Below are 113,312 nucleotides of genomic sequence, written 5' to 3' on the forward strand. Positions count from 1 at the left end.
TGTCCGACACGGCCGAACATCATGCACCACAACCGATCACAGTCCATCGCTACCCACCGACAACCAGTCAAAACGACGTGAGACACGGTCTTAGGTGCACTAGTCGCTGAAACTGCTGATCACAGCCTCGAGATGTCGAATCATCGACCGTCCAAAATACATTTCACGACGCTCGGGGACCTTCCGATACCCGAACCTGCACATTTCTGGTGACGCCGTCACCAGACCTTCGACCAAAGCCGAAATCATCACCACCCCCCACGCAAAGGTGCTGAGGATCTCCCCCGTCAGCGTCGCAGCGTCCGAAGTTCCGGCTCGGAGCAGGGATGCAAGAGCATGGGACAGCTCGGCCCGACGCAGAGTTTGAGATACCGGCGGAGCAACGGCCACATGCGCAGACCGCTCCGTGGCTCACCTCGACTACCGACACTCAGCCGATCGGAAGCGAGCGCATCGAGCACCGCTTCTGCTGCGAGTTCACGCTGGGTTGCTTCATTGATAGATGCGCATATCTGAGTACGCACATGGTGAATCTGCGGCGCATCGCACTGGCGGCGGTCGTCTACGGCCCGCTGCGAGCAGCCGATTCAGGTAGGTCGACAGAACGCGCACTTAGAATCAGAGCAGATCTTCAGCCTCAGCCCGTGCATGGTCGGCATCTCGATGGCTGCCCGAACAACCCAAAGGTCGAAGGTGAGCGGCGAATCGAACACACCGATACCTGAGTTCGACCCCCTCGCGCCCGGCGCTCCGCACGAGGCGACATACCCGGTGTCCGTCGGTGCGCACGCAGTGGGCAAGTCACAACGCTGATATCTCCAGCAGCTCAGGACAGGCCGATTCCGGGACGGAAGGCGGGCCGCACCTGGTTCCTCACCACGAGCGACATCGCCGCAGCTATAGAAGCGACCAGCCCCCCAGCCACCACTACGGCCGTTCCCGCAATCCCGCCACAGTCAGCAGAGCAACTCCGCCGCACAGCAACTCGCCGCACCCGTCGCCGCCCAATCCCCCAACAGAACGGGCGATGAGCAACTACCCCATCACCACCGATAGTCTCCCCCTGCGCCGTCGTTGCCTCACCCAACTCGATCGACCCGAAGAGTCCGCTGGGCTCCGGCGCGTTGAACCGGGTGACTCCACCGGCGACGCACGCGGCCGTGCTGATGTGACCAATCTGGACGGCGTGAACCGTTGGGCGCGGCACAACATTCGGACCACCGCACCGTTCCGTCAGCAGGTACGCCAGCGAGTAGAACCATTCATCGGCGCGTACGCCATCACACTCACCCAGTGGAAGCAGCTGGCAAATGACCGGTCGGGCCGGCTCACCGATCCGGACTCGCACATTCACTTGACCACGCCACTAGCGCAAGAGGCGCATGTGCGCTTCAATCGATGTCGGGAGAATCAGCAGACGTCACGACAGAGGTGACTCCATGCTGTTCCATACCCGCATCCCGGTAGCTGGAGACTTCCCAGCATCCGCCTCGACCGTTCCACCACAAGTCGCGTGCACGCTCCGCCCTTTTCCCGCGGCCCAGGCCTCTCACCAGCAGCTCCCACAGGCGGCCTGACATGGATGAGAACAATGGTCACTCGCGGGAATGGACCGACGAGGAACTCGCGTACATCAACGAGGTCCACCAACGGCTTTCCGGTCCCCTCTCCGAGCGTCAACTCGCCGTGCTGCGCCGATGGTGGCAAGGCGGCTACGCCACAGACCACACCGACGAGCCAGAAACCTAGATTCCGGCGACCGAGCGACAACCCCACCGCACTTGCCCCTGACTCCATACACGAAGACGACGGGGGCGCACCTGGGCGCCGTCCTCGGCGAGCATGCATCCGGGTGCACCCCCGCGCCACAATCATTGTTCACCTCACCGAATCAACCCTGGCCCTCACCCCGCCGCAGCGTGATACATCTCCCGATGCTCCGCCCACGGACGCGCCCGCTCCTCCGGACTCATCGCCAACAACGCCCGCAACTTCCCCCACGCCACCTCATCAACCGGGGTATACACCTGCATCCACGCATTCGGCACCGACGGCAACGACATACTCGTCAAAAACATCTCCAACTCCCCCACCGCCAAATTCCGCACCGCCTTCGTCCGACTCACCGGCACCGCCACATCATTCAACGCCCACAACGACGCGAAACTCTCACTCTCCCCACACAACTCCGCAATGAACTCCTCCCACCCCGGATCACCAAGATTCTTCGCATACGCCCCACGCAAATACCCCACCATCCGCCGCAAATCATCCCAATTATGCCGATACGCGTTACAGCACTCCGGAGTCAAAAACACCCGACGCGCCACATTCCGCTCCCCCGCCAGAAACCCCGGGCACAACGCCTCATACGAAGAGTTGTGCGCCAACACGTCATACCTCGCACTCAACACCACACCCGGCAACGGCTCCAAATGATCCAAAATCACCTGCAACTCCTCCGGCAACGCCGACCCCGAATCCACCGAAGGCACCGTCGGCACATCCGCCAACCGATACAAATGCGCCTTCTCCGCCGCATCCAACGACAACGTCCGCGCCACCGAATTCAGAACCTGCACACTAACGTTGATTTCGCGACCTTGTTCAAGCCAAGTGTACCAAGTTATTCCAATTCCGGATAATTGGGCGACTTCTTCGCGGCGCAATCCGGGAGTTCGCCGACGTGTTCCTGTCGGAATCCCAACGTCCTCTGGCGAGATACGTGCTCGCCGGGATTTGAGAAAGGCACCCAATTCCGCGCGTCGGGCCTTCCGCACTGCCCGGACGTCGACTACATCGGTCATCCCCTGATCCTTCCGCACCATGCCACAGGTATCCAGTTATTGTCAGTACTAGTTTCGGCCGCCACCGGCCAACGGCCGCCAGACCCGGTGTCGGCATAGGTGAGGACTCTCCTGAGACCGAGCAGGCCTAGCGGCTTTGCCTCGGTCACGTTCACTAACTGGATCGATACGTGGCCCGGTCGGTGCGGCGAGGGTCGCCGCACCGGGAGCCTGAGTGGGAATCCACGACCGCGTCACGAGACAAGTGGCTCGATCTCGATAGTGTCCACGCCAGCGCCCACACCGAACCCGCGTCGTTTTCCCGCGGCGGACAGAATCGTCACCCGCACCAGCGACCGGATGATGTCGCGCTTCGCTTCCAACGGGGTCAGCTCCGGATCGCGCCACTTCGCCCGCGCATCCGGGCCTGCCGCGGCAGCGACGTGCGGCATGGGCAGAGCCGCTTGGGCTCTCCGCTCCGCCGCCTCGATCAGCGGCGCCTTCCTCGCTTTATAGACAGCGATTTCCGCTGGCGACAGGTCCGCGTCAATAGCATCGTTCAACCACTTCTCATACGAGACACGCAGTTCACGTGCCTCCGCCAACGCAGCCACCGCGTCCTCGTCCGTGCGAGCCAGAGCACCGAGCAGTGCGGGATCCTCCAGCCGCCGCAGGACCACCTCTTCGACCAGAGCATCGACCAACTTCGCCTTGCGGCCAACGCAGCTGTTCTTCTTGCACACGTAGTAGCGAGTCTCCGGACCCCACTTGCGCCGCGACACAACCGGCCCATCGCACTTCCAACACCGCAAAAGCCCCGACAGCAACCACTTCGGCGCACTCCCGTTAGAAGTCCCCCGGCGAGGATCATTGAGGATCATCTTCAATCGCTCATGCTCCTCGACCGAGATCAGGCCTTCCCAAGCAGCCTTGATCGTCAAGCGCTCGCCGTTCTCATCGACATGAACGCGCAGCCCTGCCGCCGCTTCGCTCAACAGCACGCGCTTGACCATGTTGCTATCCCATTGCGTTCGCCACGTTTTCGGGCACGGGCACGATCGCCTATCGACCTTCCGCACCACCCGACGGCCGTCCTTCACCGAGCACCGGTTGCACGGGAAAGACTTGTCATGGCTCGGAACCGGCACGCCCTCCCTCGTCAGCCAACGTCCGATCTGGTACGTCGGCTCCATGTCCAGCGCACGCCGGACCATCTCACGAAAGACCGGACCGTTCTGAGGACACGGCACCCGTCGCACCGCACGGCCTCGTTGATAGACGATCTGAAAGCCGAACGCCTCCGGGCCATGCGGCTTACCCTCAGCGAAATTCTGCGCCAGAGCCCGCATCGAGTCCAACCGGTTTCGTTCCGGCGCGTGCTCGTCCTCGACCGCGTCCTGAGCGACCCGCTTGCGATCGTCGGGATCGTTCATGTCATAGAGCACGCCGCCGTAGTACCAGTACACCCTGAACTCCGCACACAACTCACGCAGCTCGGCCATGTCGCCGACCTTCCGGTTGGCCCGCGACGAGGACCAGTTGACCAACACACCCCCAGGCACCTCACCCCGCTTCACCCGGCCAGCTATCGCCGCCAACTCCTGACGCAGCACCTCACGACCCGGACGATCCTTACGCGCATGACGCGTCGCCCCCACCGCACCCTCATCAATCACCTTGCACACCGACCACCCGAACTGGGCACACTCCCCCCGCCCCCACGCGATCTGCTCCTTCGGGGAACGCTCGTTCTTATGCTTCCCCACCTTCGACACACGGGCCTGGATGACGGCCGCCAAACCAGGGAAATCCTTCGGACTCAGAGGCATAACCCCAGGCTAAGCAATAGATACCCCTAACTGCACTGCACGCACGTGTACCAAGTGATTCCGATTCCGGCCAGTTGCGCGACCTCTTCCCGGCGCAGGCCCGGGGTGCGTCTGCGTGGGCCCGGCGGTAGTCCCACGTCTTGGGGCGCGATCCGGGCGCGCCGGGACTTGAGGAAGGCTCCCAGCTCGGCGCGCCGGGCTTTGCGGACCGCCTGAACATCGACGACATCGGTCATCCTGAGATCCTCCCGTACCGTGCCAGAGGTATCCAGGTGCTGCTGATACCGGTTTCCGGGGGAGTCGCGTGGTGATGTTGGGTTCGGTCTCGCTGGGTACGCCAGTGGAGTGTTGCGGCGGAGTGAGCTGCTCGAAGGTGTCACGGCGTTCCTGGCTACCGCGGTGGCGGGGTTGCTTCTGGTCGTGCCGCTCAGCTTCGGTCGCACCTGCCATTGCACGCCCTATCAGGTCAACCGGCTGGTGCTCAGCGTGCCGCGCGAGGCGGCGATCGGTGTGCTGGTCGCGGCGGTCACCGCGGTGGTCGCGGTCAGCCTCGCGCGGGCGCGCACCGCGTGGTGGATCGCGCTCACGGCGACCTTGGTGCTGTTGGTCACGCACACCGTCGAAGCGAACAGCGCCTCCCCCGACATCCTCACGACTACCGCTTACCTCGATGCGATCGGCAGCGGGATCCTGTTCGGCGCGACGGGCGTGGCCGTACTCGGCCGCCGCGGACCGGGAACGGGGTTCGTGCTGGGTGGTGTCGGGGGTTTCGTGGTCATCACGCTCTCGCAGGCGTCGGGACTGCTCGGCAACCCGCATCGGGCGACGTCCGAACCGCACGTGTGGTCGGTGTTCGGATCGCCGCCCCTGTGGTTGCTCGCCGCGGTGGCCGTACTGATCCTGGCCTGCCAGGTGCTCACCCGGCAGCGCTTCACCCCGGAGCCGATCTATCCGGAGTTGCCGCTGAGCCCCGTCATCGCCGCGATCGTGCTCGTGATGACCGAGTTGGCCGTCGCGGAGTGGCGCTTCCGCCACGGCGACGGCAGCGTCGAACTCGTCGTGACGGCGCTGTGCACCCTGCTGGCCACGACCGCCGCCGCATGGCTGCTCCCACGCCGGGACGGGATCATGATCTATCTGGCGGTCGGGCTCAGCGCCACCGGCAGCGCGGTGGGCAGCGGACCACGACCCGCGTGGAGTGTGCCCCTGCTGCTGGGGTTGATCCTGTTGGGCTACCTCGGCGGAAATCGGCTGTCTGATCCGCTGATCGGCGCCGGGTTGCTCACCGCCGTGGCGCTGTTCGCGGCCCTGGTTCCGCCCGGTGGGGTGCGCAATCTCGGCACTGCCGCCCTCGCCGTGGTAGCGGGTTACTGCGCGTCCTACATCCAGCCCAGAACGGCGGGCAGCATTCTGGCCATCGCCATCCTGTGGCGGCCCTCGACCGTGGCACCGATTCGGACCGAATCGTTCGACTGGACGATGGTCTCACCGCATCGGCTCCCCGACTGGGGTCCGGTCACGGTCCTCTCGGGTTCGGGATGGGCGGCGTTCGCCATCGTGGCCGGCTGCGGTATCGGGATGGTGCTGCGCGCCCTGCCGAAGAGCAGTGCACCCGCGCCGCGCCGCGCACCGGCACCGATGGCGGCGATACGGGAAGTGATCGCCCGCGCGTCGGCGACTCGACACGAGCACATGGAGCCGAGCTAGGCGCTTCGCGCGGTGCCGGGCCCTATGCCGTCCGAACCGCCGAAGCGCCACGGTGCGGCACCGCTCTGCCGAGCGGCATCTGCGGAACCGGAGGCGCGGGCGGGGCGAATCGCAGGATCTCGGGGAAACCTTGGAATCCACCGGGAATGGGGACCTCCACCGGGACATCGGGGCCGCTGCAGAGTACGGGCTGCGCCGTCGCGGGTGCGGCAGCGAAGACCGCGGCGACGGCCACAGCGCCCGACGCCACAGCCGGCCAGGATTTATGCCACGAGCGTCGGTCCGGTCGAATTACGGTCTCGAACGACATGAGCCGGTCCTCCCGATCTGTGTCGCCCGGCCCGGTACGACCCATCAGGCGTCACCGAGCCTCGAATTGATCGAAACACCACGGTGCTTACGGTCCACTGGATCCGAGCCTCATGCTTCCGCATTCCATCGAAGAGCCCGCGCGGGACACACGAAAGCTGTATTACGAAAACATAACCACGGGTCGGCGCGCAGGAGCGGCCGACGTCACCGGCCGCTCCGCGCCTACCGTCAGGCCTTGACCTGCGCCGACGAGCGCGCCGGATTGGCCTGGCCTGCCGCCTTCGGGTCGCGTTCATCCTGCTTCGCGCGTACCCCCGCCTCCACCCGGTCGCCGAGATGCTTGTCGACGTTGCGCCAGTACTGGAATGCCCGCTCCAGCACCGGCGCGGAGACGCCGTTCAGCAGGTGTCGCACGATGTTGTCCACCAGCCGCTGGCGCGCCGCATCGTCGAGCACGTCACGGACCATGGTTCCCGCTTGCCCCCAATCGTCGTCGTCCCGGTGCAGCGTGTAGGCCGAGCGCACCAACTCGCCGTCGGTGTGCCAGGTCGCGGGCGGACCCGCGGCGGCGGGATCGGCATGCGGGCCGCCCTTCGAGTTCGGCACGTAGACCGGGTCACCCGGGTTGTGGTGACGCAGCGCGCCGTCCTTGCTGTAGGACCGGACAGTCGTGGCATGCGGCGTATTGACCGGTACTTCTTTGTAGTTCGCGCCGATCCGGTAGCGGTGCGCGTCGGGATAGGAGAACCAGCGCGCCATCAGCATCTTGTCCGGGCTGGGACCGGTACCCGGCACCGAATTGCTCGGTTCGAAAGCCGCCTGTTCGATCTCGGTGTGGTAGTCCGCCGGATTGCGGTCGAGAGTCATCGTGCCGACGTCGATCAGCGGGTAGTCGCCGTGCGGCCACACCTTGGTGAGGTCGAAGGGGTTGAACCGGTAGTTCTTCGCCTCGTCGAACGGCATGATCTGCATCTTCAACGTCCAGCTGGGGAAATTTCCTCCTTCGATGGACTCCCACAGATCACGGGTGTGATAGTCGGTGTCCATGGCCGCCATCTGATCGCCTTCGTCCTGGGTGAAGAACTCGATGCCTTGATCGGTCTTGAAGTGGTACTTGACCCAGAACCGTTCCCCGGAGGCATTCACCCACATATAGGTGTGGCTGGAGTAGCCGTTCATGTGCCGCCACGTGCGTGGGATGCCGCGATCACCCATCAGCCAGGTCACCTGGTGCGCGGATTCGGGAGACAACGTCCAGAAATCCCATTGCATGTCGTGGTCGCGCAGATTGTTGTCGGCGCGGCGCTTCTGGGAGCGGATGAAGTCCTGGAATTTCATCGGGTCGCGAACGAAGAAGATCGGTGTGTTGTTGGCGACCATGTCGAAGTTGCCCTGCTCGGTATAGAACTTCAGCGCGAACCCGCGCGGGTCCCGCCAGGTGTCCGGGCTGCCGCGCTCGCCCGCGACCGTGGAGAAGCGGGCCAGCATCTCCGTCTTCTTCCCCGGTTGGAACACGTCGGCCATGGTGTAGGCGCTCACGTCGTGGGTGACCTCGAAGACACCGAACGCACCGCCGCCCTTCGCGTGCGGCTGGCGCTCGGGCACCCGTTCCCGGTTGAACGCCGCCATCTTCTCGATCAGGTACCAATCCTGGAGCAGGATCGGCCCGTCCGGTCCGACGGTCAGCGAATGCTCGTCGCTGGGAACGGGTATCCCGGCATCATCGGTGGTGTAGTTCGGAACGGACATCTCTCTCCTCTCCTCCGAGCCGCGGGCGAAAGCCGGCGACGACACCGTCGGGACGAGCAGCGACTGCGAGTGTCGCGCGGGGAGTCCCCACGCTCGACGACCGGCTCCTGCCGCACGTCGGCGGGACGACAATTGCCGCTCGGCAACCGAGCCGGCCTGCTTGCACAGGACGCGATCCGGCGAACCGAATGTCGACGCCCATCCGTCGGCCTTGTCGATCGGCTTCCCCGAGGTCCACTGCTCAAACTGCTGCGGCGGGAACGACGCAACCAGGTCGACGACTACATCCAGCGGAACACCGGTGCGCCGACGACCTGGAAGCCGTTCGTTGGTACGCCGCCGGAGGGGAGGCTGGGCTGCGTCGGCTGTCGCATGCCGAACTCCGTCCGACGCCGCATTCTTTCGATGGGAAACGAAATGAAGTTCGCGCTCTGCGGGGTGCTGATCGTCTGCGCGTTGGTCGTCTCCGCCGCCGCGGCGGTGTGCATCGTCACCGAAGCGCGGGCGCACGCGCCGCGTGGCGCGACTGGGGGTTCCTCGCCGACCTACAGCGGCTGGGAGTGCGGACCGCGGGCGAGGGCGAGGGCGCGGCGCTGCTCGAGGTGGGGTATGCGGTGTGCCGGGAGCTGGCGGCCGGAACGTCCGAGGCCGACATCGTGGTGCAGGTGAGCGCGCACCAAATGGTGGACGAAGCCGCGGCCGTGGTGGTGGCCGCCGAGCGGAATCTCTGCTGAGCCGCCACGGCGGGCGGGCGGCGCGACTGACGTCCGCGGAGGTCATCGGCGCGAAACGGCGTGCGATGCGGGCTGACCGGAAATCCGGCCCGCGTTGGGTAGATTCCCCCGCGATGTCCAGAATCCCTGCCACATCCGGTGCTGGCGACACGACCGATGCCGCGGTTCCCGCCTCGATGGTCGGGCGCCGGTATCGCAGCAGCGATCACTACGTGGTCGAGCGCGAGAAGATCCGGGAGTACGCCCGTGCGGTCCGTAACCGCCATCCGGCGCACCGGCTGGAGGACGCCGCGGCCGAACTCGGCTACGGCAGCCTGCTCGCTCCCCCGACCTTCGGCGCGGTGCCCGGGTACCTGGCCTACGCCGAGGTGTTCGACACGATCCTGCCCGGTTACGACCTGAGCCGGACCATCCAGACCGATCAGATGATCGAATTCCACCGACCGTTGCTGGCCGGCGACCGGATCGGCTTCGAGATGTGCCTCGACTCGTTCCGGCACGCGTTCGGCGGCGACCTCATCGGCTTGCGCCAGACCATCCTGGACCAGGACGATCGGCCCGTCCTCACGTCTCGGACCAGCCTGGTCGGGCGGGCCGACGAGGCCCTGCCGACGTGGTTCGACGCGGTCGTGATGCACGGCGCACGCCCGGACGAGCGCACGCCGCGCCGCGCCGCGCACCCGCGCTACGTCGGGGCCGGTGACGAAACCGCCCGCGAGATGCCGACCACACCGCCGTGCCCGGAGGCGCGGCGCCGGTTCGACACCGTTCGTCCCGGAGCAGAGCTTCCCCCGCATTCGCTCACGGTCAGCCTGGGCGATCTGGTGAACTACGCCGGAGTCGCGGGAGACCCGAATCCCATCCATTGGAGCCCCGAGGCGGCCACGCGGATGGGACTGGAGAACATCGTCGCGCAGGGCCTGTTCACCATCGGGCTGAGTGCGGACTTGCTCACCTCGTGGTCGGGCGACCCCACCGCTCTGCGCTCCTACAACGTGCGCCTGACCAACCCCGTCCACGTCGGCGCGACCGGCGGCCGGATCGAATTCTCCGGCCGGGTGAAACACCTGGACGAGGACACGCGCACCGCCACCGTCGCGATCATCGCCGAGCACGACGGACGCAGGATCTTCGGCCGCGCGACGGCCGAGGTCGCCCTCGCGTGAGCGCACGAGCGTTCGCGCCGCCGCAATCGGTGGGTTTGGTCCGGAACACCCGGGGCACGTTGGAGGCGGAGCGCGCGCCCGCCGGGACCGGCGGACGCGAACTCGGCACCCGATCGAGCGGGCAACCGGCCCGCTCGCACCCGAAAGGACCGGTATCTGTCGTGGTTGTGCTTCTTGCTGTGATCGGCTCGGCTTCCCTTGCCGTCATCGCGGTCCATGCCACGGTCGTCGCACGCAGCTTGGCGGAACTCCGCTCCCCGCGCCGCCCCGGCGTGCTCCGGGACGAGCGGGACGCCGCGGAGTTGACAGGCACAACGGTCTGATTCCCGCACCATCCCCGCGGTCCCTGCCTTCGCGCAGGTCGACGCCGCCATGTCTCGATCGGATGGAGAATCGGATACGATCTTGGCTGCCTCTCGGTCCAGCAAACGGCCGCTGAGACAGTCGGCGTGCGCTGGTGCCGCCCCATGGTGATCGGAGGCCGGGTTGTCGGTGTTCGCCGACGACGGCAATGGTGCTGTCATTCGTCCTGCCACAAGTAGACCCTCGACCGGTGGTGTTCGTGCGGCGTGACGGGACAGACGACGATCCCGAATTGATCGTGGGTGCGGAGTGGCCGTGGCAGCAGCCTTCGGTGCTCCTGATCGAAGACGATCCGGGAGACGCGCTGCTGGTGGAGGAATTGGTCGTCGACGGCGCGCCCGGTCTGCAACTGCACTGGGTCCGGTCGCTGGCCGAGGCCGCCGAGCATCTGGCCACCGCCGAACCCGACTGCGTACTGCTCGACCTGCATCTGCCCGACGCCCAAGGGCTCGAGGCGGTGGAACGCATCCGCAGGCACACCGAACAGGTCGCGATCGTGGTGATGACCGGGCTCGACCAGGAGCAGACCGGCTTGGCCGCGGTCGCGGCGGGAGCGCAGGACTACCTGGTCAAGGGCCGGGTCGAACCCGAGTTGTTCGGGCGCGCCGTGCGCTACGCGATTCAGCGCAAGCAAGCCGAGCGCACCAGCGCGGCCTTGCAGGCGATCAATATGCGCGCGCAGGAGAACGCCCGCCTGGAACGTGGTCTGTTGCCCACCCCGCTGCTGCGCGGAAAGCAGGTCGTCGACGTGGTGGCGCGCTACCGTCCCGGGCGGGCGCACGCGCTGCTCGGGGGCGATTTCTACGACGTGGTACAGGACGCGGACGGCACGGTGCACGCCGTCATCGGCGACGTGTCCGGGCACGGGCCCGACGAGGCCGCGACCGGCGTGGCGTTGCGCCTGGCCTGGCGCACGCTGGTCCTGAGCGGGGTGACCGGCGCACGGCAACTGCGGCTGCTCGAAGAAGTCCTGCTCGCCGAACGCACCGGCAAGCAGACCTTCGCGACGGTGACCAGTTTGGTGTTGCGTCCGAGCGAGCGCCGCGCACAGGTGTTGCGAGCCGGGCACCCGGGGATGCTGCTGCGATCGGCCGTCGGACTGGACTGGGTCGAGGTGCCCGGCGGTCCCGCCCTCGGCTTCCTGCCCGGTCGAGCCGAGTGGCCCGCCGAGGAGGTCGACCTACCGCTCGGCTCCGGGCTGATGGTGTTCACCGACGGCCTGTTCGAGGGACGAGTCGGGACGGATCAGGAACGGCTCGGGGAACAAGGGCTCGTGGAGGTCGCGCGCGCGGTGCGCGCCGCCGATCCGGACTGGTTCGTCGACGAACTGATCAGCCGCGTCGAGGCGCTGGCGGGGGAATCAGGTGGATTGGACGACGATGTCGCCATCCTGTATCTGGGATGGAACGACGACGGGCGAGGACAGGACCGGAACCGATGACGACGAAGACCGGGCGGCCGCCGGTGAGTGCGCGGCTGACCGCCCAGGCTTGGTTTCAGCTGGTGCTGGCCGCGATGGTGCTGGTGGTGATCATCGGCACCGTGGCGGGCGCGCAGGTGATCGCGCAGACCAACCGGGTGGCCGACCGGCTGCTGGACAAAACGCTGCCCGCGGCGACCGAGGCGTACCGGTTGCAGAGCGCCCTGGTGAACCAGGAGACCGGCCTGCGTGGCTACCGCATCACCGCAGATCGGCAGTTCCTGCAGCCCTACCAGGACGGCGCGCGGGACGAGGCGCAGTCGGTCGCCCGGCTGCGCGAGCTGCTGGCCGGCCGGCCGTCGCTGCTGGACGAGCTCGACGCCGTCGAGAATTCCGCGCAGCGGTGGCGCACCGAGTACGCCGAGCCGCTGGTAGCGGCAATGGCTTCCGGGGCGCCCCCCGATGCCGAGCCCATATCCCCCGCCCGCGGCAAACCCCTGTTCGACGAACTCCGCGCCCGCTTCGAGACCCAGAACGCCAGTCTCGCCGCGGCCATCGTGGACGACGAGGACGAACTCGCGCACACCCGCGCGGTTCGGGACGCGGTGCTGGCCGGGATGGTCATCGCGTTCCTGCTGACCGGCGTGCTGCTGACCGTGTTGATCCGGCGCATGATCGCCCGTCCCCTCGGCTACTTGACCGACGCGTCGCTGCGGGTCGCGAGCGGCGAGTTCGATCACCACATCGACGCGCACGGCCCGGCCGACCTGGCGACCGTCGCGAACGCGGTGGAGAGCATGCGCAGACGCATCGTCGCCGAGCTGGCTTCCTCGCGTGCCAAGGAAGCCGCTCTCGCCGCGCAGAAAACCGATCTCGACCTGCAGGCCGTGGAACTGCGCCGATCCAACGCGGAGCTCGAGCAGTTCGCCTACGTCGCCTCGCACGATCTGCAGGAGCCGTTGCGGAAGGTGGCGTCGTTCTGCCAGCTGCTGGAGAAACGCTACGGCGACAAACTCGACGAGCGCGGCAAGCAGTACATCGACTTCGCCGTAGACGGCGCCAAGCGGATGCAGGGGCTCATCAACGATCTGCTCACCTTCTCCCGAGTGGGCCGGATCACCGATCGCACCGAGCCCACCGGCCTCGGCCAATCCCTGGACAAGGCCCTGACCAACCTCTCCGCAGCGATCGACGACTCCACCACGCGCGTCCTGCGCCCGGATGAGTTGCCCGAGATCGTCGGCGATCCGACTCTGCTGACGATGTTGTGGCAGAACCTGATCGGTAATGCCATCAAGTTCCACGCACCCGACCGGGCACCGGAGATCGAGATCACCTGCGAACCGGCCGAGGAGGGCGATGGCTGGTTGCTGTCGGTCTCCGACAACGGCATCGGGATCGCACCCGAATTCGCCGAGAAGGTGTTCGTCATCTTCCAGCGGCTGCACAATCGTGAGGAGTACAGCGGAACCGGCATCGGGCTGGCCCTCTGCAAGAAAATCGTGGAGTATCACGGCGGCCGGATCTGGATCGACACCGATTACACCTCGGGCACCCGCTTCTGCTTCACCCTGCGAGCCGCCGGAGCCGACGGCACCGCCCACACCGCTGACATTCCCGTCCATGAAGGAGCCCCCGCATGACCACCCCCGGCAGGCCCATCGACATCCTGCTCGTGGAAGACGACCCCGGTGACGAGCTGATGACGCGAGAGGCATTCGAGGACAACAAGATCGGCAATACCCTGCACGTCGCCAGGGACGGCGAGGAGGCGCTCGAGTTCCTCTACCGCCAAGGCAGGCACCCGGACGCGCCCCGGCCGGACCTGATTCTGCTCGACCTCAATCTGCCCAAATACGACGGCAGGCAAGTGCTGGAGAAGATCAAAGCCGATCCCGACCTGGCGCACATCCCGGTGGTCGTGCTGACCACCTCCGCGGCCGAAGAGGACATCCTGCGCAGCTACCGCCTGCACGCCAACGCGTACGTCACCAAGCCGGTCGACCTCGACCAGTTCGTCGCCGCGATCAAGCAGATCGACGACTTCTTCGTCCAGGTCGTCCGGCTGCCGCGCCAGAGTCGGTGAGGCGTCTCCCGCGGCAGTGGCCTCGGGCACGTCGATCAACGAATGTCGCGGGAGGGCCGGGGCGGGTTCTCACGGACGGAGCCAGCCGACGAATGGGCGATGATCAACGGGGTATAGCCTCGGGGAGCACACGCGCGGCGAACACCGCAGCCGAGCCCGATGATGGTCCACACGCTCGGCGTGGCGCGGGTACAGCGCACCGATCCCCGACAGGGAGGTAACGAGGTGACGGCGCATCGACGCCCTTGGCACGGCACGACGACGGGAAGACCGCGCCACGACAGACGCACCCCGGTCCCGGCGGTTGGTGCGCGGTCGTGAGCGCGGGCGAGCGGGTCCCGCTACCCGACGCCATGACGCCGCTGGAGCTGGACTTCCCCGCAGAAGCGGTGCAACTGGCCACTGTTCGCCACACCCTGCAGGAATGGCTCGCCGAGCGCGGCATGGCGGCGGCCCCGGCCTATGACGTGCTGCTGGCCGTCGGTGAAGCGTGCACCAACGCCGTGGAGCACGGCCATCACGGCGACGGCGGCATGGTCCGCTTGCGCGCATCGATCGACGGCGACGAACTCCGGGTGACCATTTCCGACAGCGGTCGATGGAAACAACCGGATCCGCAGCCCGATGCCTTCCGCGGACGCGGCATGCCGCTGATCCGCGCGTTGATCCCAGAGGTCACGGTGACCACCGGCGATTCCGGCACGGTGGTCGATCTGCGCACACGCTTGTCGGGATAGTCACGGCGCCTGGTCGGCCGAGTTGTCCCGCGCATCCCGCAGGCGGACGTTGTCGGCCTGCAGGCGATCGTTGGCCGCGTACAGCCGGTCGTTGTCCGCGTGCAGGTCGGCATTGGCGTCCTCCAGGTCCAGAATGCGGCGGATGCCCGCCAGGTTCACGCCCGTGGCGACCAAGTCGGTGATCCGCCGCAGACGGGCCAGATCGTTACCGCTGTAGCGGCGGGTGCCGCCGTCACTACGCTCGGGAGTCAGCAACCCGTGACGCTCGTAGAGTCTGAGCGTCTGGACCCCGATGCCGGCCAGCCCGGCGGCGACCGAGATCCCGTACACCGCTTGACCGGGATCCGGCAGATGCCCCGAGTCGCCCCTCTCCTGCGTCATTCATCCTCACCTCGCGTTGCCCCACAGATTTCCTAGCTTAGCGCCTTGCACTCAACTTCTCTCGATGCTATAAAAAATCTATGCCAGACGACAGAGGTTATCTGGCCCCTACTACGGAGAATGGAGTGAGTTGGAGGTGGCGACCATGCTGATGCGCACCGATCCGTTTCGTGATCTGGACCGTTTGACGCAGCAGGTGTTCGGCACGAAGGCACATCCAGCGGTGATGCCGATGGATGCCTGGCGCGCGGGCGAGGAGTTCGTCGTCGAATTCGACCTGCCCGGTATCGACCCCGAATCCTTGGACCTGGACATCGAGCGCAACGTGGTGACGGTGCGCGCGCGTCGTCCGGAACTCGACTCGGGCCGCGAGATGATCGCCGCGGAACGCCCCCGCGGCGTGTTCAGCCGTCAGCTGTTCCTGGGCGAGAATCTGGACACCGACAGCATCCGCGCCGACTACACCGACGGCGTCCTCCGCCTGACGATTCCGGTGGCGGAGAAGGCCAAGCCGCGCAAGATCGAGATCGGCCGTGGCAACGGCCACAAGGCGATCGACGCCTGAGATCACCGCAGCGAACACGAAAGTCCCGGCCCAGCCGAAAGCGAGGTGATGTCGCAGTCAGTGACGGCGGACCGATCTACAACAAATGTCGTACCACCCCGTTGCGAGCGGGCCCGTATGCGCGGGCCCGCTCCCGGCCGGAACGCGAAAGGCGTTACCACCCAGCGGTATCCTTGCGGAGGAAACACCTGATGGAGAGCTCGCTCATGGCACGCACCGATCTGCGCGACCCGCTACCCGCACCGACCGACTCCGGAGCTGCGCCCGGAGCGACGGTTGTCTGGCCCGACCCCAGTCCATTGGACGCCTGGTGGCAGCGAATCATGCACACCGCCCCAGTGCGCCGCGACGCCGCCTGACCCGGACCGATCCTTCATGACAAGCCGGCCCCACCACCGTGCCGCGCCGGATCCCTGGCGCCGCGGCACGGTGGTCTGGTTCAACATCGAGAAGGGCTTCGGCTTTCTCCAGCCCGTGGACGATCCCACGCAGGTGTTCGTCGAGTACACCAGCATCGAGATGACCGGGTACAAATCCTTGTACGCGGGCCAGCCCGTCCTGTTCACGGCCACCATGCGCAAGCGCGGCCCCGAAGCCACGGCGGTGCGTCCACTTCGTCCCGACGCTCGCCCAGGGCCTCGGTGACCGGAGCCGGTCAGATGACCGTGCCGACGTCCTGCGCGACCAAGTTGTCCAAGGCTCGCTCGGCTACCGCGGCGATCGTCATCGACGGGTTGCAGGCCGCGGTGTTCCCGGGCATGAGCGCGCCGTCGAGCACGTACAGGCCCCGCTGACCGTGCACCCGGCCGTCCAGATCGCAGACGGCCCCCATGCTTGCACCGCCGAGCGGGTGCCAGGTCGACGGGAACAGGAGGTTGGTGTCGGTGAGAATGCTTGCCGGACCGGCGATCCGGTGTGCGGCGGGGCCGATGTGGTTGTCCTGGATGTAGCTGTCACCGTCCTGCGGCCACTGTAGAACGGCGTCGTCGCGGGCCGGGTCGTAGACGAAGTGGCCACGACCGCCGCTGACGCCGTAGCCGACCATCATGGTGCTGTTGGCGTCGGCGCCCATCGGCGGGATGGACGCCTGGATCACTGTGTGGGCAGTGTGCGGATCGTCCCAGTTCTTGCTTCCGTAGACGACCGGGCCGCCCTGCTCCGCACCGAAACTCGCCGCGGGATCGGTCCACAGATAGATGCGGTCGGCGTTGGTCCCCCAGCCCTGGCCGAGGCCATCCGGCATATCGGGGATGAGGCCCTTGGCCGAGGCGCGCACCAGCAGCCTGGTGGTGTTGAGACTTCCGGCCGACATCACCAGTGCGCCGGTGGTGATGATCTTGTTCTCCAGCACGGCGCCGCTGGTGTCCAAGCGCTCGACGTGGACGATCCACCGGCCGTCGGCGGCGCGCTCGACGTCGGTGACCTGGTGCAGCGGTTCGACCGTCACCAGACCGGTCGCCTCGGCCGCGGCGATATAGGTGACGTCGACCGAGTGCTTGCCGCCGTTGTTGACGCCCATGGCGCCGTCGCCGTTGGTGTAGGAGGGCTTCATCTCCCCCCGCAGTTCGGCCAGGGCGTAGTTCCAGTCGATGGGCATCGGGATCTTGGACAGCGGAAGTCCGGCGCGCCGCACGTGATCGGCGAAGACCCGCGAGGCGGCGTAGCTGGGACTGGCGATGAGCTCGTCCGGGGCCACGGCCAGGCCGAGCATGCGCGCGACCCTCGGGTAGTGCACGCGATCCATGGTCGCCCAGTCGAGAGCCTCGGGGAAGTGGGTGTCGAACACCGCTTGCGCCGGTTGCAAGGACATTCCCTGGTAGACAAGCGATCCACCGCCCACACCGGCCGCACACAGCGCGGTCATATTCTTCCCGGGCACGGCCTCCACCAAACCGGTGAACGGCTCGAAAAGCAATGGCTTACCGAACAGCACCGGGCTGGACTTGTACCAGAGCACCCGCTTGTCCAATGCCGAGGCGCGCGGGAAGGTCTCGGAATTCGGACCGGTCGGCCAGCGCAGCCCCCGTTCGAGCACCAGTACCCGAACGCCGGCTTCGGCCAGGCGCAGTGCGGTGACGCCACCGCCGAATCCCGATCCGATGACGACCGCTCGCTGCTCCTCGCGAGTGAGCGGAACGGTGTTCACCCGCATGGCAATCGGACTCGTGTTCGCGTAGCGCGCGGCGGCCAGCAGGCCACCCGCCGCGGCAGCCCCGGTCAACAGTGACCGGCGCGTAATTGCTGACATCACACACCCTCGAAGCTCAGGCGCGAGCCGGGAACTCGCGCGGCCTACCACGGCCGCTACGGGACAGTAATATGACCGGACATTCCTGTCCGGTAGTGTGCGAATCTGTAGTAGAGGTCACAATTCCGGGTAGGTGCGCGCATCCGGGCCGGCCGAGCCGAAGTCGCCGGAGGAACCGCCAGTGGAAGTACGGAATGCCCGGCGGGCGCATCACCGGCGGCAAAACGCCATGTTCATCGTCGGCGGTTCAACACCCATCCCGCCGAGAACGAGAGATTCCTGGGAGACCGTCCCACGGCCGCGTAGGCGCCACTCTTGCCCGCTGCGCTCGAATGGCGGGCCGCAAGATTCCCCGCTTGATCGGATTGCTGCGCGTTGCCGCTCGATCCCCCCGCCAAGGCGATGAAGGAGCGTTCGCGGCAGCGGATTCCGCGCGCTGCCGCTCCCCGGATATCGTGCAGGCGCCGCCCACAGAAAGGATGCCGCATGACCGCCTTCCCCGATTTCGACGCCCTGCGCGCCGCGGTAGGCACCGAACTCGGCCCGGGCGAGTGGCTCGAGATCGACCAGCGACGCATCGACCTGTTCGCCGAGGCGACCGGCGACCACCAGTGGATCCACGTCGACCCGGACTGCGCCGCGGACGGCCCGTACGGGGCCACCATCGCCCACGGGTTCCTCACCCTCGCGTTGCTCGCCCCGATCAGCCGGCAGTTGATGACAGTCGGGTCGGCCCGGATGGCGATCAACTACGGCCTGAACAAAGTGCGCTTCGTCAGTCCGGTGCGCGTCGGCAGCCGGGTGCGCGGCACCGTCACGCTCACCGCCGTCACCGACGTGCCCGGCGGCGTACAGGCCGAACGCACCGTGATCATCACCGCCGAGGGTGCGGACAAGCCGGCCTGCGTCGCCGAACACCTGGTCCGTTACCTGGAGTGATGGGCACACCGATTCGCAACACTCACACTTGCCGATCGGCGAGTTCACTCGGCTGAGCAGTAGCGGGGCGACGCTTCGGGCTATCCATGGTTCAGCGACCTGCGGCGCCTCGGCGTGTAGCGGCTCGCCGACGGCTGGCGCCGCCACCGGGTGTGGAGAAAAGCGCCAGCCCGCATGTCGGGGTTCCCCCCGGCCCGCGGAGCTGCTATACATTAGGGGAGGCTTACCTCGTTAGTCGAGGCTAACCTCAGCGGAAAGGTGATCCTGGCTGTGAGGCTTCATGTACGTCTGTATCTGTAACGCGGTGTCCGAAGGTGATGTGCACACCTGCGTTGCGGCGGGCGCCGACAGCATCCGCCAGGTGAAGAACGCCTGTGGTTGGAAACCCGGCTGCGGCAGTTGCACAACGCGATTGGCCGAGGTGATCGGCCGCGCCAGGGCGACGACCGGAGCGCAACCCACGGCCGCCTGAAGCGACACACCAGGCGGTCTCTGCCGCGCTGCGCACATTTTGTGCCACGATCGCTGCTATGGACGGCGACAAGGACATCGTGGCGTTGCTCAACGAGCAGCTGACGGCCGAACTCACGGCGATCAACCAGTACTTCCTGCACGCCAAGATGCAGGAGAACTGGGGTTTCACCAAGTTGGCGCGGCACACTCGGCACGAATCCATCGATGAGATGAAGCATGCCGAACTCCTCACCGACCGGATTCTGTTCCTCGAGGGGCTGCCCAACTATCAGAAGCTCAACCCGCTGCGCATCGGGCAGAGCGTGCCGGAGCAACTGCGGGCCGATCTGCAGATCGAGCTGGAAGCGGTGGAACGGCTCCGGCGGGGCATCGAGTTGATGCGTTCACGCGGGGACGTCACCTCCGCGCGCATCTTCGAGCACATCCTCGAAGACGAGGAACAGCACGTCGACTATCTGGAGACCGAACTCGATCTGGTGGAGAAGTTGGGCGAGCCGTTGTACCTCCAGCGCTTCACCGAAACTCCGGACGACTGACCCGGCTTTCCGCCGCGCCACGCCGGGACCGCTCGGCGACGCCCTCCGGCGCTCACCGCGCCGGAGCATATCGCCGGGTCGGTTACTTCCGATGCTCGGCGGGCATCGAACAGTCACCGATCCAGCCTGGCTCCACGAGTATCCGGAGATCAAGGGCATTCTCTGGTACACGCCGGACGAAGCCGGGTCGTGAGCGACCCTCTCGGTCAGCGGTCCGGCCAGACGTCCTTCAGTCGCCGCGCCGCCTCGGCGGCCTGCCGCACCCCGGCCGCGTGCGCGGGGGCCAGCGCGGCCGGGGCGAACACGTCGAGCCCGAACGCGGCGATGGCGTCGTCGTCGGGGACGATGGAGATCTCTGTGGCCGAACCCAACTCGCGATCACTGGGAACGCGCGGGAACATGTGCGCCAAGGGTTCGGCGATCACTACGACATCCGCGCCTGCGGCCAGATCGGCGTTGACCGGCGAGCGCAGCCCGCCGTCGACGTAGTGGCTCCCGTCGATCGGAATCGGCGGGAAGACGCCCGGCACCGCGGTGCTCGATGCCAGTGCCGCGGGCAACGACGCCGCGCCGTCCCTGGTCCACGCCCGCAGGTCACCGGTGGCGATGTCGATCGCGGTGACGACGAGGTCGCGCTCGGGCCACTGCGCCACACCGGCCAGCCCGCCGATGCGGGCGATGTGCTCGTCCGGATCCCCGACCCGGGCGGCCAGCGCCAGCGCACCCACCCGGCGACGCCCCTCGGCGGGATCCTGCCCAGGCGTGCGCAGCACGGCGAAGATCTCCCCCATCCGCGCGGGATCCGCGCGCACCGGCGCCGATGCCGACGGCGGCCGCAACAAACGCGCCGGATCACCACCGGCGGCCAGCACCGCGCCGACTACCGCCCCGGCGGAGGTCCCCACGAAGCGATCCGCCAGCGCCAAGTCCACACCGCCGTCCCGCAACCCGGTGGCCAATCCCGCCAACCACGCGATGCCGACCGGGCCGCCCCCGCCCAGCACGAGCGCGACCGAAAACTCATTGTGTGCCACCGCATCCGACATGCCGCAAGCCTATCCGCCCCGGCCGAGTCGGCCCGCCCCTCGCCATCCGACCACCTCAGCGGTGGTAGGTCTCCACCGAGGCATTGGTGACGACCCCGAGCAGACCGGGGCCCCAGTTCATGCATCCCGTCGTCGTGCGCTGACCGTTCGGCGTGAAGGGGTAACCGAGCTGGATATAGGTCCCGGCAGCGTATAGCGGAAACGGTCCTGAGCTGTAGATGCCGACGCATTCCACCCGGAGGACGTACTCGGTGACGTCGCCGCCGGGGCAGGTCGCCGAAGCGCTGAAGATTTCGCGCTCGATGACGCAATCCCGCGGTGCCGCTTGCACCGGGCCTGTCCCGGTGATCGCCACGCAGGCCAGTCCGGTGACAGCGCCCACGCCCAGCCGCGCGACGGTGGCAGCAGCCCTTCTCATGGAAGCTCCTTCTGATCAGCCCTCGACCCGTAGGTTGGTGATCGGCGGGACGCGATTTTCGTTATCGACGCCGGAGGAGTTACGCCCAGATACGCGACAGCGCCGAACGAGAGTACGTCTGCTGGGGCGTCACCGTGATCAGGTCGCACACTTCCACGAGTTCGCCCGGCACCGCATTGCCGAAGTGATGCAGGCCGGGTGCGATCACCGCGTCGACGCCGAACACTCGCACGGCGTCGACCAGGCGTTCCACCGGCGCGTCGGTACCGGCGCCGAAGGTGACGGTCTTGCACAGCTCGTAGCCGAGACGCTTCGCCAGGCTCCGCATCTGCGCTTCATCCCAGTCCTGCGACACTCCCGAGACATCCTTGCGGAGATATCCCAGCGCGGGTGGTTTGGCCCTCATCGGTACTCCCTTGCCGCGGTCGTAGCTGAAGTGGTGAAACGCCTGCGCCCTGCGGGTCACACGTGTCGACGTATCGATCCGCAGGCTGAGCGAGTTATTGACATCATATGTTGTCAACAGCGGTCGATGTCAACATGCGCGGTGCGCGAAACTTCGGCAACCACACCCCACACCCACCGAGCGCGCCGCCGGCTACCGACAGGCCCGAGCTGGACCACGCGGTGAGACCGGGTCGGCAGCGAACTGTTTCTCGGCGCACCCCTGACATCGTGCGGCGCGCGGCCCGGGTCGACTTCCCTCCCGCCGAGGAGACGGCCTGGTCGGCGGACGGGGCGCCGGTCGACTACGCGACTATGCGGCACGCGGCGACCGCATTTCGTGACCCCGGATCACTGCTGATGCGTGCCTCGACGAACCCCGGAGGCTCCTCCAACGACCCGGTGTCCTCGGCGGCGGATGGCCCGCCTCCGGTCTGGTCACCACAGCGCGAGCGCTCGCGCGGTTCTACCGCGATCTGCTCCGTGGCGATCTGCTCCGCCCGGAGACCTTGCGCTATGCCGTTCGAGAACGCGTGCGCGGCGCGGATGCCGTGCTCCTGCTCGAAAACGCCTTCGCCCTCGGCTACCGCTCCCCCGCGCCAACTTCCTGCTGCCGGACGCGGCCCGCTCCACCCGCTTTCGGCCATCCGGGCGCGGGCGGCTCGGTCGCGCACGACGTCGCGATCGCGTTCATTCCGAATTTGCGGCGCGATATCTCGGCCGATGATCGCCGCGCATACGATTTGATCGAAGCCGTCTACGCGCGCTGTGACGAGGCCGCCGGAACCGAGTCCCTGCGGCCCCGCGGACGAGATCCCGCTACTCCAGCATTCCGGTCTGCCCGCCCGCGCCGGGCGCTCGAGTCGCGGGCCGCCGCGCCAAGACCACCCCCAGGGCGATCATCCCCGCGCCCAAGACGAAGTGCAGCCAGTTGTCCGCCGTGTCGAACGGCACGAAGTTGGCGTTGCTGTCCGGGTCCACGACGAGGCCGTACAGCCACAGGACGAGGTAGACGACACCGCCGCCGACGAGGTACGCACGCGCCGACACGGGGGTGCGGGCGGCCAGCAAGCCGATGACGCCGAATGCCAGATGAACCACGTTGTGCAGCACGGACACACTGAACAGACCGAGCAACTGGGCCTGTGAGTGATGCCCCGCCCAGTCGAGTTCGCTGTAGCCGGTGGTGATTCCCGGAATGAAACCGAGAATCCCGACCAGGAGGAACACCGCCCCTACCGCCATAGCGGCGACCTGCAGAGGCGATCGCCGATCCGTTGTCGCGCCTGTTGTGGAATTCGACATCGCCGAACCAGCCCTTCCGCTGCGGGTGACCTCCGTCCCCACCGTGCTACCCCGGCGAAAACAGGACAAACCGACGCGGGCTGCGCAGTGAGACGCCGCCCACACACCGGACGGTGGGGGCGCGGCCGTGATTTCCGTCTCCGGACCGCGAATCAATCACCGGAAGATTTCGGCGTTCGGGCTGGTGCGCCGTCCGCGTCGGAACCGAGCGCGAACTTCCGACGAAGTCGGCGCCGCGCCGTGGACTCGCGCGCGCCCAGGCGGCGGTGAATACTGTCGGCGACTCGAAAACAACTGTCCGCCTTGATAAGCCGACGCAGTCTGACAAACGGATGGTGCTGCCAGAGAGGCGATGACCGTGTTGGTCTGGTGTGTTGTGACGATGAGCGTGATCGTCCTGTTGGGTGCCGCGGCGACTGCGATGGCATGGGATCCGCGCGGGCGTCGCCGCTCGGCCGCCGCCGCGCCGGTGCCGGTGAGTTCGGAGTCCACCGTGGCGAGCCGGGGCGACTGGCCGCGCACGCGTTGACCGAGCAGCGTGCCGATCCACACACCCGGGATCGGCACGCTTGCTTTTGGGACGACAGGTCGCGCCGAGGCACGCTACGCCTCGGCCGCCGTTACGACCCGGAGGCTCAGCTGACGGAGACGCTGCCGCCCTTGGGCAGGTAACCGATCTTCTCCACGGGCAGTTCGCCGACCACGGAACCGGTGCAGTCCCGTCCGGAGTACAGCGTGACGGCACGATCGGTGCTGTTGACGACGGTGATCTGGAAGGTGGTGTAGAAGGTACCGTCGGTGTTCAAGCAGCCCACCGGATCCGCGTGCAGCTCACCGTTGATCGACAGCGTGCCGACCGCGGCCTGCGCCGTCCCCGCCGACAGCATGGCCGCGGCCCCTGCCAGGGCAAGCGCACCGACAAACCCAGCAGTACGAATCATTCGTGCCTCCAGTTCTTTTCGATGTCGACCAACCCCGAAGCCGACGTCTCGTGAAAATGCGCCTGTGATTCTGTCACGAGTTCCGACCGGACGGAACCGTGCTGGTCCCGGCGCCGGGGACACGACATCGCCCGGCCGGGCGCCGATCGCGCCCGGCCGGGTGAAATCCGTTGTCAGGCGCCGGCGTGCGCGGCGCCCACCGTCCGGACATCCCTGCGGATCCCGAACGCCAGGACGATCTCGATGATGCCGAGGATGATCAGCCACACCCCCGCCAAAATGGCCAGCGTGGCCACCGACCGAACCGGCCAGACGATCAGGACCACACCCGCGGCCGCGGTCACCACGCCGAAGAACACCTGCCACCAGCGCCCGGGCATCGCGGGTTCGGAGATCGCCGCCGCCAGCATCGCGATCCCGCGGAAGAGCCAGCCGATGCCGATCCACAGGCCCAGCAGCAGGATCGAGGCCAGTTCGTCGCGGAAGCAGAACACGCCGACCACGATGGACAGCACGCCGATGATGAACGACAGCACCCGCAACCCGGCACTGGCCGGCGCGCCGAAAGCCGCGAGCAACTGCAGGACGCCGGTGACCACCAGATAGATGCCGAAGACGATGCCTGCCGCCTGCAGGGTGATGTCCGGCCAGACCACGATCAGGATGCCGAGGATCACCGCCAGAACGCCGGTGAGCAGAACGCTTTGCCACGCACGGCGGGCAAGAGACTGCAACGGACCCTCTACCACGCTGTTTGTCGTCATACCTTGATGCTATAGCTGAGGTTGCGCGTTTTCTGATCATTTGCCGACCCGACCGCATCGCGCTTGTTCGGCCGGTACCGCGGCGTTGCCGGGAGTTCACGTTTCGCCGTCCGGCCGGTCGGGTAGTCATCACGGAGTGACTCTTCGTTGGCGCCCCTGGGGTGAACGGGTGGGTCGGGGTTCGGTGAGGCTCGGGTGGCTAGGAGAAGAGGGTGGCGGTTCTGCTCGTGTTGCAGGCGCGTGGGCTCGGTGATCTACTCACCGCGGTCCCGGCTCTACGTGCACTGCGCCGGGCCAAACCCCACGATCGCATCGTCCTGGCGGCACCGCCGCGGCTCAAGCCCATCGTCGACTTGATCGCCTCGGTCGACGCGCTGGTGCCGACCGCCGATCCGGGCAGCCTCCGCTGGGACGCGCCGCCGCCCGAATTGGCGGTCAACCTGCACGGCGCGAGCGCGGAAAGCATCGTCACGCTCGCCAAGACCGACCCCGGACGCATCCTCTCGTTTCGCAACGCCGCGTTTCCCGAGCTACCCGGCCCCGAGTGGGAAAACGACATGCACGAGGTGGACCGCTGGTGTCACCTGCTCGAGTACGACGGCATCGGAGCCGATCGACGCAACCTCGGCTTGGTACCGCCGGTCTCGACGACCAGCCGCCGCGACTGCGTGGTCGTGCACGTCGGCGCCGGTGCGCCGGCCCGCCGCTGGCCCCCGGACCGTTTCGCCGCGGTCGTGCGGCACCTGCTGGTACTCGGACGCGAAGTCGTCCTCACCGGCGACGACAACGAACGTCAACTCGCACTGGGCATCGCCGCACGGGCCGGGCTGCCGGTCGGCCGGGTGCTGGCCGGGGAGCAGAACCTCATCGATCTGGCCGCCACGGTCGCCGAGGCCGCGCTGGTCATCTGCGGGGACACCGGTGTCGCCCATCTGGCCACGGCGTTCGGCACCCGCACGGTCCTGCTGTTCGGCCCGACGCCGCCCCGGCGGGCGGGCCCGCCCGCGCACCTGCTGGGCAGGCACGCGGTGCTGTGGGCCGGCCAGGTCGGCGACCCGTACGCCGACACTCCCGACCCCGGGCTGTTGCAGATCGGGGTCACCGAGGTGATCAACGCGGTCGACAAACAGTTGAGCGTGCGCAACTGGCCCAGCACGAACACCGACCGCCGCAAACCGGCGTATCGGCGCGTCGGATGAGCCGTCGCCCGACGCCATCCGGGATGACGGGCCCCGGGTTCAGGCGTTCGCCGTCGCGATCGCCGCGGAGTACGCGGCGATCGCACTCGGCCAGAACTGCTCGAGATAGTCGCGGGCGTCGGCGAGGCCACGCGGGTCCAAGGAGTACAGCCGCCGGTTGCCCTCCGGCCGCATCATGACCAACCGGGCCTCCCGCAGCACGCGCAGATGCTGGGAGACCGCCGAGCTGGTCACGCCCAAGTCGTGCGCGATGTCGCCGACCGAGCGCGGGTGCTGCGGCAAAGCCTCGAAAATCGCGCGCCGGGTCGGGTCCGCCAGCGCCGTCAGGGCACGAACTCCATTAGTCGCCACTCACATAGTGTGGGCGTCCGACGTTTTGCCGGTCAACAGTCGGGTACGAGGTCGTCTGCCCAGCTCATACGCCGAACAGCGCTCCATCGTTACCTACCCGTGACCGGCGACCTGGGCTTTCGATGCCCGGTGACGATAGCCACAGGATTGCCGACCGGCGCGCCCGCTCGCTTACGTTCGATGCATGCCCGTGACCTTTCCGTTACCGATTCGCCGGAGCGTGACCCGGCTGCGCCGCGACCGCGCTGCCGCCCGTGTCCTCGCCGCCGCCGCGGTCGTCACCGCCTCCGCCGGCATCCTCGCCGCAGCGCAGCAGGACCAGGACACCGACGCCTCCGCCCGCCTCGTCGCGGGCAAGATCGCCTCGGGCGAGATCCGCCCGGCCGAGGGAACGACCCAGTTCGCCGTCTTCGCCCCGGAGCACAACCCGGCGCCGCAAGCGGCCCCGCTGCCCGCACCCTGGGACCCGAACCGCATCGCCCAGGACTTCACCCCACCGAAGACCGTCCGTCCGGTGGCGGGCGTGCTCACCTCGAATTTCGGGACTCGCTGGGGCACGCTGCACGCGGGCCTGGATTTCGGCGACCCGCTCGGCGCGCCGATCGCCGCGGTCACCGACGGCGTCGTGATCGAGGCCGGACCCGCCTCCGGCTTCGGCCTGTGGGTGCGGGTGCAGCAGGACGACGGCACCGTCGGCGTCTACGGCCACGTCAACGACATCCTCGCCGCCGTGGGCCAGCCGGTCCGCGCGGGCGACGTCATCGCGACGGTCGGCAACCGTGGCTATTCCACCGGCCCGCACCTGCACTACGAGGTCCACCTGCCCGACGGCGCACCGATCGACCCGCGGCCCTGGCTGGCCGAGCGCGGCATCGACGTCGGGTTCGCCGCGGAGGACTGACCCCGAACCCGTTCGTGGGACAGCAGCCCGCGGACAAACTCGGCGACGACGCGGTCGCCCTCGACGGGGCCGCGAACGCAACGGCGCGTTCGCGGCCCTTTCCCGCTCTCCCCACCATGCCGCCTCTGCGGTATCGGCCGGACGCCCGACCCGTACCGGGGTACTAGGCGCGAATGGCGCTGCGGCGGGACGCATCGCGGGGTTCGCGATTTCTACGTTCGGTCCATGTCCACAACAGATTTCGCCGCGCCGTCGCAGGGCGAGTCGTCGGCGCCGCGATCGCGGGCGAGCACGGCGGCGGCGGAGCGCGCGCGACTGCATCGACCGCTCCTCGGCACGGTCACCGCGATGGCCGCGCTCGTCCTGTTCTGCCTCGCGGCGATGCCGGTCGACGACCGCACGCTGCTCGGCGAGTCGGTCTGGCTCAAGCCGATGAAGTTCGGCCTGGCCTTCTTCCTCTACAGCCTCACGCTGGCATGGCTGCTGTCGTTGCCGCACAAGGGAAGCCGCGCCACCTGGTGGCTGGGCACGGTATTCGCGGTGACCGGCTTCGTCGACGTCGGATTCATCGTGGTGCAAGCCGCGCGGGGAACCTTCAGCCACTTCAACACCCAGGACGATCCGGTGAACTCGATCGGGCAGGTGGTCTTCGCCTCCGGCGTGCCAGGACTGTTCCTCGCCAACCTGGTCATCGTGCTGATCCTGGCCTGGCAGCGGTTGGTGGACCGCCCCACGGCGCGGGCCATCCACGCCGGTCTGGCCTTGGCCGTCGTCGGCATGGCGCTCGGCTACCTGATGGGGTTCACCGGTAAGCAACTCGTCCGTGACAGCGACGGACGGGTGGTCGAGTTGGCCGCGGGACACACGGTCCTGGCCGACGCGGGCGATCTCGCCCCGCGCGACGCCATGGCAGGCATGCCGATCACGCATTGGAGCACCGTCGGCGGTGACCTGCGCGTTCCGCACTTCGTCGGACTGCACGGGATCCAGGTCCTGCTGCTGGTGGCCGTCGCGCTCGCCTGGCTCGCTCCGCGCTGTCGCTGGCTGCGGCCCGAAGGCGCCCGCACCGCGGTCGTGGGCGTGCTGGCCGCCGGATACGCCGGTCTGCTCGCGCTCGTCTTCTGGCAGGCGATGCGGGCGCAGCCGCTGGTCCACCCGGATCGGGCCACCTGGCTCGCGGCGGGCGGACTGGCTGCGACCGTCGGGCTGTTGCTCGGCGCGGTGTATCTCCGTCATCGCGGCGCCGGCGCCGGTCCGGCGGCGCAGCCGGTCAGCGGAGGCGTTCCGCGTCACGGGTGAGCGCGACCAGGGTCTGGCCGAGCGCGGCCAGCTCGTCGGACGTCGCCCCCTCCGCGATGGCGGTGGCGACGTCCTCGGCGGCACAGCGGGCGGCGAACCAGCGATCGGCCAAGTCGGCCGCCTCCTGGGCGCTGAGCACGACCGCGTCGTCGGGGATCCCGGTCCCCTTCAAGCTGTTGCGGTGTTCGTAGGCGCGTTGGCGACAGGACTGGCGGCAGTACCGGCGACGACGGCCGGCCTCCGATTCCACGATCTCCCGCCCACACCACTGGCAGGACAAGCGGCGCGACATGACGCAGAACACTAATAGCCCGCGGCCCGCGATCCGCTCACTGACCCCCAGGAGAATCGCCCCGCCTCGGGCATGACGAGGCCTGCGTGCCGAGGGCACTACAATGGAACGGTTCACCGCGGCCGCGTCGGGAACTATCGGCGCCGGCCCGATCGTTGTACATCAAGTTCCGGCGGATGCCCCGCGCAGCCGTGCGGACACGGTCGCAGCGCACGAAGACTCGAGCACACAGGGAGAGGCACACCATGGCAGATCGCGTACTCCGAGGCAGTCGGCTCGGAGCGGTGAGCTACGAGACCGATCGCGACCACGACCTGGCTCCGCGTCGGATCGCCCGGTACCGGACCGACAACGGCGAGGAATTCGACGTTCCCTTCGCCGACGACGCCGAGATCCCGCCGACCTGGCTGTGCCGCAATGGCCAGGAGGGCGTGCTGATCGAGGGCACCACGCAGGAGACCAAGAAGGTGAAGCCGCCGCGCACGCACTGGGACATGCTGCTGGAGCGCCGCAGCAAGGAGGAGCTCGAGGAGTTGCTCAAGGAGCGCCTCGAACTGCTGAAGACCCGTCGCCGCGCCTGACGGTTCGCGCAGTACGGAAACGGCCGCCGCATCGTTCGATGCGGCGGCCGTTCGCTGTTCGAGTCAGCGGCTGGCCACCTTGCGGTAACGCAGCAGCGCCAGCGGCACGGCCAGCACGAGGATCGCCACCGAGCAGGCGATCGCGTATTCGACGCAGTGGTCGGCGGCCCAGCCGCTGGGCGGGACGAATGTGGGCGGCGAGTCGTTGTCGAACAGCTTGCGCCCGGCCGCCGAGACCGCGGTGATCGGATTCCATTCGGCGATCGTGCGCAGCGGGCCGGGCAGGGTTTCGGCCGAGATGAACGCCGAGGAGATGAACGTCAGCGGGAACAGCCAGATCAGCCCGGCGCTCTGCGCCACCTCGACGGTGGGTGACAGCAAACCGGTCAGCGCACCGACCCAGGACATCGCGAACGCGAACAGCAGGATCACGGCGAACGCCAGCACGGCGTCGGTGACGCTGCCGTGGATGCGCCACCCGACCACGTATCCGCACCCGACCATCACCGCCAGGCTGAGGATATTTACCACGAGGTCCGACAGTGTGCGGCCCATCAGCACGGCCAGCCGCGACATCGGCAGCGCCCGCATCCGGTCGATGATGCCCTTCTGCAGGTCCCCCGCCAGGCCGACCGTGGTGAACGCGGCGTTGAACGCCACCGTCTGAGTGAAGATGCCCGCGAGCAGGAATTCCCGGTACTGGCCCCCGCCGAGCGACGCGCCGAAGATGTAAGCGAACAGGAACACGAACATCAGCGGCTGAATCGTGGCGGTCACCAGTAGCGTCGGCACACGCAGGATGGTCAGCAGATTGCGATGGGCCACGATCGCGCTGTCCCGGAACAACCGCAACCGGGGAGCGGAATCCTGCTGCGTCGCGGCCTTTCCGGGCCGCGGCTGCGCCTTCGGGGCCGCCTCCCGCACCATTGCCGTGCTCACGACATGATCTCCTCTGGTACGTCATCGGTCTCCGGCTCCGTGACGGGCGTGCCGCCCGGCTTGCCGGTGAGGGAAAGGAATACGTCGTCGAGGCTCGGCCGGTGCACGTTCGCGTCGACCACGCAGACACCCGCGTCGTCGAGTCTGCGCAGCGCTTCCACCATGGTGCGCGAGCCGTCGCCGACCACCACCGACACCTCGTCGGTGCCCACCTCATGAGCGGGCTTGCCGACGCCGATCTGCGCCAGCACGGCCAGCGCTGGCTCGGCCGCCTGCCCGGCGGCCAGGGTGACGGTGAGCCGGTCACCGCCGATCGAGGTCTTCAGCTCGTCGGCCGAGCCGCGCGCGATGACCCGCCCGTGGTCGATGACGGTGATGCGGTCGGCCAGCAAATCCGCTTCTTCCAGGTATTGCGTGGTGAGCAGCACCGTGGTGCCGTCGTCGACCAGGTCGCCGATCACCCGCCACATGTCCAGCCTGCCGCGCGGATCCAAGCCGGTGGTCGGCTCGTCCAGCACCACCACGGGCGGCCGGGCGACCAGCGCGCCCGCGAGGTCGAGCCGCCTGGCCATGCCGCCGGAGTACGTGCCCGCCCTGCGGTGCGCGGCGTAGTCGAGCCCGAGTGCGCCGAGCAGTTCGGTGGCCCGAGCGGTCGCCTGGCGCGGGGACATCCCGTACAGCCGGGCCACCATGCGCAGGTTCTCGTAGCCGGACAGGTTGGCGTCGACGGCGGCGTACTGGCCGGACAAACCGATCCGCTTGCGCGCCGCCGATGGATCGTGCAGCACATCGACGCCCGCCACCCGTACCGACCCGGCGGAGGGTTTCAGCAGCGTGGTGACGATCCGCACGGTCGTCGTCTTGCCCGCCCCGTTCGGGCCGAGCAGGCCCATCACGGTGCCCGTGGGGATTCGTAGGTCGATCTCGTCCAGGACGCGGGCCCGGCCGTAGTTCTTCACCAGGCCGGTCACCTCGACCGCGAAGCTCACCTGTGCGTCTCCTTCGTCTCCAGCCACCTCCGCAGCACCGGCCCGATCACCGCCAGTGCGTCCGGCGTGGTCATCGCGGAGTGCGCGCAGCGCAGCTCGTGGTCGTGGACGGCGCCGGTGACGTACGGCTGCCAGGCCTCGGCGCACCGATCGGGATCGGCCAGGTTGACCGGGTCGTCGCCCGCCGAGAAGAACAACAGGTCGCCGTCGAACGGGCGCGGCCGGAAGCTGTGCGCCAGCACGGTGCCGTTGTGGTAACCCGCGTAGAGCCGCTCCAGATGCTCGACGGTCAGCGCCGCGAACGGCCCGGACCGGGCGCGCAGTAGCTCGGCGGCCTCCCGCAGGCTCAGGTCCGGATCGATCTCCGCGCCGAGTTCGTCACTGCCGAACTCGCCGACGATCTCGGCGACGCTCGGGGTCGCCTGGTCGAGCAGGTCGTCGGACAACCGGTAGCTGTCCATCATCGACAGCAGCGCGACCTCGTCGCCTGCCTCCTGCAGTTGCACCGCCATCTCCTGGGCGATCAGTCCGCCGAGCGACCAGCCGAGCAGGTGGTAGGGGCCGTCCGGCTGGATCCGCTTGATCTCGGTCACGTAGTGGCGCGCGGCCTCGCCGATCGTCGCGTGACCGTCCTGCCCCGCGACGTGCGGAGCCTGCAAGCCGTAGACCGGCCGGTCCGCCGGGAGGTGCGCGAGCAGACCCGAATAGCACCAGGACAATCCGATCGCGGGATGCACGCAGAACAGCGGCGCGCGGCTGATCTCGGTGCTCGGCCGGATCGGCAGCACCGGCGCCAGCATCGCCGCCACCGCGGCACCCGAAGTCGCGTCCGCCCCGTCCAGCCGCGCCGCGATCGCCGCCGGCGTCGCGTCGCCGAACATCAATTGCACCGGCAGATCCAGGCCCGACTCCCTGACGTGTGCGACGACCTTCGTGGCCAGCAGCGAATTGCCGCCGAGTTCGAAGAAGCCGTCGTCCACACCCACCGACTCCACACCGAGCACCTCGGCGAAAGCCGCGCACAGCGCCTCCTCCGTCGGGGTGGAGGGAGCGCGATAGCCCTCGCCCGCGGTGAACACCGGCTCCGGCAGTTTCGCGCGATCCAGCTTGCCCACCGGGCTCAGCGGCACCTCGTCGAGCAACATGATCGACTGCGGCACCATGTAGTTCGGCACCAGCCCGGTCAGGTGCGCGGTCAACTCGGCCGCGGTGAGCGTCACTCCGTCGCGCGCCTTCACATACGACACCAGCGCGGTCGCGCCGGCCGGGGTGCGATGCCCGATGGTGGTCGAGAACGCCACCGCACCGTGACGGGCGAGCGCGGCGTCGATCTCGCCGAGTTCGATGCGGAAGCCGCGGATCTTGACCTGGTGGTCGGTGCGGCCGACATATTCGATCTCCGGTGCGGCATCGGGCGACGCCCCGTTCTCCCGCTGCCCGGCCCACCAGCGCGCTAGATCGCCGGTGCGGTACATCCGCTCCCCTGGTTTGCCGAAGGGGTTGGCGACGAACCGCTGCGCGGTCAGTCCCGGGCGGTTCAGGTAGCCGCGGGCCAGTGCGTCACCGGCCAAGTGCAGTTCGCCGGTCACCCCGAGCGGAGCCGGATGCAACCGTGCGTCGAGGATCGCCGCGTTGACGCCACGGATGGGTCCGCCGATGGTGATCGGCGCACCGGGCGACATCGGCTGCGAGATGACGGTGACGATGGTGGTCTCCGTCGGGCCGTAGACGTTGTACAGGTTCCGGCCGGGCGCCCACCGGGTCACCAGGTCCGGTGGCAGCGCCTCGCCGCCGACCAGCACGTGCTGCAACTCGTGCAGACCCCGGGGGTCGACGGTGCCGAGGGCCGAAGTGGTGATGAACGCGTGGGTGATCCGCTCCGCGGCGAAGACCTGCCGCAGTTCGTCACCGCCGACCACGCCGCCGGGCGTGATCACCAGAGTCGCCGCGCCGCCGAGGGACAGCAGCAGATCCAGCATCGCCGCGTCGAAGCTCGGCGTGGCGAAGTGCAGCACCCGGCACCCCGGCTGGACGTCGAACCGGTGGGCGGTCTCGGCGGCGAAGTTCGACAGTCCGCCGTGCGTGACCATCACGCCCTTCGGCGTGCCGGTCGAGCCGGAGGTGTAGATCACGTACGCCGGGTTGTCGATCCGCAGCGGAGCGAGACGCTCGGTGTCGGCGACGGGCGCGTCCGAGGCGTCGAGCACCGAACCGCGGAACAGCGGATCGTCGAGCACGATCCAGTCGGTGTCCTCGGGCAGCTCCCGGCGGTAATGCGCCAGCGTGATGCCCAGCGCCGCACCGGAATCCGACAACATGTGCGCGATGCGCTGCTGCGGGTACAACGGGTCGACCGGCACGAACGCCGCTCCGGCCTTGGCCACCGCGAGCACCGTCGCCACGGACTCGATGGATCGCGGGATGCCCAGTGCGACCAGGGTCTCCGGGCCCACGCCGCGGTCGATCAGCACTCGCGCCAAGCGGTTGGTCCAGCGATCCAGCGCGTCGTAGGTCACCTCCGTACCGTCGGAGACCAGGGCGATCGCGGCGCGATCGACGCTCGCCGCCCGCTCGAACACCTCGGGGAAGGTGATCGGCCGGTCCGGTTTGCCGCCGCGCACCGGCGCCAGCCCGGTCCACTCGGCGGGGTCGAGCAGCTCCAGATCGCCCACCGCGGTGGTCGGGCTCGCGGCGATGGCGGCGAGCAAGCGAGCCAGACGTTTGCCGAGCCGCTGCGCGGTCGGCTCGTCGAACAGATCCGTCGCGTAGTTCACCGCCACGGTGATGCCGGCCGGATCCCGCTGCGCGGTCTGCGTTTCGGTCAAGGTGAACTGGAGATCGAACTTGGCGATCCCGGTGTCGATGTCGGCGGCCTCGACGCGCAGCCCCGGCAGTTCCAGCCCGCCGACCGGCTCGTTGCGAACCGAGAGCATCACCTGGAACATCGGATGGTGCGCCTGGGACCTGGCCGGGTTGAGCACCTCCACGAGCCGCTCGAACGGCAGGTCCGCGTGCGCGAAGGCGTCCAGGTCCGTTTCGCGCACCGCGTGCAGCAGGTCGGTGAACCGGGCGCCGGGGTCGATCCGTGTGCGCAGCACGAGCGTGTTGACGAACATGCCGATCAGCCGGTCCAGCGCGGGATGGCCGCGCCCCGCGATCGGGGTGCCGACGGTGATGTCGTCGGTGCCGGTCATCCGGTGCAGCAGCACGGCGAGCGCGGCGTGCAGGACCATGAACAGGCTGACGTTGTTGCTGCCAGCGATCGTCTGCAGCTCACGATGTGTGACCGGGTCCACCGTGCATTCCACGGTGCCGCCCCGGTAGGACGGGGTGGGCGGACGCGGCCGGTCGGCAGGGACGGTGAGCAACTCGGGGATGCCGTCCAGGGCCTGCCGCCAGTAGTCCAGTTGGCCGTTCACCGCCGAGTCCGGGTCGTCCTCGCTGCCGAGCACCTCCTGTTGCCACAGCGTGTAGTCGGCGTACTGGACCTCCGGCTCCGCCCAGTCCGGCGCGTCGCCAGCGCATGCGGCGCGGTAGGCGACGGCGACGTCGGCGGCCATCGGCTCGAGCGACCAGCCGTCCATCGCGATGTGGTGCGCGACCACGACGAGCACGTGCTCGGCGGGCTCGTCGGCGCGGGTCGGCACCGCGATCAGCGCCGCACGGATCGGCACGTCGGTGGCCAGATCGAAGCCCGGTGCGGCGAAACGACGGACGGCGGCCTCGATCTCGTCCGGGTGCGCTGTCACCCGGGTCAGCGGGATCGCGGCCTCGGCGGGGTCGAGCACAACCTGCGCGGGCGCGCCGTCGGTCTCGGGGAACACCGTGCGCAGGGTTTCGTGCCTGGCCTGCACCTCGTGCAGCGCGGAAACCAGCGCGCCGACGTTCAGGTCGCCGGTCATGCGGAGCACGAGCGGGACGTTGTAGGCGCCCGCCGAGTGTCCGGCGCTCGGCCCGCCGCCGGCGTTGAAGCGGTTGAGGAACCACAGCCGCCGCTGGGCGGCCGACAGCGGGATGCGTTCGGGACGCTCCCGGCGCACCAGAGCCGGGCGATCCGCGTCGGACCCGGCGCCCGCGTCCAGCAGCTCGGCCAGTCCGGCGACCGTCGGCGTGGCGAACACGGTCCGCACGGCGAGCCGCACGTTCGTCGCCGCGGCCAGCCGGGCGACGAGCTGGGTCGCCAGCAACGAGTTCCCGCCGATGTCGAAGAAGCTGTCGTCGGCGCGCACGCCGTCGGCCCCGATCAGCTCACCCATCACCGCGGCGACCAAGCGCTCGGCGTCGGTTCCTGGCTCGCGACCGGTCGAATCGCCCGTGAAGCGCGGTTCGGGCAGCGCGTCGACGTCCAGTTTGCCGACCGGAGTCAGCGGGATGGTGTCCAGCACGGTGATGCCTGCGGGCACCATGTGCGTGGGCAACCGGCGCGCGACGAAAGCGCGCAGCGCTTCGGTGTCCACTCCGGCCGCGCGGTCGGCGGGCTGGACGAAGGCGACGATACGGTCCGCTCCCGCGATGCGGCGCACCTCGGTGTGCGCGAATCGCACCGACGGATGTTCGCCCAGGGCGCCGGTGATCTCGCCGAGCTCGACGCGGAAACCGCGCAGCTTCACCTGATGGTCGCTGCGGCCGAGGTAGACCAGCTCCCCGGAAGCGTTCCAGCGCACCACGTCACCGGTCCGGTACATCCTGGCGCCCGCCGGGCCGTACGGATCGGCCACGAAACGTGTTGCGGTGAGTCCGAATCGGTTGAAGTATCCGCGCGCGACCCCGGGCCCCGCGAGGTACAACTCGCCGGGAACGCCGACCGGCACGGGACGCAGCCGCTCGTCGAGCACCAGCCCCTGGGCGCCCCGCACGAGGCTGCCGATGGTGATCGGATCACCGGCGCGCAGCGGACCGGAGATCGTGATCACCACCGTGGTCTCGGTGGGCCCGTACACATCGCACATCATCCGTCCCGGCGCCCAGCGTGCGACCAGATCCGGCGCCACGGCCTCACCGCCGACCATGAGGGCGCGCATGTGCGGCAGCGGCCAGCGCTCGCGGTCGATCGTGGCCAGCGCGGCCGGCGTCATGAAGCCGTGCGAGACCCGCTCGCGTTCCATCAGGGCGGCCAGCTCGTCGCCGCCGTAGATGTCGGTCGGGCAGATCACCATCGCCGCGCCCGCTCCCAGCGCGATCAACAGATCCAGGATCGCCGCGTCGAAGCTCGGCGTCGCGAAGTGCAAGGTGCGGGAATGCTCCTGGACACCGATGCGGTCGCGGATCTCGTCGGCCAGGTTGGACAGACCGCTGTGGGTCACCGCGACGCCCTTGGGCGTGCCGGTCGATCCGGAGGTGTAGACCAGATAGGCCAGATCCGCCACCTGGACGGTGCGCGAGCGCTCGTGGTCGTGGATCGGCGCGTCGTCGTGGCCGTCGAGTTCGGCGGCGAACTCCGGACGATCCAGCAGCAGCCACTCGGTGCCGCGGCCTTCCGGGGCGCCCGCGTGCAGCTTCGCCACGTGCGCGGTGATCGTCACACCGGTCGTGCAGCCGGAATCGGCCAGCATGTGCCGGATGCGGTCGGCGGGGTACTTCGGGTCGATGGGCACGAACGCCGCGCCGGACTTGGCGGCCGCCAGCAGCGCCACCACCGAGTCGATCGAGCGGGTGAGCCCGAGCGCCACCCGGGTTCCCGGGCCGAGCCCACGCGCGATCAGCGCGCGCGCCAGGCGATTGGAGCGCCGGTCGAGTTCGGCGTAGGTCAGTGACGTCGTGCCCGCGCACAGCGCGGTGTGCTGCGGATACCGCTGTGCGGTGGCGGTGAAGTACGCGGCCAGCGTGCACGGCGGTGCCGCCTGGCCGCCCCGCGCCGGAGCGAGGGTGCGGCGCTCGTGATCGGTGCGCGCGTCGACGTCCCGGATCAGCACGTGCGGGTCGCCGGTGACGGCGGTGAGCACGCGCAAGAACCGGTCCGCCAGCGTCTCGATCGTCGTCGCGTCGAAAAGCTCGGCGGCATAGACGAATTCGAACACTTCTTCGGCCGCGTCCGCGATGGATCCGGGCGCGCCCGTGTCGTTCGCGACGCGCAATTCCAGGTCGAACTTCGCCAGCGCGATGTCCAGTGCCTCCGCGCGCAGGGCGAGGCCGGGCAGTTCCAGTGCGGGCACCGGGGTGTCCTGGACGCTCAGCGCCACCTGGAACAGGGGGTGCCTGCCCGAACTGCGCGCCTCGGCGCCCAGTTCGTCCACGATGCGCTCGAACGGGATGTCGGCGTGCGCCATAGCGGACAACTCGGTGTCCCGGTCGGCGCGAAGCAGGTCGGTGAAGCCGCGGTCGGGGTCGACGTCGGAGCGCAGCACGAGCGTGTTCACGAACATGCCCACCAGTCCGTCGAGCTTGGTGTCGGTACGTCCCGCCACCGGCGTGCCGATCACGATGTCGCGCCCACCCGTGACGCAGCGCAACAGCACCGCGAACGCCGAACGCAGCACCATGAACTTGCTGACGCCCTGCTCGCGGGCCAGCGCGGAGAGCCCGTGCCGCACTCGCTCCGGCACCGTGAAGCGCACCGTCCCGGCTTCTTGCGTGGGCTCCACGGGACGCGGCCGGTCATAGGGCAGCGGAAGCTGGTCGGGGATGTCGGCCAACGCGGTGCGCCAGTACTCCAGCTGGGTCGCCGCCGCGCTGCCCGGATCGTCGTCCTCGCCGAGGCAGGCACGCTGCCAGAGCCCGAAGTCGGCGTACTGCACCGGCAGCGGCGTCCACGCCGGCGCGACGCCCTCGTGCCGCGCCGCATAGGCCGCGGCCAGATCCCTGGTGAGTGGCCCGAGCGACCAGCCGTCGGCGGCGATGTGGTGCACCACCACGCCGAGCAGGTAACGCTCGGGCGCGGTGCGCAGCAGCGACAGACGCAGCGGCACCTGGGTGGTGAGATCGAAACCGCTGTGCGCCAATGCTTCCAGCGCGGCCTTCGCGCCGGAGTCGTCGAGGTCGGTGACCACCACCTCCGGCACCGCACGCTCGACGGGGAGCACCACCTGCTGTGCGCCTTGGGCGTCCTCCGGGAAGACGGTGCGCAGCACCTCGTGCCGCCGCACCACGTCGCCGAGCGCTTCGCGCAGCGCGGGGACGTCCAGATCGCCGGCGACGTGGATCACGAAAGCGATGTTGTAGGCGCTCGATTCGGGCGCGAATCGGTTGAGGAACCACAAACGCTGCTGCGGCAGCGACAATGGAATACGCCCTGGACGCGGCGTCTGCACCGCCAGCGCCGGCCGCTGCGTCCGGGGCGCTCGGTCCAGTTGCCCGGCGACACCGGCGACGGTGGGCGTCTCGAAGATCGATCGCACCGGCAGCTCCACACCGAACTCCGCGTGCAGCGCGGCAGCGAGCCGGGTGGCCAGCAGGGAGTTGCCGCCGAGATCGAAGAAGCTGTCCTCGGCGCCGACGACCGGGCGTCCGAGCACTCCGCCGAACACCCCCGCCACGCCCAGCTCCAGCGCGGTGCTCGGCGGGCGAGAAGTACCCGCAGTCCCGAACTCCGGCGCCGGTAGAGCTTTTCGGTCCAGCTTGCCCGCGGGCGTGACCGGGATCTCGTCGAGCACCGCCACCGACGCGGGGATCATGTAGCCGGGCAGCCGCCCACGGGCGGTCTCCAGCACGGCCCGCGCCTCGATCGGCCGGTCGGCCGTGACGTAGGACGCCAGCCGCACCTGACCGTGCTCGTCGGTGTGCACCACGGTGTGCGCGAACCGGACGCCGGGATGCAGCCGCAGCACGTTGTCGATCTCGCGCAGTTCGATGCGGAAACCACGGATCTTGATCTGGTCGTCCGCGCGGCCGAGGAACCGCAGCTGTCCGGACCGCTCCACGACGACCAGATCGCCGGTGCGGTACATCCGCTCGCCGCGCCTGCCGTGCGGGTTGGCCACGAACCGCTGCGCGGTCAGGCCGAAGCGTCCGTGGTAGCCGCGAGCGACGCCCGGACCCGACACGTACAGCTCGCCCGGTGTGCCCGGCGGGACCGGATGTAAACGATTGTCCAGCACGAACAATCGCATGCCGCGCACGGGAGAACCGAGCGGCACCGGACGCCCCGGCTCCATCGGTCCGCTCGCGGTCGCCGCGACGGTGGCCTCGGAGGGGCCGTACATGTTGTGCATGCGATGCCCGGTCGTCCAGGTCTCGACGAGTTCCTCCGAGCAGGCGTCACCGCCGACGATCACCGTCGCCAGCTCGTCGAGGCCCTCGTTCGGCACGGTGGCCAGCGCGGCGGGGGTGACGAAGGCGTGGGTGACCCGCTCCTCGCGCAGCAGTGCGGCCAGTTCGGCGCCGCCGTACATGCCCGCCGGGGCGATGACCATCGTGGCGCCCGCGGCGAAGCCGAGCAGCATCTCCAGCACCGACGCGTCGAAGCTGGGTGAGGAGAAGTGCAGTGTCCGCGCCGCGTCCGAGATGCCGAACAGGTAGTTCTGCTCGCCGGCGAGGGACGCGATGCCCGCGTGGGTCACGACGACCGCCTTCGGCGTGCCGGTGGACCCGGAAGTGTAGATGAGGTAGGCCGGGTGACTCACCCGCATCGGATGGTGCCGATCGTCGTCGGTGATCGGCTCCGCCGAGTGCTCGGCGAGTTCGGCGCCCAGCTCGACGGAACCGAGCACCAGCCAGTCGACCTCGGCCCTGCGGTGCTTGCCCCGCGCCGCGGGCCAGGCGGGCATCGCGGCCGACGATTCGGGATCGGTCAGGCCGAGCATCGCCCCGGAGTCACCGATCATGTGGGCGATGCGCTCACCGGGGTAGTTCGGGTCGATCGGCACATAGGCGGCGCCGGTTTTGGCGACGGCCCACACCGCGGTGATCGCGTCCAGACCGCGCGGCAGCGCGATCGCGACGACCGTCTCGGGTCCGGCGCCGTGCTCGATCAAGGTGCGGGCCAACCTGTTCGAGCGCTCGTCGAGTTCGCGGTACGTGGTGTCCGTGCCCAGGTAGCGGACCGCCACCGCGTCCGGCAGCCGGCGCGCGGTGGCGGTCAGCAAGGTGGCCAAGGTGATCGATGGCTCGGCGGGCGCACCCCCGATGGGCACCAGGTTTTCGGTTTCCCTGCGGTCCAGGATCGGCAGGTCGCCCACCGGCAGTTCGGGGGCGGCCACGCCGCCTGCCAGCACGGCGATGAACCTGCGGGCGAACGACTGCACGGTATCGCGATCGAAAACGTCTGTGGTGTAGCCGAATTCGGCAGAAAGCGGTCCGTCGCCCGAGTCGTCGTGGACGACCAGTTGCAGATCGAACTTCGCGACGTCCGAGGCGATGGGCAGCACCTCCGCGCGGACGCCGGGCAGATCGATCCGCAGGTCGGGAGCGTGGTCGTAGGACAGCATCACCTGGAACAGCGGGTGCCGCGACGGGGAACGCTCCGGGTTGACCACCTCGACCAGCCGCTCGAACGGCACGTCGGCGTTGGCGAAGGCGTTGAGATCGGTCTCGCGCACCACGTCCAGCATCCGGTCGAACCCGGCGCCCGGGTCGACCGCGGTACGCAGGACGAGGGTGTTGACGAACATGCCGACCAGATCGTCGAGCGCCGGATCGGAACGGCCCGCGATCGGGGTGCCGATCGCGATGTCACCGCTCGCGCACAGCCGCGACAGCAGCGTCGCCAGCGCCGCGTGCAGCACCATGAACATGCTCACGCCCCGGCTGGCCGCGAGTTCGATGGCGGCGCGGCGGATCTCGGCCGGGATGGTGAACTCGACCCGGCCGCCGACGGTCGACCTGCGCAGCGGGCGCGGGCGGTCCAGCGGCAGATCGAGCTGTTCGGGCAGTCCGGCCAGTGCCTTGTGCCAGTGGGTGAGCTGACGGCTGAGCGCGCTGGCCGGATCGGACTCGTCACCGAGCAGTTCACGCTGCCAGAGCGCGAAGTCGGCATACTGCACCGGCAGCTGCGACCACTGCGGCGCGACACCGTTCGCGCGCGCGGCCACCGCCGTCATGAGGTCCTTGGCCAGCGGTGCGATGGACCAGCCGTCACCGCAGATGTGGTGCAGCACGATGAGGAAGACGTGCCGCTGCGGGCCGGTGCGGTAGAGCGCCACCCGGATCGGGGCCTGGCTGCGCAGATCGAAGCCGTAGCCGGCGTATTCGGTCGCCAGCTCGGCCACCTCGGCGTCGGTGACATCGATCGGGTCGAGCGTCAACGGGATCGCCCCGGCCGGGTGGATCAGCTGGTAGGGCCCCTCCGGCGCCTCGGGAAAGGTGGTGCGCAGGCTCTCGTGCCGTTCGATGACGTCCACCAGGCCCGCACGCAACGCGGCCACGTCCAGCGGTCCTTCCACCGCCACCGCCAGCGGCATGTTGTACGCGGCGGCATGCTCGGAGAACCGGTTCAGGATCCACAACCGCTGCTGCGCCTGCGACAGCGGAATCCGCTCCGGCCGCTCGGCAGGCGCCAGGCGCGGCGAGGAGACGTCGGTGGTCTGCATGGCGAAACGCCGGGTGAGCGCCTCGATCGTCGAGGCCTCGAACAGATCCCGGATGGTCAGTGCGGTCCCCAGCGCGGCGTTGATCCGGGACACCGCCCGTGCGGCGATGAGCGAGTTGCCGCCCAGGTCGAAGAAGCTGTCCTCGATGCCGACCTCGGTGTCGAGCAACTCGGCGAAGATGCCGGCGAGCACTCGCTCCACCTCGGTGCGCGGTTCGGCGATCGGCCCGATCGAACGCGTCCCCGGCGCGGGAGCGGGCAGCGCCTTGCGGTCGATCTTGCCGTTGGCGCTCAGCGGCAGCTCGTCGAGTTCCATCACCGTGGAGGGCACCATGTAGCCCGGCAACGTGTGACGCAGCGCGGTCAGCAGCGCGGCCGTGTCCAGGCGGGCCTCGTCGTCCTCCTGCTTCGCCGCGACCACGTAGGCGACCAATTCGTCGCCGGTGCGTCCGGTGTGCGCCACGCACACCGCGCGAGCCACCCTCGGGTCGTCGAGCAGAGCGGCCTCGACCTCGCCCAGTTCGATGCGCAGACCACGAATCTTGACCTGGAAGTCGCTGCGGCCCAGATACTCCAGGACACCCGGCTCGGCACCGGAACGGCCGATCTGCCAGCGCGCCAGGTCGCCGGTGCGATACATCCGCGCACCCGGGGTGAAGGGGTTGGCGACGAACCGATCGGCAGTCAGCCGCGGCTGTCTCAGATAGCCGCGGGCCAGCTGGACCCCGGCCAGGTACAGTTCCCCGACCACGCCGGGCGGAACGGGCTGCAGCCGATCGTCCAGCACGTAGGTCTCGGTGTTCCACACCGGCGAACCGATCGGCACGGCGCTCGCGTCGGGCGGGCACGCCCAGTAGGTGACGTCGACGGCGGCCTCGGTGGGGCCGTACAGGTTGTGCAGTTCGGCGGCGGGTAACGCCGCGTAGAACTCTCGCACGGCGGCCGCAGGCAGCGCCTCACCGCTGCAGAACACCCGGTGCAGGCAGGCGCAGCCGTCCAGATCGGCCTCGGTGACGAACACCGATAGCATGGACGGCACGAAATGCGCGGTGGTGATGCCCTTTTCGGCGATGACCCGGGCGAGGTACGCCGGGTCGCGGTGTCCGTCGGGGGCGGCGATCACCAAGCGCGCGCCGATCTGCAAGGGCCAGAAGAACTCCCACACCGAGACGTCGAAGGTGGCCGGGGTCTTCTGCAGCACCGCGTCGTCGCCGCCGAGCGGATACTCGTGCTGCATCCAGCGCAGGCGGTTGACGATGGCCGCGTGCGTCACGCCGACACCCTTGGGCTTCCCGGTGGATCCCGAGGTGAAGATGACGTAAGCGAGGTGGTCGGGGCGCAGCGCGCACCGGCGGTCGGCGTCGGTGACCGGACCATCGGCGAAGCCGGAGACCGGCGCGGTGTCGATGTCCAGCCGGGCGACCGTCGCGGGCAGCTCCACGTCGTCGCGGCTCGTCGTGAGCACGCACAGCGGTTCGGCTTGGCGCACGATCTGCCCGATCCGCTCGGCCGGATGCTCGGTGTCCAGCGGCAGGTACGCCGCTCCCGCTTTGACGATCGCGTACATGCCGATCACCAGGTCGAGACTGCGGCGCAGGCAGAGCCCGACTGTGGTGTCGGGTCCGGCGCCGCGCGCGATGAGCAGCCGGGCCAGCCGGTTGGCGCGGGCGTCGAGTTCGGCGTAGGTCAGCGCCGCGTCACCGAACTCCAGTGCGATCGCCTCCGGGCCTGCCGCTACGCGCTCGGCGAACAGGCTCGCGAGCGTGCCTTCCTGCCGGGGCGCCTCGGTGGCGTTCCACCCGCGCAGCACCTGCTCTCGTTCGGCGTGGGTGATCGCGCCCAACGACTCGGCAGTCAGGCTCGGTTCCGCGGCCAGGAACCGGCGGAGGAAATCGAGATAGCGCGCATGGTGCACGTTCACCTCGGCCTCGCCGTAGAGGCGGGGGTTGGCTTCGAAGTCGACGTGCAAGCGGCCGCCCACGCCGTTGTAGACGTTGACCGAGAGATCTTCCACCGGGCCGGTGGCCAGCACGTGCATGGAGCCGACCAAGCTGCCGAAATGCAGCTCGTTGTGGAACAACATCAGGTTGACCATCGGGCCGAAGAATCCGCGGGCGTCGCGCGAGTAGCCGCTGTCACGCCGGATGTCGTCGTGCCGGTAGCGCTGGTGCCGCAGTGCGCCGGTGATCTGCAGCTCGGCCGCCTTCACCAGGTCGCCGATCGTGGTCGCCTCGTCGAATCGCAGCCGAATCGGCACGACGTTGGAGATCACGCCCGCCGAGCGGCGCAGCGACACCGTGGTGCGCGCCGAGACCGGCAGGCTCAGCACCACGTCCGCGTTGCCCGTCACCGACCGCACGTAGGCGGCCAGCGCCGCGACGAACACCGCCGAGTCCGTGGTGTTCCACGCGCTGGTCGCCGCGTCGATCGCGGCATGGTGCTCGTCGTCCAGCACCGCCGTGGCCAGCCTGCGGCCCGCGTCGTGGTCGGCGGCGCCGAGCCGGGTGCCGCCGAGGCTCACCGGCTCGCCGACACCGGACAGCTGCCCGAGCCAGTACTCGCGATCGTTCTGAAAACGGCCGGATTGGTGGTAGCGCGCCTCGTCGGCGTAGATCTCGGCCAGGGCCGTCGCCCGCGAGGCGACCGGTTCCGTCCGATTCTCCAGCGCGGTGTAGATCTCGGCGGTGCGGGTGAGCGCGTTCATCGCGCCGTAGCCGTCGATGACGATGTGGTGGGCGAACGAATACCAGATGTAGTCGGAGTCCCCGATCCGCAGCACCGCGTTGGAGGTCAGCGGGTCGCGTTCCAGATCTATCGGCGAACTGGTGTGCTCGTGCATCCAGCGCAGCGCCGCGGCGTACGGATCGGCCTCGCCGCGCAGGTCGATGCGGACCCATCCCGGCCGGTGCACCGGATCCACGATCTGATACGGAGTGCCATCCACTTCCATCAAGCGAACTTGCCCCACCTGGGTCTCGGCCCCGAAACGCTCGATCGCGTACAGCAGCCGTCCCTCGTCCAGGTCCCCGTGTATCTCGACGTACTGGGAGATGGTCAACGGCACGTCGGGCCTGATGCGCTGCGCGTACCAGAGAGCGGTCTGTGCGGGTGACAGCGCAAACGGTTGAGCCGAGAATTCGCCGGATGAACATTGGTCGACGCGATCCGTGGCCAATGAACTCATCAATCACTCCGTTCTGCCGCTGTTGACGCAACTCCCCGAGCACCGTCCCAGCAAGCGCACGCGCCTGCCGGAGGACGTGATCCACGCCCTATGATTCGGAGCATCGCTTCAGCCGGATTGCCGACGTATTGGATTTGTTTCACATCCAACGTCCTTGGCAGAAGGCCACTTTGGTTGGTTACATTTCCGCAAACATTGCGACTCAACTAGGTCGAGCTGAACCAAAACGGGTCCTGACCAGACTGTTCGATGGTACTCCGACGACCGATTTCATTGCCAGGCGAACAAAGCGCAACTCAATTCCGTACCATTACTTTCGGGCCGATGGGGGACGGAACAAACCTGACGTTCGGTTATCGGTGGCCGGGTGGGGAGTGTTACCGATTGCCGGCAGTGCTCCGAGCGGGTCGCGGAATTTCGCGCGCGGAGCGCCGCCGGAAGATGGCCGCCAGCGCCGCCGAAGCCGTCAGGATAACGAAAAACCGCTCCGGTGCCGGGCCTATTCGCGTTGCGAGCGTGTTGTCCGTGCGCAACGGCAGCTCGTCGACCAGGGCGGCGGGCACGAATAACGAGGTTTCCTGCCGCACGGTGCCATCGGCGGCGATAATGGCGCTGACACCCGACGTGGCCGCGACGACCAAGGCCCTGCCGTGCTCGACAGCACGGATGCGGGACATGGCCAGCTGTTGATATGTCATCTCGCTGTCACCGAAGGTGGCGTTGTTCGTGGGCACGGTGAGCAGCTGGGCACCGGCCCGCATCGCGTCTTCGAACGCCCGGTCGAAGGCGACCTCATAGCACGTCGCGACGCCGATGTCGATACCCGCCGCGCGCACCACACCGTCACCATGTCCCGGCACGAAATATCCCGCACGATCGGCGTATTCGGAGAAACGACGGAAGAAGCCGCGCATCGGCAGGTACTCTCCGAACGGCTGGATGATCTTCTTGTCGTGCCGCTCACCGGGGCCGCCCGCGCCGTTCCACACCATCACCGAGTTGGTCGTGGTCCGATCCGGGTTGATCAGCACGGCACCGACCAGGATGGGTGCGCCGATCCGCTCGGAGGCCGCGGTGATCAGGGCGGCCGCGTCGGCGTTGCGCAACGGGTCGATATCCGAGGAGTTCTCCGGCCAGATCACCACATCGGGCCGCGGCGCGCGGCCCGCCGCCACCTCATCCGCCAGTTCTTCGGTGCGCCGGACGTGGTTGTCCAGCACCGCACGCCGTTGTTCGTTGAAATCCAGCCCGAGACGCGGCACGCTGCCCTGGATCGCCGCGACCGTGACCATCCTGTCGCCCTGGTCCGGATCCGGCAGCGCGGATCGGAGCAGCAGACCGGAGAGCGGCATGACGAGCACGGCGAAAGCCACAGCGGCGTACCCGAGTCGGGTCACGGGGATGTGTCGGTGCACCGGTGTCGCGGTAGTGCCGCCGGTCTCGGCATCGGCGGGCCGGCGCCCGTCACCGGCGGGGCGCGCCGACCACAGCAAGGACGCGAATGCCGCCGCGCCGGTTCCGGTCAGCGCGACCGCGAACCCGACGAGCGGGGCGCCACCGACCGCGGCCAGCGAAAGGAACCAACCGTCGGCCTGGCCGAAGGCCAAACGGCCCCATGGGAAACCGCCGAACGGGAAACTCGACCTGCCCCACTCGGCCGTGGTCCAGGCCAGGGCCACCCAGAGGGGCCAGCCGGGCAACGTGCCGACGAGCCGGGCGAGCAGGCCGAAGAAGCCCAGGTACAGCGCGCAGACGGTGGACAGCGCCAGCCACGGCAGTGGACCGACATAAATGCCCGTCCACGGCAGGAGCGGAACGAAAAACCCCAGTCCGGCCAGGAATCCGTATCCGAAACCCGCCCGCAGCCGGCCGCCGCCACGTACGGTGAGAGTCAGTACCGCGATGCCGACCGGGGCGAGAAACCACCACGGCCGGGGCGGGAAGCTACCGAACAACAGCAGGCCCGCGAAGATGGCCGCGACCGAACGCGCCGCCACTCGGTGCCCACGAAGCACGCCGGACACCTGCCGTACCGATCCGAGCACTCGTTCTCGCACCATCACTCGGCCACTGTCCGCCATCGGGCCGGCGATCGCCAGTCCGCCGCTGACTGCCTCCCCGCCGGTCCGTACGAGGCGGACCGGCGGGAACCTCCCCTGGCCCGTCGATCGGCGGAACCCGGCCTACGCCCAGACGCGACGTTCGTCACACTCGATATCGTCGCCGTCATGCTCTGCGGGCGCGCGCAGACCTCGACGCGCCGACGGTGTCGCGTCGGCTGTGCGGTAGCGATTGCACGTCCCACAACGGATTCGGTGGAAGAGCAACGCAGAAAACCGCGGGCCACCACCGAGCCGGAGTCACGAGGCGTCCACCCGGTAATCGCCGCGAGCCACCGGATCGTTAACCGTCGTTCCTTCGAAGTCGGCGCCCCGACGGTCCCACGGCGGGCAGATCCCCGAGTTCCGGCGGGAACCAGGGAACCCTCAGTCTGCGGTCGCGGCAGGTCGACAACCCGTTCGGCCGCGGGACGTCGGCGACTCCCCGCTCGGCACGAAACGAACTCGCGGCGCATCGGAAGCCACTCGGCGACCGGCGACAATCCGGCTTCTACCTGCGCGGTCACCTCGCGCCGCGGCAGCTTCGTCCGATTTGCCGTGCGCGTTCCCCCGGAGACCTCCTCCGATCGGCCCCCCTGACGCTCACGACTCCGGCTCCGGCATTCTCGGCTGACACTCAGTGCCACATCGCCTCCAGTGCGGTACCGCAACTTCCGGGTCGTAACACAGTCCGAATGCAAGAGGCTCCGCCGATGCGCTTGGACCGTAATTGTCTCTACGGAAAGGGCGGTGACAGCCACGGATGGGCCCATGCGGATCAGGCGCCACGAAGCCGACGCCGACCTGTCACCCGCCGGTCGCCGCAGCGCAGTGCCGAGCGGATCGACGAGCCGGCCGCATCCTCGGCACTCGGCGTCCGCTGCGACGCTGCCGTGCCCGAATTCCCGCCCTCGGCCACGGCGCGGAAGAAACATGGTTACCGACTCGGAACGGCTGCGGCCCACACCGTGCACTCCGTCTTCCGGCGCACGCTCCGTCCCGGATGCCGGGCGGGTGCCGAGCGTCGGCCGAGAAGCCCGGCTGCGCGGGTCGGCCGAGCTGCGGTCGGTGGCGCCGGCGCGATATACGCAGGTCCCGCCGGGCCGCACGTGGCGACGTACGGAAGCCCCGGACGCGGAACGGTCGGGAGCCACCATGGGCTCCGCGGTCGTCCGCTCATTTCGCATAGATCGTCACCCCGCGGTGGACGGTGCGCAGGCACGTGGGCAGCGGCGCGCAGGCATCCAACGCGGGCAGCCCCGGCACGCGCGAGCGCGGGTCGGTGGACCAGCGCTGCACCGAATCCGCGGCCGCGGTGACGACGAGTTCGCCGGCATCCCAGATCGCGTACGACGCGGGCGCTCCGGGCGCCAGGGTGCCCGCGACTCCGTCGCGAACGCCCCCGGCGCGCCAGGCGCCGCGGGTGGCCGCGGCGAAGGCGGCGCGCGGGGACAGGCCGTGGCCGGGTGTGCGGTGGTTGGCCGCGGCGCGTACCGCCGCCCACGGATCGAGCGCCGTGACCGGGGCGTCGGAGCCGATCGCGAGGGCGACGCCCGCGGAGGCCATGGCGGCGAACGGGTTCAGCGTCGCGGCGCGCTCGGCGCCCAGCCGCGCGGCGTACATGCCGTCCGATCCACCCCACGCGGCGTCGAATCCCGGTTGCACACTGGCGATCACACCCCAGCGCGCGAGACGTGCTATGTGCTCGCCGTCGAGCAATTCGGCGTGCTCGACGCGATGCCCGAGCGCCGCGATCGCGGGACCCCCCAGTTCGGCGGCCACCCGTTCGACACCGGCGACGACGGCGTCCATGGCGGCGTCGCCGATCACGTGGAATCCGGCCTGGATACCGGCGACGGTGCAGGCCCGGACGTGGTCGCGGATCGCGTCGGCATCGAGATAGCTTCGCCCGCAGCCTGATTCGTCGGCATAGGGTGCGCGTAGCCACGCCGTGCGCGATCCGAACGACCCGTCCACGAACAAATCGCCGCCGAGGGCGTGCACGCCGAGGTCACCGATGAGGGCGCGGGCGTGCTCGGCGCTGCGCACCGCCTCGCCCCAGTAGGCCCGCACCTGGACCCCGTGCTCGAACTCGAGCAGTTCACGGACGTCGTCGCGGCCCGCGATCTCCGGGCCCGCGCATTCGTGGACCGCCACGACCCCGTGCGCGGCGGCGTGGTCCAGTGCCGCGGCACGCGCTCGATCCCGTTGTGCCCGTGACAGACTCGCCAGCGCGGCGGCGCGCACCACGTGGTGGGCGGCGGCCCGCACCGGCTCGCCGCGGATGAATCCGTCGGCCACCGCGAGCTCGGGCAGTCCATCCAGCAGCGCCGAGGACGCCACCGCCGAATGCGCGTCCACCCGCGAGAGGTAGACGCGCCTGCCCGCACCGGCCGCCGTGTCGATCTCCTCGACCGTGGGCGGCCTGCCCTCCGGCCAGGTTGTCTCGTCCCAGCCGTCACCCAGCACCGTCCCCTCCGGGTGCGCCCGGGCGAACTCGCGCAGCAACCGCAGGCAGTGCTCGAGCGACCGGGCGGCCGAGAGATCGAGCCCGGTCAGCTTCAGGCCCAACGCGGTGACGTGCACGTGCGGATCGACGAACGCGGGCGCGACGAAGGCGCCGTCGAGGTCGACGACCTCGGCGTCCGGATGCAGCGCGCGACCTGGTTGCTCGGCGCCCAGCCAGACGACGGTCCCGTCGCTCACCGCCATCGCCGTGGCGTCGGGCGAACTGGCACTGTAGAAACGACCGCCGATCAGCAACTGGGTACTCACGAGGCACCAGTCTGCCGTATGGCCGTTCCGGCGGTTTCGGTCAGCCGTTCAGCACGGGGTGACGCGCCAGATCCTCCGGCTGCGCCAGCACCGCCATTACCTCCGCGTACTCCGGCGGCGGCGACCCTCCGGCACGCCCGGCCGCCGGGGGCAGGCAACCCGCCTCCACGGCGATCAGCTCCAGCCGCAACGCCGCGGCCGCGAATCCGGAAATCGACTGTCCCGCAGCCGCCGCCGCTCGTTTCACCGCGGCGGCCAGCTCCTCGCTCACCGTCACGGTGAGTTGCTCGGTGGCCATCGCGCCACGATAGCCCGTCGCGACGCCACACGGAACCGGGTGCGCCGACTTCGCCGTCAGGGCGCGCTGATCGCGCGGCGCGCGGCGCCCTGGCCGTCGTCGTACCACTGCCCCACCACGACGCCGTCGACCACTTCGCCGCCGTCGACGACCACGCCACGGTAGGGAGCCGTCGCGACGAGCCTGCGGAAGCGCCGTGCGGCGAACGCCGTGACCAGGGGCCGTACCAGCAACCGTGTCGGCGGCAACAGCAGGAGCAAGCCGAACACCGACGTGACCAGGCCGGGTACGAACATCAGCACCCCGCCCGCCGCGACCAGGGCGCCGTCTGCCACGGCGGTCCCTGGCGCCACTTCCCCGCGCGCGGCCCGGCGGAACTGCTCGAACACCCGCCGCCCCTGCGAGCCGACCAGCAGCATGCCCGCGGCCGACCCGGCGATGAGCAGCAGGATGGTCGGCAGCACGCCGATAAACTGACCGACCGCGACCAGCGCGGTGACTTCGACGACGACGTACAACACGAACAACAAGGCGGGCATGGCGATCCTTTCGGACGATCTACCCGGTCAACGTCCCGCACCCGGGTTTTGCTCCCCGATTCGCCTGATAGGTCGCTGAGATCCGTCTCGCCTCAGCCGCCGGGACGCACCAATCCGGTCTCGTAGGCCAGCACGACCGCTTGAACGCGGTCGCGCAGACCGAGTTTGGTGAGCACCCGGCCCACGTGCGTCTTGACCGTGGCCTCCGACAGGTACAACTGTTCGGCGATCTCGGCGTTGGAGCGTCCGGCGGCGATCTGCTCGAGCACTTCACGCTCGCGGGCGGTGAGTACGTCGAGCACGCCCGGGTCGCGGGTGCGCGCCGGGTTCTCCGCGATGAGCCGGTCCAGCAGACGCTTGGTGACCTTCGGCGAGACCACGGCGTCACCGGCGGCGACGCTGCGGATGGCCGAGACGAGATCCTCGGGCGGAGTGTCCTTCAGCAGGAATCCGCTGGCTCCGGCGCGCAGCGCGCCGAGCGCGTGCTCGTCGAGATCGAAGGTCGTCATGACCAGCACCCGGCTGCCGTGCCCTGCCTCCACGATCCGAGTGGTGGCGACGACCCCGTCCACCACGGGCATCCGCACGTCCATCAGCACCACGTCGGGTCGCAGTTCGGCCGCGGCGGCGACCGCGGCGGCGCCGTTGGCCGCCTCACCGATCACGTCGATGTCCGGGTGCGCGCCGAGCACCATCTTCAATCCCATCCGCATGAGTTCCTGGTCATCGACGACGAGAACGGTGATCGGCACGTCCCCAATGTAACGTGAATGCCTCGGCGCACCGGACGAGCTGCCCGGGACGACCCCCGCGCCGTCGGCCGACCATCTTGCGCCGCAGCGGTTTACGGGGCTGGCGCGGGGGCTGGTGATCAGGCTCACTCGGCGAGGCCGGGCCGCAGCGGGATGCTGGCGTGCACGCGCCAGGCTCCGTCGGCGGCGCGGCCCGCGTCCAGACTGCCGCCCAGCACGGCGACGCGTTCACGCATCCCGACCAGGCCGAGACCGCTGCCCTTGATGCGCGCCGAGTCGTGCGGCGAGACCCCGCCGGTGTCGGTGACGTCGATCAGCACGTCGGCGTCGGTGCGGCGCACGCGCACCCACGCCTTCGGGTGCGGCCCCGCGTGCCGCAGTGTGTTGGTCAGCGATTCCTGCACGATGCGGTGCACGCCCAGACTCACCTCGGGGGCGATGTCGTCGAGTTCGCCGCTCAGCTCGAGCTCCACGGCCAGGCCGGTGCCGCGCATCATCTCCACGACCTTGGCGATGCCGGCGGTGCCGTGCTGGGGCAGTTGATCGGGAGCGTGCTCGGTGCGCAGCAGGGCCACGGTCCGGCGCAGTTCCCGCAGCGCTTCGCGGCCGGTGCCCGCGATGGTGCCGAGCGCCTGTTCGGCCGCGTCCGGGTCGCGGCGCAGCGCGTACTTCGCGCCGTCGGCCTGCACGATGATGACGCTCACCGCGTGCGCCACCACATCGTGCAACTCCCGCGCGATACGGGTGCGTTCGGCCGCGACGGCGTCGTGCGCGCGACGCTCCTTGTCGTAGTCGGCGACCGCGAGCCGGGCCGCCACCTCGGTGTCGTAGGCGTGCCGCGCGCCGATGAACTCCGCGAGCGTCCAGCACAAGGCGTAGAACATGACGGTGAACACGCCGTCGGACCCGGCGGGTTTCCCGATGGCCACGATCGACAACGCGAGGTCCACCACCAGGCCGAGCCCGTACCACAGTCCGGCCCGCCTGCCGACGTAAGCGACCAGCGTGTACAGCATGATGCCGTGGGACAACTGCGCGATGTGGTCGGCGTTCTCCTCGGCGAGGAAGCCCACCAGCGTCTCCGTCAGCGATAGCGCCAAGGTGAGAGCCGCCATGGCCCGGGGGTACACCCGCCGCAGGGTGAGCGGTAGCGGCAGCAGCACCCCGACGGCCAGGTAGGCGAGCTTGTTGTGGGCGTTGCCCACACCGATGACCTCGAGCAGCACGAAAACCGCCGCCAGCACCGAATCGGCCACGACGGGCTTCCCCCGGAGCCACAGACTGAAACGACGCACGGGATCAGCCTAGGTGCGACCGGCACGCGGGCAGGACGGCCCGGCGCAGCGGTCTGCGCGAGCACACCCGGCGCGCCCCGATCCGGGGTCTGGTTGTCTGACGTCGTGGAGATCGGAGACTGGGCGGCTTTGTTGACGGCGGCGACGGCCGCGGGCTGGGTGGACGCGGTGGTAGGCGGCGGCGGGCTGATCGTGCTGCCGACGTTGTTCGTGGTGGCGCCAGGTATCGCGCCGCAGACCGCGTTGGGCACCAACAAGCTCGCCGCGGTGGCCGGGACCAGCGCGTCGGTCCTGACCTTCGCGCGCAGGGTGCCGATGCACTGGCGGATGTTACTGCCCGCAGCGGTGATCGCCGCGGGGGCGGCCGCGGTGGGCGCGGCCGCGGTCTCGCTGATCGACCGCGAACTGTTCATCCCGATCGTGATGGTGGTGCTGGTCGGCGTCGCCGTGTTCGTCACGCTGCGCCCGTCGATCGGCGTCACCCTGGCCACACATCCGCCCACCCGGCGCAAGGTGGTTCTCACGATCGCGCTGGCGGCCGGTCTGATCGGCTTCTACGACGGGCTGCTCGGGCCGGGCACCGGCACCTTCCTCATCATCACCTTCGCGACCTTGCTGGGCACCGAGTTCGTCCGGGCCGCCGCCATGGCCAAGGTGATCAACTGCGGATCCAACCTCGGCGCTCTGCTGTTCTTCGGGGCGACCGGGCACATCCTGTGGGCACTGGGCGCGGGAATGGCCGTCGCGAACGTTCTCGGCGCCGTGGTCGGCGCGCGCATGGCGCTGCGCAAGGGCGCCGAGTTCGTACGCATCGTCCTGCTGGTGGTCGTGATCGGGATGGTGCTCCGTCTGGGCTGGCAGCAGTTCGGCTGATCAGCCCACCGGTTCGGCGTGCTGGGTGGCGAGCCAGGGCCGCAGCACCTGCGAGGTCGTCTCGTGAATCCTGCGCTGCAGGCGCTCGGCGTCCTCCACACCGGCCACCGGCTGTTGGAACAGCACCGTCAGCGCACCCGACACCGCGCCGACGACCGCGCCGACCAATGCGGCGGCGCCGACCTCGTCGAGTTCGGCGGGGAACGCCTTGTGCAACTGTCTGGCGATCTCACGCTGAGTGACCAACTGGGCATGCGCGGCGCGGCCGCTCACCGCGGGGACGGTCCGCGAGACCTCCGCGCGCAGCGCTCCGATCCGGGCGTACAGATCGTCGACGAGGTGTTCACCGGGATTGTCGCCCGCGGCACGCAACGCGCGCAGCAAGACCTCCACCGGGCGTTCCGCGGGACGCCTGCCCGCGATGGCCACCACCGCCGCGCGCACCCGCTCGTCGGATTCGGGAAAGAGCAGCTCTTCCTTGCTGGCGAAATAGTTGAAGAACGTGCGGGTGCCGACGTCCGCCGCGGCGGCGATGTCGGCCACCGTGGTCTCCTCGTAGCCTCTGGTCTCGAACAGCTCGGCTGCGGCTTCCAGGATGGCTCGGCGGGTACGTTCGCGTTTGCGGTCACGAAGGGCGGATGGCGGCACGCGGGCACAGTACGGCATCCGGCGAGCAACACGCCGTAGGCGCGAGTGTCGCGCGCGCCGTTCACCTGCGCCGCTCCGCATCCGGTGCGCACCGGCACGCGATGCGGTTTCACACAGTGTGCGATCACCGTGCGGGCACCGACTAGGTTGGTGCGGGTGAGCATCGCGACTTCCAGAGACGTGGACGCCGAGTTCCTCGACCTGCCCCTGGCCGCGCTCGCCGACGCCGCCCTGGCCGCGGCTACGGCAGCCGGTGCCGAGCACGCCGACCTGCGGGTGCATCGCCTGGTCACCCAGTCGATCCGGTTGCGCGACGGCCGGGTCGAGGCCGTCACCGACAGCACGCGGCTCGGCTTCGCCGTGCGGGTGATCGTCGACGGCACGTGGGGTTTCGCGTCGCACGCCGCGCTGACTCCCGCTACCGCCGCCGAAGTGGCGCGCACGGCGGTCACCGTCGCCACCTCGCTGCGCGCCCTCAACCGCGAACGCGTCGAGCTCGCCGACGAGCCGCGCTACGCGGGCGCGCGGTGGGTCTCGGAGTACGACATCGACCCGTTCGCCGTGCCGACCGGTGAGAAACTCGGCCTGCTGCAGGACTATTCGGAGCGCCTGTCGCGCGCCGACGGGGTGGACCACGTCACCGCGAGCGTGCTGCAGGTCAAGGAGCAGACCTACTACGCCGACACCGCGGGCTCCTCGATCACCCAGCAACGGGTGCGGCTGCACCCGAGCCTCGAAGCGATCACGGTGGACACTTCGGCGGGAGTGTTCGAGTCGATGCGCACGCTGGCCGCGCCCGCCGGCCGCGGCTGGGAGTACGTCACCGGCGCCGACGGCGTGTGGGACTGGGACGGCGAACTCGCCCGGATCCCGGAATGGCTGGCCGAGAAGGTGAAAGCGCCCAGTGTGCAGGCCGGGCCGACCGACCTCGTCGTCGACCCGACCAACCTGTGGCTGACCATCCACGAATCCATCGGCCACGCCACCGAGTACGACCGGGCCATCGGCTACGAATCCGCTTACGCGGGAACCTCGTTCGCCACGCCGGACCAGCTCGGCATGCTGCGCTACGGCACCCCGATCATGCACGTGACCGGCGACCGCACCGAATCGCACGGGCTGGCCAGTGTCGGCTACGACGACGAGGGCGTCGCCGGGCAGCGCTGGGATCTGGTCCGCGATGGGGTCCTGGTCGGCTATCAACTGGACCGGGTGTTCGCGCCGCGCCTGGGTTTGCCGCGGTCCAACGGCTGCTCGTACGCGGACTCCGCGCATCACGTGCCGATCCAGCGGATGGCCAACGTCTCGCTGCAACCCGATCCGGACCGCGACACCAGCACCGAGGAGCTGATCTCCCGCGTGGAGGAGGGCCTGTACATCGTCGGCGACAAGTCGTGGTCGATCGACATGCAACGCTACAACTTCCAGTTCACCGGGCAGCGGTTCTTCCGCATTCGCGGCGGCAAGCTGGACGGCCAGGTGCGCGACGTCGCCTACCAGGCCACCACCACCGATTTCTGGGGTGCGATGGAAGCTGTGGGCGGCCCGTCGACCTGGCAGCTCGGCGGTGCGTTCAACTGCGGCAAAGCGCAGCCCGGCCAAGTCGCCGCGGTCAGCCACGGCTGCCCGTCGGTTCTGGTGCGCGGCGTCAACATTCTCAACACCCGGACGGAGGCAGGCCGGTGAGCGACGATCTGTTTCCCGCGAGCGTGACCGTCGAGCGGGCGCTGGCGCTCTCTCGCGCCGACGAGGCGATGGTGATCGTCCGCGACGAGCACGAGGCGTCGCTGCGCTGGGCCGGGAACTCCATGACCACCAACGGGTCCTCGGTGTCGCGGGACTGGGCGGTGATCTCGGTGTTCCGCGAGGGACCGACCCTCGCCCGCGTCGGCACCATCGCCTCGACCAGCGTCGACCCGGAGGACATCGAAGCCGTCGTGCGCGCCAGCGAGGCGGCGGCGCGCGACGCCGAACCGGCGCGCGACGCGATGCCGCTGCTGGAGCCGGATACCGTCGACGACGACTGGACCGCGCCGGCCGGTGGCACCGGCATCGACGTGTTCACCGGCTTGGCCGACGGCTTGGCCCACGGCTTCGACAGCGCCGACCGCCTCTACGGTTTCGCTCACCATCAGATGCACACCACATGGCTGGGCACCTCGACCGGCGTCCGCAGGCGCTTCGTGCAGCCCACCGGTTCGGTGGAGATCAACGGCAAACGCGGCGAGGGCGCGGAGCTGGCCAGCGCGTGGGTCGGTGTGGGCACCGCGGATTTCACCGACGTCGACGTGTCCGGCCTGCTCGCGGACCTGTCCCGCCGCCTGGACTGGGCCAAGCGCAGGGTCGAGCTCCCCGCGGGCCGCTACGAGACGTTGCTGCCGCCCTCGACTGTCGCCGACCTGATGATCTACCTTGCGTGGTCGATGGAGGGCCGGGGCGCGCACGAGGGCCACACCGCGTTCGCGCGGGCCGGCGGTACCCGGCTCGGCGAGCGTTTGAGCGAGCTTCCCCTCACGCTCTACTCGGATCCGCATGCTCCCGGGCTGGAATACCGCCCGTTCGTGGCGGCGACCGCGTCGTCGGAATCGATGTCGGTGTTCGACAACGGCTTGACCGCCGACCGGGTCGACTGGCTGCGCGACGGCGTGATCTCCGCGCTGATCTATCCGCGCGCCACCGCCGCCGAGTTCGACGCACCTGCCACGGTTCCGGGGGAGAACCTGCTGCTCACCGGCGGTTCCGAGGCCACCATCGACGACATGATCGCGCGCACCGAACGCGGCTTGCTGTTGACCACGCTGTGGTACATCCGCGAGGTGGACCCGGCCACGCTGCTGCTCACCGGGCTCACCAGGGACGGGGTCTATCTCGTGGAGAACGGCGAGGTGACCGCGGCGGTGAACAACTTCCGGTTCAACGAGAGCCCGCTGGACCTGCTGCGGCGAGTAAGCGAGGCGGGCGCAACCGAGCTCACGCTGCCGCGCGAATGGAAGGACTGGTTCACCCGCACCGCCATGCCGCCCTTGCGGATTCCCGACTTCCACATGTCGTCGGTGAGCCAGGCGACCTGACGCCGCAGGTCAGGCCGCGGGACTGATCTCGATGCCGATGGTTCCGGACTTGCCGCGCCGCAGGTTGCTGCCGAGGATGACCAGCGGGCCGGTGAGCCAGTACTTGCGCCGCAGCAGCTTGCGCACGTGTTCGGTGCCCTCGGCATCGAGGAGCCGTCCGGTTCCTTCGATCACCGCACCGCGCGGTTTGCCGCTCGCGCTGCACGGCTGCAGGGTGACCGCCGGGTTGCGGCGCAGCCGCTTGACCTTCCAGCTGTCGGTCACGGTCCAGACATACAGTTTGCCGTTCTCGGACACCGCCCACACCGCCGTGCCGACGGGAGTCCCGTCCTTGCGGAACGTGGTCAGCAGCACGTAGTCGGCCTCGGCGACGGCGCCCAGCGAATTCGTCATGCGGGCAGCGTATCCCGCCTGCCGTCGCAACGAGCGGCTCGGGAAGCGGCTCCGCGCGATGTGCGCACGTGCACAGCCGTGACCTACTCCGGCATCCGGTACTCCCCCGCTTCCAGGCGCGCCAGTACGCCCTCGGTCCACGTCGACAGGTTCCCGAACACACCGCTCCACAGCTCCAGCAGATCGGTCGCGTGTGGTGCTTCGTAGCGCCCGGGGTAGTCCGAAATCATGGCGAGCAGGTCGGCGCGCACTTCCTCGCTGCGGCGGCGCTGTTCGCGCAGCTTCGCGATCACGTGCGCCCTGGGCAACGCGTCCATGAAGGCGATGCCCGCGCCCAATTCCTCCATATCGACGCTGACCAGGGCTTCGTCCATCAGCCGGTGGAACTCCGCCACGCCCGCCTCGGTCAGCTCGAACAACGTGCGCCCCGGCCCCTGGTCGCTGGCCTGGGTGCCGAACGCGCTCAGCTTTCCCTCGCGCGTCAGCTGCTTCAGGGCGTGATAGATCGAGCCCGGCTTGACGTTGGTCCAGGTCTCCGCACGCCAGGACAGCAGTTCCTGGCGCACGGCGTAGCCGTGGACGGGCTGCCGTAGCCGCAGCACTCCCAGCACCAGCAGGCGCACCACCGACATCACGCGCTCCTTTCGCTCGGACGCATGGTAGTCAAGTTTGACTTCTTCGATCGGACACCCCTACGCTCCGCTAGTCAAACTTGACTACCGCGGCAGGAGGATTCATGGGCGATACAGCGGTACCGCAGCTCTGGACCGGCGATCTGGCCGGCACGCTGGAGTTCTACAAAACGCTGGGCTACACGGTGACGCACGAGCAGACTCGCCCGTACGTCTACGGCGCAGTGGAGGATCACGGCTGCGCCCTGCACTTCGTGCCCGCTCCCAAAGACGCGGACATTCCCGCCGAACGCACCGGCTGCCTGGTCATGGTCGACGATGTCGCGAACCGGCACCAGGATTTCACCGCGGCGCTGCGCACCCGCTACGGCAGGGTGCCTGCGAAGGGTCTGCCCCGGATCACCCGCTTCCGGCCGGGGCAGACCCGGTTCACCGTGGTCGATCCAGCAGGTAACCAGCTGATCTACATTCAGCGCGACGAACCACCGAAGGTGGACTACGGCGGCTCGAAGGAGCTGACCGGGCTGGCCAAAGTGCTGGACAACGCCCGCATCCTGCGTGATTTCAAGATCGACTACCCGGCTGCGTTCCGCGTGCTCGAGGTCGGTCTCGGCCGGTACCGGGCCGAGGCGCCGCGTCTGGAGGTGGCGCGGGCACTGGCGGCGCTGGCCGAACTGGCCGTCGCGCTCGGCGACCCCGGCCGGGCCGAGCCTTTCCGGACCGACCTGCGCGCGATGGAGCTGTCCGCGTCGGAGCACGCGGCCCTGGCCTCCGATCTGCGCGCCTCCGACGACCTGGCCTCGTGGCTGTCGGAGACCTAGCCGCTGCACTCACGCCGCGGTGAGCACCTCCGGCCCGTCCGGAGTGATCGCGACGGTGTGCTCGGAGTGGGCGGTCCGCGAACCGTCCGCCGAGCGAATGGTCCAGCCGTCGGGATCGGTGACGATGCGGTCGGTCGTGCGCGCGAACCAGGGCTCGATCGCGATGGTCAGCCCGGGCCGCAACCGATAGCCGCGCCCGGGGCGGCCGTCGTTCGGCACATGCGGGTCCTCGTGCATGGTGCGGCCGAGACCGTGCCCACCGAACTCGGTGTTCACCGGATAGCCGTAGTCCCGCGCCACCGCGGCGATGGCGGCGGATATATCGCCGATGTGGTTGCCCGGCACCGTGACGGCGATCGCCGCGGCCAGCGCCTCCTCGGTCGCCCGCACCAGCCGCAGGTCCGCGTCGGCGGCGGTGCCGACGACGACCGTGGTCGCCGCGTCCGCGACCCAGCCATCGATGCCGACCGCGAGGTCCATGGTCAGCACGTCGCCGTCGCGCAGCGCGTAGTCGAACGGAAGGCCATGCAGGACAGCATCGTTCACCGACAGGCACACCGTGTTGCGGAACGGCCCGCGCCCGAACGAGGGCGCGTAATCCCAGTAACACGACTGTGCGCCACGCTCGCGAATTCGTTCCCGGACATGGGCTTCGAGGTCGAGCAGGTTCACTCCCACCCCCGCACGCGCACGCAGCCCGGCGAGCACGTCGGCGACGAAGCGCCCCGCCACTCGCATCCGCGCGATCTCCGCGGGGCTCTTCAACTCGACCATCGATTCTCCAGTCTGCCGGTATTTTAATACCAGCCTAGCCTGGTCGGTATTTTAATACCAGTCAGGTCGCTTGCGATGCCGGAATACCGTCCGTAACCTGTGCGCATGGTCCGCCTCCCGTTGACTCCCGCGCAGATCGAGGCGGGCCGCCGCCTCGGCGCCGCCCTGCGCGCGGCACGCGCGGATCGCGAACTCACCGACATCGCGCGGGCGGCCGGGATCTCCCCGGAGACGCTGCGCAAGATCGAGACCGGCCGGTTGCCTTCCCCGGCCTTCGGCACCGTGGTGGCCTTGGGGCAGGCGCTGGCGGTCCCGCTCGACGACCTCGCGGACATCTGGCGCTCGGCCGGACTCGCCGAATCCGCCTAGGCCGGGTCGCCGGCTGCCTTCGGATCGATCGCGATGCCGACGGACGCGTCCGCGCCCCGCAGCAACTTGTGCCCGCGAATGGCGAGCTTGCCGATGATGCCGTACTTGTCCGCGACCACGTCCCGCACCCGCTGCGTGCCCTCCGCGTCGAGGATGCGCGCACTGCCGGGCAAGACCTCGTTCCCGGTGGGGCGGCCACGTCCGTCGCAGGCTTGCAGCGTGACATCCGGATTGCGGCGGATGCGGCGCACCTTCCAGGTCGTCGGATTGGTCCAGACGACGATCCGGTCGCCATCCGGAGCCACCCACACGGGCGTGCCGACCGGCGTCCCGTCCTTCTTGAAGGTGGTCAGCAGGACGAACTTGTTCTTGCTCATCTCGTTCCACGTCATAGGGCAACGGTAGGCCCGCGTGACGGCGGGGACATCCGACCGGAGGACGGTCCGCGGTTACGCATGCGGACGTAGCCGCGGGCCGGGGCGGCGGCTCGCCGGCGCCGCCCCGCTCCGCCGCTATCCGCGATAGTGGCGGAAGAACGTGCGGACGTCCGCCACGAACAGTTCCGGTTGTTCGGCCGCGGCGAAGTGCCCGCCCTCGGTGTACTCGGTGAAATGCTCGATTCGACCGTCTGGGTCCATCACCCGGCGCATCAGCGGATGCGTGTTGAACACGGCCCATCCCTGCGGGACACCGGACGGCGCGACCCAGGCCATCCCGGAATGGGCGGTCTCCCAGAGGAATTGCGCCGCCGACGCGCCGCCGCGGGTGAACCAGTAGATGCTGACGTTGGTCAGCAGCAGGTCACGGTCCACCGCCGCACCCTCCGCCCGTGCCGGATCGGTCCATACCTGGAACTTCTCCGCGATCCAGCCGAGTTGCGCGACAGGTGAATCGGTCAGCGCGACGGCTACCGCGTTCGGCTGGGTGGACTGCAGCGTCAGGTATCCCTTCTGCTGCTCCCACTTCTCGCGCGCGGCGGCGAGGGCGGCGAGTTCGTCATCGGCGAGTCCGTCCGGGATCGGCAGTTGCTCGCCCACCAACCCGAGCGTGCCCTGATCGCTGTTCACGTGCGTCGCGATCACCCGTTCCGGATGCGTCGCGGCCAGCCGCCCGGTGACACCGGCGCCGATATCACCGCCCTGCGCCGCGAATTTCTCGTATCCCAGCCTGCTCATCAGCTCCGCGAACGCCTCGGTCGTGCGCGCCAGTTCCCACCCGGTCGAGGCCAGCGGCGTGGAGAATCCGAATCCGGGCAGCGACGGGATCACCACGTGGAACGCGTCCGCCGGATCGCCGCCGTGCGATCGTGGATCGGTGAGCGGGCCGATCAAATCGAGGAACTCGACCACCGAGCCCGGGTAGCCGTGGGTGATCAGCAGCGGAATCGCTCCCGGCTCCGGTGAGCGGACGTGGAAGAAGTGGATGGTCTGGCCGTCGATCTCGGTGGTGAACTGCGCGTGCGCGTTCATCCGCGCCTCCTGCGCCCGCCAATCGAACTCGTCCCGCCAGTACTCCATCAGTTCCCGCAGATAGCGCGGCGCGATTCCGCGCGCCCAATCCCCGTCGGTGCCCGGCACCGCGTGCGGCAACCGGGTCCGTTCGAGCCGCTCGCGCAAGTCGTCGAGTTCGGTCTGCGGGATGTCGATGCGGAAGGGCCGGATCTGCTTCGTGTTCGTCATGCGCAACACTGTTCCGGCTATTGCGGAAGAGTCGCTTCCGCAATGGGCGAACTCGGGTTCACGATTTCCTGTGCGTTCGCAAGTGTGCGTGGCACCGCCTCGCGAGAAGCCGAGAATGGGTGTCATGACGGCCTGGCACATCGACGGCGCAGCCGGCTCGGCGGCCCGAGCGGCACCGGCCGGGGAGGCGCCCCGCAGCACGGACCTGATCTGGTACGCCGCCTACGGCTCGAATATGAGCCTCACCAGACTGCGCACCTATCTTCGGGGCGGCAGGCCGCAGGGGGGAACGATCACGTTGCCGGGCTGCCGTGACCGCGCCGACCCGATCCGCTCGGCGCCCCTGCTACTGCGGGGCGTGCTGTACTTCGCCACCGAATCGCTGACCTGGACCGGCGGCCGCGCTTTCTACGACCCGGGCTGCCCGGGTGAGATCGCGGTGCATGCCCACCTGCTCACCGGCGAACAGTTTTCCGACATCGTGGCGCAGGAGATGTATCGCCCGCCGGGAACGGCGGTGGACGCGCGCCGGGTGATCGAAGAGGGCAAAGTGACGCTCGGTCCCGGACGGTACGAGACCTTGGTGCACGCGGGCACTCATGCGGGGCGCCCGGTGCTCACGTTCACCGCCCCCTGGCGCTGTCGCGACGTGCGGGGCAATCCACCCGCCGCCGCCTACCTGCGCCATATGGCGGCGGGCCTGCGCGCGGCACACCGCTGGTCCACCCGGGCAACCGCGGGGTATCTCGCCACTCGCCCCGGCGCCGACCTGCGGTGGACGCCCGAGGCAGTGCACGACCTGCTCGGGGCGGACGACCTGCGCGGCCGGATCTACGAGGAGACCGCGGCAGGCCGGGACCACGCCACGACCGACGATCCGTCCTCGGAGTCCCGGTAGCTGCGTGCGACCAACGCGGCCCGCAGGTACCACACCCCGGAGGCCTGGGCGGGGTCGAATCCGGTGAGCTGGCCGATGCGCTTGAGCCGGTAGTCCACGGTGTTGGTGTGGATGTGCAGCGATCGCGCGGTGCGCTGGCGATTCAGGTTCGTGCCGATGTGCCGTTTGAGAGTTTCGAGCAGTTCCGGGTGCTCGTCGAGCGGATCGAGCAGTGTCCGAAGCGTTTCCAGTCCCGGTCCGGGGCGGGTGAGCTGGTATTCCAGCGCCAGGTCGTCGAAGCGGAACAGCCCGCGCGTCCAGCGCAGCCGCTGCACCATGTCGAGCAGCTCGTGCGCGCGGTCGGCGGCCGTCGGCACCTCGACCGGCGCCGCGGCGATCACCGTCGCGACGATGGGGACCTGCGCCACGCGGCCGAGCCGGTCCACCAGTTCGTCGAGCGCCTTGTCCTCGGGCGAGACGGACGGGAGCAGGAGGGTGCCGCCATCGACGCTGAGCAGCGACAGCACCGCTTCACCGCAGCTGGTCGCGAGTTCGGACTGCACCCGGCGCAGCTTCCGCCGCGCCACCACCGCACCGTCGAGTTGCGGATTGCGTTCCTCGGGATGCGGCGGAATGGCCAGCGCGAGAACCGAGTACGAATCGGCGATCTGGATGCCGCATTCCCGGGCCATGGTGAAGGTGGGGTGCCCACCGAGCAGGGCCGAGGCGAGGGTGTGGGCGGCCGTGTGATGCTCGCCGACCACGGCCCGCAACTCGGTCACATAGGCGCGCGACACGGTGGAGGTGATGGTGTCCAAAATTTCCAGCAAGCGGCGGCTGATGTCTTTCAGACTGTCGAAATCGGCGGCGGTCGCGTTCGCGACGATCAGATCGAAGCCGAGCTTGAAACCCTCGTGCACGGCGTGGTGGATGGTGTCGATCGGAATACCCTCCCGCGCCCAGCCCGCCGCGGCGTTGCGCAGTAAGAGGGTCTTCTCCGGAATGTCGGTGCCGTCGAGCATGCTCACGGCCAGTTCCAGGCACAACCGGGTGATGTTGGTGATGTCGCCGTTGAGCGCCTCGCCGGGCAGCGTCCGGCAGTGCGCGACGGTCTCGATGAAGTGGCCGACCATTTTGCGAGACAGATTCCGCACGTCTCGCAGTGAAGAACTGGCCGGGCGGCCCGACAGGGTCAGATCCGGGCCTGCCGAATCGGTGATGGACATGTGACTCCTTCCCTCCCCGATCGCGGAAAGTACTCAACGGTAACTTGACTGGCTCGGCGTGCCGAGGGCCGAGCCCGCGGTTGGGGACAGCACCCGAACAGCGCCGTGCCCGCCTGTGAAGCCTCACAACTCGTATTCGCGCGGTCGAATTCTCTCGATCCCCGTCGTAACGTCGGGGGCAAGAGGGTCGCCGGGCGGAGGGAGGGCCATGAGTATCGGCCCGCACGAAGAAGATCGGGACGGCGTCGAGGTGTCCGCGAGATTCGATCGTGGCGCCCATCGCGGCGGTCCGGACGCGCTGATCAGAATGGGTTTGGAGCTGGCCCTCGTCTTGGTCGACGCGGCCGAGGCGGCCGGGAGTCTGGCGCTGGGCCGGTTCGAGCACGCGGCGAACCGGTGCGCCCAGGCGGGCATCCCGATCGAAGCGGTGCACGCCGTCCTGCGCGACAGCGTCGACGCGGGCTTCGCCGTGCCCGTGACCGACTCGCCCGGCGAACGCGCACCGCGTGACCGGGTCGAGCCCGGCGTGCTGAGCGAATTCCTGGAGGCGCTGAACTCGGTGGTGGCGCGCAGCTACGCCAACTGATCCGACCGGAGGGTCACCGGCGCAGGTTCACAGCGCGGCGACGAGCGCGGCGCTCTCCAGCGCGCACCCGTGACAGATGGTGATCCCGGAGCCGCCGTGGCCGTAGTTGTGGACGACGGGCGTCCCGGGCAGCACGGCGGTGTCGAGTTCCACGCGGACCGCACGGCGGCCGGGGCGCAGCCCCACCACCGTCTCCAGCACCTCGCTGCCCGCGAGACCGGGGACCAGATCACGGCAGCGCCGCAGAATCGACCGGGTGAGGTCGGGATCCGGCGCGGTGTCCCATTCGCCGGTGTCCAGGGAACCTCCCAGGACGCAATCGTGCGCGCGCGGATGGACGTAGGCGCGACCGAGCGGATGGGCTTCGTCGCGGACCGACACCGACAGCCCGGGATTGGCGACCCGCACGATCTGCCCGCGGATCGGATACACCTCCGGGTCATCGACCAGGTCGGCGGCCCGCAGACCGGCGCAGTTGACCACGACGTCCGGTGACAGGTCGGCAAGATCCTCGAGACTCCGCACCGCGCGCACCACGCGGCGCGCGCCCGCGGCGTCCACTTGCGCGCCGAGGAACGGCAAGTAGGCGGGCATCTCCACCAAGGGAACTTCGAACCGGAACCCGAATTCGTAGCCGGGCGGCAGCTCGCCGCGCTCGGCCGCGCGGAACGAGCGCACCGATCGCGACCAATCCGGGATCGCGGGCGCGTCGCGATACAGCGCCATGGACTCGCACATCCGCACACCCGGCGCACCGGACGCAGCCAGCGCGGCCAGATGGCCGAAGGTGGTCTCGCTCCACGCCCGGACGCGATCGGCCGGCCCCGCGGCGGTCGGAAACCACACCGCGGCGGCGAGGAACGACGTCGTCGCCGTGAGGGGCTCGGCGCTGACCACGATCACCTCGTGCCGCGCGCGGAGCAGTTCGGCCGCGGTGGACAGGCCCGAGATGCCCGAGCCGAGGACGACGATCCGCATGGCAGCGACACTATCGAGACCGACCCGTCTCGCGCTTTCCCGCAGCACCGCCCGTGGGAGGCGCCGTTCGGCCGGACGGGCTCAGTCGGCGTCGTCGAGCGATGTGACGCCGGTGGTCATGGCCACTCCCGGCCACTGCGGCCCGACGCAGGTGGCGGCGACGGTGCTGCCCGCCGCGAAACCGCCGCGGCTCTCGCCGGTCCTGGCCAGGTCGACCCGCGGACCGGCCTGCTCGGCCGAGCCGACGAGCAGACAGTTCCACTCCTCGGCCTGCGGCTGGCTGCTCACCGCGATGGTTCCCTCCTCCTGGGTGTCCGCCGACAACGTCGGGCCCGCACCGGCCACACCCGCGCCCGCGGCGGCCACGAGCGCGGCGGAACTCCCGGTCACGGCGAGCCGTAAAGCGATCCGAAACATGCGACTACTCCTCTTCGAACGGCCCCTGCCGTTCGCGTTGCCGCCTCCCGATCGTTCAAACCCGCTTCGCGACGGATGACGATTGCTCGGCGACCTGGCGATCGGCTGGACTACGCGGCCGGGCCCTGGGTATTGCGACCACATGGACGATGGGCTCCTGACCGTCGGCGTGGAAGAGGAATTCCTCCTCGTCGATCCCGGCACCGGCGAACCGCTGGCACGCAATGTCGAAGTCGCGCGCACCGCCGAGGAGATCGGCATCGATCTGCAACTCGAGTTGACCCGCTGCCAGGTGGAGACCAGCACCGCGGTGCACACCGAGATCGGCGCACTGCACCGGCAACTGCGCGACTTGCGCCGCGGCATCGCCGCCTGCGCCGAGCGCAACGACGCCCGCCTGCTCGCCGTCGGCATCCCGCCGACCGTCCCGCACGACTTCCCGGTCACCGATACCCCGCGCTACCAACGCATCGCCGAGAACTTCGGCATGCTCGCCCATGAGCAGGGGTTGTCGGGCTGTCATGTCCACGTCGGCGTCCCGGACCAGGAGACCGCGATCCAGATCAGCAACCATCTTCGGCCGTGGTTGCCGCACCTGCTGGCCATGACCGCGAATTCGGCGATCTACCGCGGTTCCGAGACCGGCTTCGCCAGCTGGCGCAGCATTCTGTGGCGGCGCTGGCCCAGCGCCGGACCACCGCCGTACTTCGAGTCCGCGCGCGACTACGAGGCGATGGTCGCGATGATGCTGAACAGCGGCAGCATCCTGGACAAGCAGATGGTCTACTGGGATGTCCGTCCGTCGGTCTCGTTCCCGACCGTCGAAGTGCGGGTCAGCGACATCCCGGCCACGGTGGAGGAGACCGCGCTGCTGGCGGCACTGGTGCGCGCGATCGTCGGTATGGCGCGCAAATCGCTTGCCGCCGGGCAGATCGCCCAGCCGGTACCCGCCGAGGTGCTGCGGGCCGCGTACTGGAAGGCCGCCCGTTCGGGACTGGCCGGAGACGGCGTCGATCCCCGTGACGGCAACGTGACGCCGATGCGGGACCTGCTGTACCGGCTGATCGAGCACGTCGGGCCCGCGTTGGACGAGACAGGCGACCGCCGGTTCGTCGAGGAGGCGTTCGCACGCCTGCTCGCTCGCGGTAACGGCGCGCACCGCCAGATCGCGGCGCTGCGGGCGCGCGGTGAGATCGATGACGTCGTCGAGGCGGTGGCGCGCGCGACCCTCGAAGGATGCGACCAGCCGTGAAACGCGGAGCTCGACCCGATCAGCCGAGCGGGACGACAGCCAGCCGCGCCGAGGTCGGACGCGGCGAACCCGGCGCGGGTTCGATCGTGAGGGCCAAGACGTCCGCCGGGGCGAACTCGGTCGTCACGCCCAGCGGCGGCATCGTGGTCAGCACGCCCGCCGAGCGGGCCGCGCCCGTGGCGGACACCACCCAGAGCTGGTAGGACCGTCCGGGCGGCGGCGGGGGTACCGCGTCGAAGCCGACCGTGACGGCCCCGAGCCGGTCGGACGTGCTCACCGTCAGGGTGCCGCCCACAGGCAGCTCGATCGACCGGGACCGCGCGTCCGGTTGCCGCAGGATCTGGTCGCCCGCGACCGGCTCGACGTGCGACCCCGCGACCCGGTCGGCCACCACCACGGCGCCCACACCGGCTCCGATGGCCACCGCGGCGGCCAGCGCCAGCCGGATCGCCCGGCGACGACCGGACAGCCGGCGCAGGTCACCGCCGCAGTGGCGCGGATCCGGGCCGGAGTCGTCGATCGCCCGCAGAATCTTCGCCTCCAGTGTGGGCGGCGGGTTCACCGCCGCGGTCGCGCTCAGTGCCGCCAGCGTCTCCCGGACCCCGTGCACCGCGGCCGCGAACGCCGCGGCGGTCCCGGAATCGGCCGTCGCGAGCCGGTGATCGATGTGCCTGCGTTCGATCTCCGCCACCGCGTCCATCGCGTAGGGGTAGGCCAAGTCCAGCAGGTCCGCGCGGCACGGCTCGGTGCCGGTCATGGCCCGCCGCCCTCGGCCCCGGCCCGGAGCGCCGGAGGAGTTTCGTCCACCGGTCGCGCGTTCGCCGCCATCGCGCCGGGCGAACGGACCGGGGACTCCGCAGGCGACCGACCGCGCGAGGTGGGTCCCGCGCCGCGGTCTCGGCGCACCTGCCCTGTGCCAACCCGCATGCCTTGACTTCGCGGCGAACGGCCGCACGGATTGGATTCTCGCCGGATCGGGCGCGAATACCGGTACTCTTTTCGTCCGCCGGAATCATTCCGGTGTTCGCCCGGAGGCCGGCTGCGCACCACGGCGGGACCGGCCGCGCCGGACCCGCGTCCCGACGCACAGGAGGACACCGATGCCGACCGAGCTACGCGACGAGCGCGGCGCGCCGCTCGAGCATGTCACCGTGGCCCTCGGCTGGGACCCGGCCTCTCGCTCGCGCTTGTTCGGCCGGCGCGCGGAGATCGACCTGAACATCGCGGCCCTGCTCTTCGCCGCGGACCGGCTCGTCGACGTCGTCTATCACGAGCAGCTCAGCTCGGCGGACGGTTCGGTTCGTCTGCACGGCGACAGCCTGACCGGGGAAGGCGCGGGCGACGACGAGATCGTGAGCGTCGATCTGTCCCGCCTCGCCGCGCACGTCACGACGGTGCTCTTCCTCGTCACCTGCTACACCGGCCAGACGTTCGAGCGGATCGCGAACGCCTACTGCCGCGTGGTCGACACCGTGGCGGGCACCCAGCTCGCCCGCCACGAGCTGACCGGCGGCGCCTATCCCGGCTTGGTGCTCGGCCGGGTGCGGCGCGGGGACGGGGGCTGGCACTTCGAGGCCGTCGGCGCGGGCGTGCAGGCACGGCATCCGGTCGAGGCCATTCCGCACGTCGGCCCTTACCTCACCTGACCGCGCGGCCACTTCGTCTGCGCGGCAAGCCTTTCGAAGCGTGACCGGGATCGTCGCCGCGCGTCGGCCGTCCGCGCGCACCGAATACCACGCCGCGACCGGCCCACCCCGACGCCCCGATTGGAATCCGGGTGCGCGGGTAGTCGCCGTGCAGGAGGTGTGACATGCCGAAGGAGGTCTCATGACCGAGACGACACAAATTCGCCCGCCCGCGAACGCGCGATCGGTCACCGAACTCGTCGAGGACGCCACGGCCCAGGTGTCCCGGCTCATCCGGGACGAGCTCCAGCTCGCCCGGGTCGAGATGCGCGAGAAGGGAAAACGGTTCGGCCTCGGCGCGGGCCTGGCCGGCGTCGCGGCGCTCCTGGCGTTCTACGGAGGGGCCGCGTTGGTCGCGGCGGCGGTACTCGGCCTCACCGAGGTGCTACCGGGCTGGGCGGCCGCGCTCATCGTCGCGGGCGCGCTGCTGGTGGTCGCGGCGATCCTCGGACTGTCCGGGAAGAAGAGCGTGGAGCACGCGAATCCGCCGATACCGCAGGAGGCGGTCGAGGGCGTGCGCGAGGACATCGAGATGATCAAGGACAGGAGGCGGGGATGACTGACAGCCGACCCGGGGCCGGGCAGTCCACCGACGACGTCGAGGCCCTGCGGCGCGACCGCGACCAGGCCCGAGCGGAGCTCGGCAGGACGGTCGAAGAGCTCGGCCACAAGCTGGATGTGCCCGCGCGGAGTAAGGAGAAGGCGCACGACGCCGTCGAGGCGACGCAGCACGCGGCGTCGGAGGCGGCGCTCGCGGTCGCGGACAAGGCCCAGCAGGCCCGCACCGGCGCCGCGGACCTCGCCCACCGCGTGGCGGCGGCGACACCGGAGCCGGTCGCCGAACGCGGCAGGCAGGCCGGTGGGACGCTGCGCGCGTATCCCATCCCGGCCGCGATCGGCGCGGGCGTGCTCGCGGCGCTGGTGTGGCAGATCGTGCGGAGGCGGCGATGAAGACGCTCTACAAACCGCTCGGCCTGGCGATCAGCGTGCTCGGCGGCCTCGCGGCGAACGCCGTGTTCACCAAGGTGTGGCGGCAGATCACGGGCGAGAAGCAGGCCCCCACCTCTACCGCGCGGGATCATTCCTGGCGCGAGGTGCTGTTCGCCGCGGCGCTGCAGGGCGCCGTCTTCGGCTTGGTCAAGGCAGCGATCGATCGCGCGGGCGCGACGGGCTACGAATCGCTCACCGGCACTTGGCCGGAATAGCTACCCATCCGAGCGCGGCGCCGCCGCTCGAATTCATCGCCGCCGTCGTGAGTTCGGACACTCCCCAGAGGAACTCCGAACCATGGCGGCGGCGTTCGCTGTCCTGGGGACGGCGTGCGGGCTGCCGTCGTGGCGACGAGGCGCCGAGGCTCCTCAACTGCGCCGGCGTAATGACTTGGTACAGATCGCGGTCGGCAGATCACACCTCTCGCGCGGGGCGGGTTCGGCGCAGCGACTCCGTCGAACGGCGACTTCCGGGCCGGTGCGACGGCAACCTCCGATCCCGCGATACCGCCCGCTCGCAGGGGGACGACACAGCAGTGTGATTGCCCCGAGCCGCGATGGGGTAAGTTGACCGCGGAATGCTCGCGCTCTGCGCCGTGCCCTGCGTGCGTAAGAGGAGCGAACCGGAGAGGTCGACGTGACGTACTGCCGAGGACGCGTCGCCGGCACGGGAGGTGGATTGTGAGTTCCGAAAGCGCGCCCCGGGCGCTGGAGGTCGAGGTGCGGTCGGCGGAGGACACGGTGGTGGTCACCGTGCACGGCGAGATCGACATGGCGTCCGCGCCACGCTTGCAATCGGCGCTCGACGAGGCCCTGCGCGACGGGCCGGCCGCGGTCGTGGTGGACATGTCGAACGTCGGGTTCCTCGGCTCCGCCGGTCTCAGCGTGCTGTTGGCGGCTTCGGAGGCCACCGGCTCGGGCGGCCTGCGCGTCGTCCCCAGCGACGCGGCGCGCAGGCCGATCGAGGTGACCGCCTTGGACCGGTTGCTCACGGTGTTCGACTCGGTCGAGGACGCGCTCGCGGTGGACGAGACCCAGACCCCCAGCTGAGCTTCCCCGGCGCCATCTCGGCGCCGCCCGGACCCCGCCGCGGTTTCGACCCCGGCGTCGCCGGGTATGTGCCCGGTCGTCGGCATCGTGTCGACCTGAGCGCACCGGGAGGAGGCCGTATGGCAGAAAACCGCGAACACCGACTGGTGGGAGTGCCCGCGGTGGCGGCGTTGGCGGATCTCGGATTCGCCTCGGTCGCCTCAGGCGTCATCGCCCGGCGTCGGCCGGTGCTCGGCTTGCTGGAACGCACCGGGGCAGACTCCCGGGCGATCGAGCGCGTGCGGCAGTTGCGGCGGGAGTTCGGCGCGGGCCCGGTCGAGCTCGTGGTGCCGGGGCGCCGGATCGTGGTAGTCCTCGATCCGCATGACGTCGGGCGGGTGCTGGCCGACGCGCCGACACCGTTCCACCCGGCCAATCGCGAGAAGCGTGCCGCACTGCGCCAGTTCCAGCCCCACGGCGTCCTGCTGTCCGAGGGCCCGATTCGTGACCAGCGCCGGGCCGTGAACGAGGCCGCGCTGGATTCGGCCGAGCCGCTGCATCGCCTGGCCGGGCCGTTCGCCGAGGCCATCGCGCAGGAGGCGCGCGAGCTGATCGTGGCGGCCTTGCACCGCGGTCACCTGGACGCGCGGCAGTTCACCATCCGTTGGTGGCGGCTGGTACGACGGATCGTCCTGGGCGAGCGGGGGCGCGACGACACCGTGCTCACCGACGAATTGTCCCGGCTGCGCTCGGCGGGCAATTGGTCGTTCCTGGCGCCCGCGCACCGCAGGCAGCGTGATCAGTTCACCAATCGGCTGTACCGGCACGTGGAGTCGGCTCCCCCGGACAGCCTCGCCGGGGCGCTGTCCGCGGTGCCTGCGGGCGGGGCTACCGATCCGGTCGGGCAGATACCGCACTGGTTGTTCGCCTTCGATGCGGCGGGCATCGCGCTGAGCCGGGCACTGGCGGTGCTGAGCACCCATCCCGAGCACCATGCCCGCGCGCTCGCCGACGCCGTCGATCCCGACCGCGTCGATCTGCGCGGCTATCTGCGCGCCTGCGTGCTCGAATCGGTGCGGTTGTGGCCGACCACGCCCATATTGCTGCGCGACATCACCGCCGACACCCAGTGGCGCGACGGCGAGGAGCGCTTCACCATCGCGGCGGGCGCCGCCCTCATGATCGCGGTGCCCGCGTTCCACCGCGACGCCGAGCTGCTGCCGTTCGCCGACCAGTTCGTCCCGGAGATCTGGCTCGACGGCCGCGCGCAGCAGTATCCCCAGCTCGTGCCGTTCAGCGCGGGTCCCGCCGACTGCCCCGGCCGCAACCTGGTGCTGTTCGTCACCAGCACGCTGCTCGCGCACCTGTTGACCTCCGCCGACTTCCGGCTGCGGTCCACCCCGCGGCCGAACCCCGACGCTCCGCTGCCGGTCACCTTGAACAACTTCGGCCTCGATTTCACCGTGGAGCCGTGCATGACACAGGCGGGCTGACGGACTTCGCGGAAGAAACCCTTCCGCGATACCTGTCATGATCGACCGATGCTGGAAACCTCCGCACGCCTGTTGCGGCTGCTGTCGCTGTTACAGCTCCGGGGCGACTGGACCGGGCCCGCGCTGGCCGAACGGCTCGGCGTGTCCACTCGGACCATCCGCACCGATGTCGAGCGGTTGCGAACGCTCGGATACCCCGTGCACGCCACGCCCGGCGTCGCGGGCGGCTACCGGCTCGGGGCAGGGTCGGCGATGCCGCCGTTGCTGCTGGACGACGACGAGGCCGTCGCGGTGGCGGTCGGACTGGTCACCGCCGCCAACGGCGCGGTCACCGGCATCGCGGAGACATCGGTGCGAGCACTGGCGAAACTGCAGCAGGTGCTGCCGTCGCGATTACGGCACCGGTTCGAGTCGTTGACGGCGGCCACTGTGCACGTGCCCGGCGGCGCACAGTCGACCGTGGACGCGGCGGTGCTCACCGCGGTGGCGGGCGCGATCCGGACGAGTGAACGATTGCGTTTCGACTACGAAAGTCACGACGGTACCCGATCCAGCCGCGATGCCGAGCCGCACCGGATGGTGCATTGGTCGGGCCGCTGGTATCTGGTCGCCTGGGATGTGGGACGCGGCGACTGGCGCACCTTCCGCCTCGACCGGATCACGCCGAAGATCCCGAACGGGCCGCGGTTCACCCCTCGCATCGTGTCCGAGGAGGAGATCGCCGAGCGAGTACAGCGCGGCGTGGGCGCTGCCACCTGGCGCTACCGCGCCCGGGTTCGCATGGCCGCCCCCGCCGAGGTGATCCGGGCTCGGCTGCCCGCGGCGGTGCAGGTGGCACCGGACGGTCCGGAACACTGTGTCGCGCAAGTGGGTTCGGACTCACCTCAGTTGCTGACACTGTATCTCGGCCTCGCCGATGTCGACTTCGAGATCTTGGACTCCCCCGCGCTGGCCGAGCACTTGGCGGCCACCGCCGCACGTTTCCAGCGGGCGGCCGGACGAGGATAGCGGCGGATCGCATCACCCTGGGCAAGCGAACGGCCGCGCTCGACGCCGAGCGCGGCCGATGCCGGCGACTGCGAATCAGACCCGCACTACCGGCTGGCGCCCGCGGCGGCGCCGATGAGACCGCCGACCACGCAGCCGGGGAAGACCCCGACGATGAAGAAGACCAGACCGACCAGCGCCCCGATGGCACACCCGATCGCGACCCCGCCCAGCGTGCTGCCGGCGTCACCGATGAACTGCGGCGCACCCGGTTCCGGGATGGCGGCTCCGACCGGAGTCAACGTCAACGTCGTCCCGGCCGCATCGATCTCGGGCGCCACTTCGACCTGCTGACCGAACATGGACACCATGGTCGTCGGCACCGTGGTCACGACCGACCCGTCGGCCGCCACCACCGCGACCCCCTCCGGCGTGCGGGCGAACGTCCCGTCGGCGAGTGTCACCGCGGCGCTCGTGCGGTCCGGCGCGACGGACGCGGTGTAGGCGACGCCGCTGTCGTATCCGCGCACAACGGGGTCGTAGATCTCGGGTTGCCCGTACGCGGTCGCCGCGGTCACGCCGGTGGCGGCGATGGTCAGCAGCGTGGTCGCAACCAATTCTCTGAACTTCATGAGCCTTCCCATCCTCAGCAGATTCGATCTGTCGTTACCTGGGTACAGCCGTGAAACACTAGCGATTATAGACGTAGTGCATCATCATTTACGACACGGGGGAATGCCCGGAATGTCTTGCAAGCCAGGGTTTTCGGCAATCTTTCAGCTAAGACGGGAGGTGGTGTGCGCTACTCCAACTCCCCCTCGGTCTCCAGGTAGACCTGCCGCAGCCGATCGAGCGTGTCGGATTCGGGGTGTTCCCACAGTTTCCGCTCGGCCGCCTCGAGCAGCCGCTCCGCGATGCCGTGCAGCGCCCACGGATTGGACTGCTCCATGAACTTCCGGTTCACCTCGTCGAAAACGTAGCTCTCCGTCAGCTTTTCGTACATCCAGTCGGCCACCACGTTGGTGGTGGCGTCGTAGCCGAACAAGTAGTCGACGGTCGCCGCCATTTCGAACGCGCCCTTGTAGCCGTGCCTGCGCATGGCCTCGAGCCACCGGGGATTGACCACACGGGCCCGGAACACCCGCGCCGTCTCCTCGGACAGCGTCCGGGTGCGCACCGCGTCCGGGCGGGTGCTGTCGCCGATGTAGGCCTCGGGATTCTGGCCCGTCAGCGCGCGCACCGTGGCGATCATGCCGCCGTGGAACTGGAAATAATCGTCGGAGTCGGCGATGTCGTGTTCGCGGGTGTCGGTGTTCTTGGCCGCCACCGCGATCCGGCGGTACGCGCCGCGCATGTCCTCGGCGGCGGGCGCTCCGTCGAGGTCACGGCCGTAGGCGTAGCCGCCCCAGGTGGTGTACACCTGGGCGAGGTCGTCGTCGGTGCGCCAGCTCTTCGCATCGATCAGCTGCAGCAGACCCGCTCCGTAGGTGCCGGGCTTGGAGCCGAAGATGCGGGTGGTGGCGCGCCGCCGATCGCCGTGCTCGGCGAGATCGGCCTGGGCGTGCGCCCGCACGTAGTTCGTCTCGCCGGGCTCGTCCAGGTCGGCGACCAGGCGGACCGCGTCGTCGAGCAAGGCGAGCACGTGCGGGAAGGCGTCCCGGAAGAAGCCGCTGATGCGCACGGTGACATCGATGCGGGGGCGGCCCAGCTCCGCGGTCGAGATCGCCTCGAGCGCACTGACTCGGCGGCTCGCCTCGTCCCAGACCGGCCGGACACCCAGCAACGCCAGGACTTCGGCGATGTCGTCGCCCGAGGTGCGCATGGCGGAGGTGCCCCAGATCGACAGGCCCACCGACCGCGGGTATTCGCCGTGGTCGGCGCGATAGCGCTCGAGCAGGGATTCCGCCATGGCCTGCCCCGTTTCCCAGGCCAACCGGGACGGGACCGCCTTGGGGTCGACCGAGTAGAAATTGCGCCCGGTGGGCAGGACGTTGATCAGGCCGCGCAACGGCGAACCGCTCGGGCCGGCCGGGATGAACCCGCCGTCGAGCGCGTGCAGCACCCGCTCGATCTCCACACCGGTCTGCCGCAGGCGCGGCACGACCTCGGTCGCCGCGAACCGCAGCACCCGGCGGACATCCGGGGCGTCGGTCAGGCCGTCGACCGCGTCCGGGGACCAGTTCGCCGCCTGCAATGCGCCGACCAGAGCCCGGGCCCGCTCCTCCGCGGCGTCCACGCGCTCGCGCGCTTCCCCACCCGACTCGTCGAGACCGAGGGCTTCCCGCAGACCGGGCACGGTGCGTTCCCCGCCCCACAACTGGCGCGCGCGGAGCATGGCCAGCACCAGGTCCAGTTCGCTCTCCCCCGCCGGGGCTTGTCCGAGCACATGCAGGCCGTCGCGGATCTGCACGTCCTTGATCTCGCACAGCCAGCCGTCGACGTGCAGCAGCATGTCGTCGAAGGAGTCCTCGTCCGGGCGCTCGGTGAGGCCGAGGTCGTGATCCATCTTCGCCGCGCGCATCAGCGTCCAGATCTGCTGGCGGATGGCGGGCAGCTTGGCGGGGTCCAGCGCGGAGATGTTGGCGTGCTCGTCGAGCAGTTGCTCCAGACGGGCGATGTCGCCGTAGCTTTCGGCGCGGGCCATCGGCGGGATCAGGTGATCCACCAAGGTGGCGTGCGCGCGACGCTTGGCCTGAGTGCCCTCACCGGGGTCGTTCACCAGGAACGGGTAGATCAGCGGCAGGTCGCCGAGGGCCGCGTCGGTGCCGCAGGAGGCCGACATGCCCAGCGTCTTACCCGGCAGCCACTCCAGGTTCCCGTGCTTGCCCAGGTGCACCATCGCGTCGGCCCCGAAGCCTTCGGGCGCGCTGAGCCACCGGTATGCCGCCAGGTAGTGGTGGCTCGGGGGCAGATCGGGATCGTGGTAGATCGCGACCGGGTTCTCGCCGAAACCGCGCGGCGGCTGCACCATGAGCACGACATTGCCGAAACGCATGGCGGCGATGACGATCTCGCCGTCCAGGTCGGCCGAGCGGTCGACGTACAGTTCCCCCGGCGGCGGTCCCCACGCTGCCACGACGGCGTCCCGCAGGTCCTCGGGCAGGGTGTCGAACCAGGCCGTGTAGGTGGCCGCGCCGATGCGGATCGGGTTGCCCTCGAGCTGCTCGGCGGTGAGCCAGTCGGGGTCCTGGCCGCCAGCCGCGATCAACGCGTGGACGAGCGCGTCGCCGTCCTGCTCGTCCAGGCCGGGGATCTCGCCGGGAGAGCCGAGGTCGTAACCCGCGGAACGCATTTCGGTGAGCAGGCGGACGGCGCTGGCCGGGGTGTCCAGGCCGACGGCGTTGCCGATGCGGGCGTGCTTGGTCGGGTAGGCCGACAGCATGACCGCGATGCGCTTGCGCGCGGCGGGGATGTGGCGCAGCCGCGCGTAGCGCGTCGCGATGCCCGCGACGCGTGCGGCGCGCTCGGGATCGGGGACGTACGTGGACAGGCCGTCGGCGTCGAACTCCTTGAACGAGAACGGGACCGTGATGATTCGGCCGTCGAACTCCGGCACCGCCACCTGGGTGGCGACGTCCAGGGGCGACAGTCCGTCGTCGTTGGCCTCCCATTGGGCCCGGCCGGTGGTCAGGCACAGCCCTTGCAGGATGGGCACGTCCAGGTCGGCGAGCGCGCCGACATCCCAAGCCTCGTCCTCGCCGCCCGCCGACGCGGTGGCGGGCTTGGTGCCGCCCGCGGCCAGCACCGTCACCACCAGCGCGTCGGCCCGGCGCAGGGTGGCGAGCAATTCGGGTTCGGCGGTACGCAGCGACGCGCAGTACAGCGGCAACGCCCGCGCGCCCGACTGCTCGATCGCGGTGCACAGCGCGTCGACGTAGGCGGTGTTGCCCGCCAGATGCTGCGCACGGTAGTAGATCACCGCGACGGTCGGCCCGTCGGCCGGCTCGGCGGCGACCCGGTCCAGTTCACCCCAGCTGGGCAACTGGACCGGCGGCTCGAAGCCGTGGCCGGTCAGCAGCACGGTGTCGGACAGGAAATTGTGCAGCTGGCGCAGGTTCTCGGGGCCACCGGCGGCGAGGTAGTTGTGCGCGTCGGCCGCGACACCGCCCGGGACGGTGGAGCATTCCATCAGCTCGGCATCGGGCGCGATCTCGCCGCCGAGCGCGACGAGCGGAATGCCGCTGGCGCGCAGTGCCTCCAGCCCGTCCTCCCAGGCCCGTTTGCCGCCGAGGATACGGACGATCACCAGATCGGCGCCGTCGAGCAGGCCGGGGAGGTCGTCGATCAGCAGGCGAGCCGGATTCGCCCAACGGTAGTCGGCGCCGCTGGCGCGGGCACTGAGCAGATCGGTGTCGGACGTGGACAACAGCACAATCACGGGTGGCAGCCTTCCTCGGGTGACGCGCCCATCGGGGGGTTCGCTGCTCGCCGGGGAGGGTCTGGCTTTCTACAGTGGCGCGACCGCACCGGACTTCCACCGGTTTCCTCGTCGTCCGCCGAGCACGCCGAGCCTACCTGCCGTTCGGATCGGCCTCGTCCACGCGTCCGGGGCGCTCGGCCGCGTGGCGGTCGCTTGCCCGTGCGGCCAGGAAATCGTCGACCAGCCGGGCGCACTCGACAGGTGTGACCGGCGGTAGTCCGACCAACCTGGCGAAGACGATCGGGCCGACGAGCTGGGTCAGCGCGAACGTCACGTCCGGATCGCCGAGCTGCGCGCGCACGTCCGGATCTCCGAACAGCTGGTCGAACGGCCGGCGGTACTGCTCGACGAGCCGACGGCGCAGCGACGTGAACGCCGGTCCCGCGCCCGGTTCCCCGCGCTCGCCGGTCGCCAGCCAGGCCAGGGTGGACACCTGCAGCGGGGCCTCGTTGACGACCGCGGCCTGCCTGCTGAGCAGATCGATCAGCCGCTGCCGCAGCGGACCACCGGTAGTCGCCTCGATGACCGGAGGAAGCAGGCGCTCGAGCGTGGCCGCGCGCAGTTGCATGGCGTTGTCGAAATGCCGGTACAGCGTGGTGCGGGCGACCTTCGACATGGTCGTGACCGCCTCGACGGTGACCGCTTCCAGCCCACCGGATTTCAACAGCGCGGTCGCGGCGTCCAGCAGCCTGGCACGGGAGCGCAGCTTGCGCGGATCGACGTCGTCGTCTTGCGGGGACTCGCGCAGCGTCGGGTCGGCAGCACCGGTCATGGGTCGAACGATCCTCCTCCGCCGCGTCTATCGCCATCGCGCAAACTTATGATACTGATAGTAGCGTAGCGATACCGACAGTTTCGCACTGCCAGGGAGGCACCGTGGAGTCCACTACGACACAGTTGTCCGCCGCTCAGCGCTGGATGCTGACGATCTCGTGTCTCACCGTCGCGCTGGTGATCGCGTCGATGGCCGCCCTGTACACCGCGCTGCCGGAGATCGCCGCCGCGACGGGCGCCGGCCAGCAGCAGCTCACCTGGGTCGTCGACGGGTACACCCTGGCGCTGGCCTGCCTGGTCCTGCCCGCCGGCGCGCTCGGTGACCGTTACGGGCGGCGCACAGTACTGATCATCGGGCTGTTCGTCTTCGCTGCGGCCTCGGCGACTCCAGCACTGCTGGACACGCCCGGCTGGCTGATCGCGGGCCGGACTGCGGCCGGGGTGGGCGCCGCGCTCGTCATGCCTTCGACACTGTCCCTGATCACAGCCGGGTTTCCCGAAGCGCGCCGGGGCAATGCCGTGGGGCTGTGGGCGGGCGTCGCCGGTGCGGGCGCGGTGCTCGGCATTCTCGGCTCTGGCCTGTTGCTGGAGTGGTGGTCGTGGGTGTCGATCTTTCTCGCCATGGCCGTGGCGGGACTGGTTCTGATGGTCGCGGGCTGCACGCTGCCGGAATCGGTCGACCGTGCTCGTCCCCGGCTGGACGCGTGGGGCGCGATCACCTCGGCCGCAGCCGTCGGATCGTTGGTGTCCGCGGCGATCACGGCGCCCGAGCGCGGATGGGCGGACCCGGTGGTGATCGGCGCCGCCGTCACGGCGGTCGTGGCGGCCGCGGCGTTCGTGGTGATCGAGACGCGGGTGGCGCATCCCCTGCTGGATCTGCGCCTGTTCGCCGATCGCGGGTTCGGCTCCGGCACGGCCTCGGTGACGCTCCAGTTTCTCGTGTGCTTCGGAACCTTTCTGCTGATGGTGCAGTTCCTGCAGCTGATCCTCGGCTTCCGGCCGATCGTGTCGGCGCTGGCGATGGCGCCGATGATGGTGCCGATGGTGGCCGTCTCGGCGGTGGCGCCACGACTCGCCGAACGGGTCGGACTGCGGCTGCCGATCGCGGGCGGGTTGGTGATCATCGGCATAGCGCTCGTCGCGCTCTCCCGCGTCGAGGTCGACACCACTTACCTCGACCTGCTCTGGCCGTTGCTGATCATGAGTGCGGGGACCGGCCTGTGCGCCGCGCCGGCGACGGCCGCGATCATCGCGGGCACCCCGGTGCAGAAGCACAGCGTCGCGGCGGCTGTGAACGACGCGGCGCGGGAAGTAGGCGCGGCGATCGGCATCGCCATCGCGGGCAGCATCCTGGCCGCCGGATACACCCACCGCATCGCGCCCGCCCTGCCGCGACTGCCCGATCAGATCCGCGAACCGGTCGGCGACTCGCTGGCCGCCGCGCTGGAGACCACCGAGCGGATGGGCCCACAAGCCGCGCCCCTGGCCGAATTCGCCGAGTCGGCTTTCGTGCACGGCGCCGGGCAGTCCGCGCTCGCGCTGGCCGTCATCACCTTCGTCGCCGCGATCCTCATCGGCGTCTGGGCGCCCGGCCGGTCCCGCGCAACGGCGACACCCGCGGCGGCTCGATCGGAAACTCAACCGACGACCACGCCGTGACGGGCGAAGAACGCCCGCCGGCAGCCCGCACAGGTACGCGAGCGGTCCGTACCTAGACCAGATCCGCGTTCCCGTCGATCACTTTGAGGTGGTAGTGGAATCGGTTGACCCGCCACCCGTTCCCCCTGCGTTCGACGCCGAGGGAGTAGCTGCCGACGAAGGTCCGGGTTTTGCCTTCGGTGGCGGCGTTCTTGACGTGCACCGCGATGGCGTCCGCGTGCACGCGTGCCGCGTCGCCGTCCAGATCGATGAGATGGTTGCCCGACTGGTGATGCACCCCGTCGAGGTCGGCGAGACCGGTGCGCCAATCGGCGATGATGTCGGTCGCGGCGCGTTCCCCGACCGGCCCGCCGAATCCGCCGTCGAAATCCACCGTCGGCGTGAAGACCTCGGCCGACAATTCTTCCCACCGCTTCTGATCGGTGTACACGAACATTTTGGTGATCACGTCGATGATGGCGAGCCGGTCTGCGAGCGCGGAGATTTCGGACATACGCCGACCTTAGTCGGCGGGCACGTCCGAAGGTTTGCGGACCACCCCGCCCAACAGCACCAAACCGGTGTCCGGCAGATCGTCGCCGAGCCATTGTTGCAGCGGAACCACACCGGGATCGAGCATCTCGAAGCCATCGAAGAACGACTCGACCACGGCCGGAGAGCGATAGACCACCTGAGCCGAGGAGTTGGCGGTGTCCGACGACGACCGGGTGATGAATTCGGAATTGCTGTTGTCGCCGCCGTGCGTGAATGCCAGATAACTTCCCGGCGCCATGGCTTCGCGCAGCCGAGCGACGATCTCGGCCGGGCGTTCGTCGTCCATCACGAAGTGCAGCACCCCGACAAGCGTGATCGCCACCGGTTCACCGAAGTCGATCAGGCCCTCGCTCCGCAGCCGATCGAGGATCTCTTCCGGACGGCGAACGTCTCCTTGCAGCGCCGTCACGCCCGCCGAATTCGCCAGCAGCGCATTGCAGTGCGCGTAGACGACCGGGTCGAAATCGACGTAGACCACTCGCGCCGAGGGATCGGTCTTGCGCGCGACTTCGTGCACGTTCGGCGAGGTCGGGATACCCGCGCCGAGGTCGATGAACTGCCGGACCCCCGCCTCCGCCGCCGACTGGACCGCACGCACGAGGAACTGGCGGCTGAACCACGCCAACGTACGGGTATCCGGGGCGATCGCCAGCATCCGATGCGCGACCGCCCGGTCCACCTCGTAGTTGTCCTTGCCGCCGAGCAAGTAGTCGTATACCCGAGCGGAATTCGGCAGGTTCGGATCGACGCCGCGGGGTGCTCGCTCCATGCCGGACACCGTACCTCCCCGCGCGCTCTTGATCAGGATGGGAAAAATCGGCTTCCCGCAAGCGGACTCAGTCGCCGGCTGCGAGCGCCCGGGCTCGCGCCATGAGTTCATCCGCCACCGGGCGACGACGACGCCCGAGACCACAGGCGCAGGCGACTCCGTCGACCGGGCGGCCCAGCGCGTTCTCGATGGCCCGCAACGTCTCCGCCTGCTGCGCCACGGTGGGGACGTCGTGCACCAACCCGGCATAGAAATCGGTACCCTCGTCCAAAGTCAAATCCGCCAGCGGGGCATAGAATTCGGACTCCGCCGACGGCGGTACATCGCCCGCCGCGAACGGGCCGTGCACGAATTGCAGAACGCGCCCGTGCGGCCATTGCCGGGCGACGGAATTGGCCAGGTCTACCAGCGGCCGGGCATTACGCAACCTGCCCCGGGCTTTGTTGCGCAAACTGCCCAGGCACAGGTGCACTCCGAAACGAGTTCCCTCGGGCGCGGCCGCGGCCAGCGCGGCGATTCCCTCGCCGAGTCCCAGCGCCCGATCGACCAGCCGGTGCAACGGCTGTGCCCTGGCCATGAGCACCAGTTCCGCAGTGGCCTCGAGCTGCACCACAACGTCGTCACCGGCCAGTTCGCGAATCGCCGCGATGTCACGGACGGTGGCCGCACGGAAGGCCGGGCGATGCCGCCACAGGCCGGCGGCTCCCATGGCGATGAAGGTCAGTGTGAAGTCGGTCGGCATGCCGATCTGGAGTGCGAGTTCGGGTAGTTCGCGTTTCGCGCGCAGCTCGCGGAAGATCGGCAACGCCTCCTCGGCCTCACCGAGGTAGCCGAGATCCATCGTGTCGGCGGGCAGTTCGACGCCGCGCGCGACCCGATGGATCGTCCGCTCCCGGCTCGAGCGCCATGTCCCGGGTTTCTTCACCGCCAGGACGCCTTGGGCGACCAGATCTTCGATGATCGGCTGGATGTAGAACTCGTAGCGCCGGGTCTCCCCGGTCGGCAAGGTGCGCAGTCGCGCCCCAGCGCTGTCCAGCATGGCGCGCATCGCGACATCCGTGCTCTCGGCCGGAAAACTTCCGACGAAATGCACCGCTCGCGTATCCGCCCCTGGTCGTGTGGCACCCATGTTCCCGCGCTCCTCGTCGACCGCGTCGTCCCGGACATCCGCTCTCCCGAAGCGACATCGGGTGCGGCCGGGTGCACGCGTGCGGCATCAACTATGCGATAGCCAGGAGACATTGTGCGCGGTATCGCCGTTCGCCGGACAATCGAACGCGCGATCGGCCCCGCTCGGGAGGCATTCGGCCAAGAAAAAGCTCTACGCCCGCACGATGAAGGCCGCCTGCCCGATCGACCCCGAGACGATGGCGACGACGGTGCCGTTTCTCCAGCACGAGATCACCGAATCGAAATCCTCTGCTGCCGCACCGGTTCGGCAATCCTATGCCTTCATCGGCGACACGTATTGCACACCACGATGTTCGCGCATAGCCTGCGTCGCGTGCGAACCTCGCTACGGTCGATCGTCGCGTCCGCGGCGGCGATACTTCTCTGCCTGACACCGAATCCGGCTCACGCCGACGACGCGGCGCCGGGCCGCTGTACACCGGTATCCATTCCCGTCCCGCTCGGGGAAATGGCCGGTTCCTTGTGCACTCCCGCGGCGCACGCCACCGGCACCGTCATGGTGCTGATCGCGGGTTCCAACTACAACCACACCTACTGGGATTTCCCATACGCCCCGGAGACCTACAGTTTCCGGCGCGCCATGAACGCCGCGGGCGTGGCCACGCTGGTGATCGATCGGCTGGGCAACGGTGCGAGCACCCGCCCGCCGAGTACGCAGGTCACCGCGACCGTCTCCGCCCGCGCCCTGCACGAGATCGTCCAGGCCCTGCGCCGGGGGCTGGCGGGCGCGCCCCCGTTCGGCAAGGTCGTCACGGGCGGCCATTCACTCAGCTCGGGCATCGATGTCCTGGAGGCGACCACGTACCAGGATGTCGACGGCATCCTGCTGACCGGGTTCTCGCACGCCCTCAACGTGTCCGAAGTCCTCGGCGTCATCTCGACCTACCACCAAGCCGCCGAGGACGCCCGATTCGCCGGTCGTGACTACGATCCCGGGTATCTGACGACGCGGCCCGGTACCCGTGCCGCCAGTTTCTTCGCACCCGAGACGGCCGACCCCGCAGTGCTCGCGGTGGACGAAGCGACCAAGGAAGTCTTCTCGCCGACGGAGTATCCGGACGGCCTGACGTCGACCCTTCCGCCGATGACCAACTTCATCGATGTCCCGGTCATGGTCGTCAACGGCAGCCGGGACCGGCTCTCCTGCGGCCCGGATTACGCGGTCTGCGCGGACGCCGAGACGCTGCGCGCCGCCGAGGCGCCGTTTTTCGGCCCGGCGGCGCGACTGCGCACCTACGTGCTGCCCGGCAGCGGGCATTCGGTCAATCTCGCCCGCAACACCGCTGAATATCGAGCCGCCGTCATCGATTGGGTGCGTTCGATCGGGGAGTGACCGGCCGTTCGCCGCGCACGCCCGCGCGTCCGTAGGCTGGAGTCGTTATGACGCGAGGTGCTCCTGATTCCTGCCCGGGTGTGCTGCGGTTGCACGAGGCGGCCGACGGACCGCTGGCCCGTATCCGCGTGCCCGGCGGTCGCCTGGAGCCCGCCCAGGTGCAGACCCTGGCCGAGGCCGCCCGAGACCTGGCGGACGGCGCCATCGAGCTCACCTCGCGGGGCAACGTCCAGTTGCGCGGGGTGCGCGACGCCGGGGCGCTGACCGACCGGCTCGCCGCCGCGGGCCTGCTGCCGAGCGGCACGCACGAACGGGTACGCAACATCATCGCCTCGCCGCTGTCGGGCCGGATCGGCGGCTTGGCCGACGTGCACCCGCTGGTTTCCGCGCTGGACGGCGGTCTGCTGGCGGCGCCGCGGCTGGCCGGTCTGCCCGGCCGGGTGCTGTTCACCCTCGATGACGGACGCGGCGACGTCAGCGGGCTGGGTCCCGATATCGGGGTGCACGCGGTCGGCGGGGACGAGTTCGCGCTCCTGCTGGCGGGCCGAGACAGCGGTCTGCGGCTCGCCGCCGCCGACGCGGTCGACGTCGTACTCGCGGCCGCGCACGAATTCCTTGCCCTGCGCGGCGACGACGCCGGCCGCTGGCGGTTGCACGAGATCGCCGACGGTGCCGAACGCGTCATCGATCGCCTCGGCTTGTCCCCCAGCGCCGGACGGCTCGAATTCGACGCCGCGCCGAGCATCCCGATCGGCTGGCTCGAGCAGGACAACGGATTGGTCGGCCTCGGCGCCGGTGTACGCCTCGGCTCCCTGTCCGCCCGCACCGCCGAGTTCCTCGCCGCGGTCGAGCGACCGGTCTTCGTCACGCCGTGGCGCAGCCTGGTGCTCACCGACCTGGCGGAGTGGGTCGCCGAACAAGTGGTGCGCGTGCTCGCTCCGATGGGCTTGATCTTCGACGCCGACTCGCCGTGGCTGCTGGTCAGCGCGTGCGCCGGGCAGCCAGGCTGCGCGAAGTCGCACACCGACGTCCGGGCCGATGCCGCCGACGCCGTCGACAGCGGGCGGGTGCTGCCGGGGCGGGCCGATCCGGGGAACATTCCGCAGCCGTTGCCCGCGACGGATGTCGCGGTGGCCGGGCGTCAGCACTGGTCCGGATGTGATCGCCGCTGTGGCCGCCCTCGCGGCGAGGTCACCGACGTCGTCGCGACGGACGAGGGCTACCGCGTCGACTGACCGTCGCGCGCCGTCCCGCCGTGGATCTCGAGGGTGCAGCATTTGACCGAGCCCCCGGCCTTGAGCAGCTCGGACATCTCGATTCCGACCGGGTGATAGCCACGGGCGCGCAGCGCGTCGCTCAAGTCGGTGGCCGCGCTGCTGAGGAAGACGTGGTAGCCGTCGCAGACGCCGTTCAACCCGAGCACCGCCGCGTCGGCGTCGGTGGCCACGATCGCGTCGGGATAGAGCTCGGCGAGCGCCGCGCGCGCCGCCGGACCGAACGCGGGCGGGTAGTAGGCGATGGTCTCGTCGTCCAGCGGGAGCAGCACGGTGTCGAGGTGATAGAAGCGCGGATCGACCAGCTCCAGAGACACCACGGGCAGACCGAAGTGGCGCGACACCTCGTCGTGTGCGGCGAGCGAACTGCGGAACCCGGTTCCGGCCAGGAGCCGGTCGCCGACCAGAAGGAAGTCACCTTCGCCCTCGTTGTATTCCGCGGCCGCCACCAGATTCGCCAGTCCGTAACGGGCGAACCACGCGTGGTAGGCCGGGCCTTCCGCGGCGCGCTCGGCGTGCGTGAAGCGGGCCGACATGGCGCGGTCACCGACGATCAGCCCGCCGTTCGCGGCGAACACCATGTCGGGCAGACCCGCGACGCCGGGCACCACCTCCACGGTGTGCCCGTGTTCGGCGTAGGTGGCGCGCAGCGTCTCCCATTGCGCTAGGGCCAGCGAGCGGTCGACCGGCTCGGCGGGATTCATCCAGGGATTGATGGCGTACGTGACGTCGAAGTGATCGGGACGGCACATCACGAACCGGCGCGGCGACCAGCGGCGGACGGCGGATTCGACGGGGAGGGTGGCTACAGACGTCAACGGAACTCCCTGGCGTGAGCGCGAACTTGGCTGCCACGACAGTAAGTCGCCTAGCATTGCGGGAGAAATGGCGATTCATTGCAAATAGCATGCTGAAATCGGCAGATCGTTGCGCAAAGAGCCCGGAAGGTGTGACGTGGACGACCTCGACAGGCGCATTCTCGAGCAACTGCTGAAGAATGCGCGCGCTTCCTTCCAGGAAATCGGCGGCGCGGTGGGATTGTCGGCGCCCGCCGTGAAAAGGCGGGTCGACCGGCTGGTGGCGGCCAAGCAGATCACCGGCTTCACCGCGCTGGTCAATCCCGCGGCGCTGGGCTGGAAGACGGAGGCGTACGTCGAGGTGTATTACCGCGACAACATCTCCCCGGCCGAACTCAAACGCAGCCTCGAACCGATCCCGCAAGTGGTCGGCGTGTGGACGATCGCGGGCGAGGCCGACGCGCTGGTGCACGTGATGGCCACCGACATGGCCGAGATCGAGGTGACCGTGGAGCGGATCCGGGAGAACGCGCGGGTCGGGCGCACCCGCAGCGCCATCGTCATGTCCCGGATTCTCGAGCGTCCACGCACCTGATCCGCGCGGCCCGGCCCGCGCTGCGCGCCGCTCGACCCGGACCGCTCTGTGCGGACCCGCACCCATATGGTTGACCGCATGTCCGACGTACGTGCCAGCTACCTGACCGACGGGGCCGAGATCTACCGTCGCTCGTTCGCGACCATCCGCGCCGAAGCCGATCTGAGCGGATTCCCGCCGGACGTGGCGCAGGTCGTGGTGCGGATGATCCACGGCTGCGGTCAGGTGGATCTCGCCGCGGACATCGCCTTCTCCCCCGGCGTCGTCGCCGCGGCGCGAGCGGCGCTGCGCGCGGGCGCTCCGATCCTCTGCGACGCGACCATGGTCGCCTCGGGCGTCACCCGGAAACGGCTGCCCGCGGACAACGCGGTCGTGTGCACTCTCGCCGATCCCCGGGTGCCGGAATTGGCCGCGGCCAAGGGAACGACCCGCTCCGCCGCCGCGCTCGAACTGTGGCGCGACCGGCTCGACGGCGCGGTCGTCGCGATCGGCAACGCGCCGACGGCGCTGTTCCATCTGCTCGACCTCCTCGACGCGGGAGCACCCCGGCCCGCCGCCGTGCTCGGCATCCCGGTGGGATTCGTGGGCGCGGCCGAATCGAAGGACGCGCTGATCGATTTCGGCGGCGTCGAATACCTCACGGTGCGCGGCAGGCGCGGCGGCAGCGCCATCACCGCGTCGGCGTTGAACGCGATTGCGAGCGAAGAGGAATGAGTATTCCGGGCAAATTGTGGGGGGTCGGGCTGGGACCGGGCGATCCCGAATTGGTGACGGTCAAAGCGGCCAGGGTGATCGGCGCGGCCGACGTCGTCGCGTTCCACAGCGCGCGGCACGGCCGCAGCATCTCCCGCCGCATCGCCGCGCCGTATATGCGTCCCGGCCAGGTGGAGGAGCATCTCGTCTACCCGGTGACCACCGAGACCACCGATCACCCCGGTGGCTACCAAGGCGCGATCGATGAGTTCTACGAACAGGCCGCCGAACGGCTGGCCGGCCACCTCGCCGCGGGGCGCTCGGTCGCGCTGCTCGCCGCGGGCGACCCGCTGTTCTACAGCTCGTACATGCACATGCACCGGCGGCTGGCCGACCGGTTCGACGCCGAGATCATCCCCGGCATCACCTCCGTGAGCGCGGCCTCGGCGGCCCTGGGCACGCCGCTGGTGGAAGGGGAGCAAGTGCTGACCGTGCTGCCGGGCACCATGCCGGTCGACGAGCTCACCCGGCGGCTGCGCACCACCGACGCGGCCGCGATCATGAAGCTGGGACGCACCTATCCCGGTGTGCGTCAGGCGCTTTCGGATTCCGGTCGCCTCGCGGGCGCCTACTATGTCGAGCGCGCGAGTACCACCGAGCAGCGCGTACTGCATGCCGGCGCGGTGGACGACGCGGAGGTGCCGTACTTCGCCATCACTCTCGTGCCCGGCCCCGAGCCCACCACGCCGCTGCCCCGCCTCGATGCGGAGCCGGAGCTGCGCCCGGGCCACGCGGAGGCGGCCGAGCGCGTCGGCGAGGTCGTGGTGGTGGGACTGGGTCCCGGCGCACCGGAATGGACCACCGACGAGGTGCGCGTGGCACTGGCGGACGCCACCGATCTGGTCGGGTACACCACCTATCTGCATCGGGTGCCCGAACGCCAGGGCCAGCGTCGCCATGCCAGCGACAACCGCGTCGAGTCCGAGCGCGCGGCCATGGCCCTGGATCTGGCCAAACGGGGTGCGCGCGTCGCGGTCGTCTCCTCGGGCGATCCCGGCGTCTTCGCGATGGCGGCGGCGGTGCTGGAGGAATCCGCCGACCCGCAGTGGCGCGGGGTGCCGGTGCGGGTGCTGCCCGGCCTCACCGCCGCCAACGCGGTGGCCAGCCGGGTGGGCGCGCCGCTCGGGCACGACTACGCGATGATCTCGCTCTCCGACCGGCTCAAGCCGTGGGAGGTGGTGGCGCAGCGCCTTTCCGCCGTCGCGGCGGCCGACATGGCGATCGCGGTCTACAACCCGGCCTCCTCGCAACGCACCTGGCAGGTCGGCGCGATGCGCGACCTGCTGCTGGAACATCGCAAGCCGGACACGCCCGTCGTCGTCGGGCGCGACGTCGGCGGGCCGAACGAGTCGGTGCGGGTGGTGCCGCTGGGTGATCTCGACCCCGGCGAGGTGGACATGCGCACCCTGCTGATCATCGGCGCGTCCACCACCACCGCGCTCGAGACCGGCGCGGGTACTCGCGTCTTCACCTCCCGCCGCTACGGTCGCGCGGGCGACGCCGCCGCCGACGGCGCGTAAGATCGCCTGACGCACCGGAGATCGGAGGGACCTTGGCCGCGACACTGTCGGAGCTGACGCTGCGCGCCCGAGCCCTGGAGGCCAGGGCCACCGCGAGCGAACAGGCACTCGACGAGCAGGGCGAGGTCCTCAACGAACTGGCGGCGCTGACCAGGAAGGCGCTCGACGGCATCGGCCGGCTCGACCGGCGCGCGGAGAAGGTCGGCGACACCATCGGCGAGCTCCGCCGCGACGTCGGAGACCTGCGCGAGAATGTGGGCGAACTCAACCGCAGGGTCACCGTGCTCGAACAAGGACAGGTCCGTCTCGAAGAAGGCCAGGCAGCGCTGGCCCGCGGCCAGGCACAGCTCGAACAGGGACAGGCACGGCTGGAGCAGGGAATGGCGCAGGTGCTCGCCCGGCTCGACAAGCTGGCCGGCGACGCCTGACCCGCCCCGTTCCGGTAACATTCCACTATGGAATGTTGAGAGCGAAGGGAGCAGCCGTTGACCAACACCGCGACCAAGCGCAAGCCACTGAATTCGACGGCGGCGTCGTTGCTCGGATTTCTGCACGAAGGCCCGATGTCGGGGTGGGATCTGGTGACCGAGGCCCAGGATCGCATCGGCGACTTCTGGACGATCACGCAGAGCCAGGTCTACCGGGAACTCGCCACGATGGACGCGGCGGGACTCGTCGAGAAAGGCGAGACCGGAGCCAGGGAGCGCACGCCGTATCACATCACCGACACAGGGCGGGAAGCGTTCCTGGAATGGGTCGCCCGCGATCCCGGCGGGGAGACCATCCGGGTGCCGTTGCTGCTCACGCTCTCCTTCGGCAAGCATCTCGATCGCGATCGGCTCGACGGCATCATCGCGGCCAACCGGGAGATCCATCAGGCGCGACTCACCCGGTATCTCGCCGAAGATCCGCGGGAAATGCCCACATTCGCCCGCGCAACCTTGGATTTCGGAATCCGCTACGAGCGGGCGGTGCTGGAGTGGTTCGACCAGCTGCCGGAACTTCTCGGCGACTGACCGCGCCCATGGCTCAGCCGCGCCGAGTCCTCATGTCGCGCAACCAGTTCAGCGCCTGCTCCGGTGATTCCACGATCGGTGCGCCCGCGGGTAACGGCGGACGGTCCACGACGACGACCGGGATTCCCGCCGCGCGGGCCGCGGCGAGTTTGGCTTCGGTCTGATCGCCGCCGCTGTCCTTCGTGACGAGCACATCGATCCGATGCCCGGCGAGCAGTCGGACTTCGTCCTCGAGGGTGAAAGGGCCACGCGCGAGGAGCAATTCGCGTCGCGGCGGCAGGGAGCCTTCCGGCGGGTCGATGGACCGGATCAAGAACCATTGCCGGTCTGGTCCGGCGAACGCGTCGACGCCTTGTCTGCCGATGGTCAGGAAGACTCGCTCGCCGAGGGCGGCCGTTTCCGCTGCGGCGGTAGGGAGATCAGGGACTCGGACCCAGCGGTCCCCCGTTCGCTCCACCCACCCGGGACGCCGCAGGTGCACCAGGGGGACATCCGAAATACGAGCGGCCGCGGCGGCGTTCGCACTGATGGCCGCCGCGAACGGATGGGTGGCGTCGACGATCGCGGCCACGTCGTTGGCCGCCAGCCACGTCCGCAGCCCCTCCGAGCCGCCGAAGCCGCCGATGCGGACCGTGCCCTCGGGCAGCAAGGGCGCACGCACGCGACCGGCGAGCGAGGAGACGATCTCGAATCCCCGCTCGCCGGAAGCGATGTGGGCCAGCTCCCGCGCTTCCCGGGTGCCGCCCAGAATCAGAATCCTCAGGGCTGGCCGCTGAAGTAGGCGATGCCCGCGTTCAGCAGCGACGGCCCGCCCGCGACGGCAAGACCGATCAGCGCGCCGAGCACCGCGCCCGGCAGGATGCCGACACCGAAGAAGACGATGCCGATGGCAGCGCCGATCAGACCGCCGACCAGGGCGCCGAGGGAGGCGCGCTGCAACTCGGCGAAGAACCATTCCTGCGCGCCGATGAACTCGGCCGCGACCGGCGCGTTCGCGGTCGGGGCGACCTGTGGCGTCAGCGTCAGCTGCCTGCCCTCGTCGGCGACGGCCGCGGCGATCCGGACCTCCTGGCCCTTGGCGGTCGCGGTGAGCGGAACGGTGGTGACGGTCTCGCCCGCGGAGTTCTTCAGGGTGACCGCCTGGTTGTCGGTGTCGACGCTGAACGCGCCCCCGGTCACGCTGGTGACGACCGACTTACCCGCATCGGCGAGTTGCAGCGCGTAGCCGACGCCCTGATCGGCGCCCGTGACGGTGGGCGCCGGCGCGGACTGGTCCTGCGCCGCGGGCGGCGTCGGAGCGGCGTAGGAGGTACCGGCGGTGACTCCGGTGGCGGCGACGGCCAGCAATGCGGTAGCGGCGAACTTCTTGTATCTCATCTATCTCCCCAACAGGAATCGGATTTCCGATCATGATCGGAACTCGGCCCCGACCCTACCGTGTGACCGATAACATGTTCACCCCTCCGCGGGGAACGCCGGCACCGGTTTCACCACCGACCACTGCGTCACCGGAAGCTGCGGACGCCACGCGGTGAAGGCGCCCAGGGGCTCCCCGCGATAGATCTGGAACTTCCGCAACCTCCCACCCTGGGCGCTCGACCAGCTGAGCAGCAGCGATTCCGACTCGGCGGTCACCGCGTTCGCGACGAGCCTGCCGCCCTGACGCAACTGCGCCCAGCATGTCTCGAGTACGCCTTCCTGGGTCAGGCCTCCACCGACGAAAATCGCGTCGGGCAACGCGATTTCGGGATCGGCGGCGAGTTCGGCGCACACCTCGCCACGCACCGAGATGTGCGGCACGCCCAGCGCCGCCGCATTGTCGGCGATCTGCCGCCGCCTGCGCTCGAGCCGCTCGAACGTGACGGCCCGGTTGGCCGGATGCGCCCGGCACCATTCGATGGCGATACTGCCCGAACCGCCGCCCACGTCCCACAGCAAATCCCCGGGCGCCGGCGCCAGCGCCGCCAGCGTCAATGCGCGGACCTCGTGTTTGGTGAGCTGGCCGTCGCCGCCGAACAGTTCGTCGGGCAGGCCGGGCAGGCGCGTGGCGCGTGGCCCGCCCGGCTCGGCCGAGCAGGTGATCGCCACGATGTTCAGTGGGTCGCCCGGCGGATGCGCCCATTGCTTCGCGATTCCGGCGCGGTGCCGTTCGGCGCGACCGCCGAGTTGCTCGAGGACCGTCAGTTCGGAATCGCCGAAACCGTGGCGGCCCAGCAGGTCCGCGAGATCCCGTGGCGTGTGCTCGTCGGCGCTGAGCACCAGCAAGCGTCGGCGCTCGGCCAACTCGGGCAGCACCGTCGTCAGCGGTCGCCCCACCACGCTGACCACCGGGGTCTCGGCCAGCGACCACCCGAGCCGAGCGCAGGCCAGGGATGCGGAAGACGGTTGCGGCAGCACCCGCAGCGCCGGTGGGCCCAGCAGCCGCGCCAGGGTGACGCCGATTCCGTAGAACATCGGATCGCCGCTGGCCAGCACACACAACCTGGCCCCGCCGTACTGTTCGAACAGCCCGGGCAGCGCGGGCAGCAACGGCGACGGCCACGTCACCCGCCGCGCGGCCACGGTGGGCGGTACGAGCGCGAGCTGGCGCGGGGAACCGAACAGGATCTCGGCGTCGCCGATCGCGTCCCGTGCGACGCGACCGAGGCCGTCCCAGCCGTCGGCGCCGATTCCGACCACGGCGATCGGCGCGCCGGCCCACGACGCGGGAGTAGCGCTCACCGGGGCATCCGGCGCCAGATCGGTTGCGGCAGCAGGCGCATCGCGAAGAACACCGGCCGCAGTACGCGGGGCACCCAGATCCGGCTCGCGCCGCGGCGCAAACCCTTGACCACGGCGTCGGCGACCTGCTCCGGAGTACTGGAGAACGGCGCCGGAGACATCCCCTCGGTCATCCGGCCGATCACGAAACCGGGACGGACCAGCAGCAACCGGACTCCGGTGCCGTGCAAGGCATCCGCGAGACCGGAGGCGAACCCGTCCAGTCCCGCTTTCGCCGATCCGTAGACGTAGTTGGCGCGCCGCACGCGCACGCCCGCGACCGAGCTGAACACGACGATCTGTCCCGCGCCTCGCGCGCGCAGCAGGCTCGACAACGTCGTCAGAACACTCGCTTGGGCGACGAAGTCGGTGTGCAGGATCGCCGCCGCGTGTTCGGGATCCCGCTCGGCACGCCCCTGGTCGCCCAGCACGCCGAACGCCAGCACCGCGATGCCGATCGGACCGTGCTCCGCCTCGACCTTCTCCAGCAGGGCGGGATGACTCCCCAGGTCGTCGGCCTCGAATTCGACAGTGTGCACCTCGCTCGCGCCCGCCGCCGCGACCTCCGCACGCTGCGCCTCCAAGTCACCGCTGCGCCTGGCCGCCAGAACCACCACGCGGCCAGGCGCCAGCCGTCGCGCCACTTCGAGCCCGATCTCGCTGCGGCCGCCCAGCAGCAGGACGGTGCCCTCGGCCAATCCACGCGTTCCCATGCGCCCAAGTCTTTCATTGCCCTGGGCGCGGCCTGCCATCGCGCACCCGGGCGTGTGCTCGGTAGCAGGGTCGGGCTGCTGCGGCGCGGACGGACGCCGGGGGCTACGGTCGGGGCATGCCGACGAGTACTGCTGAGTTGTCGCCCGCCGCCCTGGAGTTCGTCGCCGAACGGCACCTCGCCACGCTGACGACGTTGCGGGCGGACGGTACGCCGCATGTCGTTGCGGTGGGGTTCACCTGGGACCAAGAGGCCGGGATCGCGCGCGTGATCACCAACGACGGATCGGTGAAGGTGCGCAACGTGCGCCGCTCCGGATACGCGGCGGTCAGCCAGGTCGACGGGATCCGCTGGATCACCCTGGAGGGCCCGGCGGCCGTGCTCGACGCCCCGGACGACGTCGCGGAGGCGGTCGAGCGGTACGCCGGTCGCTATCGTGTGCCGCGGGAGAACCCGACGCGCGTGGTGATCGCCATCCAGGTGCGGCGCGTCTTGTCCAGCAGCACTCTGGTCGCGCCGGCCGCCGACGGCGAAGCAGGAGGCAACGGCGCCGGTGCGTAGGGCCTTCCCCGCGGGTCAGCCGTCGATCACAAGACCGTGAGACCGTGCGGCCGCTTGTTCAGGGCTTCGCCGCCGTCATCGGTGACGACCACGATGTCCTCGATGCGCGCACCCCACTCGCCGCGGAAGTAGATCCCGGGCTCCACGCTGAAGGCCATGCCGGGCTGCAGGACGAGGTCGTTGCCCGCGACGATGTAGGGCTCCTCGTGCACCGACAGGCCGATGCCGTGGCCGGTGCGGTGCACGAACGCGGGGCCTAAACCCGCGTCCGTCAGAGGGTTTCGCGCCGCGGCGTCGACCGCGGCCGCGGTGACGCCCGGACGCACGGCCGCGACCGCCGCGGCCTGGGCGCTCTCCAGTTCGGCGTACCGGGCGGCCACCTCCGGATCGGGCTCGCCCAGGACGTAGGTCCGGGTGGAGTCGGAGTAATAGCCGGGCTCGACCGGTCCGCCGATGTCGACGACCACCACGTCCCCGGCTTCGATCCGGCGCTCGGACACGCCGTGGTGCGGGTCCGCGCCGTGCGGGCCGCTGCCGACGATGACGAACGCCGCCTCGGTGTGCCCCTCGGCCACGATGGCGGCCTCGATGTCGCGGCCCACCTCCGCCTCGGTGCGTCCCACCTGCAAGAACTCGCCCATCCGCGCGTGCACCCGGTCGATCGCCGCGCCTGCCCGGCGCAGCGCGTCCACTTCGGCCGGGTCCTTGATCATGCGCAGTTCGCGCAGGACGGGGGTGGCCGACACCGGCAGGCCGGTGAAGGATTCGGCCAGCGGCAGCAGATGCAGCGCGGGCATCACGTCGGCCACCGCGACCCGGGAGCCGACGTGCAGCGCGGACTTCACCAAGGCGTACGGGTTGGTGCCGTCGACCCAGTCCAGAACTTGCAGGCCCAATTCACCCGCCGCGGAGGATTCCAGCGACGCCAGCTCCAGTTTCGGGATCACTACCGACGGCGTCGCGCCGTCCGCCGGGATCACCAGGCAGGTCAGTCGCTCGAACGACTCGGCCGCCGATCCGATCAGATAGCGCAGGTCCGGCCCGGGCGTGATGAGCAGAGCGTCGAGGTGGGCAGCCCGCATCAGCTCCACCGCTCGCTCCAGCCGTGCACCGTAGACGTCCGCCGCGAACCTCGAATCCGTATGCGAGCTCATTCGTCCGACGTTACCCGTCCCGCGTGCGGGATGATGGCCCGACTTCGCCGAGGCGGTGTCGGTGCGAACGAGTAGCCTCAGCCCGTGACCTCTGCTTCCGGTGGGCCCCTGCTGCTGTTGGACGGAGCCAGTCTGTGGTTCCGCGCCTTCCACGCCATCCCCGACAAGATCACCGCGCCCGACGGCCGGTCGGTGAACGCGCTGCGTGGGTTCACCGACATGGTGGCGTCGCTGATCACCAAGTTCGCGCCGGGCAGGCTGGTGGTGTGCCTGGACTTGGACTGGCGGCCCGCCTATCGGGTCGATCTGGTGCCGTCGTACAAGGCACACCGGTTGGACAGCTCACCGGAGGCCGCGCCCGGCGCGGAAAGCGTGCCCGACACGCTCACCCCGCAGGTGGAGATGATCCTGGAAGTGCTAGAGGCAGCGGGGATCGCGACCGGCGGCGCGGAGGGCCTGGAGGCCGACGACGTGCTGGGCACCTTGGCGACCCGGGAACGCGCCGACGAGGTCGTCGTGGTCAGCGGCGACCGCGATCTGTTGCAGCTGGTGCGCGACGAGCCCGCACCCCCGGTGCGAGTGTTCTACGCCGGGCGGGGCCTGGCCAAGGCGGAACTGTTCGGCCCGGCGGAGGTGTCGGCGAAGTACGGGGTGCCGCTGGAGAACGCGGGCCCGGCCTATGCCGATATGGCGACGCTGCGCGGCGACGCCTCCGACGGCCTGCCCGGAGTGGCCGGCATCGGTGAGAAGTCCGCTGCCGCCCTGATCTCCCGTTTCGGCTCCTTGGAGGCCCTGGTCGCGGCCGTCGGGGATCCAGACGCCGACTTGGCCCAAGGCGTGCGCGCCCGGTTGCGCGCCGCCGGGGACTATCTGAAGGCCGCCGCGCCGGTCGTGCGAGTGGTCTGCGACGCCGAGGTGGCCCTGTCCCGCAGCGATGTCCTCCCCACCGAACCGGTCGATCCGGATCGCCTGCGCGCCCTCGCCGCGGCCTACAACGCGGAAAGCCCGGTCACGCGTCTGATCACCGCACTCGGCGCCCGCACCACCTGACCTCGGAAGCCGACGGCCCCATCGCGTACCTCGATGGGGCCGTCACCCGAACAGTGGCGACGACGTCGCCGCGCGACACGCTAGCTCGGGCGACCGACCTCGTAGGTGCCGTCGTCCTTGGTGATCTTGATGGTCACCTTCTTGGCCTCGCCGCTGACCTTCACACTGCATTCGAAGGTGGCGTCGACCTTGACTTCCTGGCCGGACGGGCAGGAGACATCGCTGATGTCCTGGATGCCGTAGGAATCCGACAGTACTTTCTTCACGCCGTCCTGCACCGCGGCCTGGTCCAGCTGGTCCTTGGCGGTCAGCACGAGCACGAGCGCGACGATCGCGCCGACCACCGCGACGCCGAGCAGCGACAGACCGATGATCAGGCCTTTGCCTTTGCCGCCCTGCTGCGGCGGCTGGCCGGGAGCGCCCCACTGCGGCTGCGGCTGCTGCTGACCCCATTGCGGCTGCTGACCCTGCTGGCCCCAGTCCTGCTGCTGCGGCTGACCCCACTGCGGCTGCCCCTGCGCGGGCTGCTGGCCCCATTGCGGCTGCTGAGGCTGCTGCGGTTGCTGGCCCCACTGCTGCTGGGGTTGCCCCCACTGCTGCTGCGGTTGCTGCTCACCCCAGTGCTGGGTCGGCTGGGCCGAGGCCGGGGTCTGCGGCTGACCGCTCCACTGCTGCGTGGGACCGGCTCCGCCCGGCGCCTGCTGTCCACCCCACTGCTGGGTGGGATCGTTGCGTCCCTCCCCGGGGTCGTTCGGTCCGTACGGGCCGCTCATCTGCTTGCCTCCACTCGCATCGTTGTACACACGGTAGCCCCCCGCGTGGGCCTCGTCGCATGACACGACTACTCCGCCACGGTCGGTACGCGAAAGAAATCAAATCACAATCGAATCCGCCGTGTTGATATTGCCGCCGCAGCGCGCCCCGCAGCGCACACCGCTCAGGCGGCGTCCACCGCCACGACACCCCGCCGGATCGCCCGCACCGCTTTGGCCGCGGTGGCGGCGACCTCGGGATCGTCGGCGGTGCCGTGGATCTGGTCGAGCAGGTCGATCACCTGCCTGCACCAGCGCACGAAGTCGCCGGCCGACAGTGGTGCGCCCGCGTCACCGCTGGCGAGCAACGACTCGGCCAACCCGTCGCCGCGCGCCCACTTGTAGACGCCGTCGACGAAACCCAGATCGGGTTCCCTGGTCGGCGGCAGTTTGTGCCGCGCTTCGTCGGTGCGCAGCTCCGACCAGACGCCGATGGTCGCGCCCACCGCCCGGCGGATCGGCGCCGTCGGTCCGCTCGCGCCGAGATACCCACCCTCCTGGCGGGATTCGTAGACCAGGATCGACACCACGCCGGCCAGCTCGGCGGGACCGAGTCCGCGCCACAGACCCTTCCGGAGGCATTCGGCGACCAGCAAATCGCTCTCCGCGTAGATGCGGGCCAGCCTGCGTCCGTCCGCGGTCACCTCGCTCTCGTGCACGAAACCGCGTTCCTCCAGCAGGCCGAGGATCCGATCGAAGGTGCGCGCGAGCGAATTGGTGGTGGCGGCAACCTTCTGGCGCATCGATTCCGTCTCCCGCAGCAGCCGGTTGTAGCGTTCGCCCACCCGGGCCAGTTGCTCGCGGTCGGGCCGGGAGTGCGCCGGGTGCGCGCGCATGCTGCGCCGCAACGTCGCCAGTTCCCGGTCGTCGGCCGCAGCGGACTGCCTGCCGCGCCGTGGCCTGCCGGGTACGGAGATCCCGGTGCTGCGCAGCGCGGAAGCCAGATCACGGCGGGTGCGGGCAGTCCGATGATCCACCCGGCGCGGCAGCCGCATGTGCCCGAGCGCTTCGGCGGGCACCGGGAAATCGGCGACCGACACCCGTCCAGCCCACTTGTCCTCGGTCAGCACCAGCGGCCTGGGATCACCCGGCGTCGCGTCCGGCTCCAGGATCACCGCCAGCCCGGCGCGGCGGCCGGAGGGAATGGCCACGACGTCGCCGCGCCGCAGGGCGCCGAGCGCGTCCACCGCGGCGCCGCGCCGGTCGGCGCGACTCTGCTGGGCCAGCTGCCGCTCCCGCTGCTTGATCCGCTCGCGCAGCGAGAGGTAGTCCAGGAAACCGCCTTCCGCGCCGCCGAGCTGATCGCGCAGCTTGCGCAGCGCCCCCTCGTTGCGCTCGATGCCGCGCACCAGCCCGACCACCGACCGGTCCGCCTGGAACTGGGCGAAGGATCGCTCCAGCAGGGCGCGCGATTCGTCGGCGCCCATCCGATCGATGAGATTGATCGACATGTTGTAGCCCGGCCGGAACGAACTGCGCAGCGGATAGGTGCGCGTGGAGGCCAGACCGGCGACCGCGCTGGTGTCCACCTCGGGCTGCCACAGCACCACCGCGTGGCCTTCGACGTCGATCCCGCGCCGCCCGGCACGCCCGGTCAACTGGGTGTATTCCCCGGGTGTGAGTTCCGCGTGCGATTCGCCGTTGAACTTCACCAGCCGTTCCAGCACGACGGTACGGGCCGGCATGTTGATCCCGAGCGCCAGCGTCTCGGTGGCGAAGACGGCACGCACCAGCCCGTTGACGAACAACTCCTCGACGGTGTGCCGGAACGCGGGCAGCATCCCGGCGTGATGCGCGGCGATGCCGCGGTGCAGCGCCTCACACCACTCCCAGTAGCCGAGCACCTCCAGATCGGCCTTGGGCAGGTCGCCGGTGTGCTTCTCGATGATCGCGTCGATCTCGTCGCGCTCTTCCGGACGGCTCAGGTCCAGCCGCGACCGCAGGCACTGCGCGAGCGCGCCGTCGCATCCGGCCCGGCTGAAGATGAACGTGATCGCGGGCAGCAGGCCCTCGTCGTCCAGTTTGGCCAGCACCTCCGGCCGCGGCAGCGGACGAAAATCCCGGCGCGGGCCGCCGCGGCCGTTGCGCGGGGCGCCCCAGCTGTTCATCCGGTCGGCGGCCTCGCGCTGGCGGATGAACCGCACCAGGTCCTCGTCGACGAGCACCTTCTGGTCGGTGGATTTCGTGTCGAACAGGTCGAACATCCGCCGACCCACCATCACGTGCTGCCACAGCGGCACGGGCCTGGTCTCGTCGACCACGACGGCGGTGTCGCCGCGCACCGTCTCCATCCAGGCGCCGAACTCCTCGGCGTTGCTCACCGTGGCCGACAGGCTGACCAGGCGCACATCCGGAGGCAGGTGCAGGATGACCTCCTCCCAGACGGCGCCGCGGAATCGGTCGGCGAGGTAGTGCACCTCGTCCATCACGACGTAGGACAGTCCGCGCAGGGCGTCCGAGGAGGCGTAGAGCATATTGCGCAGCACCTCGGTGGTCATCACGACCACCGGGGCGTCCGGATTGATCGACTGATCGCCGGTCAGCAGGCCGACGTTGTCGCGGCCGTGGCGTTCGGTGAGGTCGGCGAACTTCTGGTTCGACAGCGCCTTGATGGGCGTGGTGTAGAAACACTTGCCACCCGCCACCAGCGCCAAGTGGACGGCGAACTCGCCCACGACCGTCTTGCCCGCGCCCGTGGGTGCGCAGACCAGGACGCTGTGGCCTTCTTCGAGCGCCGCACAGGCATCGCGCTGAAACGGATCCAGCCGGAACTTCAGTTCGGTGGAAAACGCGTCCAACTCGCCCGTCTGCGACCGGTCATCTGTCACTCGTCAGAGCGTATCGGAGTAGTCCGACACCGGTCGTGCGGATTTCTCCGCGGGCGTGGTGATCGACTCGGCCGGATCGATCGGCTCCGGCTCGCCCAGTTCGGAGGCTTCCTCGTCGGACAACGCACCCCAGCCCTCGCGCTCCTTACGCGCCCGGCGCAGGTCGTTGACCCGGGAGAACTGGATCGCCACCTCGAACAACACCGTCAACGCCAAGGCCAGGGCCAGCATCGAGAAGGGGTCCTGCGGCGTCACGATCGCGGCGAACACGAACAGGCCGAAGGTGATCCCCCGCCGCCACGCCTTGAGGCGCTGATAGGTCAGCACACCGACCAGGTTCAACCCGATGATCAGCAACGGCGTCTCGAAACTGACGCCGAAGATGATCAGCAACTGGATGATGAACCCGAAATACTGCGACCCGCTCAACGCCGTGATCTGCACGTTGTCGCCGATGGTGAGCAAGAAACTCAATGCGTGCGCGATCACCACATAGGCCAGCACCGCCCCCGCGGCGAACAGTACCGTGCCCGAGGAGACGAACCCGATCGCGTACTTGCGTTCCTTCGCGTACAAGCCCGGCGTGATGAACGCCCACATCTGGTACAGCCAGATCGGCGCCGCGAGCACCACGCCCGCGGTCATGCCGACCTTCAATCGCAAGGTGAACTGCTCGAACGGCGCGGTGGCCAGCAGACGGCACTCCCCGTCCGGGCTCAACGACGCACGCGCCGACGCGGGCAGCGAGCAATACGGTCCGCGCAGGATCTCACCGAGGCTCTCGATCCCCAGGAACCCGTGCGCGTACCACAGAAAGCCCAGGACAGTCGTGGCGATCACCGCCGCGATCGACACCAGCAACCGGTAACGCAACTCCTGCAGATGCTCGACCAACGACATCGTGCCGTCGGGATTGGTCCTGCGCTTACTGCGCCGCGGATCGAACGGGATTCGCATGGTTGGTGATCGCCCCTGGGTTCACGTGCCTGGCTCAGCTCGGCAACAGCACTGAGTCCGGAGTGAGCTCTTGCTCACTCCGGCGCGAGCGGATCCGCTCAGACCGGCTTCTGCTCGGTACGGGACTCCGTGGCCTGCGACGGCGTCGACTGCTGCGCGGCGGGCAACTGCGGTGCGGGCTGCTGAGCCGACGCGCCGTTGCCGGGCGCGTTGCTCTCGTTCTGCATCTGACTGACCTCGCTCTTGAAGATGCGCAACGACCGGCCCAAGCTGCGGGCCGCGTCGGGCATCCGCTTCGCGCCGAAGAACATCACGAAGACCACCGCAATGATCAGCCAGTGCCAGATGCTCAGACTGCCCATGATCTACCTCCCAAGACTGTGATGTCTCGATGCTACCGGACCGTGACGTGCGCGAACGCCGCCGTCACTGCTCGTTCGCCCCGCGTTGGGGCGCGGCGCCCGCCGCGGCGTCCTGCAACTGGCCGAGCAGTTCCCGGCCGGTCCACACGCGGCGACCGCCCTGCTCGGCGGCGACGACCAGCTCGATCAGCCGCTGATTCACCGGCGTCGGCGCACCGACCATCGCGCCAAGCCCCACGATTTCCCCGCACAACCAGGGGATCTCGGTGGTGCGGCCGAGCTCGAGGTCGTCCGCCATGGACGAGCGCGCCACCGGATCGATGGCCAGCACCTGGCCGGCCACCCGCCGGAACAGGGCGTCGGGGACGGTCAGCAGCGTGGCCATCACCCGGGGCGGCAGCGGGGTCAGCCGGGCCGGGCGAATTCGCGCCTTGTTCATCACCGCGAGCGCCTCGCGCTGGGTCAGCGCGAGACAGCGGCGATAGTCCCGGTCGGCGAGCTCCTCGCGCAGCGGGCGGCCCGACAGCGCGTTGATCGGGTTGTTGAGGTTGAGCAGCAGCTTGGCCCACTGCACCGGACGCAGGTCGGGATAGCGGCGCAGGCCGAGGCCCGCCCGCTCGAACAGGTCGAGGAACGGCGCCAGCGCCGGATCGTCCTGCACCGCGAGACCGCCCTCGGTGCCGCGGTGGAACCGGCCGCCCGGATGGTGCACGACATTGAACATCACCATGCCGGCCAACACCACGCAGTGCGGCAAGATCTCCCGGATCACCGAATCGTTGCCGATGCCGTTCTGCAGGCTGAGCACCACGGTGCCCGGCCTGATCTTGCCCGCGAGTTCGCGCACCGCCGCCGCGGTCGCCGCCGATTTCACCGTGACCAGCACCAGGTCCGCCGAGCCGACGTCATCCGGTTCGGTGGCGCGGTGGAATCGGTCCGGCGCCAGCGCCTCGTCACCGCCGTCGAGGTCGGTGAGCCGGAGTCCGGAAGTGCCGAGCTCGTCGAGCACTCGCCTGCGGCCGACCAGGGTGACCTCCGCGCCCGCCGCGCCGAGCTTGCCGCCGACGAAGTTGCCGATGCTGCCCGCGCCGACCACGAGCACACGAACGTTCATGCCGGTTGGGCCTCTTCGTCCCTCATCTGGCCTCCAGATATCCGGCTTCCTCATAGGCGGCCAGCGCGGCGTTCGACCGCTCGCGCACTGCCGCCACCAGTTCCGGCGGACCGAGGACGGTGACGCCCGCCCCGAAACCGAGCAGCAGCCGGGCCATCCAGTCCAGCGTGGCGAACCGCATGGTCGCCTCCAAGCTGCCGTCGGGGTGCACCGCCAGCCGGTGCATGGGGTACTGATCGAGGACCCACGCGTAGTCGGCGTGAATCCGCAGGCGTGCCAACGGGACCGCCGGGTCGTCCTGGAACAGGTCCAGGCCCGCCGTCGCCTCGGTGGCGTGCTTGGGCGGTCGAGCGGCCTCGTCCAGTTCGGTCGCGGCCTCGATCCGGTCGAAGCGGAACAACCGCACGCCCTCGGCCTGCCTGCACCAGGCTTGCAGATAACTGTTGTCGTCCACCAGGACGATGCGGATCGGATCCACGATGCGTTCGGACACCACGTCCCGGCTGGCGGAGTAGTACACCAGCCGCAGCACCCGGCCCAGCGCCAGCGCCGAGCGCACCGCGGCCACCGCGGGCGCCTCCGGCGGCGGTGTGCGGAATCGTCCGTCCGCGGCCGGTTCCACGCCGCCCGCGATGGCCGATTCGATCTTCGCGATGGCCGCGTGGGCCGCGGTCGGGTCCACCATGCCGGGCATGTCGACGATCGAGCGCAGCGCGACCAGCAGCGCGGTCGCCTCGGTGGAGGTCAGCCGCAGCGGCCGATCGATGCCCGCGGAGAAGGTGACCTCGATGCTTTCCTCGGAGAACGACAGGTCGATCAGGTCACCCGGGCCGTACCCGGGCAACCCGCACATCCACAGCTGATTGAGGTCGCTCATCAGCTGCTTGGTGGTCACGCCGAGGTCGGCGGCGGCCTCCGCGGCGCTGATCCCGGGGTGGGCGATGAAGTACGGGATCATGTTCAACAGCCGGGAGAGCCGGACCGACAGCCGCGAACTCATGCCCGCACCTCCGTGCGGTCGAACACCGAACGCAGCCGCGCGATGACATCGGCACGCAGGGACTCGGGGGCGAGCACCACGGCGTCGGGCCCCAAACCGGTGATCAGCCGGGCCAGCCAATCGCGCGAGCGCACCGGAAGCTCGACCACGGCGCCCGCCCGGCCGCCCACGACGCGCTCGCCGGTCACCTGGCCGAGCCTGCGGATCTCCCGGCCCCGCCCCTCGGCCACCCACACCGTCGCCGCGCCGCTGACCGGCCCGCTGCTGGTGACCTGGTCGACGATGGCGCGCAGATCGACGCCCCGCGGCTTGCGCACGGCGTTGCGCGGGCCGTACGCGGTGACATCGTCGCCGATGCGGGAGAGCCGGAAACTGCGCACGGCGTCCCGGTCCCGGTCGTGCCCGACCAGGTACCAGCGGCCGTGGTGGGTGACGACGCCCCACGGCTCGACGTCGCGCATCAGATAGGGCGCGTTGATCGCGCCGCGGTGTTCGAACCGCACCGCCTGACCGGCATCGATCGCGGCGAGAAGTTTGCCGAGCACCGGTTCCGAGCCGCGAGCGCGGGCCGGAACGGCGGGCACCGACGCCACCGCGGCGTCGGTCTCCACGTGGATACCCGCCGCACGCAGTTTGAGCAGCGCGCCCTCCGCGGCGGCGGCCAACTCGGGCGATTCCCACATCTGCACGGCGACCGCGACGGCGGCGGCCTCCTCATCGGTCAGGTCGATCTCGGGTAGCTCGTAGGCGTCGCGGTTGATCCGGTAACCCTCGAGCGTCGAGTACCGGCTCACCGGACCCACTTCCAGCGGAATGCCCAGATCGCGCAGTTCGTTCTTGTCCCGCTCGAACATCCGGCTGAACGCTTCGTCGCTGGCGGAGTCCTCGTATCCGGCCACACTCTCCCGGATCCGCTCCGCGGTCAGGAACTGCCGGGTCGACAGCAGCGCGATGACCAGATTCATCAGCCGCTCGACCTTGGATATCGCCACCCGATAGAGGGTAATCTGCGCGGCCGGGCTGTGTTGTCCCGGCCGCGACTTCGTCGCGGCGTGTTCGGCTGCGCGGGCCGCTTCGCCGATCAGCCTTCGGCCAGGTAGCGCTCGACCTTCTCCACCTTGGTGGTCATCGCATCCGTCACCCCGGGGCGGATGTCGGCCTTCAGCACCAGGCTGCACCGCGGCGCTACGGCGAGGATGGCGTCGGTCGCCTGTTTCACCACGGCCATCACCTCGTCCCATTCGCCCTCGAGAGTGGTGAACATGGCGTCGGTGCGGTTGGGCAATCCGCTGGCACGCACCACGCGGACCGCTTCGGCGACCGCGCGCCCGACATCGGCGCCGGTCCCGAGCGGTGTGACGGAGAACGCGACGATCACATCGACGCGATCAGGCGATCGACGCGCTCGTCGACCGAGCGGAACGGGTCCTTGCACAGCACGGTGCGCTGCGCCTGGTCGTTCAGCTTCAGGTGCACCCAGTCGACGGTGAAGTCGCGGCCCGCCTCCTGCGCGGCGGTGATGAAGTCACCGCGCAACTTGGCCCTGGTGGTCTGCGGTGGGGTGTCGACCGCGGCGTCCACGGCCTCGTCCTCGGTGACGCGCTTGGCCAGGCCCTTGCGCTGCAGCAAGTCGAAGACGCCGCGTCCGCGCTTGATGTCGTGGTAGGCCAGATCCAGCTGGGCGATCTTGGGATCGGACAGCTCCATGCCGTACCGGTCCTGGTAGCGCTGGAACAGCTTGCGCTTGATCACCCAGTCGATCTCGGTGTCGACCTTCGCGAAGTCCTGTGCCTCGACCGCGTCCAGAGTCCGGCCCCACAGGTCGACCACCTGGTCGATCTGGGGATCCCGGTCCCGGTTGCGCAGATGCTCCACGGCGCGGGCGTAGTACTCGCGCTGGATGTCCAGGGCACTGGCCTGCCGTCCGCCGGCCAGGCGCACCGGACGGCGCCCGGTCAGGTCGTGGCTCACCTCGCGGATCGCACGGATCGGGTTGTCCAGCGCGAAGTCGCGGAACGAGACGCCCGCCTCGATCATCTCCAGCACCAAGGCGGCCGTGCCGACCTTCAGCATGGTGGTGGTCTCGGACATGTTGGAGTCGCCGACGATCACGTGCAGGCGACGGTACTTCTCCGCATCGGCATGCGGCTCGTCGCGGGTGTTGATGATCGGCCGTGAACGGGTGGTCGCCGAGGAGACGCCCTCCCAGATGTGCTCGGCACGCTGCGACAGGCAGAACGTGGCGGCCTTCGGTGTCTGCAGCACCTTGCCCGCGCCGCAGATCAGCTGGCGGGTGACCAGGAACGGCAGCAGCACGTCCGAGATCCGGGAGAACTCGCCTGCCCGAACGACCAGGAAGTTCTCGTGGCAACCGTAGGAGTTGCCCGCGGAGTCGGTGTTGTTCTTGAACAGATAGATGTCGCCGCCGATGCCTTCTTCGGCCAGACGCTGCTCGGCGTCGATCAGCAACTCTTCGAGGACCCGCTCGCCCGCACGGTCGTGGGTCACCAATTGCGCCAGGTTGTCGCACTCCGCGGTCGCGTACTCCGGATGGGACCCGACATCGAGGTAGAGCCGAGCACCGTTGCGGAGGAACACGTTCGAGCTACGGCCCCAGGACACCACCCGGCGGAACAGATACCGGGCCACCTCGTCGGGGGACAGTCGACGGTGACCGTGGAAGGTGCATGTCACACCGAACTCGGTCTCGATCCCCATAATTCGTCGCTGCACACCATCGACATTACAGCCATGTCAGGGAGTTGCGTGGTGCACCGAACAACCCGTATGCATACGTCTTCACAACAATTTGGCCCGCTTTGTCGGAATTTACCCGACCGATACCCCGCTTCCGCCGAAGGAAGCACACGGCGGGACCGGCCGCGGGCATGCCGACGCGGCCCGCGAACGAGACGTCGTTCGCGGGCCGCCGAGCTCGTCGGCCCCGGCGGATCACTCCGCCGTCGGGGCGTCCTTCGCCGAGGGCTCCGCACCCTCGGCCTCGGCGCCGCCGTCCTGCGCAGCGGACCCGCCGTCCGGCTGCGCCGGGCTGAGCAAGCGCTCCAGCGCGGCATCGGTCACCCGCCGGAACGCCCGGCGCGGACGCGCCTGCTCCAAGGTCGCGACCTCGAGCGAGCTCACGCCCAGCACCCGTTTCTCTTTCTCCGTCCCTTCCGGCACGCCCGCCTGCAGCGCCCGCACCGCCACACCCACCGCCGAGGCCAGATCCAGACCCGGCTGGTAGGACGACTTCAGCGCGGTGACGATCGGCTCGGTCGTGCCGCCCATCACCACGAACTCCCGCTCGTCCACGATCGACCCGTCGAACGTGATCCGGTACAGCACCGATTGCGGGGCCTGTTCCGGATAGCCCACCTCCGCCACACAGATCTCCACCTCGTACGGCTTCAGCTGATCGGTGAAGATCGTGCCGAGGGCCTGCGCGTAGGCATTGGCCAGGGCACGACCGGTGACGTCGCGGCGGTCGTACTGATACCCGCGAATATCGGCCTGCAGGATGCCGCCCCTGCGCAGATTCTCGAACTCGTTGTACTTGCCGACCGCGGCGAACCCGATCCGGTCGTACAGCTCACTCACCTTGTGCAGCGTCGTGGACGGGTTTTCCGCGACGAACAGCACACCCTTCTCGTACGTCAGCACCACGACGCTGCGCCCCCGACCGATGCCCTTGCGCGCGAGCTCGGTCTTGTCGCGCATGATCTGCTCGGCCGACGCGTAGTACGGCAACGTCATGATCAGGCGCTCCCTTCTTCGGCGGCCGCGCGGTCGGCGACGATGCCGCGCGCGATCTCCTCGAGCCGCGACTCGGTCACCTCGACCGCACCCTCCTCATCGATCACGATCGCTGTCGGGAAGATGCCGCGCACCAGATCCGGGCCGCCCGTCGCGGTGTCGTCATCGGCCGCGTCGAACAGCGACTCGACGGCGATGCGCAGCGCACGCGCCTGATCGATTCCCTTGGCGTACAACTTCTTCAGCGCGGACTTCGCGAACACCGAGCCGGAACCGACCGCGGCGTACCCGAATCGCTCCTCGCTGCGTCCACCCACCACATCGAACGACACGATGCGGCCCGCCTTGTCCGGATCGGTGGCGTTCAGGTCGTAACCGACCAGCATCGGCACCACCGCCAGACCCTGCAAGGCCGCGGGCAAATTCTCACGCACCATCTTCGACAGCTTGTTGGCCTTGCCGTCGAAGGTCAGCGGCACGCCCTCGAGCTTCTCGTAGTGCTCCAGCTCCACTGCGAAGATGCGCACCATCTCCACCGCCATGCCCGCGGTGCCCGCGATGCCGGCCGCGGAATAGCTGTCCGTGATGTAGACCTTCTCGATATCCCGGCTGGCCAACAGGTTCCCCTGCGTGGCACGCCGGTCGCCCGCGATCAGCACACCACCGCGGTAACTCACCGCGACGATGGTGGTGCCGTGCGGAGCGATCTCCTTCGCGGAAGTGCCGCCGGAGATTCCGGCGGCACCCTGTCCGAACCTATTTGCGGGCAACAAGTCCGGAGCATGCATACGGAGATAGTCGGAGAAGGACGAGAGGGCGTACCCCAGGTGGAGACGCGAGGGGTCACCGACTGTCACTGGCCACCTTTCTGCACGTACGCGCGGACGAAGTCCTCGGCGTTCTCCTCGAGCACGTCATCGATCTCGTCGAGCAGGTCGTCGGTTTCCTCCGCCAGCTTCTCGCGGCGCTCCTGACCGGCGGCATCCACACCGTCCGGGCCCTCGTCCTCGTCGCCACCCCCGGCGCGCTTGGTCTGCTCTTGTGCCATGGCAGCCGACCTCCTCTGTCCTCACCATGACCGGGACCCATCGTGAGCACGATCCCGATCATGAGCATTGTCCGTGCTCGTCCCTCAACACTACCTACCAGCGCCGACAGTGTGCTTATTTTGTGTCGCGGTGTTTGCCTTGCAGCGCCTGCGGCGCTGCGTGTTCGCGGCCCCGAATGGCTCGCGTCCGAGCGGGGCCGCGAACGGACGATGCCCGGTCTCGCTTCGCTCGAAACCCGTAGCTGAGCTGGTGCGGCGGCGTAGGGCGATCGAGGCAAGGCCCTGCCGGGCCGTGCCGTCAGCCGACCGGGACCCGCGCTGCCGGAGGCTACGTCGTCAGCTGCTCCACCAGGTCAGCGGCGGTGGTCACGCCGTCGAGGAGTTTGCCGACGTGGGCTTTGGTGCCGCGGCGGGGTTCCAGGGTGGGGATGCGCACGAGGGAGTCGCCGCCCAGGTCGAAGATCACCGAGTCCCAGCTGGCCGCCGCGATGTCGGCGCCGAAGCGGCGCAGGCATTCGCCGCGGAAGTAGGCGCGGGTGTCGGTGGGCGGGTTGGTCATGGCGTCGACGACCTGCTGCTCGCTGATCAGGCGCTTCATCGAGCCCCGGGCGACCAGGCGGTTGTACAGCCCCTTGTCCAGCCGCACGTCGGAGTACTGCAAGTCCATCAGGTGCAGCTTGGGGGCCGCCCAGCCGAGTCCCTCGCGGCTGCGCATGCCCTCGAGCAGACGCAGCTTGGCCGGCCAGTCGAGCAGGTTCGCGCATTCCATCGGATCGCGTTCGAGCAGGTCCAGCACCATGGCCCAGTTCTCGATGATGTCCTGCACGCGTTTGTCGTCATTTCCGGTGCGGTCGACGAATTTGATCACCCGATCCAGATAGACCCGCTGCAAGGCGAGGCCGGTCAGCTCGCGGCCGTCGGCGAGCGCGACGGTCGCCCGCAGCGTGGGGTCGTGGCTGATCGTGTGCACCGCGGTGACCGGGCGCGCCAGTTGCAGGTCCGACAGGTCCTCGCCCGCCTCGATCAGATCGAGGACCAGCGCGGTGGTGCCGACCTTGAGGTAGGTCGACATCTCGGCCAGATTGGCGTCACCGATGATGACGTGCAGCCTGCGGTACTTGTCGGCGTCGGCGTGCGGTTCGTCGCGGGTGTTGATGATGCCCCGCTTGAGTGTGGTCTCCAGGCCGACCTCGACTTCGATGTAGTCCGAGCGCTGGGACAGCTGGAAGCCCGCGTGGTCGCCGGACTGGCCGATGCCGACCCGGCCGGAGCCGCAGACCACCTGCCGGGACACGAAGAACGGCGTGAGCCCGACGATGATCTGGTTGAACGGGGTGTCCCGGCTCATCAGGTAGTTCTCGTGGGTGCCGTACGAGGCGCCCTTGCCGTCGACGTTGTTCTTGTACAGCTGCAGCCGCGGGGCCCCCGGCACGCTGGAGGCGTGCCGCGCGGCGGCCTCCATCACCCGCTCGCCCGCCTTGTCCCAGATCACCGCGTCCAGCGGGTCGGTGACCTCGGGCGCGGAGTATTCCGGGTGCGCGTGGTCGACGTAGAGCCGGGCGCCGTTGGTGAGGATCATGTTGGCCGCCCCGACCTCGTCGGCGTCGATCACCGGCGCGGGCCCGTTCATCCGGCTCAGGTCGAATCCGCGCGCGTCGCGCAGCGGCGACTCCACCTCGTAGTCCCAGCGGGTGCGCTTCGCGCGCGGCACGCCTTCGGCCGCGGCGTAGGCCAGGACCGCCTGGGTCGAGGTGAGGATCGGGTTGGCCGACGGCTCGGTCGGGGTCGAGATGCCGTATTCGACCTCTATTCCGATGATGCGCTGCATGGCATCGAGCCTAGGTCACGCACCCGGCCGAACCGGTCGCGACCGGCGGAGTCCAATGTCATACCGCAGGTGGTACTTCCGGAGGACTCCTCGCGGCGCAGGTCGGCGTGATAGTCGGGACATGCCCGAATCGCCCGCGGCCCGCCGCACGCAGACCACCGAACAGCACCCCGCGGCCGCTCCCCCGGCGCTGCCCGCACCCGCCCGGCTCGTCGCGTTGGACGTGCTGCGCGGGATCGCGATCCTGGGCACCCTCGCCACCAACGTCTGGATAATGACCGATCCGGAGGGGCTGATCGGCTATCTCCACGGCTTGGGCGGGCAGGCCGACGGTTGGTTGTGGACCGAGCGCGTGCTCCAGCAGCTCGCCCAAGGCAAGTTCCTGGGCCTGCTGACCATCATGTTCGGCATCGGCCTCGCCATCCAGCGGGGCTCCGCGGCCAGGGCCGGGCGGCGCTGGCCGGGCGACTACCCCTGGCGCGCGGGTCTGCTGTTCGTGGACGGTCTGCTGAATTTCGTGTTCGTCGCCGAGTTCGACGTGCTGACGGGCTACGCGGTGACCGGACTGGTCGTCGCGTTCGTGCTGGCCACCGGCGAGCGGGCGCAGCGGCGCTGGCTGATCGGAGCCGCCGCCGTGCACGTGACGCTGCTGACCCTGATCGCGCTCGTCCTGGCCTTCGCGCCGCGGCAAGACGCGGCGGCACGCGGCGGGCTCGACCCGAATCCGTACGCCGACGGCTCCTTCTGGGATCTCGCGATGTTCCGGATCGGTAACGCCGGGGTGTTCCGGATGGAGGCGATCTTCGTGTTCGCGATGTCGGTCGCGCTGTTCCTGACCGGCGCGCGGCTGTTCCGCGCCGGCGTGTTCGGTCCGGAAGGCGCGCGAATCCGTCAGCGGCTCATGATCGTGGGCTTCGGCATCGCCGCACCGATCGACCTGGCCGTCGGCATCGCAGGCGGCGGCGACCTCATCCTGTTCACTCGCTACGGCAGCGCACCGTTCGTCGCCCTCGGCATCCTGGCGGCGGTCGCCGAGTGGTACCTGCGGCGGCCCGCGGCCGGGTTCGCCGGGCGCCGCCTCACCGAGATCGGCCGCACCGCGCTCAGTTGCTACATCCTGCAGAATCTGGTGGCTTCGATGCTGTGCTACGGCTGGGGATTCGGACTCGCCGCCCGCGTGGCATCCGACGACCGCGTCCCCTTCACCATCGGCGTCTACGTGCTGGTCGCGCTGGTCATCGCGAGCGGAGCACACCTGTGGTTGCGTCGCTTCGAGCGGGGGCCGGTGGAGTGGTTCTGGAACGTGAGTTACCGGACACTGGCCCGGGAACGCTGATCCGTACGTCCGCATCCGCCGCGCCGGAGGACACGGACGTGACCACCCGGACCGGAGCAGCGCCGAACCCGGCCGCACCCTGTGCATGTCGCCGCACACCCGCAGAAATCCGGCGGACACGATCCCTCCTCGACCGCTACCGTCGTCCTGTGACGCTCGCCGACCGCTATCCCGTGCTGCACACACCGGCCCACTGGGCGTGGGGGGATCTGGATGTGCGGTTCTCCACCACGCTGCCGTCGGACGAATTGGTCACGAATATCCACGTCGTCTGTTTCGTCGGCGAGGAGATCGTGCTGTGCCGCGACGATCGCGGCATCTGGCTGATCCCCGGCGGCACCAGGGAACGCGGCGAGTCGATCGATGAATGCGTGCGCCGGGAACTGCGCGAGGAGGCGGGAGCACGCCCGATCGGGCCGATCAGCTGGTTCGGCGCCCACCACGCGACGAGCAATCGCCCCGCGCCGTATCGGGAATGGCAGCCGCACCCGCACAAGGCGTGGCTCTGGTGCACCGCAGACGTGGTGCTCGACTCCGCGCCCACCAATCCCGGCGACGCCGAGCAGATTCTCGAGGTCGGCACCTTCCCCGTCGCCGAGGCGATGCGGCGGGCCGAATCCGACGGCGAGCACCTGGGCGAACTCGTGGCGTTGGCCGTCGAACTCCATCGGCGCGCGGCGCGGCCGGACCGCCCCGTGTGACCGCGCGGTCGCGCGCGACAGGTTCGGCCCGCCGCCACCGGGTGAGATCGGGGCAGAATCGAAGTATGGCAACGGCAACCTGGCACGGCCGCGTCCTCGCGACCAGCAACGACACCATCATCGTCGAGGGCAACCACTACTTCCCGCCGGATTCGATCAGCCCGGAGTACTTCCAGCCCTCCGACACGCACACCTACTGCCCATGGAAAGGCACCGCCAGCTACTACACCGTGGTGGTCGACGGAGAATCCAACACCGACGCCGCCTGGTACTACCCGCAGCCGAAGACCAAGGCGGCGCAGATCAAGGACTACGTCGCGTTCTGGCGCGGCGTCGAGGTCTCGGAGAGCTGACCGGCCATTCTTCCGCTGCCAGCAATCGATCGGCGAACTCATGATCGATGCCGGAATCCGGCCGTGGGGTGATCGGCGGGGTCGGCGGTAATCGGAGGAATCGGGAATACCGCCCGCGCGAAACCGATACGCTCATCCCAGGATTCAGCGTGCGTGTCTCAGCCGGGAGCATCCCATGATGAAGGCTCTGGTCACCGACGGCTTCTCGATGTCGCCTGTGGGCGCAGCGGACGAACCACCGCAGGCGGGTGCCGCACTGCTCCGGCCGGGCGTCCTGGCCTTCGCCGGATCGATCGGCCCGACGGAGTTGCACGCACACCACGCGGTGCAGATCGTGGCCGCGAGCACGCCGATCGTGGTGGTGGACGGCAGCGGCGTGCGCAAGCAGGGCACGCACGTCATCGTGCCGACCGACGCGCCGCACCGGATCGACGTGGGGTCCGCGCACGGCATGGCCGTCTATCTCGACCCCGAGACCGCCGCGGGCGCGGCGGCCGACCGGAGGGCGCATCTCAACGGCTGGGCCGACAGTGCCGACACGCTCGGCATCGTCGCCGCGGGCGGTGATCTGACCGCACAGGTCACCGCCGTCGTCGAGGACCTGCTGCCGCAGGACGAATCGTCGGGTGGGAGCGAGCGGCACGCGGTGATCACCGCGGCGCTG

Annotated in this window: 106 protein-coding genes and 2 pseudogenes (1 of these 108 running past the window's edge); 50 read left to right on the forward strand and 58 right to left on the reverse strand. The window is 69.4% G+C overall.

Annotated elements, in window-relative coordinates; genetic code table 11:
- Window positions 1–1,027 precede the first annotated feature (1,027 nt).
- Both ACWEKR_RS13355 and ACWEKR_RS13360 read left to right on the forward strand, forming a co-directional pair.
- Window positions 1,028–1,435 (forward strand): hypothetical protein, encoded by a 408-nt coding sequence (locus ACWEKR_RS13355; RefSeq protein ID WP_452354699.1) that lies wholly within the window; start codon window positions 1,028–1,030, stop codon window positions 1,433–1,435.
- A 143-nt stretch (window positions 1,436–1,578) separates the two neighbouring features.
- Complete coding sequence (locus ACWEKR_RS13360; protein ID WP_452354700.1) at window positions 1,579–1,749, forward strand: hypothetical protein; 171 nt, start codon at window positions 1,579–1,581, stop codon at window positions 1,747–1,749.
- 155 nt (window positions 1,750–1,904) lie between these two features.
- On the opposite strand, the gene ACWEKR_RS13365 is transcribed toward ACWEKR_RS13360, so the two are convergent.
- The 3 genes and pseudogenes from ACWEKR_RS13365 to ACWEKR_RS13375 all read right to left on the reverse strand — a co-directional run.
- Window positions 1,905–2,807, reverse strand: coding sequence for a helix-turn-helix transcriptional regulator (locus tag ACWEKR_RS13365; RefSeq protein ID WP_452354701.1), 903 nt, complete (start codon window positions 2,805–2,807; stop codon window positions 1,905–1,907).
- A 233-nt stretch (window positions 2,808–3,040) separates the two neighbouring features.
- Window positions 3,041–4,615, reverse strand: coding sequence for a recombinase family protein (locus ACWEKR_RS13370; RefSeq protein ID WP_452354702.1), 1,575 nt, complete (start codon window positions 4,613–4,615; stop codon window positions 3,041–3,043).
- A gap of 44 nt (window positions 4,616–4,659) precedes the next feature.
- Window positions 4,660–4,851 (reverse strand): annotated as a pseudogene (locus ACWEKR_RS13375) (transcriptional regulator); the annotation flags it as partial.
- Window positions 4,852–4,960: 109 nt separating this feature from the next.
- Between ACWEKR_RS13375 and ACWEKR_RS13380 the strand changes: the two are divergent.
- Window positions 4,961–6,322 (forward strand): hypothetical protein, encoded by a 1,362-nt coding sequence (locus tag ACWEKR_RS13380; protein ID WP_452354703.1) that lies wholly within the window; start codon window positions 4,961–4,963, stop codon window positions 6,320–6,322.
- A 540-nt stretch (window positions 6,323–6,862) separates the two neighbouring features.
- Here ACWEKR_RS13380 and ACWEKR_RS13385 read toward each other — a convergent pair.
- Window positions 6,863–8,383 (reverse strand): catalase, encoded by a 1,521-nt coding sequence (locus tag ACWEKR_RS13385; protein WP_452354704.1) that lies wholly within the window; start codon window positions 8,381–8,383, stop codon window positions 6,863–6,865.
- Window positions 8,384–8,865: 482 nt separating this feature from the next.
- On the opposite strand from ACWEKR_RS13385, the gene ACWEKR_RS13390 reads away from it, so the two are divergent.
- The 7 genes from ACWEKR_RS13390 to ACWEKR_RS13420 all read left to right on the forward strand — a co-directional run bounded on the left by ACWEKR_RS13390 (window position 8,866) and on the right by ACWEKR_RS13420 (window position 14,889).
- Window positions 8,866–9,117 (forward strand): DUF732 domain-containing protein, encoded by a 252-nt coding sequence (locus ACWEKR_RS13390; RefSeq protein ID WP_452354705.1) that lies wholly within the window; start codon window positions 8,866–8,868, stop codon window positions 9,115–9,117.
- A gap of 113 nt (window positions 9,118–9,230) precedes the next feature.
- Window positions 9,231–10,283 (forward strand): fused (3R)-hydroxyacyl-ACP dehydratase subunits HadA/HadB, encoded by a 1,053-nt coding sequence (locus tag ACWEKR_RS13395; RefSeq protein WP_452354706.1) that lies wholly within the window; start codon window positions 9,231–9,233, stop codon window positions 10,281–10,283.
- Window positions 10,280–10,606, forward strand: coding sequence for a hypothetical protein (locus ACWEKR_RS13400; protein WP_452354707.1), 327 nt, complete (start codon window positions 10,280–10,282; stop codon window positions 10,604–10,606). The genes ACWEKR_RS13395 and ACWEKR_RS13400 overlap by 4 nt, the downstream gene beginning before the upstream one ends.
- A 239-nt stretch (window positions 10,607–10,845) precedes the next feature.
- Window positions 10,846–12,087: a PP2C family protein-serine/threonine phosphatase gene (locus tag ACWEKR_RS13405; protein WP_452354909.1), complete on the forward strand. Its 1,242-nt coding sequence runs from the start codon at window positions 10,846–10,848 to the stop codon at window positions 12,085–12,087.
- Window positions 12,084–13,709, forward strand: a complete 1,626-nt coding sequence (locus ACWEKR_RS13410; protein ID WP_452354708.1) for a sensor histidine kinase — start codon at window positions 12,084–12,086, stop codon at window positions 13,707–13,709. The genes ACWEKR_RS13405 and ACWEKR_RS13410 overlap by 4 nt, the downstream gene beginning before the upstream one ends.
- Window positions 13,706–14,152, forward strand: coding sequence for a response regulator (locus ACWEKR_RS13415; protein WP_195090540.1), 447 nt, complete (start codon window positions 13,706–13,708; stop codon window positions 14,150–14,152). The genes ACWEKR_RS13410 and ACWEKR_RS13415 overlap by 4 nt, the downstream gene beginning before the upstream one ends.
- 317 nt (window positions 14,153–14,469) lie before the next feature.
- On the forward strand, window positions 14,470–14,889 hold the full coding sequence (locus ACWEKR_RS13420; RefSeq protein WP_195090539.1) for an ATP-binding protein: 420 nt from the start codon (window positions 14,470–14,472) through the stop codon (window positions 14,887–14,889).
- Here the strand turns inward: ACWEKR_RS13420 and ACWEKR_RS13425 are convergent, their stop codons facing one another.
- Window positions 14,890–15,270 (reverse strand): MerR family transcriptional regulator, encoded by a 381-nt coding sequence (locus ACWEKR_RS13425; protein ID WP_452354709.1) that lies wholly within the window; start codon window positions 15,268–15,270, stop codon window positions 14,890–14,892.
- 145 nt (window positions 15,271–15,415) lie between these two features.
- Here ACWEKR_RS13425 and ACWEKR_RS13430 point away from each other — a divergent pair, with 145 nt between their 5' ends.
- The 3 genes from ACWEKR_RS13430 (at window position 15,416) to ACWEKR_RS13440 (ending at window position 16,480) form a co-directional block, all read left to right on the forward strand.
- Window positions 15,416–15,835 carry an Hsp20/alpha crystallin family protein gene (locus ACWEKR_RS13430; protein ID WP_159844315.1) on the forward strand — a complete coding sequence of 140 codons (420 nt, stop codon included), beginning with the start codon at window positions 15,416–15,418 and terminating at the stop codon, window positions 15,833–15,835.
- Window positions 15,836–16,026: 191 nt separating this feature from the next.
- Window positions 16,027–16,194 carry a hypothetical protein gene (locus ACWEKR_RS13435; RefSeq protein WP_452354710.1) on the forward strand — a complete coding sequence of 56 codons (168 nt, stop codon included), beginning with the start codon at window positions 16,027–16,029 and terminating at the stop codon, window positions 16,192–16,194.
- 16 nt (window positions 16,195–16,210) lie between these two features.
- On the forward strand, window positions 16,211–16,480 hold the full coding sequence (locus ACWEKR_RS13440) for a cold-shock protein (protein ID WP_452354711.1): 270 nt from the start codon (window positions 16,211–16,213) through the stop codon (window positions 16,478–16,480).
- 10 nt (window positions 16,481–16,490) lie between these two features.
- Here the strand turns inward: ACWEKR_RS13440 and ACWEKR_RS13445 are convergent, their stop codons facing one another.
- Window positions 16,491–18,083 carry a GMC oxidoreductase gene (locus tag ACWEKR_RS13445; protein ID WP_452354712.1) on the reverse strand — a complete coding sequence of 531 codons (1,593 nt, stop codon included), beginning with the start codon at window positions 18,081–18,083 and terminating at the stop codon, window positions 16,491–16,493.
- 486 nt (window positions 18,084–18,569) lie between these two features.
- On the opposite strand from ACWEKR_RS13445, the gene ACWEKR_RS13450 reads away from it, so the two are divergent.
- The 3 genes from ACWEKR_RS13450 to bfr all read left to right on the forward strand — a co-directional run bounded on the left by ACWEKR_RS13450 (window position 18,570) and on the right by bfr (window position 20,032).
- Entirely contained in the window at window positions 18,570–19,022 is a 453-nt protein-coding gene (locus tag ACWEKR_RS13450) for a MaoC family dehydratase (RefSeq protein ID WP_452354713.1), read from the forward strand.
- A gap of 280 nt (window positions 19,023–19,302) precedes the next feature.
- The gene (locus ACWEKR_RS13455; RefSeq protein WP_195090534.1) at window positions 19,303–19,494 is read left to right on the forward strand and encodes a (2Fe-2S)-binding protein; all 192 of its coding nucleotides are present in this window, start codon (window positions 19,303–19,305) and stop codon (window positions 19,492–19,494) included.
- A 58-nt stretch (window positions 19,495–19,552) separates the two neighbouring features.
- Window positions 19,553–20,032 (forward strand): bacterioferritin, encoded by a 480-nt coding sequence (bfr, locus tag ACWEKR_RS13460; protein ID WP_067807548.1) that lies wholly within the window; start codon window positions 19,553–19,555, stop codon window positions 20,030–20,032.
- Between the two features lie 206 nt (window positions 20,033–20,238).
- On the opposite strand, the gene ACWEKR_RS13465 is transcribed toward bfr, so the two are convergent.
- The 3 genes from ACWEKR_RS13465 to ACWEKR_RS13475 form a co-directional block, all read right to left on the reverse strand.
- Entirely contained in the window at window positions 20,239–21,078 is an 840-nt protein-coding gene (locus ACWEKR_RS13465) for a patatin-like phospholipase family protein (RefSeq protein WP_452354714.1), read from the reverse strand.
- A 55-nt stretch (window positions 21,079–21,133) separates the two neighbouring features.
- The gene (locus tag ACWEKR_RS13470; protein ID WP_452354715.1) at window positions 21,134–21,496 is read right to left on the reverse strand and encodes a hypothetical protein; all 363 of its coding nucleotides are present in this window, start codon (window positions 21,494–21,496) and stop codon (window positions 21,134–21,136) included.
- A gap of 79 nt (window positions 21,497–21,575) precedes the next feature.
- Complete coding sequence (locus ACWEKR_RS13475) at window positions 21,576–21,902, reverse strand: hypothetical protein (protein ID WP_159844301.1); 327 nt, start codon at window positions 21,900–21,902, stop codon at window positions 21,576–21,578.
- Window positions 21,903–22,290: 388 nt separating this feature from the next.
- On the opposite strand from ACWEKR_RS13475, the pseudogene ACWEKR_RS13480 reads away from it, so the two are divergent.
- Window positions 22,291–22,674 (forward strand): annotated as a pseudogene (locus tag ACWEKR_RS13480) (serine hydrolase domain-containing protein); the annotation flags it as partial.
- An 85-nt stretch (window positions 22,675–22,759) separates the two neighbouring features.
- Here ACWEKR_RS13480 and ACWEKR_RS13485 read toward each other — a convergent pair.
- The 3 genes from ACWEKR_RS13485 to ACWEKR_RS13495 all read right to left on the reverse strand — a co-directional run bounded on the left by ACWEKR_RS13485 (window position 22,760) and on the right by ACWEKR_RS13495 (window position 24,950).
- The gene (locus tag ACWEKR_RS13485) at window positions 22,760–23,185 is read right to left on the reverse strand and encodes a DUF4383 domain-containing protein (RefSeq protein ID WP_452354716.1); all 426 of its coding nucleotides are present in this window, start codon (window positions 23,183–23,185) and stop codon (window positions 22,760–22,762) included.
- Between the two features lie 695 nt (window positions 23,186–23,880).
- Window positions 23,881–24,186: a hypothetical protein gene (locus tag ACWEKR_RS13490; protein ID WP_040871783.1), complete on the reverse strand. Its 306-nt coding sequence runs from the start codon at window positions 24,184–24,186 to the stop codon at window positions 23,881–23,883.
- Between the two features lie 173 nt (window positions 24,187–24,359).
- The gene (locus tag ACWEKR_RS13495; protein WP_452354717.1) at window positions 24,360–24,950 is read right to left on the reverse strand and encodes an HdeD family acid-resistance protein; all 591 of its coding nucleotides are present in this window, start codon (window positions 24,948–24,950) and stop codon (window positions 24,360–24,362) included.
- A 212-nt stretch (window positions 24,951–25,162) separates the two neighbouring features.
- Here ACWEKR_RS13495 and ACWEKR_RS13500 point away from each other — a divergent pair, with 212 nt between their 5' ends.
- Window positions 25,163–26,149 (forward strand): glycosyltransferase family 9 protein, encoded by a 987-nt coding sequence (locus ACWEKR_RS13500; RefSeq protein WP_452354718.1) that lies wholly within the window; start codon window positions 25,163–25,165, stop codon window positions 26,147–26,149.
- 39 nt (window positions 26,150–26,188) lie between these two features.
- On the opposite strand, the gene ACWEKR_RS13505 is transcribed toward ACWEKR_RS13500, so the two are convergent.
- Complete coding sequence (locus tag ACWEKR_RS13505) at window positions 26,189–26,500, reverse strand: ArsR/SmtB family transcription factor (protein ID WP_159844291.1); 312 nt, start codon at window positions 26,498–26,500, stop codon at window positions 26,189–26,191.
- A 184-nt stretch (window positions 26,501–26,684) separates the two neighbouring features.
- Here ACWEKR_RS13505 and ACWEKR_RS13510 point away from each other — a divergent pair, with 184 nt between their 5' ends.
- Window positions 26,685–27,401, forward strand: a complete 717-nt coding sequence (locus ACWEKR_RS13510) for a M23 family metallopeptidase (RefSeq protein WP_452354719.1) — start codon at window positions 26,685–26,687, stop codon at window positions 27,399–27,401.
- Between the two features lie 225 nt (window positions 27,402–27,626).
- Complete coding sequence (locus tag ACWEKR_RS13515) at window positions 27,627–28,700, forward strand: hypothetical protein (protein ID WP_452354720.1); 1,074 nt, start codon at window positions 27,627–27,629, stop codon at window positions 28,698–28,700.
- On the opposite strand, the gene ACWEKR_RS13520 is transcribed toward ACWEKR_RS13515, so the two are convergent.
- Window positions 28,672–28,992, reverse strand: a complete 321-nt coding sequence (locus tag ACWEKR_RS13520; protein WP_195090517.1) for a hypothetical protein — start codon at window positions 28,990–28,992, stop codon at window positions 28,672–28,674. The two genes, ACWEKR_RS13515 and ACWEKR_RS13520, sit on opposite strands and share 29 nt — an antisense overlap.
- A gap of 245 nt (window positions 28,993–29,237) precedes the next feature.
- Here ACWEKR_RS13520 and ACWEKR_RS13525 point away from each other — a divergent pair, with 245 nt between their 5' ends.
- Complete coding sequence (locus ACWEKR_RS13525) at window positions 29,238–29,573, forward strand: RNA polymerase-binding protein RbpA (RefSeq protein WP_043719627.1); 336 nt, start codon at window positions 29,238–29,240, stop codon at window positions 29,571–29,573.
- A 63-nt stretch (window positions 29,574–29,636) separates the two neighbouring features.
- On the opposite strand, the gene ACWEKR_RS13530 is transcribed toward ACWEKR_RS13525, so the two are convergent.
- From ACWEKR_RS13530 to ACWEKR_RS13570, 9 genes are all read right to left on the reverse strand, one after another.
- Window positions 29,637–30,419 carry an ABC transporter permease gene (locus ACWEKR_RS13530; RefSeq protein ID WP_159844373.1) on the reverse strand — a complete coding sequence of 261 codons (783 nt, stop codon included), beginning with the start codon at window positions 30,417–30,419 and terminating at the stop codon, window positions 29,637–29,639.
- Between the two features lie 89 nt (window positions 30,420–30,508).
- Window positions 30,509–31,501 (reverse strand): ATP-binding cassette domain-containing protein, encoded by a 993-nt coding sequence (locus ACWEKR_RS13535; protein WP_195090515.1) that lies wholly within the window; start codon window positions 31,499–31,501, stop codon window positions 30,509–30,511.
- Entirely contained in the window at window positions 31,498–45,147 is a 13,650-nt protein-coding gene (locus tag ACWEKR_RS13540) for an amino acid adenylation domain-containing protein (RefSeq protein ID WP_452354721.1), read from the reverse strand. The genes ACWEKR_RS13535 and ACWEKR_RS13540 overlap by 4 nt, the downstream gene beginning before the upstream one ends.
- Before the next feature lie 377 nt (window positions 45,148–45,524).
- A complete protein-coding gene (lnt, locus tag ACWEKR_RS13545; protein WP_452354910.1) occupies window positions 45,525–47,207 on the reverse strand; it encodes an apolipoprotein N-acyltransferase in 1,683 nt (560 codons plus the stop codon).
- Between the two features lie 1,215 nt (window positions 47,208–48,422).
- Window positions 48,423–50,021 carry an amidohydrolase gene (locus tag ACWEKR_RS13550; protein ID WP_452354722.1) on the reverse strand — a complete coding sequence of 533 codons (1,599 nt, stop codon included), beginning with the start codon at window positions 50,019–50,021 and terminating at the stop codon, window positions 48,423–48,425.
- Window positions 50,022–50,061: 40 nt separating this feature from the next.
- Window positions 50,062–50,319: a ribbon-helix-helix protein, CopG family gene (locus tag ACWEKR_RS13555; protein ID WP_195090500.1), complete on the reverse strand. Its 258-nt coding sequence runs from the start codon at window positions 50,317–50,319 to the stop codon at window positions 50,062–50,064.
- 56 nt (window positions 50,320–50,375) lie between these two features.
- Window positions 50,376–50,858, reverse strand: a complete 483-nt coding sequence (locus ACWEKR_RS13560) for an FxsA family protein (RefSeq protein ID WP_452354723.1) — start codon at window positions 50,856–50,858, stop codon at window positions 50,376–50,378.
- A 92-nt stretch (window positions 50,859–50,950) separates the two neighbouring features.
- Window positions 50,951–51,610, reverse strand: a complete 660-nt coding sequence (locus tag ACWEKR_RS13565; protein ID WP_159844273.1) for a response regulator — start codon at window positions 51,608–51,610, stop codon at window positions 50,951–50,953.
- Between the two features lie 125 nt (window positions 51,611–51,735).
- Window positions 51,736–52,905 (reverse strand): sensor histidine kinase, encoded by a 1,170-nt coding sequence (locus ACWEKR_RS13570; protein ID WP_452354724.1) that lies wholly within the window; start codon window positions 52,903–52,905, stop codon window positions 51,736–51,738.
- A 105-nt stretch (window positions 52,906–53,010) separates the two neighbouring features.
- Here ACWEKR_RS13570 and ACWEKR_RS13575 point away from each other — a divergent pair, with 105 nt between their 5' ends.
- Window positions 53,011–53,778 (forward strand): TSUP family transporter, encoded by a 768-nt coding sequence (locus ACWEKR_RS13575; RefSeq protein ID WP_452354725.1) that lies wholly within the window; start codon window positions 53,011–53,013, stop codon window positions 53,776–53,778.
- Here ACWEKR_RS13575 and ACWEKR_RS13580 read toward each other — a convergent pair whose 3' ends face one another.
- On the reverse strand, window positions 53,779–54,426 hold the full coding sequence (locus ACWEKR_RS13580) for a TetR/AcrR family transcriptional regulator (RefSeq protein WP_324198372.1): 648 nt from the start codon (window positions 54,424–54,426) through the stop codon (window positions 53,779–53,781). It abuts the gene before it with no gap.
- Window positions 54,427–54,588: 162 nt separating this feature from the next.
- On the opposite strand from ACWEKR_RS13580, the gene ACWEKR_RS13585 reads away from it, so the two are divergent.
- Both ACWEKR_RS13585 and ACWEKR_RS13590 read left to right on the forward strand, forming a co-directional pair.
- Window positions 54,589–56,112: a TldD/PmbA family protein gene (locus ACWEKR_RS13585; RefSeq protein ID WP_452354911.1), complete on the forward strand. Its 1,524-nt coding sequence runs from the start codon at window positions 54,589–54,591 to the stop codon at window positions 56,110–56,112.
- A 68-nt stretch (window positions 56,113–56,180) separates the two neighbouring features.
- Window positions 56,181–57,497, forward strand: a complete 1,317-nt coding sequence (locus ACWEKR_RS13590) for a metallopeptidase TldD-related protein (RefSeq protein ID WP_452354912.1) — start codon at window positions 56,181–56,183, stop codon at window positions 57,495–57,497.
- Between the two features lie 9 nt (window positions 57,498–57,506).
- Here the strand turns inward: ACWEKR_RS13590 and ACWEKR_RS13595 are convergent, their stop codons facing one another.
- Both ACWEKR_RS13595 and ACWEKR_RS13600 read right to left on the reverse strand, forming a co-directional pair.
- Window positions 57,507–57,890, reverse strand: coding sequence for a PPOX class F420-dependent oxidoreductase (locus tag ACWEKR_RS13595; RefSeq protein ID WP_195090490.1), 384 nt, complete (start codon window positions 57,888–57,890; stop codon window positions 57,507–57,509).
- An 83-nt stretch (window positions 57,891–57,973) separates the two neighbouring features.
- Complete coding sequence (locus ACWEKR_RS13600) at window positions 57,974–58,522, reverse strand: PadR family transcriptional regulator (RefSeq protein WP_452354726.1); 549 nt, start codon at window positions 58,520–58,522, stop codon at window positions 57,974–57,976.
- A 104-nt stretch (window positions 58,523–58,626) separates the two neighbouring features.
- On the opposite strand from ACWEKR_RS13600, the gene ACWEKR_RS13605 reads away from it, so the two are divergent.
- Complete coding sequence (locus ACWEKR_RS13605) at window positions 58,627–59,343, forward strand: glyoxalase (protein ID WP_452354727.1); 717 nt, start codon at window positions 58,627–58,629, stop codon at window positions 59,341–59,343.
- A 9-nt stretch (window positions 59,344–59,352) separates the two neighbouring features.
- Here ACWEKR_RS13605 and map read toward each other — a convergent pair whose 3' ends face one another.
- Complete coding sequence (map, locus tag ACWEKR_RS13610; protein WP_452354728.1) at window positions 59,353–60,117, reverse strand: type I methionyl aminopeptidase; 765 nt, start codon at window positions 60,115–60,117, stop codon at window positions 59,353–59,355.
- A gap of 105 nt (window positions 60,118–60,222) precedes the next feature.
- Here map and ACWEKR_RS13615 point away from each other — a divergent pair, with 105 nt between their 5' ends.
- Window positions 60,223–60,486, forward strand: a complete 264-nt coding sequence (locus ACWEKR_RS13615; protein WP_159844256.1) for a helix-turn-helix domain-containing protein — start codon at window positions 60,223–60,225, stop codon at window positions 60,484–60,486.
- Here the strand turns inward: ACWEKR_RS13615 and ACWEKR_RS13620 are convergent.
- Window positions 60,483–60,878 carry a PPOX class F420-dependent oxidoreductase gene (locus tag ACWEKR_RS13620; RefSeq protein ID WP_452354729.1) on the reverse strand — a complete coding sequence of 132 codons (396 nt, stop codon included), beginning with the start codon at window positions 60,876–60,878 and terminating at the stop codon, window positions 60,483–60,485. The two genes, ACWEKR_RS13615 and ACWEKR_RS13620, sit on opposite strands and share 4 nt — an antisense overlap.
- Before the next feature lie 120 nt (window positions 60,879–60,998).
- Complete coding sequence (locus ACWEKR_RS13625) at window positions 60,999–62,165, reverse strand: epoxide hydrolase family protein (RefSeq protein WP_452354730.1); 1,167 nt, start codon at window positions 62,163–62,165, stop codon at window positions 60,999–61,001.
- 124 nt (window positions 62,166–62,289) lie between these two features.
- Here ACWEKR_RS13625 and ACWEKR_RS13630 point away from each other — a divergent pair, with 124 nt between their 5' ends.
- Entirely contained in the window at window positions 62,290–63,063 is a 774-nt protein-coding gene (locus tag ACWEKR_RS13630) for a histone deacetylase (protein ID WP_452354731.1), read from the forward strand.
- Here the strand turns inward: ACWEKR_RS13630 and ACWEKR_RS13635 are convergent.
- Entirely contained in the window at window positions 62,997–64,268 is a 1,272-nt protein-coding gene (locus ACWEKR_RS13635; protein WP_452354732.1) for a PucR family transcriptional regulator, read from the reverse strand. The genes ACWEKR_RS13630 and ACWEKR_RS13635 overlap by 67 nt on opposite strands.
- A 208-nt stretch (window positions 64,269–64,476) precedes the next feature.
- Between ACWEKR_RS13635 and ACWEKR_RS13640 the strand changes: the two genes are divergently transcribed.
- On the forward strand, window positions 64,477–64,854 hold the full coding sequence (locus tag ACWEKR_RS13640; protein WP_159844246.1) for a hypothetical protein: 378 nt from the start codon (window positions 64,477–64,479) through the stop codon (window positions 64,852–64,854).
- Between the two features lie 27 nt (window positions 64,855–64,881).
- On the opposite strand, the gene ACWEKR_RS13645 is transcribed toward ACWEKR_RS13640, so the two are convergent.
- Window positions 64,882–65,832 carry an FAD-dependent oxidoreductase gene (locus tag ACWEKR_RS13645; RefSeq protein WP_452354733.1) on the reverse strand — a complete coding sequence of 317 codons (951 nt, stop codon included), beginning with the start codon at window positions 65,830–65,832 and terminating at the stop codon, window positions 64,882–64,884.
- 81 nt (window positions 65,833–65,913) lie between these two features.
- Window positions 65,914–66,249: a hypothetical protein gene (locus tag ACWEKR_RS13650; protein WP_452354734.1), complete on the reverse strand. Its 336-nt coding sequence runs from the start codon at window positions 66,247–66,249 to the stop codon at window positions 65,914–65,916.
- A 142-nt stretch (window positions 66,250–66,391) separates the two neighbouring features.
- On the opposite strand from ACWEKR_RS13650, the gene ACWEKR_RS13655 reads away from it, so the two are divergent.
- Window positions 66,392–67,501 (forward strand): glutamate--cysteine ligase 2, encoded by a 1,110-nt coding sequence (locus ACWEKR_RS13655; RefSeq protein WP_452354735.1) that lies wholly within the window; start codon window positions 66,392–66,394, stop codon window positions 67,499–67,501.
- 19 nt (window positions 67,502–67,520) lie between these two features.
- Here ACWEKR_RS13655 and ACWEKR_RS13660 read toward each other — a convergent pair whose 3' ends face one another.
- A complete protein-coding gene (locus ACWEKR_RS13660) occupies window positions 67,521–68,258 on the reverse strand; it encodes an anti-sigma factor (protein WP_452354736.1) in 738 nt (245 codons plus the stop codon).
- Between the two features lie 343 nt (window positions 68,259–68,601).
- On the opposite strand from ACWEKR_RS13660, the gene ACWEKR_RS13665 reads away from it, so the two are divergent.
- The 7 genes from ACWEKR_RS13665 (at window position 68,602) to ACWEKR_RS13695 (ending at window position 73,705) form a co-directional block, all read left to right on the forward strand.
- Complete coding sequence (locus ACWEKR_RS13665; protein WP_452354737.1) at window positions 68,602–69,147, forward strand: TerD family protein; 546 nt, start codon at window positions 68,602–68,604, stop codon at window positions 69,145–69,147.
- A 181-nt stretch (window positions 69,148–69,328) separates the two neighbouring features.
- The gene (locus ACWEKR_RS13670) at window positions 69,329–69,745 is read left to right on the forward strand and encodes a phage holin family protein (protein WP_159844218.1); all 417 of its coding nucleotides are present in this window, start codon (window positions 69,329–69,331) and stop codon (window positions 69,743–69,745) included.
- Window positions 69,742–70,137, forward strand: a complete 396-nt coding sequence (locus ACWEKR_RS13675) for a DUF3618 domain-containing protein (protein ID WP_195090458.1) — start codon at window positions 69,742–69,744, stop codon at window positions 70,135–70,137. The genes ACWEKR_RS13670 and ACWEKR_RS13675 overlap by 4 nt, the downstream gene beginning before the upstream one ends.
- On the forward strand, window positions 70,134–70,391 hold the full coding sequence (locus ACWEKR_RS13680) for a DUF4235 domain-containing protein (RefSeq protein ID WP_159844214.1): 258 nt from the start codon (window positions 70,134–70,136) through the stop codon (window positions 70,389–70,391). The genes ACWEKR_RS13675 and ACWEKR_RS13680 overlap by 4 nt, the downstream gene beginning before the upstream one ends.
- Before the next feature lie 465 nt (window positions 70,392–70,856).
- A complete protein-coding gene (locus ACWEKR_RS13685; protein ID WP_159844212.1) occupies window positions 70,857–71,225 on the forward strand; it encodes an STAS domain-containing protein in 369 nt (122 codons plus the stop codon).
- Window positions 71,226–71,344: 119 nt separating this feature from the next.
- Complete coding sequence (locus ACWEKR_RS13690; RefSeq protein WP_452354738.1) at window positions 71,345–72,697, forward strand: cytochrome P450; 1,353 nt, start codon at window positions 71,345–71,347, stop codon at window positions 72,695–72,697.
- A gap of 48 nt (window positions 72,698–72,745) precedes the next feature.
- Window positions 72,746–73,705, forward strand: a complete 960-nt coding sequence (locus ACWEKR_RS13695) for a helix-turn-helix transcriptional regulator (RefSeq protein WP_452354739.1) — start codon at window positions 72,746–72,748, stop codon at window positions 73,703–73,705.
- A gap of 86 nt (window positions 73,706–73,791) precedes the next feature.
- Here the strand turns inward: ACWEKR_RS13695 and ACWEKR_RS13700 are convergent, their stop codons facing one another.
- The 3 genes from ACWEKR_RS13700 to ACWEKR_RS13710 form a co-directional block, all read right to left on the reverse strand.
- A complete protein-coding gene (locus ACWEKR_RS13700) occupies window positions 73,792–74,316 on the reverse strand; it encodes a hypothetical protein (RefSeq protein ID WP_452354740.1) in 525 nt (174 codons plus the stop codon).
- A gap of 170 nt (window positions 74,317–74,486) precedes the next feature.
- On the reverse strand, window positions 74,487–78,062 hold the full coding sequence (gene cobN / locus ACWEKR_RS13705) for a cobaltochelatase subunit CobN (protein ID WP_452354741.1): 3,576 nt from the start codon (window positions 78,060–78,062) through the stop codon (window positions 74,487–74,489).
- Window positions 78,063–78,195: 133 nt separating this feature from the next.
- Window positions 78,196–78,876, reverse strand: coding sequence for a TetR/AcrR family transcriptional regulator (locus tag ACWEKR_RS13710; protein ID WP_452354742.1), 681 nt, complete (start codon window positions 78,874–78,876; stop codon window positions 78,196–78,198).
- 146 nt (window positions 78,877–79,022) lie between these two features.
- On the opposite strand from ACWEKR_RS13710, the gene ACWEKR_RS13715 reads away from it, so the two are divergent.
- The gene (locus tag ACWEKR_RS13715; RefSeq protein WP_452354913.1) at window positions 79,023–80,537 is read left to right on the forward strand and encodes an MFS transporter; all 1,515 of its coding nucleotides are present in this window, start codon (window positions 79,023–79,025) and stop codon (window positions 80,535–80,537) included.
- 52 nt (window positions 80,538–80,589) lie between these two features.
- Here ACWEKR_RS13715 and ACWEKR_RS13720 read toward each other — a convergent pair whose 3' ends face one another.
- The 3 genes from ACWEKR_RS13720 to ACWEKR_RS13730 all read right to left on the reverse strand — a co-directional run bounded on the left by ACWEKR_RS13720 (window position 80,590) and on the right by ACWEKR_RS13730 (window position 82,969).
- Entirely contained in the window at window positions 80,590–81,030 is a 441-nt protein-coding gene (locus ACWEKR_RS13720; protein WP_452354743.1) for a nuclear transport factor 2 family protein, read from the reverse strand.
- A 9-nt stretch (window positions 81,031–81,039) separates the two neighbouring features.
- On the reverse strand, window positions 81,040–81,840 hold the full coding sequence (locus tag ACWEKR_RS13725) for an SAM-dependent methyltransferase (protein ID WP_452354744.1): 801 nt from the start codon (window positions 81,838–81,840) through the stop codon (window positions 81,040–81,042).
- Window positions 81,841–81,907: 67 nt separating this feature from the next.
- On the reverse strand, window positions 81,908–82,969 hold the full coding sequence (locus ACWEKR_RS13730; protein ID WP_452354745.1) for a hypothetical protein: 1,062 nt from the start codon (window positions 82,967–82,969) through the stop codon (window positions 81,908–81,910).
- A 375-nt stretch (window positions 82,970–83,344) separates the two neighbouring features.
- Between ACWEKR_RS13730 and ACWEKR_RS13735 the strand changes: the two genes are divergently transcribed.
- Together ACWEKR_RS13735 and cobG are read left to right on the forward strand one after the other, a co-directional pair.
- Complete coding sequence (locus tag ACWEKR_RS13735) at window positions 83,345–84,364, forward strand: alpha/beta hydrolase (protein ID WP_452354746.1); 1,020 nt, start codon at window positions 83,345–83,347, stop codon at window positions 84,362–84,364.
- Between the two features lie 47 nt (window positions 84,365–84,411).
- Entirely contained in the window at window positions 84,412–85,599 is a 1,188-nt protein-coding gene (gene cobG / locus ACWEKR_RS13740) for a precorrin-3B synthase (protein ID WP_452354747.1), read from the forward strand.
- Here the strand turns inward: cobG and ddaH are convergent.
- Window positions 85,584–86,456: a dimethylargininase gene (gene ddaH / locus ACWEKR_RS13745; protein WP_452354748.1), complete on the reverse strand. Its 873-nt coding sequence runs from the start codon at window positions 86,454–86,456 to the stop codon at window positions 85,584–85,586. The genes cobG and ddaH overlap by 16 nt on opposite strands.
- Window positions 86,457–86,592: 136 nt before the next feature.
- Here ddaH and ACWEKR_RS13750 point away from each other — a divergent pair, with 136 nt between their 5' ends.
- The 5 genes from ACWEKR_RS13750 to ACWEKR_RS13770 all read left to right on the forward strand — a co-directional run bounded on the left by ACWEKR_RS13750 (window position 86,593) and on the right by ACWEKR_RS13770 (window position 90,319).
- Complete coding sequence (locus tag ACWEKR_RS13750) at window positions 86,593–87,030, forward strand: Lrp/AsnC family transcriptional regulator (protein ID WP_159844188.1); 438 nt, start codon at window positions 86,593–86,595, stop codon at window positions 87,028–87,030.
- A gap of 78 nt (window positions 87,031–87,108) precedes the next feature.
- A complete protein-coding gene (locus ACWEKR_RS13755; protein ID WP_452354749.1) occupies window positions 87,109–87,744 on the forward strand; it encodes a precorrin-8X methylmutase in 636 nt (211 codons plus the stop codon).
- Window positions 87,741–89,303 (forward strand): precorrin-2 C(20)-methyltransferase, encoded by a 1,563-nt coding sequence (locus ACWEKR_RS13760; RefSeq protein WP_452354750.1) that lies wholly within the window; start codon window positions 87,741–87,743, stop codon window positions 89,301–89,303. Before ACWEKR_RS13755 ends, ACWEKR_RS13760 begins: the two co-directional genes overlap by 4 nt.
- 32 nt (window positions 89,304–89,335) lie before the next feature.
- The gene (locus ACWEKR_RS13765; RefSeq protein ID WP_452354751.1) at window positions 89,336–89,731 is read left to right on the forward strand and encodes a hypothetical protein; all 396 of its coding nucleotides are present in this window, start codon (window positions 89,336–89,338) and stop codon (window positions 89,729–89,731) included.
- A gap of 57 nt (window positions 89,732–89,788) precedes the next feature.
- Window positions 89,789–90,319: a PadR family transcriptional regulator gene (locus tag ACWEKR_RS13770; RefSeq protein WP_452354752.1), complete on the forward strand. Its 531-nt coding sequence runs from the start codon at window positions 89,789–89,791 to the stop codon at window positions 90,317–90,319.
- 13 nt (window positions 90,320–90,332) lie between these two features.
- Here the strand turns inward: ACWEKR_RS13770 and ACWEKR_RS13775 are convergent, their stop codons facing one another.
- The 4 genes from ACWEKR_RS13775 to ACWEKR_RS13790 form a co-directional block, all read right to left on the reverse strand.
- The gene (locus ACWEKR_RS13775; protein WP_452354914.1) at window positions 90,333–91,076 is read right to left on the reverse strand and encodes a cobalt-precorrin-6A reductase; all 744 of its coding nucleotides are present in this window, start codon (window positions 91,074–91,076) and stop codon (window positions 90,333–90,335) included.
- Window positions 91,077–91,078: 2 nt separating this feature from the next.
- Window positions 91,079–91,696, reverse strand: coding sequence for a hypothetical protein (locus tag ACWEKR_RS13780; protein ID WP_452354753.1), 618 nt, complete (start codon window positions 91,694–91,696; stop codon window positions 91,079–91,081).
- A 78-nt stretch (window positions 91,697–91,774) separates the two neighbouring features.
- Window positions 91,775–93,040 (reverse strand): precorrin-6y C5,15-methyltransferase (decarboxylating) subunit CbiE, encoded by a 1,266-nt coding sequence (cbiE, locus tag ACWEKR_RS13785; RefSeq protein WP_452354754.1) that lies wholly within the window; start codon window positions 93,038–93,040, stop codon window positions 91,775–91,777.
- Window positions 93,037–93,792: an SDR family NAD(P)-dependent oxidoreductase gene (locus ACWEKR_RS13790; RefSeq protein ID WP_452354755.1), complete on the reverse strand. Its 756-nt coding sequence runs from the start codon at window positions 93,790–93,792 to the stop codon at window positions 93,037–93,039. The genes cbiE and ACWEKR_RS13790 overlap by 4 nt, the downstream gene beginning before the upstream one ends.
- 116 nt (window positions 93,793–93,908) lie before the next feature.
- Between ACWEKR_RS13790 and ACWEKR_RS13795 the strand changes: the two genes are divergently transcribed.
- Window positions 93,909–94,352, forward strand: coding sequence for a PPOX class F420-dependent oxidoreductase (locus ACWEKR_RS13795; protein ID WP_452354756.1), 444 nt, complete (start codon window positions 93,909–93,911; stop codon window positions 94,350–94,352).
- A gap of 26 nt (window positions 94,353–94,378) precedes the next feature.
- On the opposite strand, the gene ACWEKR_RS13800 is transcribed toward ACWEKR_RS13795, so the two are convergent.
- Complete coding sequence (locus tag ACWEKR_RS13800; protein WP_195090418.1) at window positions 94,379–95,506, reverse strand: M24 family metallopeptidase; 1,128 nt, start codon at window positions 95,504–95,506, stop codon at window positions 94,379–94,381.
- An 84-nt stretch (window positions 95,507–95,590) separates the two neighbouring features.
- On the opposite strand from ACWEKR_RS13800, the gene ACWEKR_RS13805 reads away from it, so the two are divergent.
- Window positions 95,591–96,556, forward strand: a complete 966-nt coding sequence (locus ACWEKR_RS13805) for a 5'-3' exonuclease (protein WP_452354757.1) — start codon at window positions 95,591–95,593, stop codon at window positions 96,554–96,556.
- Window positions 96,557–96,636: 80 nt separating this feature from the next.
- Here the strand turns inward: ACWEKR_RS13805 and ACWEKR_RS13810 are convergent, their stop codons facing one another.
- From ACWEKR_RS13810 to dop, 13 genes are all read right to left on the reverse strand, one after another.
- Window positions 96,637–97,329: a DUF4333 domain-containing protein gene (locus tag ACWEKR_RS13810; protein ID WP_452354758.1), complete on the reverse strand. Its 693-nt coding sequence runs from the start codon at window positions 97,327–97,329 to the stop codon at window positions 96,637–96,639.
- Window positions 97,330–97,493: 164 nt separating this feature from the next.
- Complete coding sequence (locus ACWEKR_RS13815) at window positions 97,494–100,196, reverse strand: DEAD/DEAH box helicase (RefSeq protein WP_452354759.1); 2,703 nt, start codon at window positions 100,194–100,196, stop codon at window positions 97,494–97,496.
- Window positions 100,197–100,199: 3 nt separating this feature from the next.
- Complete coding sequence (tatC, locus tag ACWEKR_RS13820) at window positions 100,200–101,153, reverse strand: twin-arginine translocase subunit TatC (protein WP_452354760.1); 954 nt, start codon at window positions 101,151–101,153, stop codon at window positions 100,200–100,202.
- 98 nt (window positions 101,154–101,251) lie between these two features.
- Complete coding sequence (gene tatA / locus ACWEKR_RS13825; protein WP_195090409.1) at window positions 101,252–101,515, reverse strand: Sec-independent protein translocase subunit TatA; 264 nt, start codon at window positions 101,513–101,515, stop codon at window positions 101,252–101,254.
- Window positions 101,516–101,579: 64 nt separating this feature from the next.
- Window positions 101,580–102,629, reverse strand: a complete 1,050-nt coding sequence (locus ACWEKR_RS13830; protein WP_452354761.1) for a 2-dehydropantoate 2-reductase — start codon at window positions 102,627–102,629, stop codon at window positions 101,580–101,582.
- A gap of 22 nt (window positions 102,630–102,651) precedes the next feature.
- A complete protein-coding gene (locus tag ACWEKR_RS13835) occupies window positions 102,652–103,629 on the reverse strand; it encodes a helix-turn-helix transcriptional regulator (RefSeq protein ID WP_452354762.1) in 978 nt (325 codons plus the stop codon).
- Window positions 103,626–104,621: a helix-turn-helix transcriptional regulator gene (locus ACWEKR_RS13840; protein WP_452354763.1), complete on the reverse strand. Its 996-nt coding sequence runs from the start codon at window positions 104,619–104,621 to the stop codon at window positions 103,626–103,628. The genes ACWEKR_RS13835 and ACWEKR_RS13840 overlap by 4 nt, the downstream gene beginning before the upstream one ends.
- A gap of 89 nt (window positions 104,622–104,710) precedes the next feature.
- Window positions 104,711–105,007 carry an MTH1187 family thiamine-binding protein gene (locus ACWEKR_RS13845; protein WP_195090402.1) on the reverse strand — a complete coding sequence of 99 codons (297 nt, stop codon included), beginning with the start codon at window positions 105,005–105,007 and terminating at the stop codon, window positions 104,711–104,713.
- Entirely contained in the window at window positions 105,004–106,362 is a 1,359-nt protein-coding gene (gene pafA, locus ACWEKR_RS13850; RefSeq protein ID WP_174186519.1) for a Pup--protein ligase, read from the reverse strand. The genes ACWEKR_RS13845 and pafA overlap by 4 nt, the downstream gene beginning before the upstream one ends.
- Window positions 106,363–106,581: 219 nt before the next feature.
- The gene (gene prcA / locus ACWEKR_RS13855) at window positions 106,582–107,382 is read right to left on the reverse strand and encodes a proteasome subunit alpha (RefSeq protein ID WP_452354764.1); all 801 of its coding nucleotides are present in this window, start codon (window positions 107,380–107,382) and stop codon (window positions 106,582–106,584) included.
- A gap of 2 nt (window positions 107,383–107,384) precedes the next feature.
- On the reverse strand, window positions 107,385–108,239 hold the full coding sequence (gene prcB, locus ACWEKR_RS13860) for a proteasome subunit beta (protein WP_452354765.1): 855 nt from the start codon (window positions 108,237–108,239) through the stop codon (window positions 107,385–107,387).
- Window positions 108,236–108,430, reverse strand: coding sequence for a ubiquitin-like protein Pup (locus ACWEKR_RS13865; RefSeq protein ID WP_014986166.1), 195 nt, complete (start codon window positions 108,428–108,430; stop codon window positions 108,236–108,238). The genes prcB and ACWEKR_RS13865 overlap by 4 nt, the downstream gene beginning before the upstream one ends.
- A gap of 328 nt (window positions 108,431–108,758) precedes the next feature.
- Window positions 108,759–110,258 (reverse strand): depupylase/deamidase Dop, encoded by a 1,500-nt coding sequence (gene dop, locus ACWEKR_RS13870; protein ID WP_452354766.1) that lies wholly within the window; start codon window positions 110,256–110,258, stop codon window positions 108,759–108,761.
- A 121-nt stretch (window positions 110,259–110,379) separates the two neighbouring features.
- Between dop and ACWEKR_RS13875 the strand changes: the two genes are divergently transcribed.
- From ACWEKR_RS13875 to ACWEKR_RS13890, 4 genes are all read left to right on the forward strand, one after another.
- A complete protein-coding gene (locus tag ACWEKR_RS13875) occupies window positions 110,380–111,594 on the forward strand; it encodes a DUF418 domain-containing protein (protein ID WP_452354767.1) in 1,215 nt (404 codons plus the stop codon).
- A 149-nt stretch (window positions 111,595–111,743) separates the two neighbouring features.
- Window positions 111,744–112,295: an NUDIX hydrolase gene (locus ACWEKR_RS13880; RefSeq protein ID WP_452354768.1), complete on the forward strand. Its 552-nt coding sequence runs from the start codon at window positions 111,744–111,746 to the stop codon at window positions 112,293–112,295.
- 65 nt (window positions 112,296–112,360) lie between these two features.
- Window positions 112,361–112,648 (forward strand): DUF427 domain-containing protein, encoded by a 288-nt coding sequence (locus ACWEKR_RS13885; RefSeq protein WP_452354769.1) that lies wholly within the window; start codon window positions 112,361–112,363, stop codon window positions 112,646–112,648.
- Window positions 112,649–112,823: 175 nt separating this feature from the next.
- A protein-coding gene (locus tag ACWEKR_RS13890) for a helix-turn-helix domain-containing protein (protein WP_452354770.1) crosses the window boundary here: on the forward strand, window positions 112,824–113,312 show its 5' portion. The gene runs 309 nt beyond the window's last position; only the first 489 of its 798 coding nucleotides appear in the window; its start codon is at window positions 112,824–112,826; its stop codon lies beyond the right edge, outside the window.

It is taken from the genome of Nocardia sp. NPDC004573 (genome assembly GCF_053602135.1).

Excerpts from the sequence above, each read along its gene's own strand:
- ACWEKR_RS13355 (WP_452354699.1), top strand. The coding sequence starts at position 1,028 with ATGAGCAACTACCCCATCACCACCGATAGTCTCCCCCTGCGCCGTCGT.
- ACWEKR_RS13360 (WP_452354700.1), top strand. The coding sequence starts at position 1,579 with ATGGATGAGAACAATGGTCACTCGCGGGAATGGACCGACGAGGAACTC.
- ACWEKR_RS13365 (WP_452354701.1), bottom strand. The coding sequence starts at position 2,807 with ATGACCGATGTAGTCGACGTCCGGGCAGTGCGGAAGGCCCGACGCGCG.
- ACWEKR_RS13370 (WP_452354702.1), bottom strand. The coding sequence starts at position 4,615 with ATGCCTCTGAGTCCGAAGGATTTCCCTGGTTTGGCGGCCGTCATCCAG.
- ACWEKR_RS13385 (WP_452354704.1), bottom strand. The coding sequence starts at position 8,383 with ATGTCCGTTCCGAACTACACCACCGATGATGCCGGGATACCCGTTCCC.
- ACWEKR_RS13395 (WP_452354706.1), top strand. The coding sequence starts at position 9,231 with ATGTCCAGAATCCCTGCCACATCCGGTGCTGGCGACACGACCGATGCC.
- ACWEKR_RS13410 (WP_452354708.1), top strand. The coding sequence starts at position 12,084 with ATGACGACGAAGACCGGGCGGCCGCCGGTGAGTGCGCGGCTGACCGCC.
- ACWEKR_RS13415 (WP_195090540.1), top strand. The coding sequence starts at position 13,706 with ATGACCACCCCCGGCAGGCCCATCGACATCCTGCTCGTGGAAGACGAC.
- ACWEKR_RS13425 (WP_452354709.1), bottom strand. The coding sequence starts at position 15,270 with ATGACGCAGGAGAGGGGCGACTCGGGGCATCTGCCGGATCCCGGTCAA.
- ACWEKR_RS13430 (WP_159844315.1), top strand. The coding sequence starts at position 15,416 with ATGCTGATGCGCACCGATCCGTTTCGTGATCTGGACCGTTTGACGCAG.
- ACWEKR_RS13435 (WP_452354710.1), top strand. The coding sequence starts at position 16,027 with ATGGAGAGCTCGCTCATGGCACGCACCGATCTGCGCGACCCGCTACCC.
- ACWEKR_RS13440 (WP_452354711.1), top strand. The coding sequence starts at position 16,211 with ATGACAAGCCGGCCCCACCACCGTGCCGCGCCGGATCCCTGGCGCCGC.
- ACWEKR_RS13445 (WP_452354712.1), bottom strand. The coding sequence starts at position 18,083 with ATGTCAGCAATTACGCGCCGGTCACTGTTGACCGGGGCTGCCGCGGCG.
- ACWEKR_RS13450 (WP_452354713.1), top strand. The coding sequence starts at position 18,570 with ATGACCGCCTTCCCCGATTTCGACGCCCTGCGCGCCGCGGTAGGCACC.
- ACWEKR_RS13455 (WP_195090534.1), top strand. The coding sequence starts at position 19,303 with ATGTACGTCTGTATCTGTAACGCGGTGTCCGAAGGTGATGTGCACACC.
- bfr (WP_067807548.1), top strand. The coding sequence starts at position 19,553 with ATGGACGGCGACAAGGACATCGTGGCGTTGCTCAACGAGCAGCTGACG.
- ACWEKR_RS13465 (WP_452354714.1), bottom strand. The coding sequence starts at position 21,078 with ATGTCGGATGCGGTGGCACACAATGAGTTTTCGGTCGCGCTCGTGCTG.
- ACWEKR_RS13470 (WP_452354715.1), bottom strand. The coding sequence starts at position 21,496 with ATGAGAAGGGCTGCTGCCACCGTCGCGCGGCTGGGCGTGGGCGCTGTC.
- ACWEKR_RS13475 (WP_159844301.1), bottom strand. The coding sequence starts at position 21,902 with ATGAGGGCCAAACCACCCGCGCTGGGATATCTCCGCAAGGATGTCTCG.
- ACWEKR_RS13485 (WP_452354716.1), bottom strand. The coding sequence starts at position 23,185 with ATGGCGGTAGGGGCGGTGTTCCTCCTGGTCGGGATTCTCGGTTTCATT.
- ACWEKR_RS13490 (WP_040871783.1), bottom strand. The coding sequence starts at position 24,186 with ATGATTCGTACTGCTGGGTTTGTCGGTGCGCTTGCCCTGGCAGGGGCC.
- ACWEKR_RS13495 (WP_452354717.1), bottom strand. The coding sequence starts at position 24,950 with ATGACGACAAACAGCGTGGTAGAGGGTCCGTTGCAGTCTCTTGCCCGC.
- ACWEKR_RS13510 (WP_452354719.1), top strand. The coding sequence starts at position 26,685 with ATGCCCGTGACCTTTCCGTTACCGATTCGCCGGAGCGTGACCCGGCTG.
- ACWEKR_RS13515 (WP_452354720.1), top strand. The coding sequence starts at position 27,627 with ATGTCCACAACAGATTTCGCCGCGCCGTCGCAGGGCGAGTCGTCGGCG.
- ACWEKR_RS13520 (WP_195090517.1), bottom strand. The coding sequence starts at position 28,992 with ATGTCGCGCCGCTTGTCCTGCCAGTGGTGTGGGCGGGAGATCGTGGAA.
- ACWEKR_RS13525 (WP_043719627.1), top strand. The coding sequence starts at position 29,238 with ATGGCAGATCGCGTACTCCGAGGCAGTCGGCTCGGAGCGGTGAGCTAC.
- ACWEKR_RS13540 (WP_452354721.1), bottom strand. The coding sequence starts at position 45,147 with ATGAGTTCATTGGCCACGGATCGCGTCGACCAATGTTCATCCGGCGAA.
- lnt (WP_452354910.1), bottom strand. The coding sequence starts at position 47,207 with ATGGTGCGAGAACGAGTGCTCGGATCGGTACGGCAGGTGTCCGGCGTG.
- ACWEKR_RS13555 (WP_195090500.1), bottom strand. The coding sequence starts at position 50,319 with ATGGCCACCGAGCAACTCACCGTGACGGTGAGCGAGGAGCTGGCCGCC.
- ACWEKR_RS13560 (WP_452354723.1), bottom strand. The coding sequence starts at position 50,858 with ATGCCCGCCTTGTTGTTCGTGTTGTACGTCGTCGTCGAAGTCACCGCG.
- ACWEKR_RS13590 (WP_452354912.1), top strand. The coding sequence starts at position 56,181 with ATGGTGATCGTCCGCGACGAGCACGAGGCGTCGCTGCGCTGGGCCGGG.
- ACWEKR_RS13595 (WP_195090490.1), bottom strand. The coding sequence starts at position 57,890 with ATGACGAATTCGCTGGGCGCCGTCGCCGAGGCCGACTACGTGCTGCTG.
- ACWEKR_RS13600 (WP_452354726.1), bottom strand. The coding sequence starts at position 58,522 with ATGTCGGTGGTGCGCCTGCTGGTGCTGGGAGTGCTGCGGCTACGGCAG.
- ACWEKR_RS13605 (WP_452354727.1), top strand. The coding sequence starts at position 58,627 with ATGGGCGATACAGCGGTACCGCAGCTCTGGACCGGCGATCTGGCCGGC.
- map (WP_452354728.1), bottom strand. The coding sequence starts at position 60,117 with ATGGTCGAGTTGAAGAGCCCCGCGGAGATCGCGCGGATGCGAGTGGCG.
- ACWEKR_RS13615 (WP_159844256.1), top strand. The coding sequence starts at position 60,223 with ATGGTCCGCCTCCCGTTGACTCCCGCGCAGATCGAGGCGGGCCGCCGC.
- ACWEKR_RS13620 (WP_452354729.1), bottom strand. The coding sequence starts at position 60,878 with ATGACGTGGAACGAGATGAGCAAGAACAAGTTCGTCCTGCTGACCACC.
- ACWEKR_RS13625 (WP_452354730.1), bottom strand. The coding sequence starts at position 62,165 with ATGACGAACACGAAGCAGATCCGGCCCTTCCGCATCGACATCCCGCAG.
- ACWEKR_RS13630 (WP_452354731.1), top strand. The coding sequence starts at position 62,290 with ATGACGGCCTGGCACATCGACGGCGCAGCCGGCTCGGCGGCCCGAGCG.
- ACWEKR_RS13635 (WP_452354732.1), bottom strand. The coding sequence starts at position 64,268 with ATGTCCATCACCGATTCGGCAGGCCCGGATCTGACCCTGTCGGGCCGC.
- ACWEKR_RS13640 (WP_159844246.1), top strand. The coding sequence starts at position 64,477 with ATGAGTATCGGCCCGCACGAAGAAGATCGGGACGGCGTCGAGGTGTCC.
- ACWEKR_RS13645 (WP_452354733.1), bottom strand. The coding sequence starts at position 65,832 with ATGCGGATCGTCGTCCTCGGCTCGGGCATCTCGGGCCTGTCCACCGCG.
- ACWEKR_RS13650 (WP_452354734.1), bottom strand. The coding sequence starts at position 66,249 with ATGTTTCGGATCGCTTTACGGCTCGCCGTGACCGGGAGTTCCGCCGCG.
- ACWEKR_RS13655 (WP_452354735.1), top strand. The coding sequence starts at position 66,392 with ATGGACGATGGGCTCCTGACCGTCGGCGTGGAAGAGGAATTCCTCCTC.
- ACWEKR_RS13660 (WP_452354736.1), bottom strand. The coding sequence starts at position 68,258 with ATGACCGGCACCGAGCCGTGCCGCGCGGACCTGCTGGACTTGGCCTAC.
- ACWEKR_RS13665 (WP_452354737.1), top strand. The coding sequence starts at position 68,602 with ATGCCGACCGAGCTACGCGACGAGCGCGGCGCGCCGCTCGAGCATGTC.
- ACWEKR_RS13670 (WP_159844218.1), top strand. The coding sequence starts at position 69,329 with ATGACCGAGACGACACAAATTCGCCCGCCCGCGAACGCGCGATCGGTC.
- ACWEKR_RS13675 (WP_195090458.1), top strand. The coding sequence starts at position 69,742 with ATGACTGACAGCCGACCCGGGGCCGGGCAGTCCACCGACGACGTCGAG.
- ACWEKR_RS13680 (WP_159844214.1), top strand. The coding sequence starts at position 70,134 with ATGAAGACGCTCTACAAACCGCTCGGCCTGGCGATCAGCGTGCTCGGC.
- ACWEKR_RS13690 (WP_452354738.1), top strand. The coding sequence starts at position 71,345 with ATGGCAGAAAACCGCGAACACCGACTGGTGGGAGTGCCCGCGGTGGCG.
- ACWEKR_RS13695 (WP_452354739.1), top strand. The coding sequence starts at position 72,746 with ATGCTGGAAACCTCCGCACGCCTGTTGCGGCTGCTGTCGCTGTTACAG.
- ACWEKR_RS13700 (WP_452354740.1), bottom strand. The coding sequence starts at position 74,316 with ATGAAGTTCAGAGAATTGGTTGCGACCACGCTGCTGACCATCGCCGCC.
- ACWEKR_RS13710 (WP_452354742.1), bottom strand. The coding sequence starts at position 78,876 with ATGACCGGTGCTGCCGACCCGACGCTGCGCGAGTCCCCGCAAGACGAC.
- ACWEKR_RS13715 (WP_452354913.1), top strand. The coding sequence starts at position 79,023 with ATGCTGACGATCTCGTGTCTCACCGTCGCGCTGGTGATCGCGTCGATG.
- ACWEKR_RS13720 (WP_452354743.1), bottom strand. The coding sequence starts at position 81,030 with ATGTCCGAAATCTCCGCGCTCGCAGACCGGCTCGCCATCATCGACGTG.
- ACWEKR_RS13725 (WP_452354744.1), bottom strand. The coding sequence starts at position 81,840 with ATGGAGCGAGCACCCCGCGGCGTCGATCCGAACCTGCCGAATTCCGCT.
- ACWEKR_RS13730 (WP_452354745.1), bottom strand. The coding sequence starts at position 82,969 with ATGGGTGCCACACGACCAGGGGCGGATACGCGAGCGGTGCATTTCGTC.
- cobG (WP_452354747.1), top strand. The coding sequence starts at position 84,412 with ATGACGCGAGGTGCTCCTGATTCCTGCCCGGGTGTGCTGCGGTTGCAC.
- ACWEKR_RS13755 (WP_452354749.1), top strand. The coding sequence starts at position 87,109 with ATGTCCGACGTACGTGCCAGCTACCTGACCGACGGGGCCGAGATCTAC.
- ACWEKR_RS13760 (WP_452354750.1), top strand. The coding sequence starts at position 87,741 with ATGAGTATTCCGGGCAAATTGTGGGGGGTCGGGCTGGGACCGGGCGAT.
- ACWEKR_RS13780 (WP_452354753.1), bottom strand. The coding sequence starts at position 91,696 with ATGAGATACAAGAAGTTCGCCGCTACCGCATTGCTGGCCGTCGCCGCC.
- ACWEKR_RS13790 (WP_452354755.1), bottom strand. The coding sequence starts at position 93,792 with ATGGGAACGCGTGGATTGGCCGAGGGCACCGTCCTGCTGCTGGGCGGC.
- ACWEKR_RS13795 (WP_452354756.1), top strand. The coding sequence starts at position 93,909 with ATGCCGACGAGTACTGCTGAGTTGTCGCCCGCCGCCCTGGAGTTCGTC.
- ACWEKR_RS13800 (WP_195090418.1), bottom strand. The coding sequence starts at position 95,506 with ATGAGCTCGCATACGGATTCGAGGTTCGCGGCGGACGTCTACGGTGCA.
- ACWEKR_RS13810 (WP_452354758.1), bottom strand. The coding sequence starts at position 97,329 with ATGAGCGGCCCGTACGGACCGAACGACCCCGGGGAGGGACGCAACGAT.
- tatC (WP_452354760.1), bottom strand. The coding sequence starts at position 101,153 with ATGCGAATCCCGTTCGATCCGCGGCGCAGTAAGCGCAGGACCAATCCC.
- tatA (WP_195090409.1), bottom strand. The coding sequence starts at position 101,515 with ATGGGCAGTCTGAGCATCTGGCACTGGCTGATCATTGCGGTGGTCTTC.
- ACWEKR_RS13830 (WP_452354761.1), bottom strand. The coding sequence starts at position 102,629 with ATGAACGTTCGTGTGCTCGTGGTCGGCGCGGGCAGCATCGGCAACTTC.
- ACWEKR_RS13835 (WP_452354762.1), bottom strand. The coding sequence starts at position 103,629 with ATGAGTTCGCGGCTGTCGGTCCGGCTCTCCCGGCTGTTGAACATGATC.
- prcA (WP_452354764.1), bottom strand. The coding sequence starts at position 107,382 with ATGACGTTGCCGTACTACGCGTCGGCCGAGCAGATCATGCGCGACAAG.
- ACWEKR_RS13865 (WP_014986166.1), bottom strand. The coding sequence starts at position 108,430 with ATGGCACAAGAGCAGACCAAGCGCGCCGGGGGTGGCGACGAGGACGAG.
- dop (WP_452354766.1), bottom strand. The coding sequence starts at position 110,258 with ATGCAGCGCATCATCGGAATAGAGGTCGAATACGGCATCTCGACCCCG.
- ACWEKR_RS13875 (WP_452354767.1), top strand. The coding sequence starts at position 110,380 with ATGCCCGAATCGCCCGCGGCCCGCCGCACGCAGACCACCGAACAGCAC.
- ACWEKR_RS13885 (WP_452354769.1), top strand. The coding sequence starts at position 112,361 with ATGGCAACGGCAACCTGGCACGGCCGCGTCCTCGCGACCAGCAACGAC.